The 114,656-nt window shown below is 71.1% G+C and carries 103 protein-coding genes, 1 tRNA gene and 1 pseudogene (1 of these 105 running past the window's edge); 52 read left to right on the top strand and 53 right to left on the bottom strand.

Features of this window, described 5'->3' with window-relative positions:
* Together BMZ82_RS21650 and BMZ82_RS21645 are read right to left on the bottom strand one after the other, a co-directional pair.
* Positions 1–1,087, bottom strand: the beginning of a protein-coding gene (locus tag BMZ82_RS21650; protein WP_093778225.1) for an ABC transporter permease. 1,442 nt of this gene lie to the left of the window's left edge; the window shows 1,087 of its 2,529 coding nt (coding positions 1–1,087); the start codon lies at positions 1,085–1,087; its stop codon lies beyond the left edge, outside the window.
* 43 nt (positions 1,088–1,130) lie between these two features.
* Positions 1,131–1,955 carry an ABC transporter ATP-binding protein gene (locus BMZ82_RS21645; RefSeq protein ID WP_093778223.1) on the bottom strand — a complete coding sequence of 275 codons (825 nt, stop codon included), beginning with the start codon at positions 1,953–1,955 and terminating at the stop codon, positions 1,131–1,133.
* 470 nt (positions 1,956–2,425) lie between these two features.
* Here BMZ82_RS21645 and BMZ82_RS21635 point away from each other — a divergent pair.
* The 3 genes from BMZ82_RS21635 to BMZ82_RS21625 all read left to right on the top strand — a co-directional run bounded on the left by BMZ82_RS21635 (position 2,426) and on the right by BMZ82_RS21625 (position 5,009).
* Positions 2,426–2,508 (top strand) — tRNA-Leu (locus BMZ82_RS21635).
* Positions 2,509–2,713: 205 nt separating this feature from the next.
* The gene (locus BMZ82_RS21630) at positions 2,714–3,889 is read left to right on the top strand and encodes a 4-hydroxybenzoate 3-monooxygenase (protein ID WP_093778219.1); all 1,176 of its coding nucleotides are present in this window, start codon (positions 2,714–2,716) and stop codon (positions 3,887–3,889) included.
* A gap of 226 nt (positions 3,890–4,115) precedes the next feature.
* Positions 4,116–5,009: a Bax inhibitor-1/YccA family protein gene (locus tag BMZ82_RS21625; RefSeq protein WP_093778217.1), complete on the top strand. Its 894-nt coding sequence runs from the start codon at positions 4,116–4,118 to the stop codon at positions 5,007–5,009.
* A 96-nt stretch (positions 5,010–5,105) separates the two neighbouring features.
* Here BMZ82_RS21625 and BMZ82_RS21620 read toward each other — a convergent pair whose 3' ends face one another.
* On the bottom strand, positions 5,106–5,333 hold the full coding sequence (locus BMZ82_RS21620; protein WP_020128488.1) for a DUF4287 domain-containing protein: 228 nt from the start codon (positions 5,331–5,333) through the stop codon (positions 5,106–5,108).
* 104 nt (positions 5,334–5,437) lie between these two features.
* Here BMZ82_RS21620 and BMZ82_RS21615 point away from each other — a divergent pair, with 104 nt between their 5' ends.
* Positions 5,438–5,749: a hypothetical protein gene (locus BMZ82_RS21615; RefSeq protein ID WP_177244593.1), complete on the top strand. Its 312-nt coding sequence runs from the start codon at positions 5,438–5,440 to the stop codon at positions 5,747–5,749.
* Positions 5,750–5,806: 57 nt separating this feature from the next.
* Here the strand turns inward: BMZ82_RS21615 and BMZ82_RS21610 are convergent, their stop codons facing one another.
* The 3 genes from BMZ82_RS21610 to BMZ82_RS21600 form a co-directional block, all read right to left on the bottom strand.
* Positions 5,807–6,598, bottom strand: a complete 792-nt coding sequence (locus BMZ82_RS21610; protein ID WP_093778215.1) for a hypothetical protein — start codon at positions 6,596–6,598, stop codon at positions 5,807–5,809.
* A gap of 313 nt (positions 6,599–6,911) precedes the next feature.
* Positions 6,912–8,132: an acetyl-CoA C-acetyltransferase gene (locus tag BMZ82_RS21605; protein WP_093778213.1), complete on the bottom strand. Its 1,221-nt coding sequence runs from the start codon at positions 8,130–8,132 to the stop codon at positions 6,912–6,914.
* A gap of 285 nt (positions 8,133–8,417) precedes the next feature.
* Positions 8,418–9,440: an SGNH/GDSL hydrolase family protein gene (locus tag BMZ82_RS21600; protein ID WP_093778211.1), complete on the bottom strand. Its 1,023-nt coding sequence runs from the start codon at positions 9,438–9,440 to the stop codon at positions 8,418–8,420.
* Positions 9,441–9,607: 167 nt separating this feature from the next.
* Between BMZ82_RS21600 and BMZ82_RS21595 the strand changes: the two genes are divergently transcribed.
* Positions 9,608–10,996 (top strand): cystathionine beta-synthase, encoded by a 1,389-nt coding sequence (locus BMZ82_RS21595; protein ID WP_093778209.1) that lies wholly within the window; start codon positions 9,608–9,610, stop codon positions 10,994–10,996.
* Between the two features lie 403 nt (positions 10,997–11,399).
* Entirely contained in the window at positions 11,400–11,828 is a 429-nt protein-coding gene (locus BMZ82_RS21590) for a DUF6924 domain-containing protein (RefSeq protein ID WP_093778207.1), read from the top strand.
* Here the strand turns inward: BMZ82_RS21590 and BMZ82_RS21585 are convergent.
* Entirely contained in the window at positions 11,790–12,638 is an 849-nt protein-coding gene (locus BMZ82_RS21585; protein WP_093778205.1) for a helix-turn-helix transcriptional regulator, read from the bottom strand. The genes BMZ82_RS21590 and BMZ82_RS21585 overlap by 39 nt on opposite strands.
* Before the next feature lie 150 nt (positions 12,639–12,788).
* Between BMZ82_RS21585 and BMZ82_RS21580 the strand changes: the two genes are divergently transcribed.
* Positions 12,789–13,583: an SDR family oxidoreductase gene (locus BMZ82_RS21580; protein ID WP_093778203.1), complete on the top strand. Its 795-nt coding sequence runs from the start codon at positions 12,789–12,791 to the stop codon at positions 13,581–13,583.
* A 44-nt stretch (positions 13,584–13,627) separates the two neighbouring features.
* Here BMZ82_RS21580 and BMZ82_RS21575 read toward each other — a convergent pair whose 3' ends face one another.
* From BMZ82_RS21575 to BMZ82_RS21540, 8 genes are all read right to left on the bottom strand, one after another.
* The gene (locus BMZ82_RS21575) at positions 13,628–14,803 is read right to left on the bottom strand and encodes a hypothetical protein (protein ID WP_143098887.1); all 1,176 of its coding nucleotides are present in this window, start codon (positions 14,801–14,803) and stop codon (positions 13,628–13,630) included.
* A 53-nt stretch (positions 14,804–14,856) separates the two neighbouring features.
* Positions 14,857–16,071 (bottom strand): class I SAM-dependent methyltransferase, encoded by a 1,215-nt coding sequence (locus tag BMZ82_RS21570; RefSeq protein WP_177244592.1) that lies wholly within the window; start codon positions 16,069–16,071, stop codon positions 14,857–14,859.
* On the bottom strand, positions 16,068–16,889 hold the full coding sequence (locus tag BMZ82_RS21565; protein WP_177244591.1) for a class I SAM-dependent methyltransferase: 822 nt from the start codon (positions 16,887–16,889) through the stop codon (positions 16,068–16,070). Before BMZ82_RS21565 ends, BMZ82_RS21570 begins: the two co-directional genes overlap by 4 nt.
* On the bottom strand, positions 16,886–17,971 hold the full coding sequence (locus BMZ82_RS21560; protein WP_177244590.1) for an acyl-CoA dehydrogenase family protein: 1,086 nt from the start codon (positions 17,969–17,971) through the stop codon (positions 16,886–16,888). The genes BMZ82_RS21565 and BMZ82_RS21560 overlap by 4 nt, the downstream gene beginning before the upstream one ends.
* Positions 17,971–18,774, bottom strand: a complete 804-nt coding sequence (locus BMZ82_RS21555; RefSeq protein WP_093778195.1) for an aspartate/glutamate racemase family protein — start codon at positions 18,772–18,774, stop codon at positions 17,971–17,973. The genes BMZ82_RS21560 and BMZ82_RS21555 overlap by 1 nt, the downstream gene beginning before the upstream one ends.
* The gene (locus tag BMZ82_RS21550; protein WP_143098885.1) at positions 18,771–19,655 is read right to left on the bottom strand and encodes a phytanoyl-CoA dioxygenase family protein; all 885 of its coding nucleotides are present in this window, start codon (positions 19,653–19,655) and stop codon (positions 18,771–18,773) included. Before BMZ82_RS21550 ends, BMZ82_RS21555 begins: the two co-directional genes overlap by 4 nt.
* A 60-nt stretch (positions 19,656–19,715) precedes the next feature.
* On the bottom strand, positions 19,716–21,272 hold the full coding sequence (locus tag BMZ82_RS21545; RefSeq protein WP_093778191.1) for a class I adenylate-forming enzyme family protein: 1,557 nt from the start codon (positions 21,270–21,272) through the stop codon (positions 19,716–19,718).
* A 288-nt stretch (positions 21,273–21,560) separates the two neighbouring features.
* On the bottom strand, positions 21,561–21,797 hold the full coding sequence (locus BMZ82_RS21540) for a hypothetical protein (protein WP_093778189.1): 237 nt from the start codon (positions 21,795–21,797) through the stop codon (positions 21,561–21,563).
* 134 nt (positions 21,798–21,931) lie between these two features.
* On the opposite strand from BMZ82_RS21540, the gene BMZ82_RS21535 reads away from it, so the two are divergent.
* Positions 21,932–22,573: a lysozyme family protein gene (locus BMZ82_RS21535; protein WP_093778187.1), complete on the top strand. Its 642-nt coding sequence runs from the start codon at positions 21,932–21,934 to the stop codon at positions 22,571–22,573.
* A 226-nt stretch (positions 22,574–22,799) separates the two neighbouring features.
* Here the strand turns inward: BMZ82_RS21535 and BMZ82_RS21530 are convergent, their stop codons facing one another.
* The 6 genes from BMZ82_RS21530 to BMZ82_RS21505 all read right to left on the bottom strand — a co-directional run bounded on the left by BMZ82_RS21530 (position 22,800) and on the right by BMZ82_RS21505 (position 30,590).
* Entirely contained in the window at positions 22,800–24,824 is a 2,025-nt protein-coding gene (locus BMZ82_RS21530) for a P-loop NTPase family protein (RefSeq protein ID WP_256252034.1), read from the bottom strand.
* A 433-nt stretch (positions 24,825–25,257) separates the two neighbouring features.
* Positions 25,258–26,745, bottom strand: a complete 1,488-nt coding sequence (locus BMZ82_RS21525; protein ID WP_093778185.1) for an SCO6880 family protein — start codon at positions 26,743–26,745, stop codon at positions 25,258–25,260.
* A gap of 456 nt (positions 26,746–27,201) precedes the next feature.
* Positions 27,202–28,329, bottom strand: coding sequence for a hypothetical protein (locus BMZ82_RS21520; RefSeq protein WP_093778183.1), 1,128 nt, complete (start codon positions 28,327–28,329; stop codon positions 27,202–27,204).
* The gene (locus BMZ82_RS40795) at positions 28,329–29,102 is read right to left on the bottom strand and encodes a DUF8175 domain-containg protein (RefSeq protein ID WP_093778181.1); all 774 of its coding nucleotides are present in this window, start codon (positions 29,100–29,102) and stop codon (positions 28,329–28,331) included. The genes BMZ82_RS21520 and BMZ82_RS40795 overlap by 1 nt, the downstream gene beginning before the upstream one ends.
* A gap of 20 nt (positions 29,103–29,122) precedes the next feature.
* Positions 29,123–29,398 carry a hypothetical protein gene (locus tag BMZ82_RS21510; protein WP_093778179.1) on the bottom strand — a complete coding sequence of 92 codons (276 nt, stop codon included), beginning with the start codon at positions 29,396–29,398 and terminating at the stop codon, positions 29,123–29,125.
* 508 nt (positions 29,399–29,906) lie between these two features.
* Positions 29,907–30,590: a response regulator transcription factor gene (locus tag BMZ82_RS21505; protein ID WP_093778177.1), complete on the bottom strand. Its 684-nt coding sequence runs from the start codon at positions 30,588–30,590 to the stop codon at positions 29,907–29,909.
* A gap of 358 nt (positions 30,591–30,948) precedes the next feature.
* Between BMZ82_RS21505 and BMZ82_RS21500 the strand changes: the two genes are divergently transcribed.
* The 7 genes from BMZ82_RS21500 (at position 30,949) to BMZ82_RS21455 (ending at position 39,665) form a co-directional block, all read left to right on the top strand.
* Positions 30,949–32,652: an amino acid--tRNA ligase-related protein gene (locus BMZ82_RS21500; RefSeq protein WP_093778175.1), complete on the top strand. Its 1,704-nt coding sequence runs from the start codon at positions 30,949–30,951 to the stop codon at positions 32,650–32,652.
* Positions 32,653–32,997: 345 nt separating this feature from the next.
* On the top strand, positions 32,998–34,029 hold the full coding sequence (locus BMZ82_RS21490; protein ID WP_093778171.1) for a sugar phosphate isomerase/epimerase family protein: 1,032 nt from the start codon (positions 32,998–33,000) through the stop codon (positions 34,027–34,029).
* Entirely contained in the window at positions 34,016–35,443 is a 1,428-nt protein-coding gene (locus BMZ82_RS21485; protein ID WP_093778169.1) for a pentapeptide repeat-containing protein, read from the top strand. The genes BMZ82_RS21490 and BMZ82_RS21485 overlap by 14 nt, the downstream gene beginning before the upstream one ends.
* The gene (locus BMZ82_RS21480) at positions 35,440–36,198 is read left to right on the top strand and encodes a PIG-L deacetylase family protein (RefSeq protein WP_177244588.1); all 759 of its coding nucleotides are present in this window, start codon (positions 35,440–35,442) and stop codon (positions 36,196–36,198) included. Before BMZ82_RS21485 ends, BMZ82_RS21480 begins: the two co-directional genes overlap by 4 nt.
* A gap of 44 nt (positions 36,199–36,242) precedes the next feature.
* Positions 36,243–37,613: a UDP binding domain-containing protein gene (locus BMZ82_RS40785; RefSeq protein WP_177244587.1), complete on the top strand. Its 1,371-nt coding sequence runs from the start codon at positions 36,243–36,245 to the stop codon at positions 37,611–37,613.
* Positions 37,610–38,797, top strand: coding sequence for a pyridoxal phosphate-dependent aminotransferase (locus BMZ82_RS21460; protein WP_256252032.1), 1,188 nt, complete (start codon positions 37,610–37,612; stop codon positions 38,795–38,797). Before BMZ82_RS40785 ends, BMZ82_RS21460 begins: the two co-directional genes overlap by 4 nt.
* A 118-nt stretch (positions 38,798–38,915) precedes the next feature.
* Positions 38,916–39,665, top strand: a complete 750-nt coding sequence (locus tag BMZ82_RS21455; protein WP_093778165.1) for a YggS family pyridoxal phosphate-dependent enzyme — start codon at positions 38,916–38,918, stop codon at positions 39,663–39,665.
* Positions 39,666–39,966: 301 nt separating this feature from the next.
* Here BMZ82_RS21455 and BMZ82_RS21450 read toward each other — a convergent pair whose 3' ends face one another.
* The 5 genes from BMZ82_RS21450 to BMZ82_RS21430 all read right to left on the bottom strand — a co-directional run bounded on the left by BMZ82_RS21450 (position 39,967) and on the right by BMZ82_RS21430 (position 44,510).
* Complete coding sequence (locus BMZ82_RS21450) at positions 39,967–40,635, bottom strand: LuxR C-terminal-related transcriptional regulator (RefSeq protein WP_177244586.1); 669 nt, start codon at positions 40,633–40,635, stop codon at positions 39,967–39,969.
* 553 nt (positions 40,636–41,188) lie between these two features.
* The gene (locus tag BMZ82_RS21445; RefSeq protein ID WP_093778161.1) at positions 41,189–42,130 is read right to left on the bottom strand and encodes an ABC transporter substrate-binding protein; all 942 of its coding nucleotides are present in this window, start codon (positions 42,128–42,130) and stop codon (positions 41,189–41,191) included.
* Positions 42,131–42,142: 12 nt separating this feature from the next.
* Positions 42,143–42,814 (bottom strand): ABC transporter permease, encoded by a 672-nt coding sequence (locus BMZ82_RS21440; RefSeq protein ID WP_093778159.1) that lies wholly within the window; start codon positions 42,812–42,814, stop codon positions 42,143–42,145.
* Positions 42,814–43,455, bottom strand: coding sequence for an ABC transporter permease (locus BMZ82_RS21435; RefSeq protein WP_093778157.1), 642 nt, complete (start codon positions 43,453–43,455; stop codon positions 42,814–42,816). The genes BMZ82_RS21440 and BMZ82_RS21435 overlap by 1 nt, the downstream gene beginning before the upstream one ends.
* The gene (locus BMZ82_RS21430) at positions 43,452–44,510 is read right to left on the bottom strand and encodes an ABC transporter ATP-binding protein (RefSeq protein ID WP_093778155.1); all 1,059 of its coding nucleotides are present in this window, start codon (positions 44,508–44,510) and stop codon (positions 43,452–43,454) included. The genes BMZ82_RS21435 and BMZ82_RS21430 overlap by 4 nt, the downstream gene beginning before the upstream one ends.
* Positions 44,511–44,652: 142 nt before the next feature.
* Here BMZ82_RS21430 and BMZ82_RS21425 point away from each other — a divergent pair, with 142 nt between their 5' ends.
* The 3 genes from BMZ82_RS21425 to BMZ82_RS21415 all read left to right on the top strand — a co-directional run bounded on the left by BMZ82_RS21425 (position 44,653) and on the right by BMZ82_RS21415 (position 47,798).
* Complete coding sequence (locus BMZ82_RS21425; protein ID WP_093778153.1) at positions 44,653–46,161, top strand: aromatic amino acid ammonia-lyase; 1,509 nt, start codon at positions 44,653–44,655, stop codon at positions 46,159–46,161.
* Entirely contained in the window at positions 46,158–47,099 is a 942-nt protein-coding gene (locus BMZ82_RS21420) for a MurR/RpiR family transcriptional regulator (RefSeq protein WP_371271273.1), read from the top strand. Before BMZ82_RS21425 ends, BMZ82_RS21420 begins: the two co-directional genes overlap by 4 nt.
* Positions 47,100–47,213: 114 nt before the next feature.
* On the top strand, positions 47,214–47,798 hold the full coding sequence (locus BMZ82_RS21415; RefSeq protein ID WP_093778151.1) for a hypothetical protein: 585 nt from the start codon (positions 47,214–47,216) through the stop codon (positions 47,796–47,798).
* A 24-nt stretch (positions 47,799–47,822) separates the two neighbouring features.
* Here BMZ82_RS21415 and BMZ82_RS21410 read toward each other — a convergent pair whose 3' ends face one another.
* From BMZ82_RS21410 to BMZ82_RS21395, 4 genes are read right to left on the bottom strand one after another with little or no spacing between them, the layout of a single operon-like run.
* On the bottom strand, positions 47,823–48,197 hold the full coding sequence (locus tag BMZ82_RS21410; protein WP_093778149.1) for a roadblock/LC7 domain-containing protein: 375 nt from the start codon (positions 48,195–48,197) through the stop codon (positions 47,823–47,825).
* Positions 48,198–48,218: 21 nt separating this feature from the next.
* Positions 48,219–48,743 (bottom strand): roadblock/LC7 domain-containing protein, encoded by a 525-nt coding sequence (locus tag BMZ82_RS21405; protein WP_093778147.1) that lies wholly within the window; start codon positions 48,741–48,743, stop codon positions 48,219–48,221.
* 34 nt (positions 48,744–48,777) lie between these two features.
* Positions 48,778–49,851: a hypothetical protein gene (locus BMZ82_RS21400; protein WP_093778145.1), complete on the bottom strand. Its 1,074-nt coding sequence runs from the start codon at positions 49,849–49,851 to the stop codon at positions 48,778–48,780.
* Entirely contained in the window at positions 49,848–50,327 is a 480-nt protein-coding gene (locus BMZ82_RS21395) for a hypothetical protein (protein ID WP_093778143.1), read from the bottom strand. The genes BMZ82_RS21400 and BMZ82_RS21395 overlap by 4 nt, the downstream gene beginning before the upstream one ends.
* Positions 50,328–50,735: 408 nt before the next feature.
* Here BMZ82_RS21395 and hutU point away from each other — a divergent pair, with 408 nt between their 5' ends.
* The 4 genes from hutU to hutI all read left to right on the top strand — a co-directional run bounded on the left by hutU (position 50,736) and on the right by hutI (position 56,381).
* A complete protein-coding gene (gene hutU, locus BMZ82_RS21390; protein ID WP_093778141.1) occupies positions 50,736–52,400 on the top strand; it encodes a urocanate hydratase in 1,665 nt (554 codons plus the stop codon).
* A 176-nt stretch (positions 52,401–52,576) separates the two neighbouring features.
* A complete protein-coding gene (locus tag BMZ82_RS21385; RefSeq protein ID WP_093778282.1) occupies positions 52,577–53,800 on the top strand; it encodes an allantoate amidohydrolase in 1,224 nt (407 codons plus the stop codon).
* Entirely contained in the window at positions 53,797–55,146 is a 1,350-nt protein-coding gene (locus BMZ82_RS21380; protein WP_093778139.1) for a formimidoylglutamate deiminase, read from the top strand. The genes BMZ82_RS21385 and BMZ82_RS21380 overlap by 4 nt, the downstream gene beginning before the upstream one ends.
* 35 nt (positions 55,147–55,181) lie before the next feature.
* Positions 55,182–56,381 (top strand): imidazolonepropionase, encoded by a 1,200-nt coding sequence (gene hutI / locus BMZ82_RS21375; protein ID WP_093778137.1) that lies wholly within the window; start codon positions 55,182–55,184, stop codon positions 56,379–56,381.
* On the opposite strand, the gene BMZ82_RS21370 is transcribed toward hutI, so the two are convergent.
* Together BMZ82_RS21370 and BMZ82_RS21365 are read right to left on the bottom strand one after the other, a co-directional pair.
* The gene (locus BMZ82_RS21370; protein ID WP_093778135.1) at positions 56,321–57,349 is read right to left on the bottom strand and encodes a DMT family transporter; all 1,029 of its coding nucleotides are present in this window, start codon (positions 57,347–57,349) and stop codon (positions 56,321–56,323) included. The two genes, hutI and BMZ82_RS21370, sit on opposite strands and share 61 nt — an antisense overlap.
* A gap of 65 nt (positions 57,350–57,414) precedes the next feature.
* The gene (locus tag BMZ82_RS21365) at positions 57,415–58,326 is read right to left on the bottom strand and encodes an RNA polymerase sigma factor SigF (protein WP_093778133.1); all 912 of its coding nucleotides are present in this window, start codon (positions 58,324–58,326) and stop codon (positions 57,415–57,417) included.
* Positions 58,327–58,596: 270 nt separating this feature from the next.
* Between BMZ82_RS21365 and BMZ82_RS21360 the strand changes: the two genes are divergently transcribed.
* The 6 genes from BMZ82_RS21360 to BMZ82_RS21335 all read left to right on the top strand — a co-directional run bounded on the left by BMZ82_RS21360 (position 58,597) and on the right by BMZ82_RS21335 (position 64,029).
* Positions 58,597–58,971: an STAS domain-containing protein gene (locus tag BMZ82_RS21360; RefSeq protein ID WP_093778131.1), complete on the top strand. Its 375-nt coding sequence runs from the start codon at positions 58,597–58,599 to the stop codon at positions 58,969–58,971.
* A gap of 228 nt (positions 58,972–59,199) precedes the next feature.
* Positions 59,200–59,751 (top strand): ATP-binding protein, encoded by a 552-nt coding sequence (locus BMZ82_RS21355; RefSeq protein WP_093778129.1) that lies wholly within the window; start codon positions 59,200–59,202, stop codon positions 59,749–59,751.
* Between the two features lie 378 nt (positions 59,752–60,129).
* A complete protein-coding gene (locus BMZ82_RS21350) occupies positions 60,130–60,804 on the top strand; it encodes an LPXTG cell wall anchor domain-containing protein (protein ID WP_093778127.1) in 675 nt (224 codons plus the stop codon).
* A 32-nt stretch (positions 60,805–60,836) separates the two neighbouring features.
* On the top strand, positions 60,837–61,628 hold the full coding sequence (locus BMZ82_RS21345) for a COG1470 family protein (RefSeq protein ID WP_093778125.1): 792 nt from the start codon (positions 60,837–60,839) through the stop codon (positions 61,626–61,628).
* A complete protein-coding gene (locus tag BMZ82_RS21340) occupies positions 61,625–62,653 on the top strand; it encodes a hypothetical protein (protein ID WP_093778123.1) in 1,029 nt (342 codons plus the stop codon). The genes BMZ82_RS21345 and BMZ82_RS21340 overlap by 4 nt, the downstream gene beginning before the upstream one ends.
* Positions 62,654–62,769: 116 nt before the next feature.
* Positions 62,770–64,029 (top strand): hypothetical protein, encoded by a 1,260-nt coding sequence (locus tag BMZ82_RS21335; protein WP_093778280.1) that lies wholly within the window; start codon positions 62,770–62,772, stop codon positions 64,027–64,029.
* 105 nt (positions 64,030–64,134) lie between these two features.
* Here BMZ82_RS21335 and BMZ82_RS21330 read toward each other — a convergent pair whose 3' ends face one another.
* The gene (locus tag BMZ82_RS21330) at positions 64,135–65,673 is read right to left on the bottom strand and encodes a peptide MFS transporter (protein WP_093778121.1); all 1,539 of its coding nucleotides are present in this window, start codon (positions 65,671–65,673) and stop codon (positions 64,135–64,137) included.
* Between the two features lie 410 nt (positions 65,674–66,083).
* Here BMZ82_RS21330 and BMZ82_RS21325 point away from each other — a divergent pair, with 410 nt between their 5' ends.
* On the top strand, positions 66,084–66,761 hold the full coding sequence (locus BMZ82_RS21325) for a response regulator transcription factor (RefSeq protein WP_093778119.1): 678 nt from the start codon (positions 66,084–66,086) through the stop codon (positions 66,759–66,761).
* 144 nt (positions 66,762–66,905) lie between these two features.
* Complete coding sequence (locus BMZ82_RS21320; RefSeq protein WP_093778117.1) at positions 66,906–68,180, top strand: ATP-binding protein; 1,275 nt, start codon at positions 66,906–66,908, stop codon at positions 68,178–68,180.
* Between the two features lie 163 nt (positions 68,181–68,343).
* Here the strand turns inward: BMZ82_RS21320 and BMZ82_RS21315 are convergent, their stop codons facing one another.
* Entirely contained in the window at positions 68,344–68,868 is a 525-nt protein-coding gene (locus BMZ82_RS21315; RefSeq protein WP_093778115.1) for a GtrA family protein, read from the bottom strand.
* 198 nt (positions 68,869–69,066) lie between these two features.
* Between BMZ82_RS21315 and BMZ82_RS21310 the strand changes: the two genes are divergently transcribed.
* The 4 genes from BMZ82_RS21310 to BMZ82_RS21295 all read left to right on the top strand — a co-directional run bounded on the left by BMZ82_RS21310 (position 69,067) and on the right by BMZ82_RS21295 (position 73,159).
* Positions 69,067–70,206, top strand: coding sequence for a 5-(carboxyamino)imidazole ribonucleotide synthase (locus BMZ82_RS21310; protein ID WP_093778278.1), 1,140 nt, complete (start codon positions 69,067–69,069; stop codon positions 70,204–70,206).
* Entirely contained in the window at positions 70,203–70,745 is a 543-nt protein-coding gene (gene purE, locus BMZ82_RS21305) for a 5-(carboxyamino)imidazole ribonucleotide mutase (protein ID WP_093778113.1), read from the top strand. The genes BMZ82_RS21310 and purE overlap by 4 nt, the downstream gene beginning before the upstream one ends.
* Before the next feature lie 16 nt (positions 70,746–70,761).
* Complete coding sequence (locus BMZ82_RS21300) at positions 70,762–71,949, top strand: dipeptidase (RefSeq protein WP_093778276.1); 1,188 nt, start codon at positions 70,762–70,764, stop codon at positions 71,947–71,949.
* Positions 71,950–72,034: 85 nt separating this feature from the next.
* Positions 72,035–73,159 carry a dipeptidase gene (locus tag BMZ82_RS21295; protein WP_093778111.1) on the top strand — a complete coding sequence of 375 codons (1,125 nt, stop codon included), beginning with the start codon at positions 72,035–72,037 and terminating at the stop codon, positions 73,157–73,159.
* A gap of 13 nt (positions 73,160–73,172) precedes the next feature.
* On the opposite strand, the gene BMZ82_RS21290 is transcribed toward BMZ82_RS21295, so the two are convergent.
* Positions 73,173–73,577 (bottom strand): VOC family protein, encoded by a 405-nt coding sequence (locus tag BMZ82_RS21290; RefSeq protein ID WP_093778109.1) that lies wholly within the window; start codon positions 73,575–73,577, stop codon positions 73,173–73,175.
* Between the two features lie 207 nt (positions 73,578–73,784).
* Complete coding sequence (locus tag BMZ82_RS21285; RefSeq protein WP_093778107.1) at positions 73,785–75,128, bottom strand: UDP-glucose dehydrogenase family protein; 1,344 nt, start codon at positions 75,126–75,128, stop codon at positions 73,785–73,787.
* 240 nt (positions 75,129–75,368) lie between these two features.
* Between BMZ82_RS21285 and BMZ82_RS21280 the strand changes: the two genes are divergently transcribed.
* The 3 genes from BMZ82_RS21280 to BMZ82_RS21270 all read left to right on the top strand — a co-directional run bounded on the left by BMZ82_RS21280 (position 75,369) and on the right by BMZ82_RS21270 (position 78,225).
* Complete coding sequence (locus BMZ82_RS21280; RefSeq protein ID WP_093778105.1) at positions 75,369–76,526, top strand: acyl-CoA dehydrogenase; 1,158 nt, start codon at positions 75,369–75,371, stop codon at positions 76,524–76,526.
* Positions 76,527–77,155: 629 nt separating this feature from the next.
* Positions 77,156–78,016, top strand: a complete 861-nt coding sequence (locus BMZ82_RS21275) for a helix-turn-helix domain-containing protein (RefSeq protein ID WP_093778104.1) — start codon at positions 77,156–77,158, stop codon at positions 78,014–78,016.
* 2 nt (positions 78,017–78,018) lie between these two features.
* Positions 78,019–78,225 (top strand): DUF397 domain-containing protein, encoded by a 207-nt coding sequence (locus BMZ82_RS21270; protein WP_093778274.1) that lies wholly within the window; start codon positions 78,019–78,021, stop codon positions 78,223–78,225.
* Here BMZ82_RS21270 and BMZ82_RS21265 read toward each other — a convergent pair.
* From BMZ82_RS21265 to BMZ82_RS21235, 6 genes are all read right to left on the bottom strand, one after another.
* Positions 78,218–78,679, bottom strand: a complete 462-nt coding sequence (locus tag BMZ82_RS21265; RefSeq protein WP_093778103.1) for a hypothetical protein — start codon at positions 78,677–78,679, stop codon at positions 78,218–78,220. The two genes, BMZ82_RS21270 and BMZ82_RS21265, sit on opposite strands and share 8 nt — an antisense overlap.
* Before the next feature lie 96 nt (positions 78,680–78,775).
* Positions 78,776–79,000 carry a DUF397 domain-containing protein gene (locus BMZ82_RS21260; protein ID WP_093778101.1) on the bottom strand — a complete coding sequence of 75 codons (225 nt, stop codon included), beginning with the start codon at positions 78,998–79,000 and terminating at the stop codon, positions 78,776–78,778.
* 486 nt (positions 79,001–79,486) lie between these two features.
* Positions 79,487–80,317: a helix-turn-helix domain-containing protein gene (locus BMZ82_RS21250; RefSeq protein WP_093778270.1), complete on the bottom strand. Its 831-nt coding sequence runs from the start codon at positions 80,315–80,317 to the stop codon at positions 79,487–79,489.
* Positions 80,314–80,844, bottom strand: coding sequence for a DUF6879 family protein (locus BMZ82_RS21245; RefSeq protein ID WP_093778097.1), 531 nt, complete (start codon positions 80,842–80,844; stop codon positions 80,314–80,316). The genes BMZ82_RS21250 and BMZ82_RS21245 overlap by 4 nt, the downstream gene beginning before the upstream one ends.
* The gene (locus tag BMZ82_RS21240; RefSeq protein WP_093778272.1) at positions 80,828–81,019 is read right to left on the bottom strand and encodes a hypothetical protein; all 192 of its coding nucleotides are present in this window, start codon (positions 81,017–81,019) and stop codon (positions 80,828–80,830) included. The genes BMZ82_RS21245 and BMZ82_RS21240 overlap by 17 nt, the downstream gene beginning before the upstream one ends.
* Before the next feature lie 131 nt (positions 81,020–81,150).
* A complete protein-coding gene (locus BMZ82_RS21235) occupies positions 81,151–81,711 on the bottom strand; it encodes an acyl-CoA thioesterase (protein WP_093778095.1) in 561 nt (186 codons plus the stop codon).
* 120 nt (positions 81,712–81,831) lie between these two features.
* On the opposite strand from BMZ82_RS21235, the gene BMZ82_RS21230 reads away from it, so the two are divergent.
* A complete protein-coding gene (locus tag BMZ82_RS21230; RefSeq protein WP_093778093.1) occupies positions 81,832–83,130 on the top strand; it encodes an LCP family protein in 1,299 nt (432 codons plus the stop codon).
* 77 nt (positions 83,131–83,207) lie between these two features.
* Here BMZ82_RS21230 and BMZ82_RS21225 read toward each other — a convergent pair whose 3' ends face one another.
* Both BMZ82_RS21225 and BMZ82_RS21220 read right to left on the bottom strand, forming a co-directional pair.
* Positions 83,208–83,570 carry a four-helix bundle copper-binding protein gene (locus BMZ82_RS21225; protein ID WP_093778091.1) on the bottom strand — a complete coding sequence of 121 codons (363 nt, stop codon included), beginning with the start codon at positions 83,568–83,570 and terminating at the stop codon, positions 83,208–83,210.
* Between the two features lie 182 nt (positions 83,571–83,752).
* Complete coding sequence (locus BMZ82_RS21220; RefSeq protein WP_093778089.1) at positions 83,753–85,249, bottom strand: LCP family protein; 1,497 nt, start codon at positions 85,247–85,249, stop codon at positions 83,753–83,755.
* 132 nt (positions 85,250–85,381) lie between these two features.
* Here BMZ82_RS21220 and BMZ82_RS21215 point away from each other — a divergent pair, with 132 nt between their 5' ends.
* The gene (locus BMZ82_RS21215; protein WP_093778087.1) at positions 85,382–86,428 is read left to right on the top strand and encodes a glycosyltransferase family 2 protein; all 1,047 of its coding nucleotides are present in this window, start codon (positions 85,382–85,384) and stop codon (positions 86,426–86,428) included.
* A gap of 45 nt (positions 86,429–86,473) precedes the next feature.
* On the opposite strand, the gene BMZ82_RS21210 is transcribed toward BMZ82_RS21215, so the two are convergent.
* The 4 genes from BMZ82_RS21210 to BMZ82_RS21195 all read right to left on the bottom strand — a co-directional run bounded on the left by BMZ82_RS21210 (position 86,474) and on the right by BMZ82_RS21195 (position 92,639).
* Entirely contained in the window at positions 86,474–88,219 is a 1,746-nt protein-coding gene (locus BMZ82_RS21210) for an LCP family protein (RefSeq protein ID WP_256252031.1), read from the bottom strand.
* Positions 88,220–88,309: 90 nt separating this feature from the next.
* A complete protein-coding gene (locus BMZ82_RS21205; protein ID WP_093778085.1) occupies positions 88,310–90,118 on the bottom strand; it encodes an LCP family protein in 1,809 nt (602 codons plus the stop codon).
* Positions 90,119–90,361: 243 nt separating this feature from the next.
* Positions 90,362–91,528 (bottom strand): LCP family protein, encoded by a 1,167-nt coding sequence (locus tag BMZ82_RS21200; RefSeq protein WP_093778083.1) that lies wholly within the window; start codon positions 91,526–91,528, stop codon positions 90,362–90,364.
* Positions 91,529–91,880: 352 nt separating this feature from the next.
* The gene (locus tag BMZ82_RS21195; RefSeq protein WP_093778081.1) at positions 91,881–92,639 is read right to left on the bottom strand and encodes a TIGR03089 family protein; all 759 of its coding nucleotides are present in this window, start codon (positions 92,637–92,639) and stop codon (positions 91,881–91,883) included.
* A 149-nt stretch (positions 92,640–92,788) separates the two neighbouring features.
* On the opposite strand from BMZ82_RS21195, the gene BMZ82_RS21190 reads away from it, so the two are divergent.
* Together BMZ82_RS21190 and BMZ82_RS21185 are read left to right on the top strand one after the other, a co-directional pair.
* Complete coding sequence (locus BMZ82_RS21190) at positions 92,789–94,321, top strand: N-acetylmuramoyl-L-alanine amidase (protein WP_093778079.1); 1,533 nt, start codon at positions 92,789–92,791, stop codon at positions 94,319–94,321.
* A gap of 186 nt (positions 94,322–94,507) precedes the next feature.
* Positions 94,508–95,590 carry a mannose-1-phosphate guanylyltransferase gene (locus BMZ82_RS21185; RefSeq protein ID WP_093778077.1) on the top strand — a complete coding sequence of 361 codons (1,083 nt, stop codon included), beginning with the start codon at positions 94,508–94,510 and terminating at the stop codon, positions 95,588–95,590.
* 216 nt (positions 95,591–95,806) lie between these two features.
* Here BMZ82_RS21185 and BMZ82_RS21180 read toward each other — a convergent pair whose 3' ends face one another.
* The 4 genes from BMZ82_RS21180 to BMZ82_RS21165 form a co-directional block, all read right to left on the bottom strand.
* Entirely contained in the window at positions 95,807–96,820 is a 1,014-nt protein-coding gene (locus BMZ82_RS21180) for a DNA-3-methyladenine glycosylase family protein (RefSeq protein ID WP_093778075.1), read from the bottom strand.
* Positions 96,821–97,015: 195 nt separating this feature from the next.
* Positions 97,016–98,335, bottom strand: a complete 1,320-nt coding sequence (locus BMZ82_RS21175; RefSeq protein WP_093778266.1) for a coenzyme F420-0:L-glutamate ligase — start codon at positions 98,333–98,335, stop codon at positions 97,016–97,018.
* A gap of 68 nt (positions 98,336–98,403) precedes the next feature.
* A complete protein-coding gene (cofD, locus tag BMZ82_RS21170; protein ID WP_093778073.1) occupies positions 98,404–99,363 on the bottom strand; it encodes a 2-phospho-L-lactate transferase in 960 nt (319 codons plus the stop codon).
* 147 nt (positions 99,364–99,510) lie between these two features.
* The gene (locus BMZ82_RS21165; RefSeq protein ID WP_256252030.1) at positions 99,511–100,074 is read right to left on the bottom strand and encodes a cysteine dioxygenase; all 564 of its coding nucleotides are present in this window, start codon (positions 100,072–100,074) and stop codon (positions 99,511–99,513) included.
* 753 nt (positions 100,075–100,827) lie between these two features.
* On the opposite strand from BMZ82_RS21165, the gene BMZ82_RS21155 reads away from it, so the two are divergent.
* From BMZ82_RS21155 to BMZ82_RS21145, 3 genes are all read left to right on the top strand, one after another.
* Complete coding sequence (locus tag BMZ82_RS21155) at positions 100,828–101,097, top strand: WhiB family transcriptional regulator (protein ID WP_069768511.1); 270 nt, start codon at positions 100,828–100,830, stop codon at positions 101,095–101,097.
* A 264-nt stretch (positions 101,098–101,361) separates the two neighbouring features.
* Complete coding sequence (locus BMZ82_RS21150) at positions 101,362–105,054, top strand: glycosyltransferase family 2 protein (RefSeq protein ID WP_093778069.1); 3,693 nt, start codon at positions 101,362–101,364, stop codon at positions 105,052–105,054.
* Positions 105,051–106,577 carry a DUF5719 family protein gene (locus tag BMZ82_RS21145; RefSeq protein WP_093778067.1) on the top strand — a complete coding sequence of 509 codons (1,527 nt, stop codon included), beginning with the start codon at positions 105,051–105,053 and terminating at the stop codon, positions 106,575–106,577. Before BMZ82_RS21150 ends, BMZ82_RS21145 begins: the two co-directional genes overlap by 4 nt.
* Before the next feature lie 103 nt (positions 106,578–106,680).
* Here the strand turns inward: BMZ82_RS21145 and BMZ82_RS21140 are convergent, their stop codons facing one another.
* Positions 106,681–107,061, bottom strand: a complete 381-nt coding sequence (locus BMZ82_RS21140) for a metallopeptidase family protein (protein WP_093778065.1) — start codon at positions 107,059–107,061, stop codon at positions 106,681–106,683.
* Positions 107,062–107,391: 330 nt separating this feature from the next.
* Here BMZ82_RS21140 and BMZ82_RS21135 point away from each other — a divergent pair, with 330 nt between their 5' ends.
* From BMZ82_RS21135 to BMZ82_RS21100, 8 genes and pseudogenes are all read left to right on the top strand, one after another.
* Entirely contained in the window at positions 107,392–107,814 is a 423-nt protein-coding gene (locus BMZ82_RS21135; RefSeq protein ID WP_093778063.1) for a DUF3499 domain-containing protein, read from the top strand.
* A 159-nt stretch (positions 107,815–107,973) separates the two neighbouring features.
* Positions 107,974–108,399: pseudogene (locus BMZ82_RS21130) on the top strand (L-lactate permease); the annotation flags it as partial.
* A gap of 218 nt (positions 108,400–108,617) precedes the next feature.
* Positions 108,618–110,024: a phosphomannomutase/phosphoglucomutase gene (locus tag BMZ82_RS21125; protein WP_093778061.1), complete on the top strand. Its 1,407-nt coding sequence runs from the start codon at positions 108,618–108,620 to the stop codon at positions 110,022–110,024.
* 128 nt (positions 110,025–110,152) lie between these two features.
* On the top strand, positions 110,153–110,323 hold the full coding sequence (locus BMZ82_RS21120; RefSeq protein WP_093778059.1) for a Trm112 family protein: 171 nt from the start codon (positions 110,153–110,155) through the stop codon (positions 110,321–110,323).
* Between the two features lie 171 nt (positions 110,324–110,494).
* Entirely contained in the window at positions 110,495–111,628 is a 1,134-nt protein-coding gene (locus BMZ82_RS21115; RefSeq protein WP_093778057.1) for an SIS domain-containing protein, read from the top strand.
* 131 nt (positions 111,629–111,759) lie between these two features.
* Positions 111,760–112,911, top strand: a complete 1,152-nt coding sequence (gene manA / locus BMZ82_RS21110) for a mannose-6-phosphate isomerase, class I (RefSeq protein ID WP_093778055.1) — start codon at positions 111,760–111,762, stop codon at positions 112,909–112,911.
* A gap of 125 nt (positions 112,912–113,036) precedes the next feature.
* Positions 113,037–114,017, top strand: a complete 981-nt coding sequence (locus tag BMZ82_RS21105) for a cation diffusion facilitator family transporter (protein ID WP_093778053.1) — start codon at positions 113,037–113,039, stop codon at positions 114,015–114,017.
* A gap of 263 nt (positions 114,018–114,280) precedes the next feature.
* A partial coding sequence (locus tag BMZ82_RS21100; RefSeq protein ID WP_143098883.1) for an adenosylhomocysteinase occupies positions 114,281–114,656 on the top strand: 376 nt, incomplete at its 3' end.

Genomic DNA, 114,656 nt, shown 5'->3' with positions numbered 1-114,656 from the left:
CCGTGCCGGGCGAGACGACGAGCGGCCCGTCGGGGACGGTCGCCCCGAGCGTCCCGAGCAGCGAGCGCAGCCCGGCCCCGATGCCGATGCCGGCGGCCAGACCGGTCACGCCGGCGACCGTGCCGACGACGAACGCCTCGAGCAGCACCGACCGCGTGACCTGTCGACGGGACGCGCCGACGGCCCGCAGCAGCGCGAGTTCCTTGGTGCGCTGGGCGACCAGCATGGTGAAGGTGTTGGCGATGATGAAGGTGCCGACGAACAGCGCGATACCGGCGAAGACCAGCAGCGCCTGCTTCATCCCGCTCATCGACGCGGCGATCGTCTCGGCCTGGTCGTCGGCGAGTCGCTTGCCGGTGACGGTCTCGACCTGGCCCTTCGGCAGGGCGGCGTCCAGTGCGGACTTCAGCGCGCCCTGCGAGGTTCCGGCCGCCGCCCGCACGTCGATCTCGTCGTAGCTGCCGGTCTTGCCGAACAGGTGCTGGGCGGTCGCCGTGTCGAACAGGGCGAGGCTGCCGCCGGCGGCGACGTTGCCGTCGGCGGTGGTGAAGATCCCGGTGATCCTCGGGGTGAGGACGGGGCCGTCGACGGATATCCGTACGGTGTCGCCGACCTCGTATCCGGCCCGCTCGGCGGTCTTCGAGTCGATGACGACCTCGCCCGCGCCGCTCGGCGCGCGCCCCTCGGCCAGCGGGTACCGGGCGTCCTTGACGCCCCAGTAGTTGCCGCCCTGCGACTGGAAGCCGCCGCCGACGAGCTTGCCGTCCTTGTCGGCGATGGCGGTGAAGCCGCTGACGACGCCGACGGCGGACGCCGCGCCCGGGACCTTCGCGCTGCGCTCCAGCAGCGCCTGGGTCAGCTCGGGCGTCTTGACGATCCGGTCCCCGAGGTCCTCGGGGACCTTGGCGGTGACGGCGACGTCGACCTGGTCGAAGCCCTTCGCGGAGCTCTTCTGAAGGGCGTCGGAGATGGTGTTGGTGAAGACCAGGGTCCCCGACACGAAGGCCACGCCGAGCATCACGGCGAGCACGGTCATCAGGAGCCGGGCCTTGTGCGCGAGCACGTTGCGCAAGGCGGTACGGAACATTCTCTTGTCTCAGTTCTGTAGGTCCTGTTGCTCCTGCGGGGGATCAGCTCGTGCGGCCCTTGGCGTCGAACTCGGGGGTCTGGGGCCGCGCGGCGGAGCCGCTGGTGTCACCGCCCCCAGGAAGGCGCCGCATCCGGTCGAGGACCGACTCCGCCGTCGGCCCGTAGACCTCGTCGACGATGCGTCCGTCCGCGAGGAAGACCACCCGGTCCGCGTACGCAGCCGCCACCGGGTCGTGGGTCACCATCACCACCGTCTGCCCCAACTCCCGTACGGAGTTGCGCAGGAAGCCCAGCACCTCTGCGCCGGAGCGCGAGTCGAGGTTTCCGGTCGGCTCGTCGCCGAAGATGATGTCCGGCCGGGAGGCCAGGGCGCGGGCGACGGCGACGCGCTGCTGCTGACCGCCGGAGAGCTGCGAGGGACGGTGCCCGAGCCGGTCGGCGAGCCCCACCATCCGGATGACCTTCTCCAGCCACTCCTTGTCCGGCTTACGGCCCGCGATGTCCATCGGGAGCGTGATGTTCTCGATCGCCGTCAGCGTCGGCAGCAGGTTGAACGCCTGGAAGATGAACCCGATCTTGTCCCGGCGGAGCTTCGTGAGCTGCTTGTCCTTGAGCGAGCCCAGCTCGGTGTCGCCGATGCGCACGGAGCCGGACGAGAAGGTGTCGAGGCCGGCCACGCAGTGCATCAGCGTGGACTTGCCGGAGCCGGAGGGCCCCATGATCGCGGTGAACTCGGCCTGCCGGAAGTCGACCGAGACCCGGTCCAGGGCGACCACCTGGGTCTCGCCCTGCCCGTAGATCTTCGACAGCTCCGTGGCACGTGCGGCCGCTGCGGTGGTGCGCTCGGCGAGAGGGCTGGTGGTCACGGAAGGGGACTCCTGTCGGGACGACGGCAAGACGCGGACGGTAAGGCTGGTACGGCCGGGACGGCTGGAAGGGCTGGGACGGGTGTCCTGGGGCCATGAACCATCGTCCCGGCCGCCGGGCGTCGTGTAGTCAGCCGCTGTTCCGGTTCCGAGGGCAGCCTCGAGTCGGAGCACGGGCCGCCGTGTCATACCTGGGGATGACTCACACCCCCTACACGCCCTTGGAGCCGTCCCGCCGCTGGACGTTCGTCAAGAACCGGTGGAGCGCCCTCGTTCGGACGGTGAAATTCCGTCATTCTGCGTACGCAAGCGGTTGCCGCGCGCCAGGCTATTGGCAAGTGCGGATGGCCTGTTCCGGGTGCTGATGCTCCCTCAGGTGTCAATAAAATAAGACAACATCGGTCCACCGCACCGCTGTTCGAGGGATGCCTCCCGATAGGCTCGGAACCTCGATGCGGAGCCCATGGCCTGCCCGGATGGTGGAATGCAGACACGGCGAGCTTAAACCTCGCTGCCCCTTGCGGGCGTACCGGTTCAAGTCCGGTTCCGGGCACTTCCGCGTCAGTTTTGATCGCTTCTGATCGGTACTGACGAGTCTTGAGATGTCCGTCGCGCCCATCATGTCCGCCGCGCCCGGCCGAACCGTTGACACCCGAAGAACAGGGGCGCAGACTCGCGTCGGAAGGTAGTGAAGAAAACTTCACTGGGCGAACAAGCCTCCCTCCATCCGATCTGTGAACCCCGAAGGGAAACGACCGATGCGTACGACCGTCGGCATCGTCGGTGCCGGGCCTGCCGGACTGCTTCTTGCCCGTCTGTTGCACAACGCCGGGGTCGACTCCGTCGTGTTGGAGAGTCGGGACCGGGCCTATGTCGAGCAGCGGCAGCGGGCCGGGATTCTGGAGCAGGGCACGGTGGACGTGCTGCGTGCGGCCGGGGTCGGGGAGCGGATGGACCGGGAGGGGCTGCGGCACGACGGGATCGAGCTGCGGTTCGAGAAGAAGCGGCACCGGGTCGACTTTCCCGGGCTTGCCGGTGGGCGGGCCGTGATGGTCTATGCGCAGACCGAGGTGTGCAAGGACCTGATCGCCCGTCAGCTCGCGGACGGCGGCCCGCTGTTGTTCGAGGCGGAGGCGCTGGCCGTGGAGGGGGTGGACGGCGACAGTCCGCGCGTGCGGTTCCGGCATGAGGGGCGCGAGGACGTTCTGGAGTGCGAGTACGTCGTCGGGTGCGACGGGTTCTGGGGGGTGTCGCGGCAGGCGATCCCGGCCGAGTTGGTCCGCGTCTTCGAGCGGACGTACCCCTTCGGCTGGCTCGGTGTCCTCGCCGATGTGCCGCCCTCCCACGACGAGCTGGTCTACGCCCGCCACGACCGCGGCTTCGCCCTGCTGTCCATGCGCTCGCCGGCCGTCTCCCGCCTCTACCTCCAGGTGCCCGCGGGGACCGACGCCGAGAGCTGGGGCGACGAGGCGATCTGGGACGAGCTGGAGCGCCGCTTCGAGACCGACGACGACTGGAAGCTGGAGCGCGGGCCGATCACCCAGAAGTCGGTCACCCCGATGCGTTCCTACGTCCACGAGCCGATGCGGCACGGCCGGCTCTTCCTCGCCGGGGACGCCGCCCACATCGTGCCGCCGACCGGCGCGAAGGGGCTGAACCTCGCCGTCGGGGACGTCGTCACCTTCGCGCGGGCGCTCACCCACCAGAAGGAGACGGGGTCGTCCGAGCTGCTCGACGCCTACTCCGCGACCTGTCTGCGGCGCGTGTGGCAGGCCGAGCGGTTCTCGTACGACATGACGACCCTGCTGCACCCCGACCCCGACGCCACGCCCTTCGAGGACCGTCTCCAGCTCGCCCGGCTGGAGCGGATCGCCTCCTCCCGCGCCGCCGAGACCGATCTCGCCGAGGGGTACACCGGGTTTCCGTTCGGGTGATCGAACGGTCGGTGAGCGAACCGTCCGCCTCGTCCGGTCTCCGGCCGGTTCCGGCCTCGTACCGGGTTGGTCATGATTGGAAACCTCCTGTACCGGGAATCGCTACGCCGCGTAGCGTGTTGGCCAGCAGCATGAGGGAAAGATCCTCCCCAGGCACTAGGGTCAATCCTTTGCTTACCTATTACCCTTGAGCCAAGGCCGCGCAGTGTGGCCATGGAGGAGTGCAATGAGGAGCAGAAACCCGGTCTTCTCGCGACGGGGGTTCAGCCGCGACAACGGCTACGCGGGCTTCAACGCCGCGCCGCAGGCCGGGGGCCCCGCAGTCGGCACGCAGCCGGGCAACCCCTACGCCCAGCAGGCCGGCAACCCGTACGCGCAGAACCCCTACGCCCAGCAGGACCTGCAGTACGGCGCCCCGCCGCAGGCCCCGGCCACCACCGGCCGGATGACCATGGACGACGTCGTCGCGCGCACCGCGACCACGCTCGGCACCGTGGTCGTCACCGCGGTGCTGGCCTGGCTGCTGCTGCCCGTCGACGAGGCGAACCTCGGCAAGTCGTACGGCATCGCCATCGTCGCCGGTCTGGTCGCGATGGTGCTGGCCTTCGCCCAGTCGTTCAAGCGTCGCCCGGCCCCCGCGCTGATCCTGTCGTACGCCGCCTTCGAGGGCGTGTTCCTCGGCGTGATCTCGTCCGCGGTGTCCACGTACATCGCGGACGGCGTGGTCGCCCAGGCCGTGATGGGCACGATGGCGGTCTTCGCCGGTGTGCTCGTCGCGTACAAGGCGGGCTGGATCCGCGTCAACCGCCGCTTCTACGGCTTCGTGATGGCCGCCGCGCTCGGCTTCGTCCTGCTGATGGTCGTGAACCTGCTGTTCACGGTCTTCGGCGGCGGTGACGGCCTCGGCTTCCGCAGCGGCCCGCTCGGCGTCGTGTTCGGCGTCATCGGCATCCTGCTCGGCGCCTGCTTCCTCGCCCTGGACTTCAAGCAGGTCGAGGACGGCGTCGCGTACGGCGCGCCGCGCGAGGAGGCCTGGCTCGCCGCCTTCGGTCTCACGATGACGCTGGTCTGGATCTACATGGAGTTCCTGCGACTCCTCTCGATCCTCAACAGCGACTGATCGACCCGCACAGCGACCGACGCCGGCCGGTCTCGCGCCGGACGTGCACGGAAGGGCCCCGGGATCACATCCCGGGGCCCTTCGCCGTGTGGCGCGCTAGAGGAGTTTGCGCGCGGCCCTCCTCAGGTCGTACTCATGGATGATCGCCTTGGCGTGGCCGTACGCGAGGTTGTGCTCGGCGCGCAGCCAGCTCACCTTCTCCTCGAAGCGGAGAGCGGGGCCCTCGTCGACGGTGCGCAGCCAGTCGGCGACCTCACGACCGGTGCAGTGGGGGATGCGGGCCAGTATGTTGCGGTGGGTCTCCTCGGAGAGGACATGGGACATCGGCGCCTCCGGTGGCAAAGGGGATGTAAGCCGGTCCTTCAGGTCACCGTGCCTGAGTGTTCGCCTGTTGGCAACAGTCCCGGTCCGGCGCGTAGTCTCGCGGCGTGGTGGATACGACGTCTCTGACCCGTGCGGTGGATCACTTCGCCGATCGTCTGCGTGCCGCTCCGCAGAGCCGGCTCCAGCGGGGCGCCGCCGCGGAAGCGCTGGCGCTGGCCAGGCAGTTGGTCCGGTGGGCGCAGGCGATCGAGGAGCCCGGGGCCGAGCCCAGGGAGATGCCCGACGCCGGGATGTTCGCCGCCGCCGACCAAATCACCGTCGCCGTGCACGACTTGGCCCTCGTCCTCACGGACGAGGGCCAGGTGGCGGAAGCGGTGGAGCTGGTGGTCCAGGCGCAGAAGCGGGCGGCGGTCTGAGCCTCGGGGCGGGGCTCGGGGTGGTGCGTCTCGGGGTGCGTCTCGGGCGGGTGGGCCTCAGAGGCTTGCTATGACCCTGTCCGCCAGGATGTAGACGTTCTCCGGGCCGCACTGGAACGTCAGGGTGTACGCGCCCGAGATGCCCGAGCCGCCCAGCAGGAACGGGGTTTCGCCGGCCGTGAGGGCCGTCGCGAGGCGTTCCGCGGTCTCGCGGTGGCCCGGGGTCATGCACAGGGTGGTGCCGTCGGCGAAGACGTAGACGTCGAGGGTGCCGAGCGGGCCCGGGCGGACGTCGGTCAGCTCGATGCGGGACTCGGCCAGCTCCTCGAGGGTGGCGACCGTGCGTTCGTGGTCGTTGACCATCGGTGACTGTACGGGTACGAAGTCCGGGTGGGACGGGTGGCGGCGGCGGGCCGCGGCCAGTTCGGCGGAGTCGCCGGCGAACTCGGCGTCGTCCGTGGTCGGCTCGGTCACCGACTCCAGGGGCTCCAGGCCCACGAAGTCCGCCTGACGGGGCAGGAACAGCTCGCTGTCCGGCAGACCCAGCAGGGAGGGCGCGTCAGAGGCGTCACGGGCCTCCTGGGCGGCCCAGAACGCGCGCGCCTCGGCCAGCTCCCGCTCCCGCTCCTCGGCGAGCGCCTCGGCCACCGCGGCGCGTATCTCAGCCGCGTCGGCGGTCGTGCGCGCCGCCGGCACCAGGCCGCGCAGTTGCGAGGCGTGGTTCTCGGCGAGCTGGGTGTGCAGGGCGGCGACCTGCCGGCGCAACTGAAAGAGGGTGCGCAGGACGGCGACGCCCACGGCGCCGGTGGCGGCCGTGGTGACCAACAAGGCGATCGGCATGGCGCTCACTGACGTACTCCCGGTTCAAAGTCGACCCCCGACTTCCTACATCAGCTTGAAGGGTGGACTATCCACCTGTCAGTGCGTAACGTCACGAAACGGACAGGACTTTGGGCCTGTGGCGGCTGGTGAAACGCGCTGAGCTGCGTAAATCCCTCCCGGAGGGAGATAGGTCACATCCTGGGGGAGATTGGATCACAGAACGGCCCGGAGTCCAGGTGCTTTCCGGACTCCGGGCCGTTCGCTCACGGCGGGTGCCCCGACGGTCACCCAGAGGTCTGCCGAAGGGGCTTCGCGTGGCCTCGCGTGGCCTCGCGGAGGGTCAGCTCAGGCGCTCGACGACCATGGCCATGCCCTGGCCGCCGCCGACGCACATCGTCTCCAGGCCGAACTGCTTGTCGTGGAACTGGAGGGAATTGACGAGCGTGCCGGTGATGCGGGCGCCCGTCATGCCGAAGGGGTGGCCGACGGCGATGGCGCCGCCGTTGACGTTCAGCTTCTCCAGCGGGATGTTCAGGTCGCGGTAGGAGGGGATCACCTGCGCGGCGAACGCCTCGTTGATCTCCACCAGGTCGATGTCGTCGATGGTGAGGCCGGCGCGGCGCAGCGCCTGGTTGGTCGCGTCGACCGGGCCGAGGCCCATGATCTCGGGGGACAGGCCCGAGACGCCGGTGGACACGATGCGGGCGAGCGAAGTGAGGCCGAGCTCGCGGGCCTTGGTGTCGCTCATGATGACGACCGCGGCCGCGCCGTCGTTCAGCGGGCAGCAGTTGCCGGCGGTGACGAGCCCGTCCGGGCGGAAGACCGGCTTCAGGCCCTGGACGCCCTCCAGGGTGACGCCGGCGCGCGGGCCGTCGTCCTTGCTGACGACCGTGCCGTCGGGGAGCGTCACCGGGGTGATCTCGCGCTCCCAGAAGCCGTTCTTGATGGCTTCCTCGGCGAGGTTCTGGGAACGGACGCCGAACTCGTCCATGTCCTGGCGGGTGACGCCCTTGATGCGGGCGAGGTTCTCGGCGGTCTGGCCCATCGAGATGTACGGGTCGGGGATCAGGCCGTCCTCGCGCGGGTCGTGCCAGCTCGCGCCCTCCGACGCGGCCACGGCGGCGGTACGGGCCTCCGCGTCGGCGAAGAGGGGGTTGTGGGTGCCGGGGATCTCGTCCGAACTGCCCTTGGCGTACCGGGAGACCATCTCGACGCCCGCCGAGATGAAGACGTCGCCCTCGCCCGCCTTGATGGCGTGCAGCGCCATGCGGCTGGTCTGGAGCGACGAGGAGCAGTAGCGGGTGACCGTGCAGCCGGGCAGGTGGTCCATGCCCATCTGTACGGCGACGATCCGGCCCAGGTTGTAGCCCTGCTCGCCGCCGGGGAGGCCGCAGCCGAGCATCAGGTCGTCGATGTCCCTCGGGTCCAGCTCGGGGATCTTCGCCAGGGCTGCCTGGATGATCGTGGCGGTGAGGTCGTCCGGGCGCAGGTCCTTCAGGGAGCCCTTGACGGCGCGGCCGATCGGGGAGCGGGCGGTCGAGACGATCACGGCTTCGGGCATCACGGCTCCAGTGGCGGGATGGGGGTTCTTACGGGCACGGCTGCTTCGGAAGTTACCCGTACGTATGGTCTGGGTCACGGGGGTGGGGGTGTGACCCTTGCCGCAGTTTTCTAAGCGCTTGCTTGGGCCTCCGGCGGTGGGGCCGGAAACGGGCGGGTGGGACAGCGCGCCGATCCTGGGGGCTCTGCCCCCAGACCCCCGTATCGGCCCTGAAGGGGCCTCGTCCTCAAACTCCCCCAGAGGGGGGACCCCCAACGGGCTGAATTGCCGGGCCTCTCGTCCTTCTCAGACGCCCGATGGGCTGATTGCCTCCGGTACGTGGCGTCGGCGCCTGCGCTTCAGCAGGGCCCAGGGGCCCCGGGGGCCCGTCGGCATCGCCGCTGTTACCTCTGTGCCGGGTTCCGAGGCTGCTTCTGCTGCTGCTCGGGCCACTGGGAGGAAGCCTTCGTGGCGGGTGACGTCGGGGCGTTCCTCTTCGGCCGGCCAGAGGCCCAGGGCGGCGCAGACGGTGGGGAGGACGGCCATCGCGGCTGTCGCGTAACCCTCGGCGGAGGGGTGGTAGTGGTCGGGGCCGAACATCGCGCGGGGGTTCGCCTCGAACTCGGGGCCCAGCAGGTCGCCGAGGGACACCGTGCGGCCGCCCTGTTCGACCGTGCCGATCGTCTGGGCCGCCGCCAGTTGGCGTGACGCCCGCCGGGCCAGCCACCGCAGCGGCTGCTGGACCGGCTCGATCGTGCCCAGGTCGGGGCAGGTGCCGACGACGACCTCCGCGCCGGCCGTGCGCAGCCGCCGTACCGCCGAGGACAGGTGGCGGACCGCGCGGGTGGCCGGCATGCGGTGGGTCACGTCGTTCGCGCCGATCATGATCACGCAGATGTCGGGCACCCGGTCGACGCCCCCGACGACCAGCGCGACCTGCCGGTCGAGGTCGTCGGACTGGGCGCCGGGCTGCGCCACGTTGCGCAGTTGCACGGGGCGTTCCGCGACCGCCGCGAGGCCGGAGGCCAGCAAGGCGCCCGGGGTCTGCCCGGAGCGCTGCACGCCCTGGCCGGCCGCAGTGGAGTCGCCCAGCATCGCCAGGTGCAGGGGTTCCCGGCCGGGGCCGGGGGCGTCGTAGGCGAGGCCGTAGCGGCCGTCCGCCTGCGGGACGTGCGGATGCGCCCCGTTGTTGACCTGGCGGCGCGCCAGATGCACCTCCGCCACCACCAGCCCGACCGCCGCCGCCCCGGCCAGCCCGATGCCGCCGCCGCCATAGGCCGCGCCGGCCGCGATGCGCCGGGCCACTCTCGCCCTCGACATGCTCGTCATGCCTCGACGCCACCTCCCTCGTGCCCTCGTCGCCCTCGTGTCCGTACACCCACTCCTTGCCCCGTACGGACCGTCGTCCAATCTCCACCAGGAGTGAACCTCACGACCGACCCGTAGGCTGGTTCGACCACTACGACCACTGTTTTTGAAAGCAACCGGAGACAACGGTGCAATTCCACGACTCGATGATCAGCCTCGTCGGCAACACCCCGCTGCTGAGGCTCAACAGCGTGACCGAGGGCATCCAGGCGACCGTCCTGGCAAAGGTCGAGTACTTCAACCCGGGCGGCTCCGTGAAGGACCGCATCGCGCTGCGCATGATCGAGGCGGCCGAGGAGAGCGGGGCGCTCAAGCCGGGCGGCACGATCGTCGAGCCGACCAGCGGGAACACCGGCGTCGGGCTGGCCATCGTGGCGCAGCAGAAGGGGTACAAGTGCATCTTCGTGTGCCCCGACAAGGTGTCCACCGACAAGATCAACGTGCTGCGGGCGTACGGCGCTGAGGTCGTCGTCTGCCCGACCGCCGTGGACCCCGAGCACCCGGACTCGTACTACAACGTCTCCGACCGGCTGGTGCGTGAGACGCCGGGCGCGTGGAAGCCCGACCAGTACTCCAACCCGCACAACCCGCTCTCCCACTACCACTCCACCGGCCCCGAGCTGTGGGAGCAGACCGAGGGGAAGATCACCCACTTCGTGGCGGGCGTCGGCACCGGCGGCACGATCTCCGGCACCGGGCGCTATCTGAAGGACGCCAGCGAGGGCCGGGTGCAGGTCGTGGGCGCCGACCCCGAGGGGTCCGTGTACTCGGGCGGGTCCGGGCGGCCTTACCTCGTCGAGGGCGTCGGTGAGGACTTCTGGCCGACCGCCTACGACCGTACGGTCGCGGACGAGATCGTCGCCGTGTCCGACAAGGACTCCTTCCAGATGACGCGGCGGCTCGCCAAGGAGGAGGGGCTGCTCGTCGGCGGCTCGTGCGGCATGGCCGTCGTGGCGGCGCTGCGGGTCGCGGAGCGGCTCGGCCCGGACGACGTGGTGGTCGTCCTGCTGCCCGACAGCGGGCGCGGGTACCTGAGCAAGATCTTCAACGACGAGTGGATGGCGGACTACGGCTTCCTGGAGGACGAGGGGCCCAGCGCCCGCGTCGCCGACGTCCTCAAGGACAAGGTGCACGGCGCGATCCCGTCCCTCGTGCACATGCACCCGGACGAGACCGTCGGCGAGGCCATCGAGGTGCTGCGCGAGTACGGCGTCTCGCAGATGCCGATCGTGAAGCCGGGCGCGGGTCACCCCGACGTGATGGCGGCGGAGGTCGTCGGCTCGGTCGTCGAACGCGAGCTGCTCGACGCGCTGTTCAACCAGCGCGCCGCCCTCTCCGACCCCCTGGAGAAGCACATGTCCGCGCCGCTGCCGCAGGTCGGCTCCGGTGAGCCGGTCGGCGACCTGATGTCGGTGCTCGGCACCGCCGACGCGGCGATCGTCCTCGTCGAGGGCAAGCCCACCGGCGTCGTCAGCCGCCAGGACCTGCTGGCGTTCCTGGCCAAGGGCGGGAAGTAACTTCCGGCGGTCGAGGGCCGTAACCCCGGGGAAACCTGCGGTGAACGGCCCGTCCGGGCGGTGAAATTCCGTTTGCCCACCGAAGTGGTGGACTTCGTGGAAGTGGTACGAGCACGTCACGTGCGCGCAGCACACGCTTAACACGCGTCCGGCATATTTGTGGATGTCGGCAGGGCGGGAGCGGCTCCCCGCCCCACCGACACCCAAACGGCGTCACGGACCTCCGGAGCGGCTCCCGGACCTCCACCGACGCCATGGACGCGCAAGCCCGGCCTGACCCGGCACGCGTCCCACGCGGGGACCGCCGTCGTCCCGCCCCCCGGTAACGGGGGTGCGGCGGTCCCCGCGCAAAATCTTTCTCCCGGCGCCGGGCGCCGCTCTCGCGGATGAGAAGATCCGCCGCATGCCGCTGCCTCGGCCCGACGATCTGACCTCCCTCGTCCTGCGCGTCGACTTCGACGACGACACCGCCTGGCATGCCCTGCGCACCGCGCTCGACGCGCTCGATGGCGGCCCCCACGCCACCTGGGTCAGCGATCCCCGCTATGAGGGGGTGGGCATCCCGGAGCTGATGCGCGAGGACAACGCGGCCGACGAGCACGAACAGCTCACCCACCTGTTCCTCGCCGACGCCCACGCGATGGCGGGCGCGGAGCACTCGCTGCTGGCCCTCGACCTCTACGACGAGCCGGGCCGCACCTTCCGGGTGCCGGCCCGCTGGTTCGCGGAGATCTCCGCCGACCTGTCCATCGCCAACCTGGACTTCGAGGACTACGCCGACAGCGCCGATGCCTCAGGCGTGTTCCGTGGGTTCGGGGACGGTTGCGGGTGACGTCCAACTGGCCAGCAGGGCCAGGCGTTCCGCTGTCTCCGAACCCGGTTGCGGGGTGTAGACGAGGAGGGTCAGGGGAGTGTTCGACTGGATGGTCAGGGTTTCGTAGGGGAACGTCAGCAGGCCTGCCACCGGGTGGTTGATGCGTTTCGTGCCGTACGTGCACTCGCGGACCGGGTGGTCCGCCCACAGGCGGCGGAAGTGGTCGCTCTTCAGGGCGAGTTCGCCCACCAGCGAGGTCAGGGCGCGGTCGCTCTGGTGGTGGCCCGCCATCATGCGCAGGTGCGCGACGCACTGGACGGCCACCGCCGGCCAGTCCGGGTAGAGGTCGCGGGCGGCGGGGTCGAGGAAGATGTGCCGCGGGATGCTGCGGGCGTCCGCCGGCATGCTGCCGTAGGCGAAGACCGCGTCGGCCGCCGCGTTCCACGCCAGGACGTCCATCCGGGCGTCCAGGACGAACGCCGGGGCGCGCTCCATGCTGTCGAGCAGCACCTGCACGCCCGGGCGTACGCGGGGCGCGGCGGAGCGCGCGGACGGCTTGCGGGGGCGGGCGACGGCGTGCAGGTAGGCGTGTTCCGTCTCGTCCAGCCGCAGGACGCGCGCTACGGCGTCCAGGACCGTGTCGCTCACACTCGGGCCCCTGCCCTGTTCCAGCCGGATGTAGTAGTCGACGCTCACACCGGCGAGCTGCGCCACCTCCTCGCGCCGCAGCCCCGGGACGCGCCGCCGCCCGTACGACGGCAGCCCGACCTCCTCGGGTCGGATGCGGGCACGGCGCGAGCGCAGGAAGTCTCCGAGATCCCCGTCCATGCAACCGATCGTAGGGGAGCGCGGCGCTCGCAACCTGGTACTGGCAGACCCAGGAAAAGCGCATCCCTGGGTAGCGGGGGCGAGCGCGGTGAGAGTGGTGCGGGTCACCGGCCGGGGAGCCGCCCCGGCGCACACCTTCAGGAGTGGTCCATGCCGCAGAATCAGCACGAGAGCCAGTACGGGAACCAGTACGCGAGCCTTGGCGGGCGGACCGCCGTCGTCACCGGGGCCGCCAGTGGGATCGGGGAGGCCGCGGCCGTGCTGCTCGCCGCCTCGGGGGCCCGGGTCGCGCTGCTGGCCCGGCGCGAGGACCGGCTGGAGGCGGTCGCCGAGAAGATCCGCGCCGACGGCGGCGAGGCCCTCGTGGTCGTCGCCGACGTGACCGACGGCGCGTCCGTGGACGCGGCGGCCGACCGGATCCACGCCGCCTACGGCCGCGTCGACCTCGTCGTCAACAACGCGGGCGTGATGCTCGCGAACGCCGTCGACGACGGCCGGATCGACGAGTGGCAGCAGATGATCGACACCAATGTCACCGGAGCGCTGCGGGTGATCCGCGCCTTCACCGCCGACCTGGTGGCCGCCGCCGCCGAGGGGCGCGCCGCCGATTTGGTCGACGTCTCGTCCATCGCCGCGCACCTCACGTTCCCGCACTTCGCCGTGTACAGCGCGACCAAGGCGGCCGTCACCCACCTCTCCACGTCCCTGCGCACCGAGTTCGGGCCCCGCGACGTCCGGGTCACCAACATCGAGCCCGGGCTGACGAGGACCGAGCTGGCGATGTACCTCGACAACGCCGAGGTGACCGGGCAACTGGACGGCCTGTTCGCCGAGTTCGGCGGGCTGTCCGCGGCCGAGATCGCCGACGTCGTCGCCTACGTCACCAGCCGGCCCCGGCATGTCAACCTGCGGCAGATCATGGTGCTGCCGACCCGGCAGGCGTGACGCCGAGGCCTCTCACCGGGTCCTTTCACCTGGTCCTATCCGGGTCAGTTCTGTGGGGCGGCCACCCGTGAGAGGCGGTTGAAGGGCTCCGGCTCGATGGAGGTGAACGTGTGCGTGTCGCCGCAGGGCATGGCGTGGCGGCGCAGTTCGTTGCGGAGATCCTCCGACAGCCTGGTCCGTGGTCCGCCCATGCCGCCGTTGTGCACGTCGAAGTAACTGACGTCCAAGTAGCCGGCGTCCACGCGCTGTTGTGTGAAGCCGTCCGGCAGTCCGTCCACGAAGATCAGGGCATGGCGCGAGGTGCCGCTCAGGGGAGGCACGGGCTGGTCCCGGCTCTGGACGGTGACGCTGAGCTGTTCCGGCGACGCGGTGTCCGACTGGTTCAGCCGCGCGGTCCAGACGCCGTCCGAGCTGCGGTGGGAGACGTGATGCCCCTTCCACCGGAGCTCTTCGGCCCACCGGTCCACCACCGCGGTCACGGCCTTCACCGCCTCGTCCGACGCGAGCCGCTGCGCGGTGATGGTCTTCTTCACCTTCGCCGGAACACCCGCGGCCATCACGTTCTCCGGCAGCGAGCGGGCGACGACCGCGCCGGCGGCGACCATCGTGTTCTGCCCCACCGAAACCCCGGGCAGCAGCGTGATCTGGAAGCCGAGCCACACGTTGTCCTCGACGGTCACGGGCGCGTAAGCGGTCTCGAAGCCGTCGAGCGGGCCATGACCGAAGTGATAGCCATGCGTCCAGACGGAGAGATAGGAACCGGTTCCGACGTTGTTCCCGATGGTGATCGGAAGGTTGGCGTTCAGAATCGAGTGCTGCCCGATGGTGACTCGGGAACCGATGGAGACATGGGCGGTGGACGTCATGGTGCCGCCGTACCCGACCACCGCGCCGTCACCGAAGTACAGGAGATTGCCCGCCGTGAACGACCGGCAGGTGATCCGTACGCCTTGGGCCATCCTGGCCGCGGCCCCGACCGAGAATTCCTCGGCCACGAGTACGCGGACACCGTGATCGAACTCGCTCCGGGGGCCGATCCGGATGTGGGACGCCCGCACATCGCAGCCCGCCCCGATGACTGTTCCCCCCGCGATCTCGATCCGGTCGCCGACGAGCACGGTTCCCGGCCCGATGACCACGTCTTCCGCCAGCGTCAGTTCCGCACAGTGGATTCGGACGCTGGGGTCGACTCCCGGCAGGTCCAACGGCCAATTTCTCACGCGGTGCCTCCTGGTATTTCGGCGTTATGCCGTGGTGTCGTCGATTTCGTGTCTCAGTACCAGTCGCCCGGCGGGCGGACCAGGACACCCATGGCCAGACGCTTTCGCAGTTCATCGCTGTTCGCCGTGCCACTGCGAGCCCGGGAGATCTCCCCATCGCTCGGAGAACGAAGATTCTCCAGATAGGGGAAGGGGCGGACGTATTCACTGACGAACTTCTCCGACGGCCAGGCCGGGGGATCGGTGCCGAGCAGCGGATTCGCCATCATCTCACCGAGTCGGGAAAGGGAAGAAGTCGAGTCCGAATTCGGGTCCGGGGTCGGGACCGGGAGGATTCCGATCGGTTCCGCCGGGATTTCACCTGTGACGAAGGCGAAAGCCGCCGGGGGATTTTCCGGTGTGGTCTTGAGCGGTCGAGGTGGTCGTTGTTCCAGCCATGCATAGGTCATCTCGGCGTCGTCGTAGACAGCGCTCGGCTTGAGCAGGTTTTTGTACGCGTCGAGAGTGAGGGGGTTTCCGGCGGAGAAATTCTCGGCTTCCGCGTTGTGCAGATGGCCGATGAGAAGTCGGCCCGACGACGCGACCCGGCGCATTTCCGCGATCGCACCCGGGAGGTCGGACAGGTAATGCAGGCAGTCGTGTCCCAGTACCGCGTCCACCGATCCGGTGGTCAGCGGGAACGGTCCGTTCGCGTCGAAGCACACCGAGGTGCGTCCGGGGCGCAGATAGCGCTGCGACAGCCACAGGTGGGAGAAGACCACGTCGGAGCCGATGGAGTCGCCGCCGCCCATCTGCTCCCAGTGGGCGGTCAGATGCGCCAGACCCGCGCCGATCTCCAGCACACGCTGGTGCCGCGGGATCTGCCAGTGCAGCAGGGAGAGCCCGCTGAGATACGTCGGAATGATCCATCGGTGCTCGAAATACCACCCCAGTCCGCCGTACCCCAGCAGCTCGATGGCCTGGTGGAAGGAGGGCTTGGAACGCCAAAGTTCTTGTACATCGCGCGGGTCGGGTTCGGGTATGTCCGTGTTTCGGCGGTCGCACAGCAGCAGCGTCAGCGCCTGTTCACGGCGGTCTCGCAGGATGAGTGACACGACCTCCTCGACGAGAGCCTCCCGGCCCAGGCGGAGGTAATAGCAGCCGTCGAAATAGGGCCACAGCCGCTCACCGTCGGAGAGTAGATTGTCCCCCGACGGGCGCAGGATTTCACCGTTGGCAGGGCTGATCAGGTTGTACGGCTCGACCGTGGATTTCTTGGCGGTATTCACAGGTGAATCTCCAGGCAGGCCATGTGGTAGGTGAGCCCGGAGGCGTTGCCCAGTCGTTGTCCGTCGGACGTCGGCACGACTCTGCTGGACAGACCGTCGGCCGGGTCTCCGGCGGGATATCCCAGGTCGGCCACGGGTAGATAGTGACAGGCCCAGGATCGGGCCCTTCCCTTCAGGAAGGAGTCATAGGTCTGCTGGGAGATCACATTCCAGCCCGGCAGCCATTCCCCGTCCCCGTTCCCATTCACATTCCCGTTTCCGTCCTCCTGCGCATAGCGCAGTCGGCAGATCAGGTCGACCGGTGACGGGTTGAGGGGGCCGTAGAGGACCGCCGTGCCTCCCGGCGCGAGCAGTCCCAGCAGGTTGGGCAGCCATACGTCCAACGTGTCGAAATGGCTGGGGATCGTCAAAGCCGTCACGACGTCGAACCGCTCCGACGGGAGGGAGCTCGGTGCGCAGATGTCGGCGACGGAGAAATGCGCCCCGGGGACGGCGGCCGAAGCCGCGTCGACGAGTTCGGGCAGTACGTCGATCCCGCTGACGTCCCATCGGGGCTGCTGTTCGAGGACATGGCGGACGAACGCGCCGTTGGCGCAGCCCACGTCCAGCAGCCGCAGCTTCTCGTCGAAGCGCCGGTGACCGGCGGCGAGTCGCAGGACCGGATCGAAGTACGGCCGGTGGGTGGTGCGCGGGTCGCGTTCGAGGTAGCGGAGGTCGATCGACCGGGCTCCCTCGGCGGGACGCCAGGTGCTCTGCCAGACGTGGGGGCGGTCGGACGCCGTACCCGGCACGTCGGTTGTGCTGTCCGGGATTGTCACAGGACGCCGCCTTGTCCGGTCAGGGCCTCGCCGAGTGCCGCGGCACGCCGGGGGCCGACGTTGGCGTGGGAGCTGGCCGCGAGAACGTCCCGCAGTCGGCGTTGGATGGGGACGGAAGTGAAGTTGGCGCGGGAGCCCGACAGGCCGAACAGGCCTTGCGTCACGGATGCCGCCGTCTGGCAGATGGTCCGGGCGAGGCCCGAGATCCCGGTTTCGGTCCAGTCGCCCGCGGCTGTCTCGTCCCACACCTGGGCGCTCGCACGGTCGAGCGCGGCTTCGGCCATCATCAACCGCCCGGAGAGTTCTCCGAGTTCGACCCTGCGGTGGTCCGGCGGGGAACTCCGCAGGATCTCGCTCACGTCCCGCAGGGCGCCGCGGGCCATGCCGGCGCACACGGCGGCCATGTGGAGGGCGAACGTCATCCGGTGCGGGAGCAGGTCGTGGCGGGTCAGCACCGCGGCGTCGTCGTAGGCGTCGAGCGGGTACAGGTGCTCCCGCCGCACGCTGACATCGTCCACGACCCCGGAGTGACTGCCGGTCGCGGCCAGCCCCATGACCTGCCAGGTACGTTCGATCCTGACGGCGTCGGCCGGCAGGACGACGCCCACGGTCCGCCGCGTCGCCTCGTCCTCGCAGTGGACCAGGACCCACTGGGCGTGGCACACCCCGCTGAGGTAGTCCCACCGGCCGCTGACCCGCAGCACGCCGTCCCGTTCGCTCAGGGTGCCCTTGCCGGCCGAGGTCGCGGCGATGAAGGGCACGTCGGGACCGCTGAGGATCCGGGTACGCGCCGCCGAACTCAGCCGGGGGAGGACGAGGTTGCCCTGCGACCAGACCATGACCAGCCAGGCGGTGGAGCCGCTGAGCTCGGCGACGGATCTCAGCGTGCGGGTGAAGTCGGGCAGGGACGCGTCGGCCCCTCCGTATGTCGTGCTCATGACACGACGGGTGAGGCCGCTTCGGCGAAGCGCGGTGACGAGTTCGGCGGGCAGTTCGTCCCCGTCGCTGTCCGCGTGCGCGCGGATCCCGGAGCGCAGCGCGGCCGGCAGGCCCGCCCTCTCGTGATCGGTCTCCATGGTCATCAACACCGGTTCCTCCGTTCCTGGATCTCCTCGCTCGCCTGGATCTCCTGGATCTCCTGGTTTCGGGGCAGGGCGGCGTCGGCGATCGCGTCGATGTGGGACACGGTGGTGTCCAGCCATGGCACGGACGTCGCCTCGACACCGTCGACACCGGCAGCACCGTCGACGCCGCCGATGAGAAGGTTCAGCTCGGTGCACGCGAGGATCACCGCCTCGGCTCCGCGCTCCACCGCGCTCGCTCCGATCTCCCGTAGCCGTAGGGCCGAATCGGGCCGGACGTGTCCGAGGCAGAGTTCCGAGTAGATGATGCGGTCCAGATCGCGCTGCGCCTGCTCGCCCAGGTCGACCACCCCGATACCCGCCCCGGCGAACGCGTCCGCGAAGGCGGGCATGGCGGCGGTGGTGCTCGTGCCCAGCAGGGCGACCTGGGCGCATCCGGCGACGGCGTCGACGGTCGCGTCGATCAGGCTGACGAGGGGAAGCGACGAGTACCGCGCCACCTCGTCCGCCACGGCGTGCATCGTGTTGCACGCGATGGCCAGGAAATCGGCGCCGGCCGCCTCCAGCGCGGCGGCAGCCTCGCCGACCAGGCGGGCCGCTTCCTGCCAGTCGCCGCTGAGCTGGGCCTGCTCCACGAAGTGGTAGTCGGCGGACCACACGATGAGGTGGGCGGAGTGGGATCCGCCCAGTCGCGCGGCCATCCTGCGATTGACCTCGCGGTAGTACGTGATCGTCGAGGGCCAGCTCATCCCGCCGATGAGCCCGACCTTGCGGGTCCGGAGTTGCCCTGGGGAGCGGGTCATCCTTGAGCGGGCCCGTCCATCTCGGTGCGGCGCTGGGCGACCAGCGCCGGCAGGTGATCCTGGTTGTCGAGGATCTGCTGGAGGTGCACCATCCGCTCGGCGTTCGCCGTGGCGAGCATGGCGTCGCCGTAGTAGTTGTCGTTCCAGAAGCGCGCCATGGCGCCGACGTGGTCCCGCAGGGCCGGCAGCAGCTCCTGCGGACAGCGCTCGGTGAAGTTCATGACGAACAGCCGCCTGCCTTCGCCGCCTCCGAACGAGCCGTGCTTGATGCCGTGCGTGAAGACGACCACGTCACCGGGCCGGCTGGGAATCGAGATCGCGGGAAGGTCGGACTGCCCGACTCCCCAGGTCTCCACCGAGGAACTGATGTTGCTGCTGAGCAGCTTGGAATAGCTGTCGTCGAACCGGTGGCTGCCCGGAAACACGCGAAGGCACCCCGAGTCGGCGTCGACGGGGTCGAGGTAGAACGCGACCTTCAGTGCCGAAAGACCCCCGGAGAAGGGGTTCGAGTGGTACGCCGTGTCGCCGGTGTACAGGTTTCCGTCCGACGAGCAGTAGTTGAAGTCGGAGCCCAGCAACTGGCTGGGGATCGTGTTGATGCGCGGGTCGTCGAGGAGCGCGCTCAGGTATGCGTCACGGTCGACGAACGGCACCAGGCAAGCCCGCTCTCCCGGCGTCCGCTGACGGCCCGAATTCTCCCAGACGGATTCGAATGCGGCGGTGATCCGATCGATCTCATCCGCCATCAGACCCGGTAGGTGCAGGAATCCGAAGGTCTCGAAGAATTCGACCTGGGTGGCGTCCAAAGTCATGGCTGTGCCTCTGCCTTCAAGGGGAATATGAGCTGGAAGAGAATGTGAGCTGGCGTTCCAGGATTTCACGGGTTACTTGTGTGCCGGTGGAAATGGGTATGGGTGTGGGCATGGACAAGCGCAGCGCCGTCAGGCGCCGGCCGCCTCCGTCGCGAATGCCGCGGCGGCCCTCCGATCGGCCTTTCCCGTCTCGCCCAGGGGAATCCGGTCCACCAGGTGGAATGCGTCGGGAATCTTTCCCGGCTCCAGATGTTTTCTGCCCCACTGGCGCAATTCTTCGGTGTCGAGAGCGGAGCCCGGCTGTGCGATAAGGAGGTGAATCGTTTCTCCGAGGACTTCGTCCGGCACGCCGACAGCCAGACAGTCGGTCCACGCCATGTTGCCGGCGTAAGCGGACTCGATTTCGAGGGGCGAGACCTTGACGGCTCCTCGGGAGATCATGGTTTTGGCGCGCCCCATGAGTTCCACCCGGCCGTCGGGCCGGATCCGGCCGATGTCTCCCGTGCGGAACCAGCCGTCCGGGGCGGCGCGGTGGGTCTCCTCGGCGGCGTCGACATAGCCGGACATGAGGAACGGCGTGCTGATCTGGATCTCCCCGGTTTCACCGGGCGGCGCGTCGATCCGGCAGACGACACCGGGACTGGGCGTGCCGATCGTGCCGGCGCCGTCCTGGTAGTCCTCCGGGCGCAGGATCAGATCGGAGGTCGAGGTCTCGCTGAGCCCGTAGACGTCCGTGATCAGCGAGCCGGGGTAGTGGTGCTGGACCTTCCGTCCCAGTCCCGCCGAGAGCGGCTCGCCCCCGGCGATCCACAGCTTCGGTCCCACGCCGGCTCGTCCGGTCGGCCAGGAAGCGGGCTCGGTGGTGGGCTCGGTGGCGGGGTCGGTGGCGGGGTCGGATTCCTGGAACCGGGACAGCATGCGGAGCATGGTGGGGACGACCGCGACCCGGTCGACATCCCCTTGGGCCAGCCGCTCGTGCAGCCGCCGGGGGCTGAACGCCGGCATCAGCTCGACCACGCCCCCCGTCAGGAGGGTCAGCAGCGCCGTCCACTGGCCGAAGGTGAAGTTCAACTGGAGTACGTGCAGCGCCCGCTGGCCCGAAGCGAAACGCAGTACCGACTGAATGGCCATGAGTTTGTTCGCGAACGCCGCGTGAGACAGCTCGATGGCCTTGGGCTCGCCTGTCGAGCCGGACGAGAAGGCCACCAGAGCCGTGTCCCGCCGGACGGACACCGGCAGGTCGTCATCGGCGAGTTCGACGGCGTGGATCCCGGTGGACAGGAACTTCGTACGTATCGCGTGGTGTTCCGCCCAGTCCGAGGGGAGTTCCCCCTCGCAGGACACGGCCAGCCGGGCTCCCGAACGGCGCAGCACGCGCTGGACGGCTGTCGGCGGTAATGCGGCGTTGAGCGGGACGACCGCACCCCCGGCGAGCCAGATGCCTAATTGTGCGGCGATGTCGCCGAGCCGGTTGGCGACGATCAATGCGACAGCCGTACCCGGCCCGATCCCCGTTTCTCGCAGCCTCGAAGCGATTTCCTGGGAATCCGAAAGGAGCTGACCGAATGAAATCTCCGAGTCGCCACCGATGACGGCCGTCGATTCCCCGAATCGACGACACGCGGCAACGAGCAGGGAATCCGTACGAGCCTTGTCTTCGAATTCCCACGCATTACCTGAGATCAAGACAGCGACCTCCTTCGATGGAACGGATCAACGCATGCTTGCACGGACGATCTTGCCCGTCAATCCTACTTAGGGATAGGCCCCGCACCATGAATGCACCGGAATCTAAAGATTCCTTAAGGTTTTTTGGCCGGGCTTAAGGAGTGGTGGTCCATGATGTGCGGCAGACTCCCTGCTCTGCGGGGCCGACAAACCGCCCCACAGCGAACCGCAGGGCCTCGGAAGAGAGGTAGACGTGTTCGCGTTCTCGCCCTCCTTCGCTCCCCGGGATCCCGTTGGCCGTCGCCTTCACAGGACGAACGCCACCAGCGGACCCGCCGTCACCGCGAGCGAGCAGGCCACCATCACCATCAGGAAGCTCTCCATGAAGTCCCCCACGGACTGGCCGGACCTGACGGAGAGCGCCATCGACGCGCCCAGCCAGAGCAGGCCCCCGACGCCTGCAGCCGTCACCAGCCAGGAGAGCAGCGCCAGTACGTCGTCGAGCGGGGCGGTCACCGTCGGGTCGATGGCCAGGGGATTCATGAGGGCTGGTCCTTTCGTGGCTTCGGCCGCCGTGGCCGAAGGCATGGCTGTCACCGAGTGGGACAGGGCTGTGGATGTGGCGGTGGCCCTGGGCGCGGTGGACGCGCGTCGGGTGCGCACCGGGGGAGGTCGTCGTGGCCGGTGATCTGCGCAAGCTCGCCCTGTGGTCGGCGGGCGGGGCGCTGGCGCTGTGTCTGCTTCCCCTGGTCATGATGGTGGGCGTGTCCGGCTCGAAGCTGAATGACGGGGACGATCAGCGGCAGCAGGCGTTCGACACCTCCAAGGTCCCTCCCGCGTATGTGAAATGGGTGATCCGCGCCGGTTCCGTCTGCGATGTCGTGCTGCCGTCCGTCGTCGCCGCGCAGCTCGACACCGAGACCGGGTGGTCGGCGGGTTCGGCGGGTTCGGTGAGTTCGGCGGAGCCCGTACCGGACGCCTCCCCGACGGAGTCCCGGGCGCTCGTCGGACTGACACCGGCGGACTTCGCGGAATGGGCGTCCGACGATGACGGCAACGGCCGTATCAGCCCACTCGATCCGGGGGACGCCGTCATGGCGCTCGGCCGCTTCGACTGTGCCCTCGCCGACGGAGTCGAGCGGCTCAAGGAGAAGCAGTCAGCTGAAGGCGACTTGCTCGAACTGACCCTGGCGGCCTATCACTCCGGGCTCGACGCCGTGCAGCGGCAGCGGGGGATGCCGGCGGGCGACGGGGCACGGGAGTACGTCAGCGGCGTACAGAAGCTGATCCCCCGGTACCAGACCGGGTCCGGTAGCTGAGCGCTGTCGAGGAGCGGGGCCGTACGTCGTCCGAGGACGACGTACGGCCCCGCCTTCGGCCGGCCCACGGCCTCACCGCCGGCTTCCCGGAGACGGTCCGGTTCCGGTGTCATCCGGACGGGACCGTCTCTCCGTCGGCGAGGCCGCGACGCAGACGCCGTCGAGTTGCCCGCCCGGACGCGGCCGCGCCCGGGCGGGCGTACTCAGCGGGTCGGCGAGCCGGCTGTCATGGGGTGCCCCAGGCACGGTGGCCGTCGTGCGACACCGGCTCCGGCCGTGCCCGCCCCGGTTGCGGCCGGCGGGGTCCGATCCGTCCCAGTACGGCGGTGGCGTCGCTCTGCGGCTCCTGGTACGGGGTCGGGGCGAGGGTAGGAGTCGGGGTCGGGGGGTGAGGTCGGGCGGCCTGCGGCGACCATTGCGCCTGGGCCGCCGCCTCCGCCAGCCAGTCGATCTGCGGTGCCCAGGCCGGCTCGGCCAGGGGCAGCACCGACTGACGCGGCTGGGCGTGCTGGGCGTGCTGGACGGGTGCCGGGCGCTGACCGCGCGGGGCCGTGCGGACCTCCGGCAGGTACAGCTTCATGGTCATCTCCGGGGGCAGCGGCGGCGGCGCGGTGAACGTACGCGCCTCCTGCGACCAGCGGGAACTGGTGTCGTGCAGGGCCAGCTCCTGCTGGGTCGCCGCGAGCCGGAAGGGAACGCCGGGGCGGCCACCGACCTTGATCAGGAACTTGCCCCGGCCGGGGGCGCCGCCCGGGTCGGCGGCCCTGTTCCAGCCCTCTGGGGACGACCAGGACGAGACGAGGTCGATCTCGGCCCGCGAGAAGTGGACGATCCTGCTGAGATCCTCCAGTTCGCGTTCCGGCAGCCCCGCGCACACCACCATGCCCGCGCGTTCCGCCAGACCGTCGGCCTTGGCCCGGTCCGCGCCGGAGTCGAGGGCCGCCGCGTCCTTCAGCGTGTGCGTGATCATCACGCTGCCGACGCCCATGGTCCGGTTGAGCCGGGTCAGCGCGTCGATCCGGTTCACGATGCCGGACGCCGCCCGCAGCGGGCGCCACAGCTCGTCGAGCACGGTGAGGTACCACCGCTGGGGCGCGAGCCCGGCGTCCGCGAGCGCGCCCGCCGCCGCCACCGCGCCGAGCCCGTCGGACCACGAGGCGAGCATCGCGGCCGCCGTCAACTGGGTGTCGGCTTCACCGATACGGGAGATGTCCATGCACACGGCGGGCGCGTCGAGGTCCATCCGCGTGGTGCTCTCGCCGGCGAAGCAACTGCCCAGCGCGCCGCTGAGCACGCCGATGAGCGAGCGCAGCAGCGGGTCCACCGCCTCCTGGTAGCGGGTCGCCTGCCCCCGGTCCAGGGCGACCGACCTGAGCCGGGGCGGCCCCTCGTCGAGCAGGCGCACCAGGTCCGGCAGGGTCGGGGGCCTGCCCGGGGGATGCCGTTCCGTCAGCAGGTTCAGGCAGACGGAGAGGATGGCCTGTTCGTGGTCGTCGACCTGACCGGAGCGGACGACCGAGATCAGCGCCGTCAGCGTGTTGAGGACGCGGCCGTGCGCCTCGGCCGCGAGCGCCTCGCCCGCCCGGCCGCCGATGCGGTGGGCGGTCTTGCCCATGGCGCCCGGATCGAGGATGTTGATGCCCCCGACCCCGCGGCCGATCTTGATGACCTGGCCGCCCAGGGCCCGTACGGTCTGCGCGTAGTCCGGCTTGAGGTCGCCGAGGACCATGGGGACGACACCCGTCGCGGCCAGGCCGATCAGCATGCGGTTGACCAGGGTGGACTTGCCGAGTCCGGGCATGCCGAGCATGAACATCGACGGGTTGGAGAGATAGTTTGCCCGGGCGAACCATGAGATGGGGTCGCCGCACACCATCGTTCCGGTGCGCAGATGCGGGCCCAGGGGGACGCCGGTGGTCGGCGCGGTGGCCGAAGCGGCGAACGGCCACAGGCCGCAGGCCTGCACGGTGGTGGCCCGCCACAGGGACGGGGGGTCCGCGTGGCCGACCCGGCCGCCGGCGGGGCCGGTCCAGCCCCGGGTGGTGAGCCGCTCGGCGGTGGCGTGCGCGACGGGGCCGTCGGCGCTGTAGGGCACCCGCTTGTGGCGGCTGGTCGAGGGCTTCTGCGCGAGGGTGGTGTCCCCGGCCGACTTCTCCTTCTTCCGCCGCCGCCCCCTCGGCTGCGGTAATGAGGACGGGTCCTGGTCCGGCTCGGGCGCCTGTAGGTCGGGGGTGAACCGATGTTTGCTCATGGGGTGCTCCCTAGGGTTGTCCGCCGGCCCGGCGGGGCCGGCGGTGGCTGCTGCGGTCGCCTTTTCGGCCGTGGCTCCGAGAGGCGACCGTCCGGCGCTTCGAGGCACCCTGCCCGCCGCTTCGGGATACGCGCTGCGCTCCGCGCGGATCGGGAGGACGACGTCAGGAGGTCAGGAGGTCAGGACGTCAGGCCGTCAGACCGGCCTCGGACTCATGGCACGTCCTGGGAGCCGATGAGGGGGGTGGGTCGGGGTGCGTGCGGCAAGAGGCCGCCGCTGAGCCGCGGTCGTCGACGGGACGAGGACCGCACCGGGCCTACCGCCTCGAGAGAGGAGACTCCGAGGCTCCCTCCGGGAGGGAACGGGTCGCGCCATGAGGTGGTACGCGCCGCCGTGTCGGGTGTCTCATTCGCAGCCGTGAATGTGCGGGGGCTCACAGCGCCTCCCTGATCTGCTGGGGCATGAGGGTAAGTTCCCAGGGCAGCAGGCCGACCGGGAGGGTGCAGGTGAAGGCCGCCGCCTGGGTGCGGCGGGCCGGCCGCAACTGGATGCGGGCGGCGGCCTGTTGCTCGTCGATCAGGGATTCGGCGCGGTTCAGTTGCAGCTCCGTGTCGACCGTGACGGAGACCATGATCGAGAACTCGACGAGCCCGGCCCCCGACGCCTCTTCCTGCGCGGTCTGTTCGGCGGCCGCGAGTTCGGCCTGGGCCCGGGCGTTCGTCTGCTTCTTGCCGTTGGAGGAAGCCCTGAACAGCGCTGCCCGCCGGTCGGCCTCGACCAGCCGGGCGGCGGTGGCCTGCGGCAGCGGCCGGTAGAAGAGGGCGATCCGCTTGCGGCGGATGTCCTGGGTGGGCAGGAGCAGTTCCCGCAGCACGGACGAGTAGACCGCGCCCCGGGGCGCGAGTGAGAGCAGCCAGCTTCGGGAGTACGACGCGTCGTGCTCGTAGTGGTCCGGTGTCTCCAGCGTGACGGCCGGTCCGGCGTCGCTCCATTCGAGGCCCGTGTCACCGCCGTCCTCGTGGGCGGCGGCGATCCTGGAGGCGACGGTCGGATCGAACGCCGCACGGACGCTCTCGGAGATGCCGACCGCCGAGAGGGGGCGCACCGCGGTGGTTCCGGCCCCGACCAGGCCGGCCGCCAGACTCGGGATACGGTCGGCCAGTTGCTCGGCGACGGCTGCGGGCCGCTGGCCGGCTCGGGGCGGTTGATACGTCAGGGTGACGTACACCTTGGTCTCCGACGCGGTCACCGGGTTGGTGTTGACCACTTCCTCCAGCACCGCGCGGGACAGCGGCGGCGCTTCGTCGACGATCCGCGGCAGCACCTCAGCGGCGAGCCGGACGCCGCTGTCGGGGGCGGTCTCCACGACGACGGCCGCGCCGCGCAGGCCGGGTTCCTGGGAGAGTCGCGCCAGCCAGCCGCCCCAGGCGCCGACCCAGCGGTCGACCTGGCTGGAGTCGACCAGGGAGATGCCCTCGGCCTCACACGCCAGGACCAGGGTGTAGAGGTTGCGGCCCCGGTGGTGGAGTACGCCGACGCGGCGGCCGGACGGGTCCCGGGTCTCCAGCATGGCCACCTTGGCCAGCAGCCCGGGCGGGGCGAAGCGGCCGCCCGGACGCTGCGAGAGCGGGCCGGAGACATAGACGTGGGAGCCCTTGGACTTGCGCAGGGACCACCCCACGCGCACTCCCAGCGCGCTGAAGACGTTACGGCCGTCGGCGGTGCGCAGGGCGAAGGCCGCGACCAGGAAGGCGACCAGGACGAAGACGACGATGGCGGCCTTGAGGGAGACCAGCGAGACGAACAGGGACAGGATGATTCCGCCGAGCATCACGACGGTTCCGATCAGCCCCAACGGGCCGAGACCCGCCGGACGGGGACGCCGCCAGTTTCCGTAGGTACGTGGCGCTGAATCGGGCATTGACCAACTCCTTGTGCTGGCTCGTCCTGGTCGGTCCGGCCAGGGGGGCATGCGGTTCGGCGGGGGGGTGCGGACCGTCGGCAGGGGGGCGGGGTGGGGGGTGAATTCGGGGTGGGGCGGCGGGGGTTGGGGGAAGCAATCCCGTGTGGGAGCCGTGCGGGGCGGGCGCGCGGTTCTTGGCGCGTGGCGCGGTTCGTCCCGCCGGTTCGTCCGGGCGGTGGCGCGGTTCGTCGTGTCGGTCTGTTCGGGCGTCGGGCCCCGGGGCGTGGTGGCGGGTGAACACGGGGTGGAGCAGCGGGGGTTGTGGGGGGTGGTCCCGTGTGGGAGTCGTCCGGTGTGGTGGCGCGGTTCTTGGCGCGTGGCGCGGTTCGTCGTGTCGGTCTGTCCGGGCGTCGGGCCCCGGGGCGTGGTGGTTTGTTCGCGCCGGGGCCGTGGTCGCGGGTCGTCGAGCGGCGGCTACCCCTGGTCGTCCACTGAGTGGACTACCTGGGTGGCAAAGTCCGCGGCGATTCTTCCGGCGGTGCCCATGGCCTGGGCCGCGGCCGGGTTGCCCGCCGGGGGGCTGGCCGCCGGGGGGCTGGCCGCCGGGGCCGGGTCGTCGGGTGGGGCCTCGCTGCCGCTCGGGCCCTTCGCCGACACGCTTCCCTCCGACGCCGCCGACGGAGCCGAGGGTGCGGGGGCGGCGCCGGTCGCCATGGCCTTCATGCCCTGTTTCCCGAGATCGGTCAGGTCGGAGGCCGCGCCGAGAACCATGCCGCCGCCGGACGCGCTGCCGAGTGCCGCGGTGGCCGGGACCACGAGCTGCAGCAGCGCCGGCAGCGCGAACACGGCGAGGACCAGCATGCCGAGGCCCGCGATGTTGGCGTCCAGCCCGGCACTGTCCCGGGTCATGGCGGTGGCGGAGTAGATGACCAGGGCGGCGGCGGGTTTGTAGAGCAGCCAGGCGATCAGCCAGCCGAGGTGTTTGCGCCACCAGTTCTCGCCCCAGCCGGTCATCGACGCGCTCGCCGCCAGGGGCAGGGTGCCCAGCAGCAGGATCAGCACACCGATGCGTACGTACATCAGGACGATCTGCACGATGGCCGCGAGCATGACGACGAGTCCGAGGACCAGGATCAGGCCCGGCACCCGCAGGGTGACGACTCCGAGGATCGTCGAGGCTCTGTCGCCCAGCTCCGATCTCTCGTAGATGTACGACGCGAAGTTGTCGGAGGCGGTGGCCAGCCGCTGGAAGATCCAGGTCCCGGCCGTGGAGATCAGCAGCACCCGCATCATGCCGCGGATCACCGGGCGCAGGGGTTCGCCTCTGCGGTCCATGGCCATCTTGAACGCCGCGACCAGCAGCGAGGCCACCGCGATGTAGGCGACCAGCCACTCCGTCTCGGCGTTGATGTCGTCGATCGCGCCGCTGCTCCCGGCCGCCGACCCCACGCGCAGCCAGACGCCGTTGAGGGACTTCAGCACCTCGGCGGTGGCGTTGCCGATGGCCTCCGCGAAGATCTGGACGGCGGTCGAGACGACGGCCTTGGCCGGGACCTCGACGGCGCACTTGAGCGGATTGGTGATGCACTTCAGAAAGCTCATCAATCCTCCCAGACGACGAAGCCGGTGGTACCGCTCACGGCGACGAAGGCCGAGGTGAGGGCACCGTCGGACTGCGGGGCGAGTTTCCAGTCGCCGCTCTGCCAGGAGACCGCGACGGAGGTGGCGACATAGGCTCCGTCGGGGCGGCGCACGAGCAGTTGCACCGTGGCACGGTCGGCGGTGTAGTCGAGGACGTTGAATCCGTCGTACGTGCCGAGCTCGCCGGGGGACGCGCCGGCCTCGGCGTCCGACACGGTCGCGCGGGCGGCGATGAACTCGCGCTGTCCCGAGCCGGGGACGAGTTGGGTGCGGGCCACCTCGCGCCAGCGCGGGCCGCTCATCTGACTCGGGATGACATGGGCGGCCAGTACCGCGCCGGTGGGGGTGTGGCCGAAGCAGGACCAGCCGTCGTCCGTACGACGCAGGGGGCCGCTCGTCGAGGAGGTCGGCAGGAACGCGCCGCCCACGTCCTCCCAGGCGAGGTCGGCCGGAACGGCCGCCGGTTCCTCGCCGCTCTGCTGCCGGGGGCAGTCGCCGTCCTCGCCGTTCTCGGCGGCGTTGTCACCCGCGCCCGAGGCGGAAGCACTGCGGGTGGGGGCCGCGTCCGCGGCGGTTTCGCCGCCGGTGTCGGGGTCGCCGGGGCTGCTGATCATGTTGATGACCGCCGTGAAGCAGATCAGCAGCAGGAATCCGGCGGCGATGATCCAGCTCCGTTGCCGCCAGAACGGCTTCCGCCACTCCTCACCGCTCTGCGGCTGGTGTCGCGCTTTCATGTGGGGGCTCCTGGTCGCGCTCAGAGGACGAAGTTGACCAGGGGGCCGGCGGTGCTCAGGAGGACGCAGCCGACCAGCACCGTGAGCATCGAGCCGATGTGGTCCTCCGCGTCGCCCTTCTGCAGCGAACCGGCCATCTTGATGGCGACGGTGACGATGCCCAGGACGGCGGCGGCCGTTCCCAGCCAGGCCAGCAGGCCGAGCACGGTGTCGGTCTTGGCGATGATCTCGCTGGGGGCGTCGGGCTGCGGGTTGGGGACATCCGCGGCGAGGAAGCTGGAGAGGAGTAAGTACATGATCGTTTTCGTTCCTTCCGGTTCACCTGAACAGTGCGCGGGCAGGCAGGGGGGGATGCGGTGCCTGCCTCACGGCCGGGGGCTACGGCGCGGTCCGCACGGGACAGGAGGGGTTGAAGCAGAGCAGAGGGGGGTAATGGGGCTTAGGGCGGGGGGAGTTGGCGGGGGCGCGGCGGCACCAGAACGCGTGGAGGGGGGCTTCGGTCTGACGGCTCCGTCGAGGCGGGGTGGGCAAGTCGCCCCCCCGCGGCGGGCACCGGCCTCATGTCGGGCCGGTCGGGGCCGGTGGGGTGATCGGTCGGCCGTGGCGTGATCGGGTGGCCGGTGGTGGCGTCAGCGGTCGGGCGGTGGTGGGGGGGTATCGGTCGGGCGGTGGTTTGGGGAGGTTCGCCGCCGTACGGGGTCCCGACGCTCGAAGTGGGGCGACGCCGGGGGAGGGGGTGGGGGGAGTGGGAGGGCGAGGGGGGAAGGCTTTTGCGCCGTGCGGGATTTGGGCGGCGGGGGCCGGTCACCGGGCGACGGGCACCAGGCGGTATCCTGAGCCGCGGACCGTTTCGATGGAGGACACCCCGAAGGGGGCGTCGATCTTGCGGCGCAGCATGCTGATGTACACCTCGACGACGGCCGGGTTGACCTCGCAGGCCATGTCCCACACCTCGTCGAGGATGGCCGCCTTCGAGACGACCTGCCCAGAATGCTGGGCCAGTTGGGAGAGTACGGCGAACTCACGCCGGGTCAGCGCGATGTTCCGCCGCCCCCGCCCGCAGCGGTGGCGCGCCAGGTCCAGCCACAGGTCGCCGATCCGCAACGTCGGGTGGCCGGACCGGCGGCTGCGCCGGGTCAGGGCACGCAGCCGGGCGAGCAGCACCTCGTGGGAGTACGGCTTGCGGAGGTAGTCGTCGGCGCCCGAGTCGAGGGCTGCCACCTCGTCATCCACGCCGCCTTTCTCCGTCATCACGAGAATCGGCACGTCCGCACGGCTTCTTCTCAGTTCGACACATACCCGGTGGCGATTAGAGCCGGGCTCCGGGACGCCCATCAGAACAGCCCTATAGGAATGACGGCCGACAAGCCGCATAGCGGTGATCCCGTCTCCTACGAGATCCACCGTGTAGTCCGCCGCTTCAAGTCCTCTACGGAGCTCTACACCCGCACATAGATCTGCCTCCAGCACCAAAATATCGGCTTCCATGTCCAGTCAGCATGCCACAGCTTCGAGTTCTAAACCTGAGAACTCTGAATTCCCCTGGACGCTCGTCAGGGAAGGTCGGGTGGCCTGCGAGGCCGCTGGTGGTCGCCGCCTTCTTGGGTAAAAAGGGATTATTTTCGCCCTCCGATCTGTCTCGCGACGGAGTCCCACTCCTACCCGAGACTGATTCTGCTAGCGCGCAAATGAGAACCAGGCTTAGGGTGCTGCTGTTTCCGCTGGTTATGAGCGTGCGTCCCTTTTTCAATGCGCCTCGACCAGGTCGGGACTTACCTCTTTCACGCCTTGTGCAGAGCAGGAGAGCTCGGATTTACCCTGATTACCTGAGAGTAAAGGCAACGCAATGCGACAGAATCTCAGGCATCCGGCCCTGTCGGCAGAACGGCTCGCCACCCGTCGGCGGCTGATCGCCCAGGGAAAGGATCCCTATCCGCCGGCGGTTCGGCCGACCCACACCCTCGGGCAGTTGCACCACCTGTATCGAAGACTTCCCGCGGACACCGCGACCGGTGAATTCGCCGTTCTGGTCGGGAGGGTCATGGCCCACCGTGCCCACGGGGGCATGGGGTTCGCCGATCTGGTGGACGCCGGCGCCGGCATCCAGCTCATCCTGACCGACGACGCCTCGCAGGCCCCCCGCCTCTACGCGGGGTGGCAGGCCGATGTCGATCTGGGGGACCAGGTCAGCGTCACCGGCGAGATCGTCACCAGTCGCACGGGTGCCCTGTCCGTCCGGGTCACCGGTTGGGAACTCGCGGCCAAGGCCCTTCGCCCGCCGCCCGGAACGGCACGGCCGAGGCGCGACTCCACGTGGGCCTCAGGGGCGGGCCGGCGGGATCAACTCCCGCCCGCTCAGCGGATGATGCTCGACCGTCAGGAGATGACGCGCGCCAAGGGCCGTGCGGCGGTGCTGCGGGCGGTGCGCGGCGTGCTGGACTCGGCCGCCTACCTGGAGGCGGACACCCCGTTACTGCACGCCCTGCCCGGAGGCACCGCCCGCCCCTTCCGTACCTGGATGAACGCCTGGCAGGTTCCGCTCTACCTGCGGGGCACCACCGAGCTGTATCTGAAACGGCTGATCGTCGGCGGTGCCGAGCGGGTCTTCGAACTCGGCAGACTCTTCCGGAACGAAGGCACGGGGGCCATGCACCACCCCGAGTTCACCGTCTGCGAGGGCTACGCCGCCTACACCGGCTATCGCGACAGCGCCGATACGGTGGAACGGCTCGTGCGCGCCGCCGCGGCGGCCCTTCACGAGACGGAGGGCGCGACCGGCATCACGTCGGCCATCCTGCACGGCAGTGCCGCCTGGCCGGACCGCTCGACCTCCGCCGCAGCCCACGGCGACACCGGAAACCCCGCCGACCCCGACGGCGGCCCGGGCGGCCCCAACAACCCCCACAACCCCCACAGCACCGGCGGCACCATCCCGCCCGCCCCGTTCGCCCGTATCGACCTGCACCAACTCCTCTCCGAGTACCTCAAGGAACCCGTCACCTCGGCCACCTCCAGGGAAACGTTTCTGCGGCACGCCCGCCGGCACGGCCTCGACGCCCCGGACGACGCCACCGCCCCGGCCCTCGCCCTGCTGCTCTTCCGTAAGGTCGTACGGCCCACGCTGACCGAGCCCACCTTCGTGTTCGACTTCCCCTCGGACGCCGCCCGGTTCGCCCGCCCCCGTGCCGGTCACCCCACGCTGGTCGAGGCGTGGAGCCTGATCCTGGCCGGAACCGACATCGGACAGGGCTGCACGGAACTCACCGATCCCGTCGAACAGCGCCGCCGGCTCACCGAGCAGCAGAGCGAACCGGGGCTGGAACACCTGACGCTGGACGAGGACTTCCTCGCCACCCTGGAGTACGGGCTGCCCCCGCTCGGCGGCTTCTCCCTCGGCGTCGACCGGTTGATCGGCGCCCTCCGCGACGACGGCCGCCGCTTCAGCGACCACCTGTGCCTCCCGCTCGAACGCGCCGTCACTGGCGAGCGGATCGGCAGCGACGCACCGCCGGCCGACGGGCTGAGCCGCGAACCGGCCGTTCAGGAGTGAGCTGACGATGAACACCTTCAACCGCAGACCGCCTCACGCGCCCCGCGACGCAACAGCCCCGGCGGCCCAAGCACGACCACTGCCACACCAGCCCTCCACAACAGCCCGCCCGGCGCGGGACGGTCTCCCCGGCCTTCCTGGCGGGACCGGGTTCCCTGGTGGGACCGGGTTCCCTGGTGGGACTGGCCTCCGCGGCCGTACTGGCCTCCGCGGCCGTACTGGCCTCCGCGGCCGTACGGGCCTCCGCGGCCGTACCGGCCTCCCCGGCCGTACCGGCCTCCCCGGCCGTACCGCCCGTACGGCCACGGCAAACCCAGTCGGCCCCCGACAGCGGACGTCCACGCGATGACCGTAAAGCCGACCCCCTCGGGGGCCCCCACACCCGAGCCCCCCGCCCCCGGGTCACCCGCACCCAAGCCGCCACCCGCCCCCGAGCCACCCGCGTTCGCGTCATCCGGCGTCGGCCCCGGCCCCCGTCCCGCCCTAGGGGTGTCCACCAGCGTGCTGCATGACCGGCGGGCGTTGCATGCGCTGTTGCCGTATGAGCCTGATGTCGTCGAGTTTTATAACTATCCCGGTGCCATGGTGCCCGAGCTGGCGCGGTTCTGTGGGCGGCATGGGATACGGCCGGCGTTGCACACGCCTGTGCCGTACGACCTGGACGAGCCGTTGCGGCGGTTCGCGCCTACCGGGCCCGATCCGGTGGAGGCGGCGCTCGCGTTGCGGCTGGCGCGGCAGACCATTCGGCTCGCCGCCGATCTGGACGCGGTCCATGTCGTTGTCCACTTTCCCAGTCCCTACCCCCCTTACCCGAGCGAGGGTTTCGCGGAGCGCTGCGCCGAGTTTCTGCGGGCGCTCGACGAGACCGCCCGCTCGCACCGGGTGTCCGTGCTGGTGGAGAACCTGACGGGGCATCCGCTGCTGCACACGCCCGAGCAGTACGCGCGCGTGCTGGACGGCACGGAGCTGGGCCTGTGCCTGGATCTGGGACACGCGCACCTGCTCGGGGAACGCGGCACCCCCCTGCGCTTCGGACAGCTCCTCGGTCCCCGTGTACGCAGCATGCACGTCTACAACACGACCCCCGACCGCTATCCCCACCACGGGCACGAGGCGGCCGCCCCCGGCCAGTCGAGCCGGGACGGCTATCTGGACCTCGGCGTCCTGCTGCCGCGCCTGCTGGCGCTGACCCGCCCGCAGGTCGTGGTCATGGAGCACAACCCCTGGCCCAAAGGGCCGCAGGACCGGCACGGGCCGCGGCAGACCGCGGCCTGGCTGCGCCGGCTGATCGACCAGGCGCCGGGCCCGGACCCGGACCCGGTGTCCCCCACGAAATCCGTTCCCCCACACCGAAAGAGACACGATGACTCAGCTTGACACCGTCGAACTGCTCCGATGTATTTCCGCGGCGGGCGGCAAGGAGCGCACCGAACTGCTCAAGCAGCTCTCCGAGCTGACCCAGCGGCAGATCGACAGGACCGGCCGGGGCCTGAACCTCGTCGAGGCGGACCTGTCCAACCTCCGGCTCGACGAGGTGGACCTGCGCCGGGCCACGCTCAGCCGGGCCGTGCTGCACGGCACTCAGCTCCAGCGGGCGAACCTCGACCAGATCACCATGGTCTGTCCGGGCATGGAGCGCACCAACCTCTCCGAGGCCACCCTGCGCTCGGCCTACGTCCACGCGCTGGCCGCCCAGACCTGCAACTTCGACGGCGCCGACCTCAGCGACCTGCGGGACGCGACCGGCACCCTCTTCCACGGGTGCAGCATGCGCGGCGTCCACCTGGACGGCGGGCATCTGGCGGGCAGTTCCTTCTACCAGTGCGACCTGTCCGACTCCTCGATCCGGCACGCCAACCTCCAGGGTTCGCTGATCAACGAGTGCCTCCTCGACGACGCCGAATTCCAGGGCGCGTGTGTGGACCAGCTCACGGTGACCAAGACCAGCCTGCGCGGCACCTCCTTCGAACGCGCCGCCGGGCGCGGCCTGGTCCTCCAGCGGCTGACCGCCTCCGACAACCTGGTCCTCGCCGACGCGGACCTGCCCGAACTGCGGCTGTCCGACCTCAGCGGCCAGGGCTGGAAGGCGTCCGGGCTGAAGGCGGCCAACGCGGACCTCGTCGACGTCGTGGCCCCGGCGGCCGACCTGCGCGGCGCGGAGCTGAGCGGGGCCCGGCTGCTGCGCTGCTCGCTGCCCGGGGCGGCGCTGGCCGGCGCGTTGCTGAACAACGGCAAGATCTCCGGCGGCAGTCTGCGCGGCGCGGACCTGCGGGGCGCGCACGGCGAGAACCTGCACATCGTGGAGGCCGACCTCACGGACGCCGACCTCACCTCCTTCACCGGCCGCTGCCTGACCGTCCGGGACGGCAACCTCGCCCGGGTGAACCTCCGGTTCGCGAACCTCTACCGGGCGATGATCACCGGTGACCCGCCTCGCGGCATGAGCCTGCGCGGTGCCGTCCTGGAGGGGGCGACGCTGGTGCAGGCCTATATCGCGGCCGACCTGCGGGAGGCCGACCTCAACGGCGCCAACTGCGCCTACAGCCGGTTCAGCCAGTCCGACCTGTCGGGCGCGCGGCTCGACGGCACCAACATGTACCAGTCGACCTGGGTCAAGGTCACCCTGCACGGAGCGAGCGTCAAGGACGTCCGCGCTCCGATCTTCGCCGACCGCTGCCCCGGGCTGCGCACCTCCCTCGACAAGGCCGGCGGGGCGGCGGCCGACGAGTTCCGCACCTTCCTCGACACGTTCGACGCCGCTCTCGCCGCCGGCCGCAAGGGCTCGACGTGACCTTGCTGGGCGACCGGCTGCTGGTGATCGCCGCCCACCCGGACGACGCGGAACTCGCCGTGGGCGGCACGATCGCCGCCCTCACCGGCCGGGGGGCGAAGGTCACGGTCGCCGTGCTCACGGTCTCGGAGACGCCGTCCGACGGCGACCGGGACCGGCGCGTCCGCCGGGTGGCCGCGGCCGAGGCCGCCGCCGCCGTACTCGGCCACGAGCTCGTCTGGGTCGCCGACGGACGCTACGACCAGGTGGAGGACATCCCCGCGTACCGGATCGTGGCCCTCCTGGACGAACTGCTGGACCGGGTCCGCCCGGACACCGTGATCAGCCACTGGGACGGCGACTCCCACACCGACCACGTACGGGTGGCGCAGGCGGTGGTCGCCGCCTCCCGGCGCCACCCCGAGGTCACGTTCCTGCAGTTCGGACCGAACGAACACCGGACCGTCCGGCACGCCCAGTTCGCCCCCACGGTGTATGTGCCGATGGGCGAACACGGTGCCGCGAAGGCGCGGGCCCTCGCCTGCTACAGCTACGCCGGCCAGGGCTTCCGCGCCCTGGACCTGGAGACCGTAGAAGCCTTCGACCGGGCGCGCGGCGCGGCGGTCGGCACCCGGGCGGCCGAGGGACTCGTCCTGCTCCGCCACCGCCCGGACCCGGACCGTCCCGCGCAACGCCCCGCCGACCCCCCACCACCGCACCTGGCTGCGGAGCGGGCCCCCCGCCCGCACGCACACGAGAGCGAGCCCCTGTCTTGAGCGATGTCACCGAAGAAGAACTCCGAGACGAGCGAGGGAGCCACGTGACCACCGAGGAGAAACAGACGTCCCTTCCCCTTCCCGACGCCCTCGCCACCCACCGTGCCGAACTGATCGGCTGGCGGAAGACGGCCTGTGTCTGGGGCCTCGGCTACATCGGCTGGTCCACGGTCGAGGCGCTGCGGGCCGAGAAGATCCGGGTGCTGGGCTACGACGTCAGCGCCGCCCGCGTGGCCGCGCTGCGGGAACACGACGATCCGGGTCTGCTCCAGTTGACCGACGAGCGGGAACCGGCGCTCGCCGACGACATAGCCGTCCACTTCGTCTGCGTCCCCACCGAACGGCAGGCCGAGCCGTACTCCGAGGCGCTCCTGGACGTCTTCGCGTCCATCGTCCGGGCGACCGCGGCACGCCCCCGGACCGGCACCCCGCCGCTGGTGATCGTCGAGTCGACGCTCACCCCGGGCACCGTGGAACAACTGCTGCTGCCGCTGGCCCGCGAAGCCGGGCTGGTCCCCGGCCGGGACCTGCTGCTGGCGCTCGCGCCGCGCCGCGACTGGTTCCTCGCGGAGGGCTACGGACTGCGCGACCTGGACCGGGTCTACGGCGGGGTCGACGAGACGTCGGCCATCGCCGCGCACGAGGTGCTGTCGCTGATGTGCGACACCCTGCACCGGGCCCCGGGGCATCTGGAGGCCGAGCTGGTCAAGTGCGTGGAGAACTCCTACCGGCATCTGGAGATCACGCTCGCCAACCAGCTCACCCTGGGCTACCCGCACATCGACATGGTGGAGGTGCTGCGGCTCTCCGGCACCAAGTGGAACATCGGCACCTACCACCCGAGTTTCGGCACCGGCGGCTACTGCATCCCGCTGTCCAGCCGCTATCTGCTGCGCGGGGCCGCCCGCCCCGAGGAGCTGTCGCTGCTCAGCCAGGCCGTCGAGACCGACATGCGGATGCGCTCGCTGGTCGCCGAGTCGGTGGGCGACGGCCCGGTGCTGATCCTCGGCCTCGCCTACAAGGGCGGCATCAAGGTCGCCACCCTCAGTCCCACGATCCGCATCGCCGAGGAACTCAACCGGCTGGGTGTGCCGTTTCGCGCGCACGACCCGCTGTACACGGGCGAGGAGATCGAGGCGCTCCTCGGCGCCGGCACCGTGGTCGAGGACCTGGCCGAGGCCGTACGCGCCGCCGCCACCGTCCTCATCGTCCCCGACCACCTCGAGTTCCGCGGCGAGCCGTACCTCGGACTGCTCACCGAGGAGCGGGAGTCGCCGCTGCTGATCCTGGACAACCACGGGGTGCTGGCGGACCATCCGGCGTGGCCCGCAGGGGTGACGTACCGCCGGGCGGGCAACCCTCAGTGGCTCGACACGGCGGCGGCGGACCCGGCGGTCGCGAAGGACCTCGTGTGACCGACGTCGAGCAGAGGCCGGCTCCGCCCGGCCGCCGGGTGCGGCTCGCCGGGGTCGGCAGCAACATCTTCACCGAGATGTCCGCGCTCGCCGCCCGGCACCGTGCCGTCAACCTCGCGCAGGGCTTCCCCGACACCCCCGGGCCCAGCTCCGTCACCGAGGCCGCCGTCACCGCGCTCCGCGCCGGGCATCACCAGTACCCGCCCGTCCCCGGCCTGCCCGCGCTGCGGGCCGCCATCGCCGATCACCAGCGTGACCGGTACGGCATCATGCTCGACCCGGACACCGACGTCGTGGTCACCACCGGTGCCTCCGAGGCGATCGCGGCCGCGCTGCTCGCGTTCGCCGGGCCGGGCGACGAGGTCGTCGTGCTGGAGCCGTACTACGACTCCTACGCGGCCGGCGTGGAACTGGCCGGGGCCAGGCTGGTCCCGGTCCCGCTGACCGGCCCGGACTTCCGGCTCGACCCGGCCGCGCTGCGCGCCGCGGTCACCGACCGGACCCGGGTGCTGCTCCTCAACAACCCCCACAACCCCACCGGCACCGTACTGAACGAACAGGAGCTGGCCGAACTCGCCCGCGTCGCCGCCGCGCACGACCTGGTGGTGATCTCCGACGAGGTCTACGAGCATCTCGTGTACGAGGGCCGGCACCGCCCGATCGCCGCGCTGCCCGGGATGTTCGAACGGACCGTCACCATCGGCTCGGCGGGCAAGTCGTTCTCGTTCACCGGCTGGAAGGTCGGCTGGGCCACCGGCCCCGCCGAGCTGGTGGCCGGAGTCCTCGCGGTCAAGCAGTACCTGTCGTTCGCCTCCGGCACCCCGTTCCAGCATGCGGTCGCCGAGGCGTTGCGGCTGCCGGAGAGCCACTACACCGAGCTGCGCGACTCCCTCCGGGCCCGGCGGGATCTGCTGGTCGAGGGGCTCGGCGCGCTCGGCCTGCGGCCCCGTACGCCGGAGGGGACGTACTTCGTCCTCGCCGACGTACGTCCCCTCGGCGCGGCGGACGGGCTGGAGTTCTGCCGGCGACTGCCGCCCCGGTACGGGGTCGCCGCGATACCCGCGCAGGTGTTCTACTCCGCTCCGGAGGCGGGCCGCCATCTGGTGCGGTTCGTCTTCTGCAAGGAGGAGGAGGTACTGCGGGACGCGCTGCGCCGGCTCGCCCCGCTGCGAACGGCGCGCTGACCGCCGTCGCCCACCGGTTCCCACCGTGGCGCCACGGATACCGGGCCGAGCGCCGCCCCGCGCTCGGCCCGGCCACTTCTCCTCCCCCCATCAACGACCGTCTGTGGAGTGCTCTTCCGTGACCGAAGCTGTTACCGCCCCCGCCGTTCCCACCCCCACGGTTTCGCCCGCCCGCGCCGACGAGCTGGAGCGGAACCTCACCGCCGTCCGGGCCCGCGTCGCCGCCGCCTGCCGGGCCGTGCGCCGGGATCCCTCGGACGTCACGCTGGTCGTGGTGACCAAGACCTGGCCCGCCGAGGACGTACGGACCCTGGCCGCGCTCGGCGTCACCGACACCGGCGAGAACCAGGACCAGCAGGCCGCCGCGAAGGCCGCGGCGACCGCGGATCTGCCGCTGCGCTGGCACTTCATCGGCCAGTTGCAGCGCAACAAGGCCGCGTCGGTGGCCCGGTACGCGGATCTGGTCCACTCCGTGGACCGGCTGTCCCTGGTCGACGCGCTGGTCCGCGGCGCCGAGCGGGCCGAGCGGCGGCTGCGCTGCCTGGCGCAGGTCAGCCTGGACAGCGACACCGGCCGCGGCGGTGTCGTCCCCTCCGAACTGGAGCGACTGGCCGACGCCATCGCCTCCCACGACCACCTGGAACTGGCCGGCGTCATGATGGTGGCCCCACTGCACCTGGAGCCCGCCACCGCGTTCGAGTGCCTGTCCGTACTGCACGAGCGCCTACGGGACACCCACCCCGGCGCGGTGATCCGCTCCGCAGGAATGAGCGGCGACCTGGAAGCAGCAATCGCAACGGGCGCCACACACGTCCGCGTCGGCTCGGCCATCCTGGGCACCCGCGCACCCCGCGTCCCGACCGCGTAGGAGGGGGACACCGCCCCCCTGGGTCACACGACCGGTGCCACGCACGTCCGCGTGGGCTCGGCCGTCCTGGGTACCCGTGTGCCCCGTGTCCCGGCCGGGCAGTTCGGGACATCGCCCCCCTGGGGCACACGACCGGCGATCCCGGCGGTGCTCGTGGAGCTCGCCGGGATCGCCGGTCGGACGGGACGGCATCGTCGCCTTCGGTTCGCTTGTTCGGCGCGCTCCGGGCGGCCCGGGGGTCTGGGATCCTCCGGGGCGGCTGAAGCGGGCCGGCTCAGGCGGTCGTTCTGCGGCTTGAGGGTCAGTCCTCGCCCTGGAACAGGCTGTGCGGGAGGGCGATGAGGGCCGCTTGCAGGCGGTCCCGGGCGCCCAGTTTGGTGAGGATGCTGGAGACGTGGCATTTGACCGTTGCCACCGTCAGCGAGAACTCCTGGGCGATCTCCTGGTTGGACATGCCTTTCACGACGCCGGCCAGTACGTCCCGTTCGCGGGGGCTGAGGGCGGCCAGCACTCGTCGTAGATCGCCGCGAATTTCGCGCGGGAACGGGCCCAGGCTTCGTACGCCCGCGAAGAGCCGGCTCGTCAGCAGCGGCTGGAGGACGCTGTGGCCGCGTGACACCTGCCGTACCGCGTACACCAGTTCGTCCTGGGTGACGCCGCGCAACAGGATTCCGCTGACGCCCAGTTTGATGGCGCGGAGCAGGATTCGGTCGATGACCTGTTGATTGGCGAGAATGAGAATGCGCGGCCGGATGCGGGGCGAGGCGGCGGACAATTGGCCGACCAGCCTCAGCGCGTCGCCCTCGTCGCGGTCGTCGACGTCGAGTACCACGACTTTCGGGGCCTTCCTGGCCACCGATGCGATCACGCTCTGGTCTGTCTTCGACTCCGCGACGACCTCGAATTCGGAGTCCCGCAGAAGCGACTGTTTGAGACCGCTGCGCAGCAGGTTGTCGTCACCGACGAGCATGACGGAGGTGCATTGCTGCCTGAGATCCTGCTTCGGTAACCGACCATCTAACGAAATCATTATGCCCGATCCCTTCCTCACACTGGCGCAGACGAGAGAATCTCTCGGGGTGGGGCGGGGCTTTCTGCCCAATCCGGCCGAACGATAAACAGCTCGACGTGTCATGGAAAGGCGCGCTCTCGGGAAGTCCCACCAAAGAACACTGTGCACCAGACCCGTCGACGGTGAGCTCCGGCGAGAATGCCGGAAACACCAGCGGAACTGTTATAAGTTTCAATGAGTTGATCACGCTCGTCAAGGTCATGATCTTGAGGGAAGTGCGGACGGTCACGGAGGGTGGCATTCGGTCGCCGTCCCCGCTTGCGACCTGCGATTTTACCGATCCGGCGGAGGGTGATCTCACTCTCCGGGGTTGAAGTGTGACTCAGCACACTCCGCGAGTGACAGTGGTCTATACCAATTGTCGCCTTGAATGCGCCCGGACGCGAAGCGCCCCGCCCGCGCCGCGAGGCGTGGACGGGGCGGGTGGGGCAGGTGGGGCGGACGGGCGGCGTTACTTCGCCAGTCCGTGCTGCTTCGCGTAGGCGTTGGCCACGTCCTGCGGGTCCTTCTTGTCCTTGTCCACCAGGCGGTTGAGCTCGGTGAGCTGCTCGGTGGTGAGGATGTTGCCGAGCCTCGCGAGAGCCTTGCGGACGGTGGAGTCGGCCCGGCGGTCGGCGATGAGCGGCACGATGTGCTGGCCCGGGATGAGGTTCTTCGGGTCGGCGAGGACCACCCAGCCGTTGTCCAGGATGTCGGTGTCGGTGGTGAAGAGGTTCGCCACGTCCACGTCGCCCGTCTTCAACGCGGCCTTGACCAGCGGGCCGGAGGAGTCGAGGGACTTGAACTCCTTGAACTCGACGCCGTACACGTCCTTGAGGCCGACCACGCCGACCCGGCGCGTCTTGACCTCGGGCGCGGCGCCGATGACCAGCTTGCCGTTGAGCTTCGCGAGGTCGGCGAGGGAGGTCAGGCCGTACTTCTTCGCCGTCTCCTTGGTGACCGCGAACGCGTCCGCGTCCGCGTCCTCGGCCATGCCGTACGGCAGGACCTGGAGGCCGGTGGGCAGGGCGATGGTGAGGTCGTTCTGCGTCTCGCCCTCCTCCGTCGCCGCCGCCTTGGGGTCGAGGTAGGTGAGCAGCGCGCCCTGGTACTCGGGCAGCAGGTCGATGTCGCCGCTCTTGAGGGCGGGGAAGATGATCTCGCGGGTGCCGAGGTTGGGGCGGACCTTCACCTTCACGCCGGCCGCTTCGAGGGCGGCGGCGTAGAGGTAGCCCAGCACCTGGTTCTCGGTGAAGTTGGCGGTGCCGATGATGACTCCGTCCTTGCTGGAGCCACCACCGCCGCCGGAGGTGGCGCCCTCGTTGTCGAGGGAGGTGATGCCGCTCGCGCAGGCGGTCAGGGCGGGGACGGTCGCGGCCGCGAACAGGCCGCCGAGGATCGTGCGTCGGTTCATTTCGCTGGTTCCCTAGGCGGTCTGTGCGGGGCGGTGGCGGAAGAGGAGGCGCTGGAGTCCGGAGAGCGTCAGGTCCAGGGCGATGGCGACGACGGCGACCAGGACCGCGCCGCCGAGCACCTGGACGAGGTCGCGCTGCGCGAGGCCGTCGAAGACGTAGCGGCCGAGGCCGCCGAAGGAGACGTACGCGGCGATCGTGGCCGTCGCGACGACCTGGATCAGCGCGAGCCGCAGGCCCGTCATGATCAGGGGCAGCGCGAGCGGCAGCTCGACCTGGAACAGGACCTGCCGGCCGCGCATGCCCTGGCCGCGCGCCGCGTCCTTCACGTCCGGGTCGACGGCCGTCATGCCCGCGTAGGTGTTGGTGACGATCGACGGCACCGCGAGGGCGACGAGCGCGACGTACACCGGCAGCATGGACAGGCCGCCGGCCAGGAAGACCAGGACCACCAGGCCGACGGTGGGCAGCGCGCGGCCGAAGGAGGCCAGGTTGATCGCGATGAACGCGCCCTTGCCGGTGTGGCCGATCAGCAGCCCGAGCGGGAGGCCGATCGCGGCCGCGATGAGCGTCGCCAGCAGCGAGTACTGGAGGTGCTCGGCGAGGCGGTGGGCGATGCCGTCCGAGCCGGCCCACTGGGTGCCGCTGGTCAGCCAGCCGCCGAGGTTCTTGAACAGTTCGAACATCAGGCTCGCCGCCTCTTCCACGGGGTCAGGACGTACTGGACGCCGACCAGGGCCGCGTCCGCGACGACCGCGAGGAGGATCGTGAGGACCACGCCCGCGATCACCGGGGTCGGGAAGTTGCGCTGGAAGCCGTCGGTGAAGAGCTGGCCGAGGCCGCCGTCGCCGATGTAGGTGGCGACGGAGACCAGGGAGATCGACATGACCGTCGCGATCCGCACGCCCGCCATGATGACCGGGAGCGCGAGGGGGAGTTCGACGGTGAGGAGCGTGCGCAGCGGGCGCGTGCCCATCGCCTTGGCCGCCTCCTTGGTCTTCGCGGGCACCGAGTCGAGGCCCTCGACCGTGTTCCGCAACAGCACGACCAGGGTGTAGACGGTCAGGCCGATGACGGTCGTGGTGCGGGTCAGACCGCTGATCGGCAGCAGCAGGACGAAGATCGCGATCGACGGGATCGTGAACAGCACGTTCGACAGGCCGAGCAGGAAGCCGCGCAGCGGGCGGACCCGGTGGGCGATCACCGCGAGCGGGAGGCTGATCAGCAGCCCGAGGAAGACGGCGGTCAGCGCGGCCTGGAGGTGCGAGATCGTGAGGGTCGTCAGATCGTCGGTGTGGCCCGATATCCAGGACCAGTCGATGGTCATGCGGCCACCCCGGCGTCCGTGTCCCGCGCCTCGGTGTGCGCCTGGCCGGCGTGCGTGTGGATGTCGTCGCGCGAGGTGACGCCGGTGAGGACGCCGTCGGCGTCGACACGGGCCACCAGCCCGGTGGGGGAGGCCACCGACTCGTCGAGCGCCGCGAGGAGCGAGTCGCCGTCCTTCAGCGGGCGGACGGGGACGTCCGCGCCGCCCTGGGACGCGGACGTCCAGTGCAGCGGCTTGCGGGCCGCGTCGAGGACGAGGGTCCAGGCGCCGCCCTCGGGGGCCGGGCCCTGCGGGACGGCCGCGAGGGTCTTCAGCGAGAGCAGCTTCAGACCGCGCTCCGCGCCGAGGAAGTCGGCCACGAAGTCGTCGGCGGGGCGCGCCAGCAGCTCGGCCGGGGCCGCGCACTGGACCAGGTGGCCGCCGGTGCGGAACACCGCGATCTGGTCGCCCAGCCGGACGGCCTCGTCGATGTCGTGCGTGACGAAGACGATCGTCTTGTTCAGCTCCTTCTGGAGTCTGAGCAGCTCGTCCTGGAGCTGGGTGCGCACCACCGGGTCGACCGCGCCGAACGGCTCGTCCATGAGGAGCACCGGCGGGTCGGCGGCGAGCGCGCGGGCGACGCCGACGCGCTGCTGCTGGCCGCCGGAGAGCTGGTGCGGGTAGCGCTTGCCGGAGTCGGCGGACAGGCCGACGGTCTCCAGCAGCTCGGCGGCGCGGGCCCGCGCCTTGCGGCGGCCGTGGCCCAGCAGCAGCGGCACGGTGGCGATGTTGTCGAGCACCGTGCGGTGCGGGAAGAGGCCCGACTGCTGGATGACGTACCCGATGGAGCGGCGCAGTTCGGCCGCGTCCTGGCGGGTGACGTCCTTGCCGCCGACCTGGATGGTGCCGGAGGTCGGGTCGACCATCCGGTTGATCATGCGAAGTGTGGTCGTCTTGCCGCAACCGGAGGAACCGACCAGCACGGTCACGCCGCCCTCCGGCATCTGGAGGGAGAGATCGTGCACTGCCGTCGTGCCGTTGGGGAAGCGCTTGTGGACCGCGTCGAACTGGATCATGAGTTGTCCCTTGCCCGACTGTATAACGTCATGCAGAGTTCTCTGTAGATGAATAACTTGTCAACGGTTCGGTGTTAATCCGACGTAACGGATGACCGGTAGGCAAGATCAGGTGTCCGGATTGAGGGGAGTTTGTCGCCTTATGTCATCTCGGATCGTGGACGCCTTGTCTGGGGGCGGTCCCGGTCTCGTCGTCCTCGACGGGATCGCCCTCGGAGTCGCGGACGTCGCGCACCTCGCCGACGGGACCGCCCGCCCGGTCCCCGGCACCGACGCGACCAAGCGGATGACCGAGACCTGGGACGCCGCCCGCCAGATCGCCGCCACCGGCCGCGTCTACGGCCGCTCCACCGGCGTCGGCGCCAACCGGAACGAGGACGTGCCCACCGACGCCGCCGCCGAGCACGGACTGCGCCTGCTGCGCAGCCACGCCGGCGCGATCGGTGAGGAACTGCCCGCTCGCCAGGTCCGCGCGATGCTCGCGGTCCGCGCCAACCAGTTGCTCGCCGGCGGCGCGGGGCTGCGGCCCAGCGTCGTCACGGCGCTGTGCGAGGCGCTGGAGAGCGGCGCGCATCCGGTCGTCAACGAGTTCGGCTCGGTGGGGACGGGCGATCTGGCGGCGCTCGCGCAGGTCGGGCTCGCGCTGGTCGGGGAACACCCCTGGCGCGGCACGGGCGCGCCCGAGCCGCAGCAGCTCGACAACAACGACGCTCTCGCGCTCATCAGCAGCAACGCCCTCACCCTCGGGCAGGCCGCCCTCGCCCTGCACGAACTGCGCGGACTGCTGGAGGCCACCCAGGTCGTCGGCGCGCTCTCGCTGCTCGCCGTCGACGGCTCGCACGAGGCGTACGCCGCCCCCGTGCACGCCGCCCGCCCGCACCGCGGCTCCGCCGAAGTCGCCCGCCGCATGCGGGAGCTGATCGGCGCCGAGGACCGGCCGACGCCGCCGCTGGGCCGGATCCAGGACCCGTACGGGTTCCGCTGCCTGCCCCAGATCCACGGCCCGGCGCACGACGCCGCCGACGCGCTGGAGGAGGTGATCGCCATCGAGATCAACGCCGCCGCCGAGAACCCGCTGATCTGCCCCGAGGACATGGCGGCCTACCACCACGGCGGCTTCTACCAGGCCCAACTCGCCCTCGCCCTGGACCACTTCAGGCTGGCCGTGACCCAGGTGGCCCGCCTGTCCACGTCCCGCCTGTCGACCATGAACGAGCCCGCCTACACCCGGCTGCGGCCCTTTCTCGCCGACCCCGAGCCCGCCTCGTCCGGCGTGATGATCCTCGAGTACGCCGCCGCTGCCGCCCTCGGTGACCTGCGGGCCTTCTCCGCGCCCGCCTCGCTGGGCCACGCTGTACTCTCCCGGGGCGTCGAGGAACAGGCCAGTTTCGCTTCCCTCGCCGCCCGGCAGACACTGCGCGCCTGCGCCGCGTACCGTCTCGTCGTCGGCTGCGAACTCGTCGCCGCCGTACGGGCGCTGCGCCAGCGCGAGCTGCGGCCCGAGCCGGGACTGCCGGCCTGGGAGGCGCTGGAACTGGCCGAGGCACAGCTCGACCCGGAACAGGCCGACCGCCCGCTCACCGCGGACGTGAACGCGGCGGCCGCGCTGCTGGACCGGTTCACGGACATCTGGAGGGGAAACGGGGCATGAGCACGGACACAGGCACGGACACAGGCACGGACACGGGGATCGGTGGGGGCGTGCAGGGGGCGGACGGGTCCGGTGCAGGGGTGGTCGTGACGGGGGCGGGTCCGGGGGACAGTCCCTCTGCTCGGTTGCAGGCGTTGTTCGAGGGGCATCGGCTGACGCCGACTCAGCGGCGTATCGCGCACAGCATGGTGCGCCGCGCCGCCGACGTGCCGTTCCTCTCCAGCGTGGAGCTGGCCGAACTCGCCGGGGTCAGCCAGCCGTCCGTGACCCGCTTCGCGGTCGCCCTCGGCTTCGACGGCTACCCCGCCCTGCGCAAGCACCTGCGCGAGGTCGCGCCCGCCGAACAGCCGGCCGGCGGGGCCGCGCACAACGAGTACCAGCAGGCCGTCGAGGCCGAGATCGAGAACCTCAGGCACCTCGCCGAGCTGCTCGCCGACCCCCGGCCCGTGCAGCGGGCGGGCCGGCTGCTGGCGGCCTCGCGGCCGCTCCCGGTGTTCGGCCTGCGCGCCGCCGCCTCCCAGGCGTACGGCTTCGCCTACTTCGCCGCCAAGGTCCACCCCGACGTACGGCTGCTGAACGAGGGCGGCACGATGGTCCACGACCGGATCGACGCCGCCGTACGGGCGGGCGCCTCGGCGCTGCTGTGCTTCGCGCTGCCCCGGTATCCGCGCGAGGTCGTCGACACCCTCGCCTACGCCAAGGAGGCCGGGCTGAGCGTGGTGACGGTCGCCGACTCCGTGTTCGCGCCGGTCGCCAAGGTCTCCGACCTGCTGCTGCCGGCCGCCGTCGGCACCGGGCTCGCCTTCGACACGGCGTGCGCGCCGATGCTGCTCGGGCGGGTGCTGCTGGAGGCGATGTGCGACGACCTGCCCGACGCGCAGGCCCGCCTGGAGGAGTTCGACACGCGGGCGGCGGCCCGGGGGCTGTTCGTGGAATAGGCCCCGCTCATGGAGCCATGAAGCCATTGAGCAGGCGCGCTCTCATGTTCGTCTCACGTTCGCTCACTACTCTGGACGGCCACGAGATGGTGCCGGAGTGACCAGGAGGCGGACGTGGCACGCGGAGGACAGGGGCTGGCGCGGGTGGCCGTCGTCGTACGGGCCGGGGCCGCGCCGTTGTGGTGGTGCGGGGTGTTCGCGGCGGGGGTCGGGGCGCTGGTGCCCGGACTCACGGGGCGGCGGATCGGGGTGCTGGCCGGGGCCGCGCTGTTCGTCGTGGCCGTCGCCGCGGTGGCGTGGCGCGGCCGACGGCGCTACACGGACCTCGGGCGCGGCGCGGTGCGGGCCGGCAAGCACGACGTGCTCCAGGACCGGGCGGTGACCGTCCGCACCTGGCGGCGCGGCCACCGCTGGTGGCTGCTGCTCGCCTTCCTCGCCGCGCTGGGCAGCTCCTTCGCGGTGCCCGCGGCCGGCGGTCTGCTGCTCGCCGGCTACGGGACCGGGCTGCGGCTGAAGGCCGCCTGGCTCGGGCGGCGCGAGCGGGACGAGGACGCGCTGCTGTGGGTGCGCGTCGACTGGCTGGACCGGCGCGGCGGACGCCCGTCGGGCAAGGCCGTCAAGGCGTACCGCAGCACGGGCATCGCGGCGGGCGACGCGGCCCCGGGCGGAGCGCGCCGCCACACCGCCGCACTGGTCTAACCGGTCGCGCGGGGCTGGACCTCGCTAGACCTCCAGGTCCTCCTCGATCCGCTTCAACTGGTGGCGGGCCATCGCCAGGTTGGCCCGCTTGGCGTCCAGGACGAGGTAGAGGAAGAGCCCGTTGCCGCCGCGGCCGCTGATCAGCCGCAGCAGGTGGTACTGGTCGGACAGGGTGATCAGGATGTCCTCGATCTGGGCCTTCAGCCCGAGGTGCTCCATGGTGCGCATCTTGGCGCGCACCACGTCGGTGTTGCCGGCGGCGGCGACGTTCAGGTCGAAGGTCTTGCTGCCGCCCATCGTGCCCAGCGCCATGCCGCTGGTGTAGTCGACGAGCGCGACGCCGGTCGCGCCCTCGATGGAGGCGAGCGCCTCTTTCAGGCAGGTTTCGGTGTTGGCCATGACTGTGCTCCTCGGTTCCTGTCAGCTTTCCGTGGTGGTGCGCGCGTTGGTGGTGGCCGGGCCGCGCGCCGATCTGGTCCGTACGGGGTTGGTCTTGCCGGGCGTCCGCACGGGTGGCTTCGCGTTCGCGGGTGACCTGGTGGGCGGTGTGGCGGGGGCGGCCCGCGCCTTCGCCTCCAGCGCGTCGACCAGTTCCCCGAGCCGCGCGCCGGCCCGGCGGCCCTCCAGGTGGAGCCGGCCGACGTTGACGCGGTCCTGCGCGAGCAGGGTCAGTACGGCGCTCTCGCCGGCCGCGTACGTCGCGACGTAGCCGTACCGGCCGCGGACCAGCAGCTCGCGGAAGTCGCCCTGGCCGGTGGTGTCCGCCATCCGCACCGCGACGCCGAGGGCGGCGGCGGTCAGCGCGGCCACCACCTCCGGTTCCACGCCGGGTGTGTCGTGGGCGAGGACGAGACCGTCCACACCGGCCGCGAGCGCGCCGGTCAACTGCGGCACCCGGGCCCGCAGCCGCCGGAGTTCGTCGAGTATCTCGGGCTCGGACGCCATCAGCTCGCTCCTTTCGGCGCGCGGTCGCTGCCGTTCAAAGGGCCTCCAGCGCATCCCTGAGCCTCTTCAGCAGGGTGATGTCGGGGTCGTTGACGCGGGGCAGGGTGATGCCCGGCGGGGGGTCGGGGACAGAGAGAGGGTCGGGGACGGAAAGGGGGCCGGTGGGGAGTGCGGGATGGGGACGGGGGTGGGCAGCGGGGTCGGCATGGGGATGGGCATGGGGGTGGGCATGGGCGTGGGGATCAAAGGGGGACGGGGGACGGGCCTGGGCCTGGTCTTGGGCCTGGGGGTGGAGACGGGGTGCCGTCGGGTGAGGTGACTGAGGTGAGTGAGGTGAGTGCGGCGGGTGAGGTGGACGGGGTGGTCGGGGTGGCGGGAAGAGGGCGGTGAGCAGGCCCGCCGCCGCCAGGCGTCGGACGTCCACCAGGGTGTGGAAGGCCTGCCGCCCCAGCTCGCGCGCGATGTCCGTCGCCGTGCGCACGCCGTCCACCAGGGCCAGTACGGCGCTCTGCCGGGCGGTCGGCGCAGGCCCGGCGACGGTCTCGGCCCGCCGCAACGGCGCTCCGTCGGTGAGCGGGTCCGGCCACAGCCGGTGCAGCAGCGCCCGGCGGCGCAGCGTCTCGCGTTCGACCGCGTCGACCGGCACCGGTCTGAGTGTGCCGAGCCAGTGCCCGGCGCCGTACCGGAAGTGGCCCGGGGTGCTGCTGGGGGTGAGCGCGAAGTACGCCGCGTCGAACACCGCCTCCAGGTGGCACAGTTCCAGCGCCCCGCGCGGCACGCGGCCCGCGTCGAGCAGCAGCCGGGCCGCGCCGTGCTCCTCGTCGGCCCGGTCCACGGCGTCCTGCCAGACGGCCGGGGCGAGCGTGCCGTGGGCCAGGAGCAGTACGTCGAGACCGGGGGCGAGGGGGCTCTCGGCGTGCACCACGCGGCCCTCGGCGAGGTAGAGCGAGCCGCGTTCGCGCTCCAGGACGCCGGTCGCCCGCTCGGCCGCCAGCCGGGTCAGCATCGGCGAGAGTCCGCCGCCGCGCTCGCGGGCCGCCGACTTCTCCCGGACCGGCAGCCGGGGCGGCGGGGTGGTGCCGGGCGGGGTCGTGCGCACCACGGTCATCCCAGCACCAGCCGTTCGGCCATCTCACCGAGCCGGATCCGGGCCAGCGCGAGGTTGCCGTCCGGCCGGGCCAGCCACACGTGCAGGAACACGCTGCTGTCGAAGGACGTCGGCACGAAGCGCAGTACGTGGTAGCTGTCCCGGTTGCTGATGATCAGGTCTTCGAGGGGAGGATCGGCCAGACCGAGCCCCCCGGGATCGGGACCCGCCCCCTCGTGGCCTTCGGGGCCGGTATGGCCGTCGGGGTCGGCGTCAGGGCCGGCATCAGGGTCAGGGCCGGGGTCGGGTGTGAAGGACCGTTGCTCCGCCGTGAGGCGGGCGACCTCCGCGGCCTCGGCGGCGGCCGCCTCGGGGTCGCCGCCGGGGAACTCCCCGACCGAGCCCAGGGCCAGCCCGCTCGTCCAGTCGACCAGGGCCGCGCCCCGGGCACCGGGCAGCCGCATGGCCTCCAGTAGACACTCGTCGATTCCGGGCACCGTTGGCTCCCCTCCTGCCTGAGGTTCGGCTGAGTGATGAAGAAGCTACGCAACGTATGCGCGAGGGGTGAGTCTTCCGGCATTTTCCAGCGGAACATGCGGCCGGGTCACTAACGTGGGTCGGCTGACCCCGTCCCCGTCGACTCCCGTCGACCCGGCTCCCATCAACCCCTTGCGCACCAGCACGCGTCAACGGCGCGCGCGTCCGCCCGGGGTGGTGAGTGAAGCGGCGCGCGCCCTCCGCTGCCGATGGTGCGCCCCTCCCCTCACCTGTCGTGTCGCCCCCTTCTCCTGCCGTGTCGCCCGCATACGGCCGCCCACCCTATTGACTAGTTCTATTCAGCGGACCAGGATGTGAATAACAAAAGCAACACCCGCCGGGATCACCCATCCGCAAGGAGGCAGACCATGTCAGGACCCCGCCCCGTACGAGCGTCGCGCGGTACGGAACTGAGCGCCCTGGGATGGCAGCAGGAAGCCGCCCTGCGGATGCTGCAGAACAACCTGGACCCCGAGGTCGCCGAACACCCCGACAAGCTCGTCGTCTACGGCGGCACGGGCAAGGCGGCCCGCGACTGGCGCTCGTACGACGCCATGGTGCGCACGCTGCAGACCCTGAAGCAGGACGAGACGATGCTCGTCCAGTCCGGTCGGCCGGTCGGCGTCATGCAGACCCACGAGTGGGCCCCGCGTGTCCTCATCGCCAACTCCAACCTCGTCGGCGACTGGGCCAACTGGGAGGAGTTCCGCCGCCTGGAGCAGCTCGGCCTGACGATGTACGGCCAGATGACCGCCGGTTCCTGGATCTACATCGGCACCCAGGGCATCCTCCAGGGCACCTACGAGACCTTCGCCGCCGTCGCCGCGAAGAAGTTCAACGGCACCCTGGCCGGGACGATCACCCTGACCGCCGGTCTCGGCGGCATGGGCGGCGCGCAGCCCCTCGCGGTGACGATGAACGACGGCGTCGCGATCTGCATCGACGTCGACCCGCGCGCCATCGAGCGCCGCATCGAGCACCGCTACCTCGACGTGAAGGCCGACTCCCTGGAGCACGCCCTCCAGCTCGCCGTCGAGGCCCGCGACGCCCGCCGCCCGCTCTCCATCGGCCTGCTGGGCAACGCCGCCGAACTGCTCCCGCGGATGCTCGCCGAGAGCGCCCCCATCGACATCGTGACCGACCAGACCTCGGCCCACGACCCGCTGTCCTACCTCCCCGTCGGCGTCGACTTCGACGACATGGCCGACGCCGCCGCCAAGGACCCGGCGGGCTTCACCACCCGCGCCCGTGAGTCCATGGCCCGCCACGTCGAGGCCATGGTCGGCTTCATGGACGCCGGCGCGGAGGTCTTCGACTACGGCAACTCCATCCGCGGCGAGGCCCAACTCGCCGGGTACGACCGGGCGTTCGCCTTCCCCGGCTTTGTGCCGGCCTACATCCGCCCGCTGTTCTGCGAGGGCAAGGGCCCCTTCCGCTGGGCCGCCCTGTCCGGCGAGGCCTCCGACATCGCCAAGACCGACAAGGCGATCCTCGACCTCTTCCCGGAGAACGAGTCCCTGCACCGCTGGATGAAGATGGCCGGCGAGCGCGTCCACTTCCAGGGCCTGCCCGCCCGCATCTGCTGGCTCGGCTACGGCGAGCGCGACAAGGCCGGCGAGCGCTTCAACGACATGGTGGCGAGCGGTGAGCTGGCCGCGCCGCTGGCCATCGGCCGCGACCACCTCGACTGCGGTTCCGTCGCCTCCCCGTACCGCGAGACCGAGGCCATGCTCGACGGCTCCGACGCGATCGCCGACTGGCCGCTGCTGAACGCCATGGTCAACGTGGCGTCGGGTGCCTCCTGGGTGTCGATCCACCACGGCGGCGGCGTCGGCATGGGCCGCTCCATCCACGCCGGCCAGGTGTCGGTGGCGGACGGCACGAAGCTCGCCGGCGAGAAGATCCGCCGCGTCCTGACCAACGACCCCGGCATGGGCGTCATCCGGCACGTGGACGCGGGCTACGACATCGCCGAGTCGGTCGCCGACGAGCGCGGCGTCCGCGTCCCCATGCGGGAGGGTGACGACGCGTGACCCTTCCGGGAGACCAACGGCACGGCGACTCCTCGGCGGGGGCGGACCTCTCGTCCCCGCCCGCGGAGCCGGCCGTACCCACCGCCCGCACCGCACCCACCGCCGCTGCCGCCTCGCGGAACGGCCACCCGCAGCCCGGCGCGAGCGCGCCAGCCGGCGGTGCCTCCTTCCTCGAGATGTGGCGCGACCTGCTGCCCATCGGCCGCCACCCGGACTCCCACGGCTACCGGCGGTACGCCTGGACGGCCGCCGACACCGACTGCCGGGCCTGGTTCCGGGCGCAGGCCGAGGCGCGCGGGCTCGCCTACGAGCTGGACGGCAACGGCAACCAGTGGGCGTGGCTGGGGGATCCGGCCGCCGGGGACGCCGTCGTCACCGGGTCGCATCTCGACTCGGTGCCGGACGGCGGCGCCTTCGACGGGCCGCTCGGCGTCGTGTCGTCCTTCGCCGCGCTCGACGAACTCCGCGCGCGGGGCGTCACGTTCACCAGGCCCCTCGCCCTCGTCAACTTCGGTGACGAGGAGGGCGCCCGCTTCGGGCTCGCCTGCGTCGGCTCCCGGCTCACCGCCGGACAGCTCACCGTCGAGCAGGCCCACCGGCTCACCGACGGCGACGGCATCACCCTCCCGAGGGCCATGGAGGCCGCCGGGTACGACCCCGACGCCATCGGCCCCGACCCCGAGCGGCTCGCCCGCATCGGCGCGTTCGTCGAACTCCACGTGGAGCAGGGCCGCGCCCTCGACCTGAGCGGCGACCGGGTGGGCATCGCCAGTGCCATCTGGCCGCACGGGCGCTGGCGGTTCGACTTCCGGGGCGAGGCCAACCACGCCGGCACCACCCGCCTCGTGGACCGCCGCGACCCGATGCTGTCGTACGCCGAGACGGTCCTCGCCGCCCGCCGCGAGGCGCGACTCGCGGGCGCCGTCGCCACCTTCGGCAAGATCTCCGTCGAGCCGAACGGCGTCAACGCCATCCCCTCCCTGGTGCGCGGCTGGCTCGACTCCCGCGCCGCCGACCAGGACACCCTGGACACGGTGGTCACGGGCATCGAGCAGGCCGCCCGCGAGTACGCCGCCGCCCACGGCATCGACCTCGCCGTCGTCCGTGAGTCGTTCACGCCCGTCGTCGAGTTCGACCACGCCCTGCGCGACGAACTCGCCCGCATCCTCGGCCAGGACCAGGACAAGCAGGGCCGGGGCACGGATCTGACGGTCCCCGTCCTCGGCACCGGCGCCGGACACGACGCCGGGATCCTGTCCGGGACCATCCCGACCGCCATGCTGTTCGTGCGCAACCCCACGGGCGTCTCGCACTCCCCGGCCGAGTTCGCCGCCGAGGACGACTGTGTGGCCGGGGTGCACGCCCTCGCCGACGTACTGGAAGGACTGGCCTGCCGGTGACCCCCACGCAGCGGACACGGACGTACTGGCTGGAACACGCCTGGCTCGACACGAACGTCGAGCCGGGCGTCGCCCTGGAGGTGGCCGACGGCCGCATCACCGCCGTCCGCACGGGCGTCGACGCCCCGCCGCCCGGCGCCGAGATCCTGCGCGGACTGACCCTCCCGGGCCTGGCGAACGCCCACAGCCACGCCTTCCACCGCGCCCTGCGCGGCACCGTCCAGGTGGGCTCCGGCACCTTCTGGACCTGGCGCGAGGTCATGTACTCGGTCGCCGACCGGCTGACCCCGGAGTCGTACCACGAGCTGGCCCGCGCCGTGTACGCCGAGATGGCGCTGGCCGGCATCACGGCCGTCGGCGAGTTCCACTATCTGCACCACGCCCCCGGCGGCACCCCCTACGCCGACCCCAACGCCATGGGCGAGGCGCTGATCGAGGCCGCCGCCGACGCCGGCATCCGCATCACCCTCCTCGACACCGCCTACCTCTCGGCCGGCTTCGGCCAGGCCCCCAACGCCCACCAGCTCCGCTTCTCCGACGGTGACGCGGACGCCTGGGCCGCACGCTGTTCACTTCTCAAGGAACGGGATCACGCGAGGATCGGGGCGGCCGTCCACTCCGTACGGGCCGTGCCCGCCGACCAGTTGGCCACCGTGGCAAGCTGGGCGCAGGAGCGCCGGGCGCCGCTGCACGTGCACCTGTCCGAGCAGACCGCCGAGAACGACGCCTGCCGCGAGGCCCACGGCCGCACGCCGACGCAGCTCCTCGCCGACCACGGCGTCCTCGGCCCGCGCACCACCGGCGTCCACAACACGCACCTCACGGACCAGGACATCGCCCTCCTCGGCGGCTCCGGCACCGGCACCTGCATGTGTCCGACGACCGAACGCGACCTCGCCGACGGCATCGGCCCGGCCGTCGCCCTCCAGGCCGCGGGCTCGCCGCTCTCCCTGGGCTCCGACAGCCACGCCGTCATCGACCTGCTCGAAGAGGCCCGCGCGATGGAGCTCAACGAGCGGCTGCGCACCCGCACCCGGGGTCACTGGACGGCGGCGGCCCTGCTGCGCGCCGCCTCCGCCGACGGCCACGCCGCCCTCGGCAACCCGGACGCGGGCACCCTGGCGACCGGCGCGCCCGCCGACTTCACGACGATCGCCCTCGACTCGGTCAGAACGGCGGGACCGGTGCCGCGCCTCGGCGCCGAGACGGCCGTATTCGCGGCGACCGCGGCGGACGTACGGCATACGGTCGTCGCCGGACGTCATGTCGTACGCGACGGGGCGCACACGCTCGTACCCGACGTGCCCCAGGCCCTCGCCCGGGCCATCGACGCCCTGCGCGCCTAGCCACCCCAGGACCCCGCTCCCACGAGGACACGACGATGAGCAGCAGCACGAGCACCAGCACCGGCACGACCACCGTCATCACCGACATCGCCACGCTGGTCACCAACGATCCCTCCCTCGGTGACGGATCTCCGCTCGGTCTGGTCCGGGACGCGGCAGTCGTCATCGACGGCGACCGCATCGTGTGGACCGGTGAATCAAGCAAAGCACCCGCCACTGACAACCGGGTCGACGCGGGCGGCCGGGCGGTCCTCCCGGGCTTCGTCGACTCCCACTCCCACCTGGTCTTCGCGGGCGACCGCACGGAGGAGTTCAACGCCCGGATGTCGGGCCGCGGCTACACGGCGGGCGGCATCCGCACGACGGTCGCCGCGACCCGCGCCGCGAGCGACGGGGAACTCGAACGGAACCTCACCCGTTACCTCGCCGAGGCGCTCCGCCAGGGCACCACCACCTTCGAGACGAAGTCGGGCTACGGCCTGACGGTCGCCGACGAGGCCCGCGCCCTGCGCATCGCCGCCCGGCACACCGACGAGGTCACCTACCTCGGCGCGCACATCGTCTCCCCCGACCACGCCGACGACCCGGCCGCCTACGTGGCCCTGGTCACCGGCGAGATGCTCGACGCCTGCGCCCCGCACGCCCGCTGGATCGACGTGTTCTGCGAGAAGGGCGCGTTCGACGGCGACCAGGCCCGCGCCATCCTCACCGCCGGCAAGGCGAAGGGCCTGCACCCCCGCATCCACGCCAACCAGCTCACCTACGGCCCCGGCGTGCAGCTCGCGGTCGAGCTGGACGCGGCCAGCGCCGACCACTGCACCCACCTCACGGACGCCGACGTGGACGCGCTGGCGAGCGGCGACACGGTCGCCACGCTGCTGCCGGGCGCCGAGTTCTCCACGCGCGCCGAGTGGCCGGACGCCCGCCGGCTGCTGGACGCGGGCGTCACCGTCGCCCTCTCCACGGACTGCAACCCGGGGTCGTCCTTCACGTCGTCCGTGCCGTTCTGCATCGCGCTCGCCGTCCGGGACATGGGCATGACGCCCGACGAGGCGGTGTGGTCGGCGACGGCGGGCGGCGCGGCGGCCCTGCGCCGCACGGACGTGGGCCGCCTGACCCCGGGCGCGTACGCCGACCTGACCCTGCTGGACGCCCCGAGCCACGTCCACCTGGCCTACAGGCCGGGCGTACCGCTCGTCTCCGGCGTCTGGCGGCGCGGCGCACAGGTGCTCTGACCAGCAACGTCAGGCGGGGACGCAGGCAGGGGCGCGGGCAGGGGCGCGGGTACGGGCGGACGCTTGCGGTCCGCGACCGCCCGCCCCCACCCGGTGCCGACGAGCACGAGCACCGCGCCCGCCAGGCCGAGCCAGCCAGGCCGGTCCCCGGCGAGCGCGATGCCCACGGCCGCCGCCCACACCGGCTCGGTGCCCAGCAGCAGACTGACCCGGGACGGCGACGTACGGCGCACCGCCCACATCTGCACGAAGAACGCGAACAGCGTGCAGAACGCGGAGAGATAGAGCAGGCCGAGCCAGTCCCCGCCGTCGAACCCGGCGGCGGTCGACCACACCGACGCGCCCGTCCCCGGCACCGCCGCCAGCACCGCGAACACGGCGACCGCACTGCCCAGTTGGACGGTCGTCAGCGACAACGCGTCGGCCCCGCGCACCGACTCCATCCGGGCCATGGCCAGCACGTGCACGGTACGGGCGACGGCCGCCCCCAGCATCAGCAGGTCGCCGCCGGACGGGGCGGTGAACCCGGCGCCCTGCGTCAGCAGCGCCACGCCGAGCACCGACAGGCCCGCCGCCGCCATGAACGCCCCCGGCAGCCGCGTCCCGCGCACCCGGCTCTCCGCGAGCGGCGTGAACACCATGGTCAGGCTGATGATCAGCCCGGCGTTGGTCGCCGAGGTGTGCACGACGCCGTAGGTCTCCAGCAGGAAGATCCCGGCGAGGACCAGCCCCAGCAGCCCGGCTCCGCGCCACTGCGGCCCGCTCAGCGCCCGCAGCCGCCGCCACCCCGCGACCACCAGCACCGGCAACACCACGGCGAACCGCAGCACCAGCACCGCCACCACGGTCTGCGCCGTCGTGACGCCCTTGGCGGCGAGATAACTGGAGCCCCAGACAGCGGCGACCAACAGCACGGGAAGATCGGCGAGCCGACCGGGACGGACGGTACCGGCGGGGGAGTCGGACACGGCGCTCCTCGAGAACAGACGCAGATGCAGAATGCATATGCGGCCATACGGTACGGCGGCGCAGGTCACTCCTCCAGTGTCAGACCCTTCCGCAGTCGGTCCAGGGTGCGGGACAGCAGGCGGGACACGTGCATCTGGGAGATGCCGAGCTCCTCGCCGATCTCCGACTGGGTCAGGCCGACGACGAAGCGCAGGGAGAGGATCTGCCGGTCGCGGGGCGGGAGTTCGGCGATCAGGGGCTTCAGCGACTCGACGTACTCGATGCCCTCGAGTCCGTGGTCCTCGTAGCCGATGCGGTCGGCGAGGGCGCCTTCCGTGTCGTCGTCCTCCGGCTGCGCGTCGAGCGAGGAGGCGGTGTACGCGTTCGACGCCGCCATGCCCTCGACGACCTCGTCGTCGGAGAGGCCGAGCCGCTCGGCCAACTCCCCGACGGTGGGCGCCCGGTCGAGCTTCTGGGCCAGTTCGTCGCCCGCCTTGGCCAGGTCGAGCCGCAGTTCCTGGAGCCGGCGCGGGACGCGCACCGACCACGAGGTGTCACGGAAGAAGCGCTTGATCTCGCCGATGACGGTGGGCATCGCGAAGGTCGGGAACTCGACGCCCCGCGAGAGCTCGAAGCGGTCGATCGCCTTGATCAGGCCGATGGTGCCGACCTGGATGATGTCCTCCATCGGCTCGCTGCGCGAGCGGAACCGGGAGGCGGCGAACTTGACCAGCGCGAGGTTCAGTTCGACGAGCGTGTTGCGGACGTACGCGTAGTCGTGCGTGCCCTCTTCGAGGGCCTCCAGCCGCGCGAACAGCGTCTTGGACAGGGCCCGTGCGTCGACGGCCCCCACCTCGTCGTACGGGGGGATCTCCGGAAGACCGGCGAGGGCGTCGCTGACGTCGGTTGCCGCTGCCGCGTCCTGTTCCGGAGGGGGTGTCGACGTCGCTCCGCGGGTGGACGGTGCGTCGAGCCGGGGTGACATGATGTCCTCCATCGTTCTCGGCGTATGGCTGCCGAAGCCAGTGAGCGCACTACGGTGTGCGGCGCCTCCAAAGCCGGCCGTGGTCGGTTGCGTGTCGCGTGTTCCTACCTAGCCCTACCCGCTTTACTCGACCGATCGCAAGTGGCATTTGTTGGATTATGTCCGTTTGAGTGTGATTGTTCGGGTGTTGGGGCGCGGGTCCAGGGCGTAGGGTTTCGAGGGCGTCAGCGGCGTCAGCGAGAGCGTCGGCAAGCAGTTCACGACCCCAGGAGAAGAGACGGCATGGACCGCGGGACGGTCGGCAGCGCACAGTCTGGCCGGCTTCTGGTCGAGGTGCGGGAAGAGGGCTCCAGCGCCGTCGTGACCCCGGCGGGTGAGTTGGATCACCACACCGCCGATCTGTTGCGTGAGCCGCTCGACGACTGCCTCGCCCGGGGCCGCAGCCGCCTGGTGGTGGACTGCACCCGGCTGGAGTTCTGCGACTCCACCGGGCTGAACGTGCTGCTCGGAGCGCGTCTGAAGGCGGAGGCGGCCGGTGGCGGGGTCCATCTGGCGGGCATGCTGCCCGTGGTGGCGCGGGTCTTCGAGATCACCGGCGCGGACGCGGTGTTCACCGTGCACGCCACGGTCGCGGCGGCGCTGGCCGACGACGGCTGACTTTCGCCGTCCGCCGGGTAGCGGGTGCGAACGGGTGCGAACGAGGGGTGTTCCGCCGGTCGGCCCGGGCAGGAGACATCCTGTACCCGAACATGTCGGCGGCAAGGGCGACGGGACCGCCGTCGGGTCACGTAAATGCCCACGTAACCACCCGCGTACAGACTTTGTAGAGATCCGACTCTTGAATTGTGAACCGGTGAATCGGGGAATCGGTGAGGTGAAGCGCTGATGAGCACCACCCGGCCATACTCGCCGGGCGACCGCGACCCGGAGCCCAGTGGCGCTTCCGGGTCGCCCCAGGGGGGATCCCCGGGGGAGCCCCCAGAGAGAGCGGCGGCCGAGACATCCGGTTCGTCCGAGGCGTCGGGCGGCGGTCAGGTACGCCGACTGAGCTTCGAGGGCGCCAGCGGGGTCGTGCCGCTCGCCCGCGACTTCGCCCGGCAGGCGCTGTACGCGTGGGGCTGGCTGCCGGCCGCCACCGCCGACCGGCGGGCCGCCGCGGAGGACGTGCTGCTGGTCGTCTCCGAACTGGTCACCAACGCGTGCCTGCACGCCGAGGGACCGGACCGGATGGTCATCGGCTGCGACAACAAGGTGATCCGCGTCGAGGTCTCCGACCGCGGCACCGGCCAGCCGGCCCCCCGCACCCCCCACCGCGCGGGCCGCCCCGGCGGCCACGGCATGTTCATCGTCCAACGCCTCTGCCTGGACTGGGGCGTCATCCGAACCCCAGGCCTCACAGGCAAAACAGTCTGGGCGGAACTGGGCGCCCCCGCGTGATCCGGGCACCTGGCCGGACCGCAATTCGCCCCGGCCAGGCCGCGGTTCGGGTGCCCGGACGGCAACCCGGCTGCCCGTACGGGTAATCCGGGCCGGCCGACGGTACCCGGGCCGCCCCGGCCGCCGGCCGACTGCTCCCGGCCATCCTGGAACAGCGCCAGCGCCAGCGCCAGCGCCCCGAGGGGACGGTCGTCGCCCCCGAGGTGTTGCGGTGCCCGCGAGCCTCGGACGTCCTCCGAACCCCCCGAAACCGTGCGCCGGATCCCCACAACTCCGGGCCGTGCCTTCTCTTCCCTCCTTATCGTGCCGGGCGTACCTTGACGGCTCGATCTGATGCCTCGTCAGTAAGTGCGGGGCGGTGGGAGTGAGGGGACGGACGTGTCGAAGCGGAGGCGAAGCGCCGTGCTCGCGGCTGCCGTGGCCCTGGCCGGCTCGGCGGTGTGGATGGCCGCCCCGGTGGCCGTGGCCGAGGTCGTGAACGTCAACTACACCTGCAAGACGCCCATCGGCGTCAAGAGCGCCGTCTCGCCCATCGACATCACCGGCGTCAGGAGCGGCAGCGGCTACAAGATCACCATGTCCTGGCAGAAAGGCGTCTCCTCCAGCCCCGTGGAACTCGGCGCGGGCTCCATGAAGCCGAGCGCCACGATCACGCTGGGCGGCGTCGACAGCGGCACCCTCAAGGTCACCGGCCCCGCCAACGCCGCCGCGATCCCCGAGAACACCCCCATCAAGATCAGCGACCTGACCGGCACGTACACCCCGAAGGCGACCGGCAAGGTCACCTTCACGGCCGCCGTGCTCACCATCGAAGCGCTCGGTACGACCACCACGTGCACGCCCGCCAACAGCCCCGGCCCGTCCCTCACCCTCGACGTGACGGCGTCGGGCGGCGGCGTGAGCGACGACGGCTCCGCCGGTCAGCTCCCGCAGACCGGCCCCGAGGACTCCGCGATCGCACTCGGCACCCTCGGCGCCACGGTGCTGCTCGCGGGCGCCGCCGGCGCCCTCTGGCTGACCCGGCGAGGCCGGACGGCCCCCGCCCGCCGCTGACCGCGCCCCTCGTACGAGTGCTGGAGCCGCCGATGCCGTACGCCCCCGCCCGAGCCCTGCTGCTGACCCTGCCGCTACTGCTCGCTGCCACGCCCGGCAGTTGGTCGGTCGCGCCCTCCGGCGACGGGCGGCCCTCCTTCTACGCGGAGGGGGCGCCCGGGACGGTCCTCCAGGACACGGTCGCCGTCACCAACCGGGGCACGCGGCCGCTCACCGTACGGCTGCACGCCACCGGCGACGGTCTGCGCGTCGTCTTCGCCGACGCGAACCCCGCCGTCCCCGCCCGCACCCGCGCCGAGGTGCCCTTCACGGTGACCGTCCCGGCGGACGCGCAGCCCGGCGACCGGGCCGCCGAGATCGTCGTACGGGACTCCGCCGGCCGGGCGGCGGCCGTCCGGCTGCTGATCCGGGTCGGCGGACCCGCGCTCGCCGCGCTGACCGTCGAGCGGGTGGCCGTACGCGGCCACCGCATCACGTACGAGCTGGTCAACCGGGGTACGACGGCCCTCGTCCCGCGGCTCGCCGTGCACGCGGACGGCGTCCTGGGCGCCGTCCTGGACCGCCCCGCGCGCACCCTGCCCGTCCGCCTGCCCCCGGGCCGCCGCCTCGCCCTCGACGAACCGTGGCCCGACCGCCCGGCCCTGGACGCCGTCACCGTCCGCCTCACGGTCACCGCGCCCGGCGCGGCGCGGGCCACCGGGCGGGCGTCGGCACGGTTCGTGCCGTGGGGCCCGGCGGCGGGCGCGGTGGCCGTCGCGACCGTCCTGGCCGCCGTCCTCGTACGGCGGCGGAGAGCCCGTCTTCCGGAGGGAGTGCCGACGTGAGAGGCAAGCCGGCGTGGAGCCTGGCGCTGGTGCTGACCCTGCTGGTGCTGCCCCTGGCCGGGGTGGCGGCGGCCGACGGGCCGACCGTCACGCTGTCCAAGTCCCAGGCGGGGACCGGCGGTTCGATCACCGTCGGCGGCAGCGGCTGGGGTGCGCGGACGCTGCTGATGCTGCTGGTCTGCGGGCAGGCGACACCGGCCCGGGGTGTGGTCGGCGGCACCAACTCCTGTGCCAACGCCGACGGCCGCGCCGTCACCACCGGCCCAGACGGCCGCTTCAGCCGGACCCTGCCGGTGGCCGAGCCGCCGGTGCCCTGCCCCTGCGTGGTGCACGTGGCCACCGCGACCGGCGCGAAGGCGCAGGCCGACGCGGTGTTCCAGGTGGCCGGACACCCGGTGCTGCCGCTGCCCGCCGCGACCGCCGGCGGACGCCTCTCCGTGCTCACCGACACCCGACTCGACGGCTCCGGCGGCCTGTTGACGTGGTTCGGAGCGCCCCCCGCCCGCACGCTGGTGTTCACCGTCGGCAACGTCGGCACCGGACCCGTCGAGAACCCCGTCTTCCAAGTCGGCACCGCCCACGGGGTGTTCGCCCCGCAGTGGGACGAGCAGGAGTGGCGCGGCACGATCGACCCCGGCGGCAAGGCCCGCGTCGAACTCCCCGTCGAACTCGCCGCCGGCGCCCACGGGGACTACACCGTCTCCCTGAAGTACGGCGGGAAGATCCTCGCCGAGCAGCCGTGGGGCGTGGGCCGCCCCTGGGGCGTGACCCTGTTCTGGATCCTGCTCTGCCTGGTGGTACCGGCGGCGGTGTTCCGCATCGGCATGGCGGTGGTGGACCGGGTCCGCCCACGGCCCACGGCCCGCCGCCCGTCGCACAGCCGCCGTGCCAAGGGCGCGCCGCCCCCGGAGCCGGCCCCGCCCCCCTCGACAGCGACCCTCCCGTGGTTCACCCCGGACACGACCCCCACGACTCCCACGACTCCCATGACGCGCATGACTCCCGGAGGGAACGGAACGACGTGAGCGAGAGAGCCGTACCACCACCACACCGCGCGCCCGCGGACCGCGCGCCCGCGGACCGCGCGCCCGCGGACCGCGCGCCCGTGCGGAAGCGGGCGGCGGCGGCCGGTGTCGCCGTCCTGCTCACCGGGGCGGCCGTCCTGCTGGGCGTGACCGCCGGGCCGGCGCAGGCCGCCGAGGTGTCGTACGCCACCAAGTGCGTGCCGCCGTCGGGCATCGGACTGCCCGACGTCCTCGGCACCACCAAGGTCGACATCACCGCGCCGGCCACGGCGAAGGTGGGCGACACCGTGGACGTCGTCTGGAAGTTCACCCAGGCCGCGTCGAAGAACCCCGACATCATCGACCTGCCCGCGAACTCGGTCCAGCCGTCCGGCACCCTCAAGGCGGCCGGCGCGCAGACCGCGGACGTCGCGATGACCGGCCCCCGCGAGAACCCGGCGATCCCCAAGGGCGGCGCGATGACGCTGTCCGACATGAAGGGCACGCTGAAACTGACGACGCCGGGCCAGGTGACGCTGACACCGGACGCGTACGTCGTCAACGCGCTGTCGACGGACACCAGGTGCGCGCCGACGGAGACCGTCCAGCCGGCGGCGACCATCACGGTGACGGCGGGGGAGGGGAGTTCGAGCACGTCCCCCGAGCCCTCACAGAGCGAGAGCCAGTCACCGTCGTCCAGCACCTCCCCGACGGCGTCGGCGTCGGCGTCGGTGTCGCCGTCGGCGTCCGGGACCGGCGACGCCAGTGGCCAGACCGACTTCACCGGCAAGGTCGTCGACATCCCCTACACCTGCGCCTCGCCCATCGGCGAGAAGAAGGCGACCTCGCCGATCCAGGTCAACGCCAGTAAAAGCGGCGGGAGTTACGCCCTCACCGTGCAGTTCAAGAAGTCGGTGATGGACAGCCCGATCGACATTCCGGCGAACAAGGTGAAGCCGACCATGCAGGTCGTGCTCGGCGGCTCGGACGAGGGCACGGTGAAGGTGGAGGGCCCGACCAACCCCGCGGCGATCAAGCAGGGCGCGCCGATCGAGATCCCGGACCTGACCGGCACCTACAAGCCCGGCGCGACCGGCGAGTCCACTCTCTCCCCGGGCGTCCTCACGATCGAGGCCCTCGGCACGACCACCACCTGCACCCCGGACAGCACGGCCGTCTCCCTCACCCTCACCACGGAGGAACAGACGAGCGGCGCGTCCGGCGGCACCGGCTCCTCCTCGACCTCGGGCGGCGCCACGACGACCAGCGGCGGCCTGGCCGAAACCGGCTCCGGCGACCACGCCACCCTCAAGGCCCTGGGCCTGGTCGCGGGCACGGCGATCCTGCTGGGCGGGGCGGTGTTCACGTTCATGCCGGGCCGGCGGCGGCTGCGCTGAGATGCGCACACGCAGCGCATGTATAGAGGAAGGAAGGAACGACGAAGGGCCGCCGCACCGTGCAGAGGTGCGGCGGCCCGTCAGCCGTATGCGGGGTGGGGGAGCTCAGTTGACGTCGCCCATCAGGGACTTCACCTTGCGGCGGTACATCCAGACCGCGACGCCGGCGAGCGCGGCGAGCACCGCTTCGGCGAGGACCGCGGGGGTGCCGCCGAGGTCGACGCCCGCGATGGCCGGGTTGGACAGCAGGCTCGTGATGGAGTCGCCCGCGGTGACCGCGAGGAACCACACGCCCATCATCTGGCTGGCGTACTTGGCCGGGGCCATCTTCGTGGTCACCGACAGTCCGACCGGCGACAGGCACAGCTCGCCGACGGTCTGGATGAAGTAGATGCCCACCAGCCACATCGGGCTGACCGCCGTCCCGCCCGACGCCATGCCCAGCGGGATCAGGAAGAAGAAGAACGAGACGCCGATCAGGACCAGCGCCATCGCGAACTTCACGATGGTGCTCGGCTCCCGGCCGCCCCGGTTCAGCCACAGCCAGACCCAGGCGAAGACCGGGGCCAGCGCCATGATGAACAGCGGGTTCAGCGACTGGTACCAGGAGGACGGGAAGTCGAAGCCGAGCAGCGAGCTCGCTGCCTTGCCCTCACCGAACGCCTGGACCGTCGACGCGCCCTGGTCGTAGATCATCCAGAACACGGCGGCGGCGACGAAGAACCAGATGTAGCCGGTCATCCGGGACTGCTCGGCGACCGAGAGGTCCTTGTCCCGCTTGATGCGCACCAGCACGCCCGCCGGGACGATCAGACCGATGACGGTGAGCGGGATCATCGCCCAGTTCAGCGTGAAGTGACCGGTGAAGCCGACGACGCCGTAGAAGACGGACGCGGCGATCAGCCAGAGCAGGCCCTTGCGCAGCCAGGCCGTACGCTCCTCGGCCGCCAGCGGCTTGGGGACCAGGCTGCTCTGCGGGCTCAGGTTGCGGGTGCCGAGCAGGAACGCGGCGAGGCCGATCGCCATGCCGACCGCGGCCATGCCGAAGCCGAGGTGCCAGCTCACCTTCTGGCCGACGGTGCCGATGGCCAGCGGGGCGAAGAAGGCGCCCGCGTTGATGCCCATGTAGAAGATCGTGAAGCCGCCGTCGCGGCGCGGGTCCTCAGGGCCGTCGTACAGGTGGCCCACCATCGTGGAGATGTTGGCCTTGAGCAGCCCGGAACCGGCCGCGACCAGCGCCAGACCCGCGAAGAACGGCGCCTGACCGCCGGGCAGCGCCAGCACGAGGTGGCCGGACATGATCGTCACGGCCGCGATGGTCACCGTCTTGCGGGGGCCCCAGACGCGGTCGCCGAGCCAGCCGCCCGGCATCGCGAGCAGGTACACCATCGCCGAGTAGACGGACACGATCACCGTGGTCGTGGCCACGTCCATCGCGAGGCCGCCGCCCATGCTGCTCTTGCCGGCGTCGGGGCCGCCGGACAGCAGGTAGACGGTGAGCAGGGCTTTCATGCCGTAGTAGGAGAAGCGCTCCCACATCTCGGTCATGAAGAGGGTGGCCAGTCCGCGGGGGTGGCCGAAGAAGGTCTTCCCGGAGCCGGGGGTGCCCGGGCGGACCGAGTCCTTCGTCAGGCTGGACGCCATGGTCGTCGTTCCTTGCCAGGTCGTTGCTTTCCGGGCCGGCGGTGGCCGGCCCGCACATGAAAAGGACCCTCAGCGAGGAGCCGACCGCCGAAGGTCCGTGGGTAGGTCCGTGTGCAGATCCGTGTACAGATCCGTGTGTACTACAGGCGTTCTCTCACCATACGGCAGGACAATATCGGATATGGAAGGACTTGAGGCACATATCACAGGTGATCAAGAAACCGTGAACGTGATTCGAAGGTCCGTACCAGGTTTCCGTATCAGGATGCCATTACTCGGCAGTAGGTCCGTACCAAGATCACGGTCGGCGGGACGGCCGTCCGCGGCCGAGTGTCCGTCATGTCCCTGTGTAAGAAACAGCATGGGTGATCACATGTCGACGGCCGCCCCGCGCGGACTACCATCAGCTCATGACCCGTGTACTGCTCGCCGAGGACGACGCGTCCATCTCGGAACCCCTGGCCCGCGCACTGCGCCGGGAGGGGTACGAGGTCGAGGTGCGTGAGGACGGCCCCACCGCGCTGGACGCCGGAATGCAGGGCGGCGTCGACCTGGTCGTACTGGACCTCGGTCTGCCCGGCATGGACGGCCTGGAAGTGGCCCGCCGACTGCGTTCCGAAGGCCACGCGATCCCGATCCTCATCCTGACCGCGCGCGCCGACGAGGTGGACACCGTCGTCGGTCTCGACGCGGGCGCCGACGACTACGTCACCAAGCCCTTCCGGCTCGCCGAGCTGCTCGCCCGCGTCCGGGCCCTGCTGCGGCGCGGGGCCTCCGAGCCCGCGCAGCCGCCGGCCACCCACGGCGTGCGGATCGACGTCGAGTCGCACCGCGCGTGGATGGGCGACGAGGAACTCCAGCTCACCGCCAAGGAGTTCGACCTGCTGCGGGTCCTGGTGCGCGACGCGGGGCGGGTCGTCACCCGCGACCAGTTGATGCGCGAGGTCTGGGACACGACGTGGTGGTCGTCGACCAAGACGCTCGACATGCACATCTCCTGGCTGCGCAAGAAACTCGGCGACGACGCGGCGAACCCCCGCTACATCGCCACCGTGCGGGGCGTCGGCTTCCGCTTCGAAAAGAGCTAGTCAGCGCTGCTGCTGGGCCTGGCCGGTGATGCGCGCTGCGTCGTGTTGCCGGCTGCGGGCCGGTGGGGGCTGGTCGCGCAGTTCCCCGCGCCCCTGGGTTGGCTGCCCTGGCCTGTCCTAGAGTGTCACCGTTGCGGAGGGTCTGTGCGTCGCCGTCTCATCCAGTCCACCCTTGCCGTCGTGCTCGTCGTCATCGCGGTGTTCGGGGTCTCCCTCGTCATCGTCGAGACGCGCACGATCAGCAACAGCGCCCAGGAGCGGGTGGACTCCGAGGCGCTGCGGCTGGCCAGCATCGTGGACAGCCGGCTGGTGGGCTCGGAGCACGTCACCGCCGAGATACTGCGCGACCAGGTCACGCAGGACCGTTACGCCGAGATCCGGATCCCCGGCCGACCGGTCATCGCGGTCGGCACCAAGCCCGTGGGCGACGTCATCAGGTCGACGGCCAAGGGCGAGGAGGGCGAGAGCGTCGTCGTCCAGGAGCCGCGCTCCACGGTCACCCGGGAGGTCGGCCGCACCCTGCTGATCATCGCCCTGGTGGCGCTGCTCGCGGTGATCGCGGCGGTGCTGCTGGCCATCCGCCAGGCCAACCGCCTCGCCTCCCCGCTGACCGACCTCGCCGAGACGGCGGAACGCCTCGGCTCGGGCGACCCGCGCCCCCGCCACAAGCGGTACGGCGTCCCCGAGCTGGACCGGGTCGCCGACGTCCTCGACTCCTCCGCCGAGCGCATCGCCCGCATGCTCACCGCCGAACGCCGGCTGGCGGCCGACGCCTCCCACCAACTGCGCACCCCCCTCACCGCCCTGTCCATGCGCCTGGAGGAGATCACCCTCACCGACGACCCGGACACCGTGAAGGAGGAGGCGACGATCGCGTTGACGCAGGTGGAGCGCCTGACGGACGTGGTGGAACGGCTCCTGACCAACGCCCGGGACCCGCGCACCGGCTCGGCGGTCACCTTCGACCTCGACGAGGTCATCCAGCAGCAGCTCGCCGAGTGGCGTCCCGCCTACCGGGGCGACGGCCGGGCGATCGTCAGCTCCGGCAAGCGCCATCTGCGGGCGGTGGGCACGCCCGGCGCGGTCGCCCAGGTGCTGGCCGCGCTGATCGAGAACTCCCTCATGCACGGCGGCGGCACGGTCGCCCTGCGCACCCGCGTCACCGGCAACCAGTCCGTCGTCGAGGTGACGGACGAGGGCCCCGGCGTCCCCGCCGACCTCGGCGCCCGCATCTTCGAGCGCGCCATCAGCGGCCGCAACTCGACAGGCATCGGCCTGGCAGTGGCCCGAGACCTGGCAGAAGCCGACGGCGGCCGCCTGGAGATGCTCCAGGCCCAACCCCCGGTCTTCGCCCTCTTCCTCTCCCGCACGGCCCCACAGAAGCGCATGCAGGAGGCCGAGGAGCCGACGGTGCGGTGATGGTTGCTTCGCGGGTGCCCGTCTCATCGCCGGGTGTCTGCATTTCAGCCTGTCTGGGGGTACCCCCTCTGGGGGAGTTTGAGGGCGAGGCCCTTAAGGGCCGAAGCGGGGGCTTGGGGGCGGCAGCCCCCAACGGCGGCGCGGCAGACAAAATCCGAGCCGCTCAACCAACCCGCTGCGTAGCCTGCCGCTCCGGTTCCCTGGACGGCCCCGCCACGGCGACAGACCGCTCCGCCGCCTGCAAAGGCACCGCCCGGAACACCCACGACCGGTAGGACCAGAACCGGAACAACGTGGCGATCCCGATCCCCACGAACTTCGCCACGTTGCTCTGCAACGGACTGTCCCACCCGAACCCGTACGTCGCGGCGAACAGCAACCCGTTCTCGATCACCAGCCCCACCGCGCTGAACAGCATGAACAGCGACAGTTCCTTCGTCCGCCCGCCCTTGTCGCGGTCACGGTAGGTGAAGTAGCGGAACCCGATGTAGTTGAAGACGATCGACACGACGGTGGCTATGACGCTCGCCCGCACCACCTGGAGGTCGGTGAGATGCCGGACGAGGTTGAACACACCGAGGTTGACCAGCAGCCCCGCCCCGCCCACGGCGCCGAACTTGGCGAGCTCGCGGACCAGCCCCTTCAGCCCCGAGGAGAGCCCCGAGGAACCAGCGGAACCATGCGCCATGGTCGTACAGGCCCCCGTTCGGGTTCGGTTTCGTCAACCAAGCCATGCTAACCACCACTCTTGTCGGTTTCCTGTGGTCCGCCTCACGAGCCGGTGACCAGCGGGGAAGAGGCAGGGAAACAGCAGGTGTGAGGCCGGAAAGGTACGGGTAAGGGGCGCGGGATCCGGCCACACCGGCCTGGCCGATATCCTGGGGTGGTGACGTTTCCGGTAGTCGGCATGGTCGGCGGGGGTCAGCTCGCTCGTATGACACACGAGGCGGGCATCCCGCTCGGCATCAGGTTCAAGCTCCTCGGTGACACCCCGCAGGAATCCGCGGCGCAGGTCGTGAGCGACGTCGTCATCGGCGACTACCGCGATCTCGACACGCTGCGCGAGTTCGCGCGCGGGTGCGATGTGATCACTTTCGATCACGAACATGTACCCACCGAGCACCTCAGGGCGCTGGAGGCGGACGGCATCCCCGTCCGCCCGGGCCCCGACGCGCTCGTGCACGCCCAGGACAAGGGGGTGATGCGCGCGAAGCTCGACGCGATCGGCGTCCCGTGCCCCAGGCACCGGATCGTGACCGACCCGGCGGACATCGCCGCGTTCGCCGCCGAGGGCGACGGCTTCCCGGTGGTCCTCAAGACCGTCCGGGGCGGCTACGACGGCAAGGGTGTGTGGGTCGTCGACGGCGAGGCGGAGGCCGCGGAGCCCTTCCGCGCCGGCGTGCCGGTCCTGGCGGAGGAGAAGGTCGACTACGTCCGCGAGCTCGCCGCCAACGTCGTACGCTCCCCGCACGGCCAGGCGGTCGCGTACCCGGTGGTCGAGTCCCGGCAGGTGAACGGCGTCTGCGACACCGTCATAGCCCCGGCCCCCGGCCTGGACGAGACGCTCGCCCTCAAGGCCGAGGAGCTGGCGCTGCGCATCGCCAAGGAGCTGGGCGTGGTCGGCCACCTCGCGGTCGAGCTCTTCGAGACCCGCGACGGCCGCATCCTCGTCAACGAACTCGCGATGCGCCCGCACAACTCGGGCCACTGGACGCAGGACGGCGCGATCACGTCCCAGTTCGCCAACCACGTCCGCGCGGTCCTGGACCTCCCGCTGGGCGATCCGCGCAGCCGCGACACCTGGACCGTCATGTGCAACGTGCTCGGCGGCGACTACCCGGACATGTACGCGGCGTACCTGCACTGCATGGCCCGCGACCCCCGGCTGAAGATCCACATGTACGGCAAGGACGTGAAGCCCGGCCGCAAGGTCGGCCACGTCAACACCTACGGCGACGACCTGGACGACGTCCTCGAGCGCGCACGTCACGCAGCCGGTTACCTGAGAGGCACGATCACCGAATGAGCCCCACCAGCCCCGCGGGCCCCGTCGTCGGCATCGTCATGGGGTCGGACTCCGACTGGCCCGTCATGGAGGCCGCAGCCCAGGCCCTCGACGAGTTCGAGATCGCGTACGAGGTCGACGTCGTCTCCGCGCACCGCATGCCGCGCGAGATGGTCGCCTACGGCGAGCAGGCGGACGGTCGCGGGCTCAAGGTGATCATCGCGGGCGCGGGCGGCGCGGCCCACCTGCCCGGCATGCTCGCCTCGGTCACCCCGCTGCCCGTCATCGGCGTGCCCGTGCCCCTGAAGTACCTGGACGGCATGGACAGCCTGCTGTCGATCGTGCAGATGCCGGCCGGCGTCCCGGTCGCCACCGTCTCCGTCGCCGGCGCGCGCAACGCGGGCCTGCTCGCCGCCCGCATCCTCGCCACCCACGACGAGGAACTGCTCGGCCGGATGCGGGAGTTCCAGCAGGAGCTGAACGACCAGGCCACCGAGAAGGGCAAGCGGCTGCGCGCCAAGGTCGAGGGGGCCGGCGGCGGTTTCGGCTTCGGGAAGTGACGGCCAGGTGACGGACGTGACACGCTCGGCCTCCCTGGACGCGGCCCGGGAACTCCTGCGCGAGTTCCCGGTCGTCGACGGCCACAACGACCTGCCCTGGGCGCTGCGCGAACAGGTCCGCTACGACCTCGACGCCCGCGACCTCGCCACCCCGCAGAACGCCCACCTGCACACGGACCTCCCGCGGCTGCGTGAGGGCGGGGTCGGCGCGCAGTACTGGTCGGTGTACGTGCGCTCCGACCTGCCGGACGCGGTGACGGCGACGCTCGAACAGATCGACTGCGTACGGCAGTTGATCGCCCGTCACCCGGCGGACCTGAGGGCCGCGCTGACGGCCGCCGACATGGCGGCGGCGCGCGCGGAGGGCCGTATCGCCTCCCTCATGGGCGCCGAGGGCGGCCACTCGATCGACAACTCCCTGGCCACCCTGCGCGCCCTGTACGCGCTCGGCGTCCGCTACCTGACCCTCACCCACAACGACAACACCGCGTGGGCGGACTCCGCGACCGACGAGCCCGGGGTCGGCGGCCTGTCCGCGTTCGGCCGCGCGGTCGTGCGCGAGATGAACCGCGAGGGCATGCTCGTCGACCTCTCGCACGTCGCGGCCACGACGATGCGCGACGCGCTCGACACGACCGTCGCGCCGGTGATCTTCTCCCACTCCTCGGCCCGCGCCGTCTGCGACCACCCCCGCAACATCCCGGACGACGTCCTGGAGCGGCTGCCCGCCAACGGCGGCATGGCGATGGTGACGTTCGTGCCCAAGTTCGTCCTCCAGGCGGCGGTCGACTGGACGGCCGAGGCCGACGACAACATGCGCGCCCACGGCTTCCACCACCTGGCCACCACCCCCGAGGCGATGCAGGTCCACCGCGCCTTCGAGGCACGCCGCCCCCGCCCGGTCGCCACCGTCGCCACGGTCGCCGACCACCTCGACCACATGCGCGAGGTCGCCGGCGTCGACCACCTCGGCATCGGCGGCGACTACGACGGCACGGCCTTCACCCCCGACGGCCTGGCCGACGTCTCCGGCTACCCCAACCTGATCGCGGAACTCCTCGACCGCGGCTGGTCCACCACCGACCTGGCCAAACTGACCTGGCAGAACGCGCTACGCGTCCTGGGCGCGGCGGAAGACGTGTCCCGCGACCTCCGAGCGACCCGCCCCCCGTCCAACGCGACACTCGAGTCACTGGACGGCTGACTACCCCGAACGCCCCGCCCACCAGGAAGAACACCCCCGGCCGTGGGACGGTGACCGTACTGCTGCTCGACGTACGGAGACCGTCATGGCCGACCTCCAGGACGAACTGCACACCCTCCCCGAGGCCGGCGAACGCGACAAGGAGCTCGACGAGGTCCAGGCCGAACCCGTCGCCGGCCCGGTCGCTGCCACGGTCGCTGTGGACGACGACCTGGACCGGGCCCGTGCCCTCCTCGTCGCGCACCCCGTCGCCGACGGCTACAGCGGGCTGCCCTGGGCGCTGCGCCACCTGCCCTGGTACGACCTCCAGCTCGGCGAGAGCGCCGTCGACACGGACGTGCCCCGGCTGCGCGAGGGGCACGTCGGCGCGCTGCTGTGGTCGCTGCACCTGCCCGAGGGCCTGGCCGCCGACCGCGCCGTCGGCGCGACCCTGGAGCAACTGGACCTCGTCCGGTCGGTGATCGCCGCGCACCCCGAGGGGCTGCGGCTCGCGCGCAGCGCCGGGCAGGTCATCGACGCCCGCAACTGCGGCCGCGTCGCCGTCGTCCTCGGCCCGGCCACCGCCGCCGCGCTCGACGACTCCCTCGGCATCCTGCGCGTCCTGCACTCCCTCGGCCTGCGCGTCCTCACCCTCGCCGGCACCTCCTGGGCGAGCGAGGCGGGGCTGACCCGGTTCGGCGAGGAGGTCGTACGGGAGATGAACCGGCTCGGGGTGCTCGCCGACCTCTCCGGCGCCTCCGACACCACGGTCGGCCGCGCCCTCGCGCTCTCCAAGACCCCGGTCCTGTGCACCCGCTCCGCCGCCCGCGAACTGCGCCCCCACCCCGACAACCTGCCCGACGAACTGCTCGCCGAGCTGGGCGCGGCGGGCGGCCTGTGCCTGGTGCCGCTGACCGCCGAGCAGACCGGGCCGACCGTCCGGGACGTCGCCGACCACCTCGACCACGTCCGCGCGGTCGCAGGCCCGGACAGCGTCGGCCTGTCCGGTACGTACGACTCCGGCGCCGCCCACCCGCAGGGTCTCGCCGACGCCTCCGGCTACCCGCACCTGATCGCCGAACTCCTCCGCCGAGGCTGGCCCGACACCGACATCGCCCTGCTGACCTGGGTAAACATGCAGCGCGTCCTGCGCAGCGCCGACTTCACGGCCCGCGCCGCACAGGAACGCCGGGAGCCGTCGACGGCCCAGATCGCCCACCTGGACGGCTGAACCGGCTCACCTCTCAGGACTGGTCGTCGCGGCACAGGCAGAACGGGTGCCCGGCCGGGTCGGCGTACACCCGCCAGGAGCGCGAGCGGTCCGCCGTGTCCAGCGGCTTCGCGCCGAGCGCGAGGACGCCCTTCTCGGCGGCGTCCAGATCGGCGACGTTCAGGTCCAGATGGAACTGCTGCGAGCGGTCGGGCGCGGGCCACGAGGGCGGTACGAACCCGGGCGCGGCCTGAAACGCCAGCGACGGCCCACCGGGCACCTTCAAGTCCACCCAGTCCCCTTCCCCTTCCCCTTCCCCTTCCCCGTCCTCCGCCACGTCCACTTCCACGGTGCCGCCCAGCACCTCGGCGTAGAACCCGGCCAGCGCACGCGGGTCGGGACAGTCCAGGACGACGACACCCAGCTTGGCGAGAGCCATGACCTTCTCCTCGAAGTCACCTGCACGGACAGCACGGGACGCTACCCACATCGGCGAGTAACCGCTGACGGTCACCGCATGCTCCCCGGTACCGCATGCTCCCCGGACACTCCCCGGCCACGGCGCACCTCGGTGGTGCAGAATGCAACAAGACGCCGGTTCGGCCGACTGAGCCTCGGCCGAACCGGCGTCACCGTCATGTCCGGGTCAGGCGGTGGGACGCCCCATCGCCCGGTACGTCCACCCCGCCTTGCGCCACAGCACCGGGTCGAGGGCGTTGCGCCCGTCGAGGATCAGCCGGGTCGTCGCGACCTCGCCCAGCGCCGCCGGGTCCAGCTCGCGGAACTCCCGCCACTCGGTGAGGTGCAGGACGACGTCGGCGCCCCGTACCGCGTCGAGCGCCGTGTCGGCGTACCCGAGGGTCGGGAAGACCCGGCGGGCGTTCTCCATGCCCTTCGGGTCGTACACCGTGACCTGCCCGCCCTGGAGATGGATCTGACCTGCGACGTTGAGCGCGGGGGAGTCCCGGACGTCGTCCGAGTCGGGCTTGAAGGTGGCGCCGAGCACGGCGACCCGCTGGCCCAGGAAGGACCCGCCGCCCAGCGCCTGCCGGGTCAGGTCGACCATCTGCCCGCGCTGGCGCATGTTGATGGAGTCGATCTCGCGGAGGAAGGTGAGCGCCTGGTCGGCCCCCAGCTCACCGGCGCGCGCCATGAACGCCCGGATGTCCTTGGGCAGACACCCGCCGCCGAAACCGATCCCGGCCCGCAGGAACTTCTTGCCGATCCGGTCGTCGTGCCCGATGGCCTCGGCCAGCTTCGCGACGTCGCCCCCGGCGGCCTCGCACACCTCCGCCATCGCGTTGATGAAGGAGATCTTGGTGGCCAGGAAGGAGTTCGCCGCGGTCTTCACCAGCTCGGCGGTGGGGAAGTCGGTGACCACGAACGGCGACCCTTCCCCGAGCGGCGTCTCGTACACCTGCCGCAGCAGCGCCTCGGCCCGCTCGCTGCGCACCCCGACCACGATCCGGTCCGGGTGCAGCGTGTCGTCGACGGCGAAGCCCTCCCGCAGGAACTCCGGGTTCCAGGCCAGCTCGGCGTCCTCGCCGGCGGGCGCGAGCTCGACGATCGTCCGGGCGAGCCGGTCCGCGGAGCCGACCGGCACGGTCGACTTGCCGACGACGAGCGCGGGACGCGTCAGATGCGGCGCGAGCGACGCGATCGCGGACTCGACGTACGACATGTCGCACGCGTACTCGCCGCGCTTCTGCGGCGTGTTCACGCATACGAAGTGGACGTCGCCGAAGGCCCCCACCTCGGCCCAGTCCATCGTGAACCGCAGCCGCCCGCTGGAGCCCTCGAACCCGGCGACGTGCTTGCGCAGCAGCTCCTCGAGCCCGGGCTCGTACATCGGGGTCTCGCCCCGCTCGAGCATCGCGATCTTCTCCGGCACGACGTCGAGAGCGAGCACCTCGAAACCCAGCTCGGCCATGGCCGCGGCGTGCGTGGCGCCGAGATAGCCGGTGCCGATCACGGTGATCTTGAGGGCCATGGATGCTCCAGTCGGGGGATGCCGTCACTGCGGGCCCGAGCATAGTCGGGGCGTGCCGACGCCCCTCACCGGGCAGATGTCGGATGGATGCCGACGAGATGCCCGCTGTCGCCAAACTCACGTATCAGGCGGTCGGGCGGACCTTTAATATTTGAGTTACTTAACGGTAGTTAGCGTCAGTGGCTGCGACTGCGGCCGCGACTGTGACCGTGGACGTAGCGTTTTGGAGCGTGAGACACCGTGGCCGGATCGGCTGACTTCGACCTGTACCGCCCGTCCGAGGAGCACGACATGCTCCGCGACGCCATCCGCGCGCTGGCCGAGGCGAAGATCGCGCCGTACGCCGCCGCGGTGGACGAGGAGGCCCGCTTCCCGCAGGAGGCGCTGGACGCGCTGGTGGCGAGCGACCTGCACGCGGTGCACGTCCCCGAGTCGTACGGCGGCGCCGGCGCGGACGCGCTGGCGACGGTGATCGTGATCGAGGAGGTGGCGCGCGCCTGCGTCTCGTCCTCCCTCATCCCCGCGGTGAACAAGCTGGGCTCCCTGCCGGTGATCCTCTCCGGCTCGGAGGACCTGAAGAAGAAGTACCTGACCCCGCTGGCCAAGGGCGACGCGATGTTCTCGTACGCCCTCTCCGAGCCGGAGGCGGGCTCGGACGCGGCGGGCATGCGGACCAAGGCGGTCCGCGACGGCGACGACTGGATCCTGAACGGCGTGAAGCGCTGGATCACCAACGCGGGCGTCTCCGAGTACTACACGGTGCTGGCCGTGACGGACCCCACGAAGCGCAGCAAGGGCATCTCGGCCTTCGTCGTCGAGAAGTCCGACCCGGGCGTCTCCTTCGGCGCCCCGGAGAAGAAGCTCGGCATCAAGGGCTCCCCGACCCGCGAGATCTACTTCGACAACGTCCGCATCCCCGCCGACCGCATGATCGGCGACGAGGGCACGGGCTTCGCGACGGCGATGAAGACCCTGGACCACACCCGCATCACCATCGCCGCGCAGGCCCTCGGCGTGGCGCAGGGCGCTTTCGACTACGCCAAGAACTACGTGCAGGAGCGCAAGCAGTTCGGCAAGCCGATCGCCGACTTCCAGGGCATCCAGTTCATGCTGGCCGACATGGCCATGAAGATCGAGGCCGCCCGCCAGCTCACGTACGCGGCAGCCGCCAAGTCCGAACGCCTGGACCCCGACCTCACCTTCCAGGGCGCGGCGGCCAAGTGCTTCGCCTCCGACGTCGCGATGGAGGTCACCACGGACGCCGTCCAACTCCTCGGCGGCTACGGCTACACACGCGACTACCCGGTGGAACGGATGATGCGCGACGCCAAGATCACCCAGATCTACGAGGGCACCAACCAGATCCAGCGCATCGTGATGGCCCGCAACCTGCCGTAACCCCCCCGCGGAGCCCTTTGACACCACGTTCGCCCCCGCCCGCATTCCTGCCGGGCGGGGGCGAGGTGCGTCGGTCACGGCCGCAGCTCGAACCAGGTGACTTTCCCGTCCCCGTCCGCCCGGCTACCCCAGGCCCGCGTACACCGACTGACGAGCAACAGCCCCCGCCCGCCGTCCAGTTCGACGCCTCCACCACTCGGACGATCGGAGCGGGCAGCACGCCACTCCCGTCCCGCACGCTGACGTGAAGGGAGCCGTCCGCCCACCGCATGAGTGGCGCGTGAGGATCGACCGCACGGTGCTGCGGGCGACGCCGGTGCCGAGGGCGTGGTGGGGGGAGGGCGAGGCGGTACTCCCAGGACTCGTCGGGGTGTGGGGACGGCAGGCGGCTGTTCACGGTTGAACTCCCTGTCTGAATAGGGCAGTTGCTCCGCACCCTTCACACGGTGGCCTCGCCGCCGCCCGCATGGGGTGCGGTGGCGGTGCTCTTCCGGGAGGGGGAGCGCTCTGTCTCCGACGGTAGTGGCGGGAAGCCAGAAAGGTGCAGCGTTCCTCCTTGGAATGACTCCTTCTGGTGAAGTGGCCCGTTTCGACCTCGGAGTGCGTCGCGCGCTGCTAGGACATTCGGTATGCCGCCGCGCAAGAACCCGACCATCCGTCAGAAACGCCTCGGTGCCGAGCTGCGCAGACTGCGCGAGGGCGCGGGCCTGTCGATCGACGCGGCCGCCCAGGTTCTGGAGTGCGGCAAAGCGAAGATCAGCCGCATCGAGACGGGACTGAACGGGATCCGCGCCGCCGAACTCAAGGCACTCCTGCATGCCTACGACGTGGAGGACGACGCCCTTGCCCAGGCGCTGGCCGACATGGCGCGCGAGGGCCGACGGCGCAACTGGTGGAACCGCTACGGCGATGTGCTCAGCGGCGGATTCGCCGATCTGGTAGAGCTGGAGTCAAAAGCGCTGAGCCTGCACTCTTGGGAGACGATCCTCGTCCCCGGCCTGCTCCAGACGCCCGATTACATGAGGGTCCTCTTTCGGCGAGGCCGCCTGGAGACGTCCGAGCGCGAACTGGAGGAGCACGTACGAGGCCGGATGCACCGCCAGCAGATCCTGGGCCACCACACCCGGCAGCCGCCGGAGCTGTGGGTCGTTCTCTACGAGGCCGTGCTGCACGCCAAGTTCGGGGGCGCGGAGGTCATGCGGGACCAACTCGCCCACCTCGCGCACATGGCACAGCAAGACCATGTGGCGGTCCAGGTGCTGCCCTACACCGCCGAATCCCACCGAGGTGTGAACGGCCCCTTCGGGATCGTCGGACTACCGGATCCGGAGACGGACGTAGTGCGAACGGAGACCGCTGTGTCCACCCTCTACGTGGAGGATGACGCTCAAGTCGCGGCATATAAGCTGATGTTCGACCAACTGAGGGCTGTAGCCCTCAGCCCGGGGCCGTCGCTGAACCTCATCCGGAGTCTGGCTCAGCGGCTGTGAACGTGAGCGAGGTGCCCGTGCGGGAAGTCCAGTGGCAGAAATCCAGTTTCTCCGGCGACGACGCAAACCGCGACTGCGTGGAGATCGCGGCAGCGTCCGTCGGTAAGGCACTGCTGCTACGGGAGTCCGACGAGCCGGGAGCCGTACTCCACGCCACGCCCGCCTCCCTGCACGCCCTGCTGGACACCTGCAAAGCGTCGACTACCTGAGCGGACAGGCCGGTTCGGCCCGTTCGTACGAGCAGGTCACGACGGCGAGGGACACATACGAAGGATGCTCCAGATAGAAGCCGAGTGACACATCCCCACCCCACGCCAGACGCTCCACCGCGGACTCGACGAGCCGCGCCAGACGGCTGACGTCGCGCTCCGCCTCGACGGTGAACCGGGGCGCGTACTCGCGCAGCCGCTCCCCGAGCCAGGCCGCTGCCTCCTCCGGATCGTCCCAGGTCCCCCGCACGAGCGTGCGCGGCTTGAGCAACCAGTTGGCCGTCTCGATCGGCGGCAGATCCACGACCCTGAACTCCGCGACGACCTCCCGATACCGCTGGATCAACTCGGGCCTGCTGCCGACCGAAGGCGGCTCGGGATGGGGCGGACGCCGCAAGGCCTCCTCGTCGAAACGCCGCTTCGGGCCGGTCCAGAGATAGCCGTGGTGGTGCAAGGCGCGTCCCGTTCGCATCAGAAGGTGAACCGAGAACGAAGCCGGCCCCGACCCGACGGTGACGTAGGGCCGAGACCGGCGTAGTCGTGCCGCGAGTCAGCCGGACAGCCCGAACCGCGCAGGGTCGATCCCGGCGGCCACCAACTCCGCCGACGTGAACCGCAACGGCTCCAGATCCGGCCGCTTGCTGTCACCCAACGCCCAGACCCCGTCCGCGATCCGCGCCAGCACCACACACCCTTCGCTACACGGCCCACCACAGGCCTGAACGAAGTCGATGGAGTCGAGGCCGAGGGCGTACAGGTCGGTTCCGTTCTGCATCGATATGCCTCCTGCTTCTTGCTCGAATTCCCGGCCACGGACAGGCCGGCTGCCACCCTGGAACGGGCGGAAGTGGGTGGGGGCGGGGGTGACGGGTCGTGCAATGGCTGCGGCTACGACCCGGATTCCTGAGACACGACCGTCGAATTGAGTAGCGCATTCGCCATGCGCTCGACGTCCGCCAATGCCTCGCGAAGCCCGTTCGTGGCGTCCTCCGCCCGAGTACGGCTGTCACGCCACGTCTGCATTTCCGTCAGTGGGTCTTCGCCCGGTGCCGGCGCATCCTCACGTTGGCATCGGACACGGCGCTGTAGTCCCTCGTGGAGCGGGCGTTCTCCCGGGCCACCGACAGGGACAGACAGTCCGAGCAGCCAGGCTCAGGCGATGGTTCGGTGAGCGGTTCGGACAGGGAAGTCGCCGCTTCGGGACCGGAAGTTCTCTCTCGGCTTTCCATAGAGCCATCTTCGGCGGTCCAAGGTCGTGGCTCTAGCCTGTTTCCTGTTGCCGCAAGAACTCGTCGCGGATCTCTGTGATCAGGGATCGCATCGCATTCCCGGAGAGGGCGACCTGCTCGAATCCCTCGAATTTCCGGACGTACAGAGCGACATCCCGTGGATCGGTTACGGCCAGCTCGGCATGGATGGGTTCGACGGTCACGAGACGGTCGTCCTTGACCGAGAAGGAGTGGCTCGGAAAGTCCGTCTGCCGTACCGAAAGCGGTACCACTCGGAGGTCGACACTCGGCAGTCGGGAGACGGAGATGAGTTTGTCGAGCTGTCCGGCCATCACCAGTGGCGGCACGATTCTCCAGCGGAGTACGGACTCCGTGACAATGAACCGAAGCTGTCGCCCAGGCTCGTACAGAATGTGCTGCCTTGCCAGCCTCGCCCCAACGGCGCGTGACATTTGATCCTCGCCAAGTTGCTTTCGACCGAGGACCGCCTGAACGTATTCAGGAGTCTGCAAGAGGCCGGGAACCAGGGAAGGCTGGAAGAGGCGCAACAGAGTGGTCCGGGCCTCGATCGCCTGAATCTGCTGCTGTTTCCGGTGATAGCCGAGACGCCGGTAAAGTCGCCACGCTGTCGTCTCGGTTGCCGCTGCCCGGGCGACCGACATGTACACGGCCTTCACGTCCTCGGACACGCCTATGGCGGTGAGGATCTGCTCCACGTCGACGGCGCTCGGTAGGACGCCGCCGTTCTCGATCTTGGACAGCTTGGAGCCGGACATGGCTGCGCCACGGGCGACGGCCTTGGCCTCCTTACCGGATGCCTGCCGTAGCGCCCGCAGTGCGGCACCAAGCTCAGCTCTGTTCACTCCCCGTGCCGCGCCCACCATTCCGAGAACGGCTCGGCGTGCGCGAGTGCCGTATCCCGGTAAGCCCGGAACTCGGCTGACCGGTCTTCTCCGAGAAGTTCACCCCCGAGATACTTTCCGGTGTCGTCGTATGCCATCACACTTGTGACCCGGTCGTCGAACAGCCAGAAGTCGGGGGCATCCGGAATCGGGTTCTCACGTTCGGTGACGTCGAGGATGAAGAATTCCTCCCCGGCGGTCATGTTCCGGCGATATCCCCAGGACAGTTCGAAGCGGAGGTAGTCGGTCAGCGGGCGGGACAGGATGTGTACCCGGTAGAAACGCTTGCCGACCTCGGTGGCGCTCCTCACGGTCGTCAGCCAGGTCGCCGCCTTGTACGACTCCGGCTGTTCTTCGCCCGCCAGGAAAGCCCGATACGCGTCCACTCCTCCTGACTGACTGTAGTCATCCAGGGTTTCCAACCGGAACGCCTCCTGCTCGAAGGCGCTGAACCAGTCCGCCAGAGAGCGGTCAGACGAGGTTGTCACGGACAGCCTTTCGGATCAGGTCCACGGGGATTTCGACGAGAGCTTCGTGGGCGGGGATCTCTCTGCCGTGCCCGGTCAGTAGTTCGCCTTGCACGACGAGCGTTCCGCGGTCCGTGGCGTACAGCGTCGGACACTCGCCCTCGTCGCAGTCACCCACAAGTCGCGTCAGCTTCACCACTGAACACTCCCTTTATCCGTTTGGCCGGCCCGGAACGGTCACCATCGGCTCCGCGACTCATCGTTCCGGTCCTCTCGGACGCCCGGCAAGGGCCTACGGTTTCCGCTTCTGGAAATCCCTCAGCGCTCTCAGTCCCCCAACCCCTCCGCCACCCGCCGCTCCCGCAGCTCCCTGATCGCTCGCCTTCGGGCCAGGCGGTGGGTGCGGCGGATCTGGGCCTCCTGGTAGCGGCGTTCGTCGCGTTCGGTTTCCGGGAGGACCGGGGGGACCAGGCGGGGGGTGCCGTCGGCGTCGACGGCGGCGAAGACCAGGTAGGCCGAGCCGACCTGGGCGGCCGGGTTCGACTCGTTCCAGCGTTCGGCGAGGACTCGGACGCCGACCTCCATCGACGTCCGGCCGGTCCAGTTGACCTGGGCCTTCACATGGACGAGGTCACCGACGCGGACCGGCTCCAGGAACGCCATCTCGTCCATGGACGCGGTCACGGCGGGCCCGCCGGAGTGCCGGCCGGCCACCGCGCCCGCCGCGTCGTCGACGAGCTTCATGATCACGCCGCCGTGCACCGTGCCCAGCAGGTTGGTGTCGGCGTGGGTCATGATGTGGCTGAGGGTGGTGCGGGACGCGGACGTGGGCTTGCCCGGGATGTCCGTGCTGCTGCCCGAGTCCGCCGCGGTGGCCTGGCCTGTCATGTCCTCTACCTTATGCCGAGGGGGACAAGCCGGGACTTTGTGTCAGCTTGGCAACGGCGGGGCCCTGATTTTCCGACAGCCCTTGTACGGCACACAGCACTGCCCTGCACACTGGTCGGCATGAACGATTGGCCCGAGGGATGGTCCGGCGGCGACCGCGGCAACCGGTACGGAAACGGCGGCGCGGGCGCGCAGCCCGAGAGCGCGCGCGTCATGCGGCAGGTCCGTCGCGGCCCGGCCGCCCCGCCGCAGGGCGCCGGCGTCCCGCCGCAGCCGTCGTACGTCAACGGTCAGGGATACGGCGACTACACCGACGCCCGCGGGTCCGGCTACGACAGCGGCTACAACACGGGCCAGGTCTACGGCGGCGGCGACCCCGGCGGACCGGGCGGTGGACCGGGTGGGCCCGGCTCCGCCGTCACCCGCGGCCCGCGGCCCGCGCCGAACTGGCGCCGGCGCATCAAGTGGACGGCGATCACCGTCGCGACCGTGCTGGTCGTGACGTCGGTGAGCACCTACTTCTGGGCCGACTCCAAGCTGCGCCGCGAGGTCGACCTGTCCAAGGTCATCGACCGGCCCGAGGCGGGCGACGGCACGAACTACCTGATCGTCGGCTCCGACAGCCGTGAGGGCATGTCCGCGGCGGAGAAGAAGGAGCTGCACACCGGCTCCGCCGAGGGCAAGCGCACCGACTCGATGATGATCCTGCACGTCGGGTCCAACGGCGACACCCTGGTCTCGCTGCCCCGCGACTCGGACGTGGAGATCCCGTCGTTCGTCGGATCCGAGTCCGGCAAGATCTACAAGGGCACCGGCCGGCACGTGAAGCTGAACGCCGCCTACGCCGAGGACGGCCCCGAACTCCTCGTCCGCACCGTCGAGTTCAACACCAACCTCCGCATCGACCACTACGTCGAGATCGGCTTCGCCGGCTTCGCGAAGATCGTGGACGCGGTCGGCGGCGTCGAGATCACCATCGACAAGGCCTTCAAGGACAAGTACTCGGGCGCCGACTTCCAGGCCGGCAAGCAGAAGCTGAACGGCGAGGAGGCCCTCGCCTTCGTCCGTACCCGGCACGCGTTCGCCGCGTCCGACCTGGAGCGTACGAAGAACCAGCAGAAGTTCCTCGCGGCGCTGGCCCACGAGGTGGCGACGCCGACGACGGTCCTGAACCCCTTCAAGCTGTACCCGACGCTGGGCGCGGGCCTGGACTCCCTGATCGTCGACAAGGACATGGGGCTGTACGACCTGGGGTCGATGTTCTTCGCGATGAAGGGCGTCAACGGCGGCGACGGCACCTCCATGAACATGCCGATCTCGGGCTCCACCGGCGGCAACCTCGTCTGGGACAAGGCGAAGGTCAAGCAGCTCGTGAGCGAGCTGAACAACGACGAGAAGGTCACCGTCTCGGGCAACTGACCCGCGGAGCGGATGCCGGATCAGGGGCGCCCCCTACAGGGCGCCCCTGATCCCGTTCAGACACGTTCAGACAGCGGTCACATCCGGGCGCCCGCCATCGCGCGGCACATGTCGGCGCAGCGCCGACAGGACTCGGCGCAGCGCATCATCTGCGGATCGTCCGGCATGGACATACACGCCTCCGCGCACATCTCGCACGCCTTGGCGCACAGGGCGCACATCTCGGCCGACATGGGCGAGCGCCGCATCATCATGTCGGCGCACATGCGGGTCATCTCGGAGCAGTCCATGAGCGCGCGCATGATCTGCATCTGGGCCTGGCCGCCCATCTGCATGCAGGAGCTCATGGTCTCCTCGCACACGCTGTGGCAGGACATGCACGCCTCGACGCAGTCCTGCATCTGCTGGCTCATGGCGGTCATGGTTCCGGGCTGGGTCATGGCTCCTCCTGGGGGGTGAGCGGGACGCCCGAAGCGGGCCCCCGCGTGCCCTTCCGTCCTACGCCCTCCGGGGTCCCCACGCCATCGGGCGCAGGCCCATCGGGCGGACCCCCATCAGGGGTACGGCCCAGGAGTACGGCCCAGGAGTACAGCCCAGGGGGTCGCCCCTTACGTGGCACCCCTCAGGAGCACCCCACCTCGTCCCCCCGGACCACCCCGAACGCCCCCTGCCCGGCACCCGCCTCCGTACCCGTGTCCGCCGCCGCCCGCACCTTCCGTACCTGCCGGAAGTCGGCTCCCGCGATGACCTTGAGCGTCGGGCCGAGTCCCTTCACGGGGCGCAGTTCGCTGCCGGGGAGGGCCGTCGCGAGGGACTTCGCGGAGCGGTCCCAGCGGGGGTCGTAGGCGACGACCGTGCGCGCGAGCGCGGGGCCGGCGGCGGTGGCCGGGCGGCGGGTCGTGTCGAAGCCCGTCGCCGCCAGCGCGGTGTCCACCCGCCTGCCCAGACCCGTCGTACGCGTGCCGTTCTCGACCTGGACCCGGATCCGCTGCGGGGCCACGTCCACGAGCGTGCCCCGGCCGGCGGCCGGCCGGGCGTGGGCGGCGGCGAGGGGCTCGTCGTCGCGCAGGGCCGCGAAGAGGCGCTGCGACTTCACCGGGTCCCACTTCAGCGTCGAGCCGATGCCCTTCACCAGGTATCCCATCCGCCCGATGGGGACGGTCGTGAACTCGGAGGAGGCGGGGGAGAAGGACCGCATCGCCCGGCCCAGGTCGAGCAGTTCGTCGGTGCCGAAGCCGCGGTCGGCGCGCACCGAGCCGAGCACCGCCCGGGTCACGTCCCGGAACTTCAGCGGGTTCAGCAGGATCCCGGAGGACGTCGCCCGGTCCACCAGCGCCGCCAGGAAACGCTGCTGACGCTGCATCCGGCCCAGGTCGGAGGTGGCGTCCGTGTGCCGGGAGCGGACGTACTGAAGAGCCTCGCCGCCCAGCAGCGTGTGCGTGCCCGCCGCGAGGTCCAGGCCGGTGTACGAGTCCTTGAGGGGCTTGGCCGTGCAGATCTTGACGCCGCCCAGCACGTCCACCGTCTTCATGAAGCTGACGAAGTCGACCTCCAGGTAGTGGTCGATCTTCACGTGGGTCATCTTCTCGACCGTGCGCACGGTGAGCTGCGGGCCGCCCTCCGCGTACGCCGCGTTGAGCTTGATCGGGTGGCCGTGGTGCGCCTTGCCGGTGACCTGGTCGGTGTGCGGGGGCGTCTCGGCGTAGGAGTCGCGCGGGAGGCTGACGACGCTGGCCCGCTCCCGGTCCTCCGAGATGTGCACGATCATGATCGTGTCGGTGCAGTGGCACGGGGCTCCGCCCAGCCGGTAGCGGCTGCGCTCGGCCTTCGTGATGCGGTCCCGGCCGTCGGTGCCGACCAGCAGGACGTTCATGCCGTGCCCGGCCCGCGGCCGGTTCTTCATGTCCTTGAAGGGGTCGACGCGGGCGATGTCCGCGTCGAGGCTGCTGATCACCGAGTGGCCGATCCCGGCGGCGGCGAGCAGCACCACCGAGAGCGTCGTCGCCGCCCGCATGGCCCAGCGCGGCCGGCGCGTGCGCCGAAGGGGCCGGACGGGCGGACGCGGTGCGTGGCGCTGCGGGTGCGGGGGGCGCGGGGACCGGGGCGGAGTGGTGGGCATACGGGGCACCTCCGGGCGGCGGCCGTGGGCGGGGGGAGCCGTTGGAACGGTAGGCCCATACGATCTGCCGACCGGCGCAGCGCACCCGGCGGGGCGGGCCGTGTCCCCCGTTCGCGGTAACGTGAACCCCCTATGAACGCCAAGCCCGACGTGCAGCTCCCCGCCGTGTCCGTCATCATGCCCGTCCTCGACGAGGAGCGGCATCTGCGCGGAGCCGTCCAAGCGATCCTCGCGCAGGAGTACGCCGGCGAGATGGAGGTCGTGATCGCCCTCGGTCCGTCCACGGACCGTACGGACGAGATCGCGGCCCAGCTCGTGGCGGAGACCGCGGCCTCCGCGAACAAGCGCGTGCACACCGTGCCCAACCCGACCGGCCGCACCCCGGCCGCCCTCAACGCCGCGATCAAGGCCTCCCGGCATCCGATCGTCGTCCGCGTCGACGGGCACGGCATGCTCTCGCCGAACTACATCACCACCGCCGTGCGGCTCCTGGCGGAGACCGGCGCGCAGAACGTCGGCGGCATCATGCACGCCGAGGGCGAGAACGACTGGGAGCACGCGGTCGCCGCCGCCATGACCTCGAAGATCGGCGTCGGCAACGCCGCCTTCCACACCGGCGGCCAGGCCGGCCCGGCCGAGACCGTGTACCTCGGGGTCTTCCGGCGCGAGGCGCTGGAGCAACAGGGCGGCTACAACGAGGAGTTCATCCGCGCCCAGGACTGGGAGCTGAACTTCCGCATCCGCGAGGCGGGCGGCCTGATCTGGTTCTCGCCGGAGCTGAAGGTGTCGTACCGGCCCCGGCCCAGCGTGCGGGCGCTCGCCAAGCAGTACAAGGACTACGGCCGTTGGCGGCACGTCGTGGCCCGCTACCACGAGGGTTCCATCAACCTGCGCTACCTCGCCCCGCCGACCGCCGTGTGCGCGATCGCGGCCGGGATCGTGGTCGGCGCGGTGCTCACCCCGCTGGGCTTCCTGATCCCCGGCGGCTACCTCGCGGCGATCGTCGCCGGGTCGCTGCCGGCCGGCAAGGGCCTGCCGGCGAAGGCCCGGCTGCGGATCCCCGTGGCCCTCGCCACCATGCACATGTCGTGGGGCCTCGGCTTCCTGACCAGCCCGAAGGCGCTGGCCAGGAAGGTCATCGCGTCCCGCCGCCCGGCCGTCCTCAGCGACGCGCACTGAGCGCCGAAAGCGCCGAAAAGCACCCCGGGACCCGAACTGCCCTGACTACCAGATGTAGTTCGGGTCCACGTGCATGCACTGGGTGGTGTCGGACGCGTTGATCGCCCCGGCCGACACGGGCGTCGTGTCGTCCTTCGCCGCGACCTTGAACGTCGTACCCGACCGCCAGTCCGCGCCCACGATCAGCGTGACCCCGGAGACCTCGGTGGACTTCTTCACCTGGCTCGCCGGGATGCCGAGGGCCTTCGCGACGGCCAGGGCGTCGCCCTGGAGGTCGGCGCTCGGGTAGCGGACGACGGTCTGCGCGACGGCCGTGGCCGCCGAGCCGTCCGCGACGGCCTGGGCGAAGCCCTTGCCCGTCAGCACCTCCGTCACGTCCCGCGCGCGCCCGCGGGCCGCGCCCAGCTCGTCCGTGTACGTGCCGTTGTGGACCTGCACCGCGATCTCGTCGTTCGCGGCGGCCGGGTCGGTGGCCGCCGTCGCCGTCGGGGACGGGCTCGCGACGACCTTCTTGGCGTCCTTGCCGTCGAGGGCGATGTCGTCGCGCACCAGCCGGAACAACTGCGTGGCGTCCTCCGTGGGCACCACCCGCTCGCCCTGGTAGCGGTTGGGCATCGTCGTCATCGTGATGCGGTCGGTGGGCACCTTCTGCAGCTCGCCCGCCAGGTCGTACATCTTCGTGATGGTGTCCAGGCCGTCGTCGACGGTGATCGCCTTGGTGGCCGCCTCGGCGAGCTTGCGCAGCTTGTTGGGGTTGGTCAGCTTGGCGTTGGCGCGCAGCTCGCGGACCATCGAGTTCATGTACATGTGCTGCGCCTTGGCGCGGGCCAGGTCGGTGTCGTCCTCGAAGCCGTAGCGGGTGCGCAGCCACTGGAGGGCCTGCTCGCCCTTGACGGCGTGGGTGCCCGCCGCCAGCTTCAGGCCGGAGCCCTTGCCGCTGCTGGTGTGCGAGTAGACGTTGGCGTCGACGCAGACCGGGACGCCGCCTATCGCATCCGCCATGGACACGACACCCGAAAAGTCGATCATCATGAAGTGGTCGATGTGGATGTCGGTGAGCTTCTCCCACGTGGCCACCGTGCAGCCGGGGCCGCCACGGCCGAGCGACACGTTCGCCATCGTGTCGGTCAGCGCCGGGTAGGTGGTCTTGTCGTCGGGGTCCGTGCACTTGGGAATGTCGAGCAGGGTGTCGCGCGGCATGCTCACCACCGACATGTTGCTGCGGTCCGCCGATATGTGCAGCAGCATCTGGACGTCCGCGAGCGGCGGACCGTCGAAGGTGTCCCTGGCCCCGCCCAGCTTCTGGTTCTCCGGGCTGTCCCGGGCGTCCGAACCGATCAGCAGGATGTTCAGCGCCGTCTGCCCGGCCGCGTTGGCCTCCGTGTCGGCCGCCCGGTCCTTGGCGTCGCCGATGTTCAGGTCGTCGCTCTTGATGTTCGCGTTGAGATGCTCGTAGTAGAGGTATCCGGCCCCCGCGCCGCCGAGTATCACCACCGCGAGCACGGTCGCCGACCAGCGCAACGCGCGTCGACGCCGCCGTGTACGACCGGGCCCACGCCCGCCGCCACCACCGGCTCCGCCTTTGCCTACGCCCTTGGCCCCGCCACCGTGTCTGGCGCCCTCGCCGCCCGCGTCCTGGCCCCGCGTGCCGTCCTGCTTGCCGTCTTCCCGGCCTTGCCGATCCTGCTGGTCCTGCTGGTCCTTCTGCCGATCCTGCTGGTCCCGGTCGGCCGCGGACTTCGTGCCCTCGACCGCGGGAACCTCCCCCTGCACCCCACTGCTCCTCGCCATTCCCCTGCCCCTCCCCGCCGTGCGCCTGACACGGGCCCGCCCCGCGTCCAGTCAGACGCACGACGGGCCCGAAGGGTTACCTGCCCGGACCTACTTGGCGCACTGAACCTTGTCCGCCGTGGACTTCTGGACCGTGTCCGGCACGGTGGTCGGAGCCGTGAGCGAGACGCCCGCGCCCTTGAAGTCCTTGCCCAGCGTCAGCGTCATCGTCGGCAGACCCTGGGAGTTCTCGACGCTCTTGCCCGGCTTCAGGGCGCTTCCGGGCAGCCCCATGACGGCGGCGAGCTTGCGTGCCTGGTCGGCCTGGTCGGGCGCGTACTCGAGCGTCGTCTTCGCGAGTTCGGCGGGCGCGTTGCCCGCGTTCTCGGACTTCGTGATGCCTTCCTGGATCTGCAGCCAGTTGAGCGTCTCCTGCGCGCTGCCGGAGACCGCGCCGCCGTTCATGATCTGCACGCGCACCGCGGAGGCGGCGGACTGGGTGCCCTTCAGACGCGCCGCGGCGGCAGCGGCGGCCGCGTCCTTCGAAGCCGCCGCCTGCTCCTTCACCTTCGTGAAGGAGACGTCGTCCTTGATCATCTGGAAGACGGTGGGCGCCGTCGAGTTGTTCAGGACGACCGTGGCCTTGACCTTCTCGGCCGGGTTGTCGACGACCGGCACGGTGGTGAAGGTCAGGTTCTTGACGTCGAGCTTGCCCAGCTCCAGACCCAGATCCTTCAGCTTGTCGATGCTGTCGAGCTGGGAGTCGACGGTGAGCGCCTTGGTGCCCGCCTCCGCCAGCTTGATCATCTTGGTGGGGCTGGTGAGCGTGTCGTTCGACTTCAGCTTGCGCATCAGCGCGCTGAGGAACTGCTGCTGGATCTGGATCCGGCTCAGGTCGCCGCCGAAGCCCACCGAGTGCCGGGTGCGCACGAAGGCCAGCGCCTGCTCGCCCTGGACCGTGTGCGTGCCCTTGGACAGCTTCAGATGCGAGTCCGGGTCGTCGATGTCCTTGCCGAGGCACACCTCGACGCCGCCGACCGCCGTGGTCAGCGTCTTCACCGCGTTGAAGTCGGCGACCATGAAGTTGTCCGGGGTGATCCCGGTCAGCTCCGTCACCGTGCGCATGGTGCAGCTCGGCGTACGGTCGTCCTGCCCGAGGCTGGTGTTGAACCGGACGCCTTCCGTGCCCGGGATGACCTTGCTGGTGCCGTCCGCCTGCGCGGTCTGGCAGTCCGGGACGTCCACGATCAGGTCGCGCGGGATGCTCAGCGCGGTCGCGTTCGTCCGGTCCTTGGAGACGTGCAGCAGGATCGTGGTGTCCGCGTGACCCACGCTGCCGGAGTCGCCGTACCCGCCGTTGCCCGAGCCGGTGCGCTTGTCGGTGCCGATGACCAGCAGGTTGATCGCCTTGTCCTTGCTGAAGCCACCGGTGCTCGCGCCGTCGTCGGAGACGGACGTGATGTTGTCGTTGAGATGCTCGAGATAGAGGTAGGCCGCGCCGGCCGTCCCCACCAGGACGAAGGCCATGATCCCGCCGGTCCACAGCAGGATCTTCTTGGCCTTCGACTTCTTCTTCACCGGCCGACGCCCGCGCCGGTTGGCCGCCGGTTCCTCGGTGACCGCACCGCGGCGACGCCGCGGCCCCGGCACCTCGGAGCCGGTCAGCACCCCGGACGAGGCCGGCGACGAGGACGGCGGCGACGACGACGCGTCACGCCCCGCCCCACCACCACTGCTGCCTCTGCCACGACCCCCGCCACCGCTGGCGGATCGGCCGGAGCCGGATCTACGCGGCCCGGGCACCGCCGACTGCGGTCCGGAAGGACTCAGTCGCAGTTCGTATTCGCCGGTGTTCGGATTGAGCACCCACTGGTCTGCGGGATCGATGTTCTCCGCCCGCCCACGGCCTTGCGCGTCCACGGTTCTCAGAATCCTCCGTCGGGGCCACGCGGCGCCTTTCCCCCCTCAAAGGCGCTCGGGTCTCGGTCACCGATGCACGACCCGGGGAATGACCTCGCGGCCGGGTGCACCGGATCGCTCACACTATCCGCCCGGTTCGGCGTCGAGCGACGCCCGTGACACATTCCACGCCCCTACAAGCGGGCAATCCGCCCTATTTCTTTGAACTCCAGTTCCCCGGAAGGTCTGGGTTTGGCAAGCGTTTTACCCGCAGCCGTCCTCGGCGGCGGTGTTCCCGGGGAAGGTCGGAGCGGGCGGAGCGGGCGAAACCGCACCGTAAGCCGCAGGGGTCCCGCCCGGCGGTCGATACGGCCCGTGGTCACCCGACTTCGGAGAGCCCGAAGAGTCGGATTTCGTGGGAAGTTCCTGAGAAACCGCGACCGGCATGTCCGTCCGCAGCCGTTCGAAGAGTTTTTCCGCCTCGGGCTCCACCAGTTGGTCGCGATTGGCGTTGTAGACGTACGACTCCCGTGGAACGGTCAGGAATTGCACATGTTCGGTGGGAATGTCTCGCAGACCGCGCACGAGTTCGTAGAGTCCGCGCAGACTCGCCAGATCCGGGTCGGTGGTGAGTGAGGACGTGGCCGCGTCCAGCACCGGATACAGCTTCACCGGGTTCAGCAGGACGTCATTGCTCTGCACCTTGTTGACGAGCGCCCCCAGGAACCGCTGCTGCCGTTCCATCCGGTCGGTGTCACTCCCGTCCCCGAGTGACTTACGGGCCCGCACGTACCCGAGTGCCTGCTCCCCGTCGAGCGTGACCTTCCCGGCCGGCAGCCGCAGCTTGGCCGCCTTGTCGTCGATGGGCTCGCGCAGACAGACCTCGACCCCGTCCACGGCGTCGACGACATCCTTGAACCCGCTGAAGTCGACGACGACGTGATGATCGATCCGCACCCCGGTCAGCTTCTCCACGGTCCGGATCGTGCAGGCCGAACCCCCGGTCTGGAAGGCGTAGTTGAACATCGCGAACATCGGCCCGGCCCGCTTCCCGTCGCCCCGCAGACAAGCCGGCACCTGCACCATCAAGTCGCGAGGCAGCGAAACGGCGGTGGCACTCCCTCTCCCGGCCGCCAGATGCAACAGGATCGCCGTGTCCGACCGCTCGGTCCCGGAGTCCCGCCCGTACTCCGCGTTCCCGTCCCCGGCCCGCGAGTCCGACCCGATGAGCAGGATGTTCTGCGCGTCCTTCACCAACGAGGTCGGCCGCTCCTTCGCATACCGCGCCAACTCCGCGGCGGCGGCGTCATCCCGAGTGATGTTCCCATCGAGCTTCACGTAGACGACCCACCCGGCAACCCCGACCCCCAGCACAGCGACGGCAACACCCCCGACCCCGTACCGCACCCACCGCCGCCGCCCCCGAACCATCGGCCGCCCCCGAACCCGTCGAGGCGGCCCCGGCTCCCGAGGCCACCGCCGCCCGGACCACCTCACGAACCGCCTCACGTCCATCCCACCCCCTCCCACGTCGCCGCACGGCATACAGAGCTGCTCTTACGACGATGGCGCGAAGTGGGGGGTGTAGGGGGGTGGGGGTGGGCTGAATGGGTGAGGGGGAGCGTGAGGGGGTGAGGTGGGACCGCCGGTCGCGAGGGTGCCTGCTCTCAGCCCGTCCGGCGTTTGAGGACGAGGCCCCTTAAGGGCCGAAGCGGGGGCCTGGGGGCGGCAGCCCCCAGCAAGGCCGGCATCAACACCGGGCGCCTGACCAGCGAAGGGCACCTCAAAGAACGGTCACAGAAACCCGCTCACTCTCGATCCGCTTCGCCAACGCCTCCTCACCCACCCCCGCCAGATTCCGACACAACACCACAGACCCCCCACTGGCCAACGGCGCGTACAACCCGGCACTCAACCCCTCCCACGTGTCGTACCCCACCCCCGACAACAACCGAGCCCCAGGCCCCGTCAACCCCAGCCCAGACGCCTCCGCCCGCGCCCGAGCGACCACCTCGGCCCCGCTGTACTCACCCCCGGCCACGATCAACGCAGCCGCCTCGGGATCGACAGGCACGTACGGCACGAACCGGTCCCCGAAACTCGGCACGTTCACGGCATAGTCGTCGTACCCCTCCGGAGGACCCGGCACGAACCGCCGCCCGAGCGGCGCCAACGACAGCGCGTACCGCTCCCCCCGACACGCCAGCCCCGCCTCGAACGAACCCGGCCCGGCGACGACGAAATCGGCCCGCGCCGGATCCCCGGCCACGTCCGCGACGACCCCGACCGACGAACACGCCAGCAGCCACACCGCCGTCTGCCAGTGCGCGGGCAGCAGCAGTGCGACCCGGTCGCCGGGTTCGGCGGACAGCCCGTCCTGGAGGAGGTTCGCGGTCTTGGCCACCCAGTTGGCGAAGGTGGCCACGGACAATTCGACCCGCTCGCCCGTGGCGTCGTCGTAGAAGGTCACCAGGGGCCGCGCGGGGTCCGCGGCCAGCGCGGAACGCAGCAGGTCGGCAGGGGTGCGATCGGTGGCAGTCACCCGCGCAAGCGTACGCGCCGCCCCACCGCCGCACGCGTCGCCGGACCCTCCGGGAGCCGTCTTGGGGCCACCGGTTCGGCGGAACGCGCCCGACGCCCCGTCAATTCCCCGATGGACAGAAATGTATGACTATGTCCAGGATCGGTGGCATGCGTGGATTGCTTGCTTCCTCGATCGGTGTCACCTGCGTGGCGGCTCTCGCCCTCCCGCTGACCCCCTCCGCCACCGCGGCGACGGTGCGACCGGCGCCGGCCGCGGAGGCGGCGCTCGCCGGGACGGCCAGGGCCACAAGCCCAGACACCCCACCGACAAGATCCCTCCCCGACCTCCCCGACCTCCCGGGCAGCACCCAGTCGCTGCCCCTGACCCCCCTCACCGGCGACCGTGCCATCGGCGGCACCGGAGGCACCGGTTCCGACCGGGGCCTGCCCCGCCGGGACGTACGCCACTTCTCGCTCCTCGGCGTCGTCTGGGACGACCCGGGCACCGAACTCCACGGCCGAGTCCAGGTCCGCACCCGCGCGGCCGGCACCGGCGGCTGGTCCGACTGGCAGGACGTCGAGACCCACAACGCGGACCACGGCGCCGACCCCGGCACCCCCGAGAGCGTCTCGGGACGGGTCCACGGGGCCACGGCCCCGCTCTGGGTCGGCGACTCCGACGGCGTGGAGGTCCGAGTCCACCCGGACACGGAACGCCGTACGGAGGAGACGAGCCGGGGCACCCGCACCCTCTCGACGGCCGCCCCCCTCCCGTCAGGCCTGCGCCTGGACCTGGTAGACCCAGGAGAAGCCACCCCCGAACACGCCCCCGCCGGCGCACAGCGCAGCGGCCCCCAACCCCCGACCACGGAAACGGCCGCGAAGGCCGACCCACCCCCCACAACACCCGGCGCCCCCACCACGACAGTTGACGCCGTACCGATGACCCCCGAGACGACGGAGGCCTCGGCAGCGAACACCCCCCTCGCCCCCCTGGGCGCCACGGAGATCCCCGCCCTGGACCGCGCGGGCACCGAACGCGAGCTCTTCGCCCTGCGCGCGGCCGAGTTGACCCCCGCCCAGCGGGCGAAGCCGTACATCGGCCCGCGCCCGAGCATCGTCACGCGGCGCGGCTGGGGCGCGGACGAGAGCGTGCGGGAGAGCGGCTTCCGCTACACGACGACGGTCAAGGCGGCGTTCGTGCACCACACGGCGACGGGCAACAGCTACAAGTGCTCCGAGGCCCCGTCCGTCATCCGCGGTATCTACCGCTACCACGTCAAGAGCATGGGCTGGCGCGACATCGGCTACAACTTCCTCGTCGACAAGTGCGGCACCATCTACGAGGGCCGCGCCGGGGGAGTGGCGAAGCCGGTCCTGGGCGCTCACACCCTCGGTTTCAACACCAACAGCATGGGCATCGCCGTCCTCGGCACGTTCACCAGCGCCAAGCCGACCGCCGCGACGGTCACGGCCATCGCACGGCTGACGGCGTGGAAGCTGGGTGTCTTCGGCGCGAATCCGAACGCCAAGACATACCTGAAGTCCGGGGGTGGCAATCTCTACGCAAAGGGAAAGAACGTACGGCTCGACGTGATCTCAGGTCACCGGGACGGCTTCGCCACCGAATGCCCGGGAAAGCAGCTCTACGGCAAGCTCGGCTCGGCCCGCACGACCGCGGCGCGCTACCAGGGCCGCTGAGGCAAGCGAACGACCGAAGCACACCGGGAACCGGAACCGAGACCGTAACCGGAACCGGGACCGGCACGAACCACCAACGACCTGGAAGCCACCGCACAGCGGTCTGCACACAGTCTGCAAACGGTCTGCATACACTGGCCGGTCGAAAGACAGTTCGGCCGGTCCCGGCAGGAAGCAGAGACGAAGGTGACAGAAGCGATCCTCCTGGTCGGCGGCAAGGGCACCCGGTTGCGCCCCCTCACGGTGCACACGCCCAAACCCATGGTCAGGGCGGCGGGGGTGCCGTTCCTCACGCACCAACTGGCGCGGGCGAGAGCGGCGGGCGTGGACCACATCGTCCTGGCGACGAGCTATCTGGCGGAGGTCTTCGAACCGTACTTCGGCGACGGCGCGGCCCTGGGCCTGCACATCGAGTACGTGACGGAGGACGAACCCCTCGGCACCGGCGGGGCGATCCGCAACGTGGCGTCCCGCCTTACCTCGTCCCCGGACGACCCGGTCCTGGTCTTCAACGGCGACATCCTCACCGGCCTGGACATCAGACGACTGGTCGCCACGCACGAGACGACGGGCGCGGACGTCTCCCTGCACCTCACCAAGGTGACGGACCCGAGGGCGTACGGCCTGGTCCCCACGGACGAGACCGGCAGAGTCCTCGCCTTCCTCGAAAAACCCCAGACCCCCGAGGAGATCGTCACCGACCAGATCAACGCGGGGGCGTACGTCTTCCGCCGCTCGGTCATCGACACGATCCCGCTCGGCCGCCCGGTGTCGGTGGAACGCGAGACGTTCCCCGACCTCCTCGCCGCCGGAGCCCACCTCCAGGGCATGGTCGACTCGACGTACTGGCTGGACCTGGGCACCCCGGCGGCCTTCGTCCGAGGCTCGGCGGACCTCGTACTCGGCCGAGCCCCGTCCCCGGCGGTCCCCGGCCGCTGCGGCGACCGCCTGGTCCTCCCGACGGCCAGGGTCGCCCCCGACGCCAAACTGACCGGCGGCACGGTGGTCGGCGAGGGCGCGTACGTGGCGGAGGGCACGCGGGTCTTCGGCTCTACGATCCTCCCGGGCGCCGTCATCGAACCCGGCGCCGTCATCACGGACTCCCTCATAGGCACCCGAGCCCGAGTAGGCGAACGCTCCGTCCTCACCGGCACGGTCATCGGCGACGACGCCATCATCGGCCCCGACAACGAACTCCGCGAGGGCGCCAGAATCTGGTGCAACGCAAAAATCCCAGCAGGCGCAGTCCGCTTCTCGTCGGACCAGTAGCCGGGGTTGCCGTTCAGCCCGTTGGGTGGGGGTGCGTTTGAGGACGAGGGCCGGACACTCCAGCCCGTCCGGCGATTGAGGACGAGGCCCCTTCAGCGCCGACGGGGGTCCAGGGGGCAGAGCCCCCTGGCGAGGCCGAAGGGGCAGCGCCCCTGGGGATGGGACGGGTAGGGGCGGCGGGGGCGAACTCCCCTCCCCCCGCCGTCGCAGACCGCCTCACAACCCCCCGATATCCCCGCGCCGCATCCGCGGCCCCCGCCGCCCCGGCACCCTCCCACTCAACAAGATCAACCGAGCCGCCCGATGCCGCTGCCCTGCATACGGCTCCAACAACTCCAACATCACCGCATCATCAGCCCCCCGATCCCCCGCCAACGCCCACCCCACGATCCCCGGCAGATGCAGATCCCCCACCGTCACCGCATCCGCCGCCCCATGACTGCGCTGCACGGTCTCCGCCGACGTCCACGGCCCGACCCCCGGCACCACCTCCAACCGAGCCCGCGCATCCTCCGCAGTCATCCCCACCGCCTCCTCCATCCGCCCCGCCACCCGCACGGCCCGCAGAATCGTCGCCGCCCGCTTGTCGTCGACACCCGCCCGATGCCACTCCCACGACGGAATCAACGCCCACGCCCGAGGCGCCGGCATCACCCACAGCCGCCCACCCGCCGCAGGCCCCGGCGCCGGCTCCCCGAACTTCCGCACCAGCAACCGCCACGCCCGATACGCCTCGTCGGTCGTGACCTTCTGCTCCAGCACGGACGGGATCAACGACTCCAGCACCAGCCCGGTCCGCGTCAGCCTGAGCCCCGGCCGCCGATGCCGGGCCACCGCGACCACCCGATGCCGAGGCACGAACGCCTCCGGCGCGTCAGCGGCCCCGAGCAACTCCGGCAACCGCTCCAGCAACCACTTGGCCCCCGGCCCCCAGGCCTCCCCCCGCACCACACCACCACCGTCCACCGCGGCGACCCGCAACGTCCCCGGCCCGGCAGGCGTGAGACTGGCCCGCCACACGGACCCGTCCGGCATCACCCGGAACGTGGGATCACCGGGCCCCCGCCGAAGCGGCCCCAGCACCAGCCCAAGATCAAGCGCCCCGTCCGGTACGTACTCCCGCACCAGCCCAGCCTCATCAGCCCCCGCCCCGGAACCCTGCCGAGGCACCCCGACATACCCACCGCGCACGGTCGTACGCGTGGGCCGGGGAGAGAACCGTCCTGCCACGATGAAGTCCCGGGATCGACGAAGAGGCTGCTAAGAGAGTAGGCACACGTTCCTCACCGCACGAGGCCCGTAACCGCACGAGGCCGTCACCGAACCACGCACCTCACCGAACCACGCACCGCACCACGCACCTCACCGAACCACCCACGTCACCCCCCGTTCCCCCCACCGCACCGCACCGCACCTCACCGCACCTCACCGCACCACAACAAACCCCTCCACCCCCCGCTCCCCCCGAGCCGGAGGCTCCACCGCCGGGTGCCCGACCGCCACCGCCCCCATCGGATCCCACCCCTCCGGCAGCTCCAGCACCTTCCGCACCACGTCCCGGCAGAACATGGTCGACGACACCCACGCCGACCCCAGCCGCTCCCCGGCCAGCGCGACCAGGAAGTTCTGCACGCCGGCCCCGGCCGCGACCACGAACATCTCCCGCTCGGCCGCGTCCCGCCGCTCGTCCCCGTAGGTGTGCGCCCCGTCCATCGCCAGGCACGGCACCACCAGATACGGCGCGGTACGCAGGACGTCCCCCCGCCGCACCCGCTTGGCGATGGACTCCGCGGACTTCCCGTCCCGCCGCAGATCCGCGATCCACGCGTCCCGCATGGCGTCCAGCAGCCGGACCCTCGCCTCCGCCGACTCCAGCAGCACGAACCGCCACGGCGTCGTGTGATGCGGCGCCGGCGCGGTGACGGCCGCCGCCACAGCCCGCCGCACCGCCCCGGGATCGACCGGCTCGTCGGTGAAGGACCGCACGGTCCGCCGCTGCGTGACGGCCAGCCGCACCGCCTCGGACGTCCCGAGCCGGAACATGTCGTCGCGCGCCCCCCGCACCATGGCCCGCGCGCCCTCCGCGGTCTCCTCCCCGTCGGCCACCACATGCGCCAGCCCGCGCACCACGGCCACGGGCAGCCCGGCGGCCTTCCCCTTCACGAGATCACCGGCGGCGGCCAGCTCGTCCGCCGTGGCGACGACCGTCGCGCTCAGCGGATTGCCGTACGCGTCCGTGCCCCCGCGCAGGTCGTCCAGCACCCGCACCCCGGCGGCGCCGATCGCCACGTCGGTGAGCCCCGCGCGCCAGGGCCGCCCGAAGGTGTCGGTGACGACGACCCCGACGTCGACCCCGAGCGTGTCCCGCAGCCCGTCCCGGATCGCCCGCGCCGACGCGTCCGGGTCCTCGGGCAGCAACAGCACCGTCCCCGAAGGGGTGTTGGAGGCGTCGACGCCCGCCGCCGCCATCACCAGGCCCTGCCGGTTCTCGACGATCCGCAGCGTCCCGCGCCGGGCCACGACCCGTATGGTCTCGGCGTCGATGGCGGCCTCCCGGTCCGCCGCCCGGACGACCCGCCCCTCCGCCTTGGAGACGATCTTCGAGGTGACGAGCAGCACGTCCCCGTCGACGAGCCCCGGCTCGGCGGCGGCGATCAGCTTGGCAAGATCGTCCCCGCCCCGCACCTCGGGCAGCCCCCCCACGGCCCAGACCCGGTAACCCGCCTCGACGAAACCGCTCTCCACACACCCCTCCTCGACGGAACCGCTCGCCACCGGACCCTTTCCGGCGTAACCGTCCTCGACGGAACCGCTCACGCCCCCCGCACCTCCTCCGCCAGCTTCAACGCCTCCCGGGCCATCCGCGCGGTCGCGTCGAGGTCGCTCATCATCAGCGGTACGGCCCGGCAGCGGATCCCCGCCGCCTCGACCCGCTCCACCGTGCCCGCGTCCACGGTGTCGACGAGCCAGCCGTCGAGCAGCCCCGGACCGTAGTGCTCGGCCACCGCCGCGGCCGTCGACTCCACACCGACCGCCGCGAGCACCTTGTCGGCCATGCCGCGCACCGGAGCGTCTCCGACGATGGGGGACAGGCCCACCACCGGCACCCCGGCCTCGGCGATCGCCTCCCGGATGCCGGGCACGGCGAGGATCGTGCCGACGGAGACGATCGGATTCGACGGCGGGAAGAGGACCACGTCCGCCCCCGCGATCGCCTCCAGCACCCCGGGCGCCGGCTTCGCCTGCTCGGCGCCCACGGGCACGACCGCCGCCGCCGGCACCGCCGCCCGCAGCCGCACCCAGTACTCCTGGAAGTGGACGGCCTTGTGCTCGCCGTCGACCTCGACGGCCACATGCGTCTCGACCCGGTCGTCCGTCATGGGGATCAGCCGCACCCCCGGCTTCCACCGGTCGCACAGCGCCTCGGTCACCGCGCTCAGCGGATAGCCGGCGCCGATCATCTGCGTCCGCACGATGTGCGTGGCGAAGTCCCGGTCGCCCAGCCCGAACCACCCGGGCCCGGCACCGTACGCCGCGAGCTCCTCCTTGAGGTGGAAGGTCTCCTCGGCCCGACCCCAGCCCTGTTCCTCGTTGATGCCGCCGCCGAGCGTGTACATCACCGTGTCGAGGTCGGGGCAGACCTTCAGCCCGAAGAGATGGATGTCGTCGCCGGTGTTGCCGATGACCGTGATGTCCGCGTCCGGCACGGCCTGCTTCAGACCGCGCAGGAAACGGGCACCGCCGATGCCGCCTGCCAGAACCACAATGCGCATGAGACCAAGTCTTGCAGGCGCCTACGACAACGCGACGGCCGGTTGTGGACAACCGCCCGCATGTGGATAACCCGCTCACCCGTACGAGCCGACCCCGTCCACCCACCCGCCGACGAAGCCCGTCACCGCCCCGCCGACGAAGCCCGTCTACGCGCTGACGGCGTCCACTTGCCCATGAGACCCATGAGACCCATGAGACCCATGAGACCCATGAGACCCATGAGATCCGTGAGACCCGGCGGCCGCGCACGCGGTGTGCATCGGCATCTCCGTGAGCCCCGGGAAGTACACGTGCAGGCTCACGGCGGCCTCCAACGCGTCGTTGACGACCTCGTGCACGTACCCCGGCGCGAACACCCGCTGCGCGCCCGCCCCCAGCGCACGCTTGCCGCGCTCGGTGCGCTCGGTCAGCTCGCCGTCCAGGACGGTGAGCACACCGGAGGAGGGGCCGTGGTCGTGCAGCCCGCTGCCCTGGCCGGGCACCCAGGACAGCAGCCACACCTCGTAGCCGGGGCCGGTGCGCAGCCGGTGGTACCAGCGGGCCGTGGCGTCGTACCGGACCAGGTGTTCCCACTGGGCACGGTCGGCGGCGATGGAGCGGGCCAGGCCGACGAACTCGGCGACGGTGGCCGGGTGCTCGCGCGGTGCCTGGAGGAGGTGCGGGACTTCGAGGATGTCGCCGGCGATCTGGAGGTCGCTGTCGCTGTTCATAGGGTGCGGGGTTCCTCGGCGGAAGAGGCGGAAGAGTGGGGGGGGCTTGCCGGGTGTCGCGTACCGTCCGCCCGGATCACGGGCGGAACAGGGGCGCCCTGGTGTGGGCCGTGGGGAAAGACGGCCGAGTCGCGGTGGACTCGGGAGGATCAGCCGGAGCGCGTTGGGCTCAACGGTGGGAACAGCGACAACAGCTACAGCGAGCGCGGGCAGCACCGTGGGATCCGGCGGAGCCGGTCGAGGTGAGTGCCAAGTTCGCGAGCATGCCCACAAGGACAGCGGTTCACACCCGCACTGTCAACTCGACGCCCGGTATGTGGGACATGCTTCACCTCATCCGGTTCATCTCCGAGGTGAAAGGTTTGTGTGTGCGTCGGCCGGGACACATGGGGCACAAGCCGGGCGCGCACGCCTTGTGGCGATCCTGTGAATCCGACGGTGATCCGGTTCGCTTCGCGCGCGTGCCGCAACGAGATCGATCCTCCGGGCGTCCTTCCTTGTGCGAGCACCGTGCGGGGCCGGTGGTCCGCCAGGCTTCTCCGGGCTCCTCCGGGCTTCATCTGCTTGTCAAGGTTTAGGCCGATTTGAACACTTACCGCTCGGCCTTGGTTCCGCAGAGTGAATAAGGGGCCCAATAGCAGATCTCGGCTTGACTCGCCCGGAGCAGCACACTTGTAATTTCACTCGTGTCGTTCAGCCGATATCGGTAACGGCCACGTCACGGGGACGCGAAAGACAGAGCGAGGGGCGCACATGACCGAGCTGGTGCAGCAACTGCTGGTCGACGTCGACGACGCGGACGAGGAACTCGGCTGGCAGGAGCGCGCACTGTGCGCCCAGACCGATCCCGAGTCCTTCTTCCCCGAGAAGGGCGGCTCCACCCGCGAGGCCAAGAAGGTCTGCCTCGCCTGCGAGGTCCGCTCCGAATGCCTCGAGTACGCACTCTCCAACGACGAGAGATTCGGCATCTGGGGCGGCCTGTCCGAACGGGAGCGCCGCCGGCTGAAGAAGGCGGCGGTCTGAGAACCGTCCGCCCCACACAGGTGCCCCGCCCCACACAGGTGCTTCGCCGCACACAGGTGCCCCGCTCCACACCGGCACCACGGCGGCACGGCATCGCGATATCGAGGAACCAGGGTCCGAACGGCCCGTCGCAGGTGGGTTGTCCACAGGCGGCGGGCCGTCGCCTTGCCCAGCCGATAGTGTGGGCGCTCGTCCGAGACACCCCGCCGCCCCCGGGCGACGCAGGCGTCCACCGCAGTCCACCGAACCGGGGCCCGTACCTCGATGTCCGTGCACAGCCACACGGCAGCCCGTCAAGACAGCGCTGCCACACCTGAGTTCCCGCGTCATGTCGTGACCGCGGTGATCGTCTCCCACGACGGTGCCCGCTGGCTGCCCGACGCGCTCGCCGGGCTGCTCGGCCAGGAGCGCCCCGTCCAGTCCGTCATGGCCGCCGACACCGGCAGCTCGGACGACTCCGCGCGCCTGGTCGCCGAAGCCCTCGGCGACGACCGCGTCCTGCACCTCGCCCGCCGCACCGGCTTCGGCCAGGCCATCGAGGAGGCCAACCGCACGGCCCCGGTCCTCACCCCCGAGGAACTGCCGTACCTCAAGCGCCCCAGCGGCTGGGACCCCGTCACGCGCGCGTGGCGCGACGACGCCTACGACCTGCCGGAGCTCCCGCACGGAGAGCCCGTCCAGTGGCTGTGGCTGCTGCACGACGACTGCGCCCCCGAACCCGGCGCACTGGCCGAACTGCTGCGCGTCGTGGAGAACGAACTCGAACTCGGCCGTGACGACGTGGCGGTCGTCGGCCCCAAGCTCCGCGGCTGGTACGACCGCCGCCAGCTCCTCGAGGTCGGCGTCACCATCGCCCACTCCGGCCGCCGCTGGACCGGCCTGGACCGCCGCGAACAGGACCAGGGCCAGCACGACCACGTCCGGTCCGTGCTGTCCGTGTCCACCGCCGGCATGCTGATCCGCCGCGACGTCTTCGACCAGCTCGGCGGCTTCGACCGCCGCCTGCCCCTGATGCGCGACGACGTCGACCTGTGCTGGCGCGCACAGGCCGCCGGCCACCGCGTCCTCATCGCCCCCGAGGCCGTCGTACGGCACGCCGAGGCCGCCTCCCGCGAGCGCCGCGCCGTCGACTGCGCGGGCCGCACCAGCGCCTCCCCGCACAAGGTCGACAAGGCCGGCGCCGTCTACACCCTCCTCGTCAACAGCCGCACCGCCCTGCTGCCCTGGATCCTGGTGCGCCTGCTCCTCGGCACCATGCTGCGCACGGTCGCCTACCTCGTCGGCAAGGTCCCCGGACAGGCCGTCGACGAGATCCGCGGCCTGCTGGGCACCCTGGTGCGCCCCGAGCGGATCATCGCCGGGCGGCGCAGCCGCGGGAAGCCGACGGTCGACAAGGACGAACTGCGCGCCCTGTTCCCGCCCCCCGGCGCGACCGTGCGGGCCACCGTCGAACAGGTCGCCGGCGACTTCTTCGGCTCCGACGAACCCGAGGCCGCCGCCGGCGCGGGCCGGCACGGCGGAGCCGTCGAGTCCGGACCCGGCGGCGACGACGCCGACTTCCTGGAGATCGAGCAGTTCGCCCGCCTCAAGCGCATCGCCCGCAAACCCGGCCCGGTGCTCTTCCTGATCCTCCTGCTCGTCTCCCTGGTCGCCTGCCGCAACCTCCTCGGCGGCGGAGCCCTCGCGGGCGGCGCCCTGCTGCCCGCCCCGGCCGACGCCTCCGAGCTGTGGTCGCGCTACGTCGACGCCTGGCATCCGGTCGGCGTCGGCGGCACCCCAGCCGCCCCGCCCTACCTCGCGATCATCGCGACGCTGGCCACCCTGCTGCTCGGCTCGACCGGCCTCGCCCTCACCGTGCTGCTCGTCTGCTCGGTGCCGCTGGCCGGCTTCACCGCCTACTTCGCGTCCCGGCCGTTGGTCGAATCGCGCCTCCTGCGCGCGTGGGCGGCCGTCGGCTACGCCTTCCTGCCGGCCGCCACCGGCGCCCTCGCGGGCGGCCGCGTCGGCACCGCCGTCCTGGCCGTCCTGCTGCCGCTCATCGCCCGCGCGGGCGTCGCCGCGAGCGGCCTGACGCACACCTCCGGCGCCCGCGGCAGTTGGCGCGCCACCTGGGCGTACGCGCTGCTGCTGGCGATCACCACCGCGTTCACGCCGATCGTCTGGCCCATCGCCCTCGTCCTCGGCCTCGCCGTCCTGGCCGTGCGCCGCCGCGACATCACCGCCTACGGCCTGCGCTTCCTGGCCCAGCTCGGCACCCCCCTGCTGATCCTCGTGCCCTGGTCGCTGACCCTGCTGCCGTTCGGCTTCTTCACCCAGGCAGGCCTCGACTACGGCCCGTCCACCGCCACCGCGTTCGACCTGCTCGGCGCCAGCCCCGGCGGCCCCGGCACCGTCGACGGCCTGATGCTCATCGGCATCGTGCTGGCCGCGCTCGCCGCCCTGCTGCGCTCCGAGCGCCACTTCGGCGTCTGGGCGGCCTGGGCGGTCGCCCTGGTGGGCCTCGTCTTCGCGGTCCTGTCCAACGCCTCCACCTGGGCCGGCCCCGCCACCCTCGTCTACGGCATCGCCCTCCTCGCCGCCGCCGTCATCGGCGCCGACGGGGCACGCACGCGTGTCGCCGAGCAGAGCTTCGGCTGGCGTCAGCCCGTCGCCGTCCTCATCGCCTTCGCCTCGGCCGCCGGGCCGCTGCTCGTCGCCGCCGGCTGGATGATCGGCGGCGCCGACGGCCCCCTGGAGCGCCGCGACCCCGTCCAGGTGCCCGCGTTCGTCGCCGAGGAGGCCGGTGACCGCGACCAGGCCCGTACCCTCGTCCTCGACAGCGACTCCGCCGCCCATGTCGGCTACATGCTGGTCCGCGGCTCCGGCGCCCGCCTCGGCGACGCCGAACTCGCCGCCGCCGACGGCGAGAACAAGCAGCTCGACAAGGTCGTCGCCAACCTCGTCGCCGGCTCCGGCGCCGACCAGGCCGACCAGCTCGGCAAGTTCGCCGTGGGCTACGTCCTCGTCCACAAGGGCGCCCCCCGCCAGGTCACCCGCGTCCTGGACGCCACCCCCGGCCTGAAGCGGCTCAGCCAGCAGGACGGCAGCGCCCTGTGGCGGGTCGACCAGGAGGTCTCCCGCGCGGCGATCGTCGCCGCCGACGGCAAGGGCACGGCGACCCCGGTCGCCGCGGGCCCCGTCGACCTCCACACCACCGTCCCCGACGGCACCGGCAGCCGCGTCCTGCGCCTGGCCGACACCGCCGCCGACGGCTGGACGGCCACCCTCGACGGCAAGCCCCTCACTCGCACCACCGTCGACGGCTGGGCCCAGGGCTTCGAACTCCCCGCCACCGGCGGCAAACTGGACGTCACCTACGACGACCCGTTCACCCACACCGCCTGGCTGTGGGCGCAGGGCCTGCTCGCCCTCGTCCTGGTCGTCCTCGCCCTCCCCGGCCGCCGCCGCGACGTCGACGACGACCTCCCCGAGGAGGAGCCGATCCCCGCCCAGGCCACCGAGGGCGAGGGCCGCCGCGCTCGCCGCCTGCGCGCCCAGGCCGAGGCGGACACCGACCCCGACACCCAAGAGCCCCTCCAGGGCGAGGAGTTCCCCGCTCCTCCGAAGGAGGAGCAGACCCCGGCCGCCGTCCCGCAGCAGCAGCCCTACGGAGAGTGGGACCAGGCGGGCTACCAGGCGGCCGAGTACGGCGGCGGCTACCCGGCCGAGCAGTACCAGAACGCCCAGCAGTACCAGCAGGGCGGCTACGACCAGCAGTCCTACGACCCCTACCAGGCCGGCCAGTACGACCCGTACGCCTACGACGGCCAGACCCAGCAGCAGCCGTACGACCCGACCTACCAGCAGCAGGGCTACGACCCGTCGGCCTACGGCCAGGGCGGCTACGACCCCGCCTACGACCCGGCCCAGCACCCCCACGGCACCGGCAGTGAGCGCCCCGACGGGAGCCAGCAGTGAACCGCACCACCCTGTCCCTGATCGCCGGCACGGCCGCACTCGCCGCCGTCACCGGGTTCGCCACGCTCAACCAGCCGGACACCGCCGCCCCGGACACCACCAAGGCGGCGGCCGAACTGCCCGTCGAGCGCACCAGCCTGCTCTGCCCCGCGCCCAGCACCTCCGAACTCGCCGAGACGTCGTACACGTCCTTCACCCCGGTCACCCAGGGCACCGGCGCCGACGGCACGGCCGAACTCACGGCCGCCACCGAGGAGTCGGCGGACACGGCGGGCACCACGGAGAGCGACAAGGCGGACGGCAAGGCCGGCGCCAAGAAGAAGCCGGCCGCCAAGCCCGCCGTCACACCCAAGGCACCCGGCACCCCGGCCGTCGGCGACACCACCGGCGGCGCCGCGCCCGCGCTCCTGGGCACCGCCGAGGGCAAGTTCGCGCCCGGCTGGACCGTCCAGGAGACCACGGAGGTCGCCGCCGGCAGCGGCCGCGGCCTCCAGGGCGTCACCTGCACCGCGCCGGACACCGAGTTCTGGTTCCCGGGCGCCAGCACGCTCCCCGACCGCACGGACTACGTCCACCTCACCAACCCGGACGACTCCGCCGCCGTCGTCGACCTCGAACTCTTCGGCAAGACCGGCGCCCTCGCGAGCACGGTCGGGGAGGGCATCACGGTCCCGGCGCACTCCAGCGAGCCGATCCTGCTGTCCACGCTCACCACCGAGAAGCAGGAGGACCTCACCGTCCACGTCAACGTCCGCAGCGGCCGTCTGGGGGCCGCCGTACAGGCCCTGGACGAGAAGCTCGGCGGCGACTGGCTGGCGGCCGCCACCGAACCGGCGGCCAGTCAGGTCATCCCGGGCATCCCCAAGGACGCCACCGCCGTCCGCCTCGTCGCCTACGCGCCGGGCCAGGCCGACGCGGACCTCAAGGTGCAACTCGCCTCCCCCTCAGGTCTGATCACCCCCGCCGGCCACGAGACGCTCCATGTCAAGGCGGGCATGACGACCTCGGTCGACCTGGGCGACCTCACGCGCGGGGAAGCGGGCTCCCTGATCCTGACCCCGACGGACGCGTCGGTCCCCGTCGTCGCGGCCGTACGGGTCCTGCGCGGCAAGGGCGCGAACCAGGAGTCGGCGTTCATCCCCGCCACCGCCCCGGTCGGCACGCGCGCGTCCGTCGCCGACAACAGCGCCAAGGGCGTCACCCTCTCCCTGACGGCCCCCAAGGGCACCGCCAAGGTCAAGGTCACCGCGTCCGCGGGCAGCGGCGGCGGCACGGCCGTCTCCAGGACGTACACCGTCAAGGCCGGCACCACCCAGGACGTCGAACTCGTCGTCCCCACCGGCCTGAAGGGCACCTACGCGCTCACCGTGGAACCCCTCACCGACACCCCGGTCTACGCCTCCCGCACCCTCGCGGCCACCGAGGAGGGCGTCCCGGGCTTCACGATCCAGACCCTGCCGGACGACCGGGGCACGGTGGCCGTACCGGAGGCCGACGAGGACGTCGCGGTCCTGCAGAAGTAGGCAGAGGCAGGCAGAAGCAGGCACTGACCCGAACGGGCGGCAGAGGTACCCCGAAAGAGGGATGACCGAGCGGCAACAGAGGGAGCGCCGGGCCGGGCGGCGCTCAGTCCTCGCCGTAGCGCGGATCCACCGCCTCCGGCGTCTGCCCCAGCAGCTCCGCGACCTGCTCCACGACCACCTCGTGCACCAACGCGGCCCGTTCGTCGCGCCCCTTGGTGCGGATCTCCACCGGCCGCCGGTAGACCACGACCCGCGCCCGCCGCCCCTCACGCGCGGCCATCGTCCCGCCCAACGGGACGGCCTCGTCGTTCCACGGCTCCGGGGTCGCGTCCAGGCGCGGCACCTCCAGCACCACGAAGTCGATGTCGGCGAGCTGCGGCCACCGCCGCTCCAGCCGCTCCACGGAGTCCTGCACGAGATCCGCGAACACCTCCGCGCGGCTGGCGGCCAACGGCACCTGGGGCGGCGCGATCGGCCCCCGCATGCCCCGTCCGTGGCGATCGCGACGACGGGGGCCGGGGCCTGCGGCGGGGGGCGGTACGGGGCTGTCCATCACTACTGAAGCGTAGCCCCGCCCCGACCCGGTCCCCGGCCCGCGCCGCATGTCACAGGATGACCATTCCAGCCAAGGTTGGGCTCGAATCCGTATCTCTCCCAGACCGGCGAACTCGCGGCAATTGATGCTGTTTGTGCCACACGATGACCGCGGACCGACGTCTTCCTGCGCCGAATGACTGGTGTTCGCGCAGGTCAGCGGGGTATGACTGGAGTGGCGCGTGGGGCGTTTCGCAACCCGACACGGTGGAGTGACCTGGTGGAGAGTCGTCGCGGCCCGTTCAAGAGTGCGGTACCGTCCAACGTCGTGAGCCCTGTACGTCGCTGTTCGCGCACCGCCTGCGGCCGACCCGCCGTCGCGACGCTGACGTACGTCTACGCCGACTCGACCGCGGTCCTCGGCCCGCTCGCCACCTACGCCGAACCCCACTGCTACGACCTGTGCGCCGAGCACTCCGAGCGCCTCACCGCCCCGCGCGGCTGGGAGGTCGTCCGGCTCCTCGACAGCTCGGCCCCCGCGCGCCCCAGCGGCGACGACCTGGAAGCGCTTGCCAACGCCGTCCGCGAAGCGGCCCGCCCCCAGGACCGCACGGCCGGCCCCGGCGCAGGCCGACGCGCGGTAGACCCCATGGAGGTCGCCCGCCGCGGCCACCTCCGAGTCCTCCGCTCGCCGGACAACTGACCACTTCCCGCCCCACAGACTGACGCACGCCGATTGACGTGCCGTCGTCGCGGATACGACCATCCCGTCCAGCCGAAACCGAGAAACCGCTTTCCGCGCGACGGAACACCACCGGAAACGTGACCGGGGCCGGGACTGTGGTCGGGATCGGGTGCACCCGTGTACGTCCAGGAACTCGAACCCGCCGCCAGCTCGCTCGGCCTGTCCGCCCTCGTCGCGGCCCTGCCCCTCGTGATTGTCCTGGTCCTCCTCGGCGCCGTCCGCCTCGAAGCCCATCTGGCGGGCCTGACCGGCCTTCTGACGGCCGTTCTGGTCGCCCGCCTCGCCCCTTACCGCACGCCCATCGCCAGACGCTCTCCAGCGCCGCCCAGGGAGCGTCTTCGGCCTCTTCCCGATCCCGTGGATCGTCGTCAACGCCCTGCGGGTGTACCGGATGACCGTCCGCACCCGTCGCCTTCGGCGCGATGGGCGCCCCGGTCGTGCCCCTGGCCCAGGTCACCGGCCCTGCCGCTGGACACCGTGGCCTCTGCGGCGGGTCGCCAGACCCCGCTGCTCGCCCTCGTCGTACCGCTCGTCCTGCTCGCCGGGATCGTCATCGCGGCCGTACTGGGCGTCCACGCGCGCGTGGCGCTGAAGGAATGGGCCGCGACCGCCCACGAGCCGGGCCCGTCCCCGCAACTCCTGGCCCCCGCCCTCGACCGACGGAGACCTCACAGCCGACGCCGAAGCGGCCCGGGTAGTTTGTGGTGACCCATAGGACGTCAAGGGCCTCAGGGGCTTCAAGGACTTCAGGAAGGCTGGCCGTGGCTGCTGATCTGTCACAGATCGTGAAGGCGTACGACGTGCGCGGGGTGGTCCCCGACCAGTGGGACGAGTCCCTGGCCGAGCTCTTCGGGGCCGCCTTCGCCCAGGTGACCGGCGCCGAGGCGATCGTCGTCGGCCACGACATGCGCCCCTCCTCACCCGGCCTCACCGACGCCTTCGCGCGCGGAGCGGCGGCACGCGGCGTGCACGTCACACAGATCGGCCTGTGCTCCACGGACCAGCTCTACTACGCCTCGGGCGCGCTGAACCTGCCCGGCGCCATGTTCACGGCCTCGCACAACCCGGCCCGCTACAACGGCATCAAGCTGTGCCGCGCGGGCGCGGCCCCCGTAGGCCAGGACACCGGCCTGACGGAGATCCGCGAACTGGTGGAAGGCTGGATGGACAGGGACGCGGATACGGATACGGACACGGACGCCCGCGACGCCGATGCCGCGCCCAAGACGGCGGCGGAGCCGGGAACGATCTCCCGGACCGACACGTTGAAGGACTACGCGGCGCACCTCCGCGGACTTGTCGACCTGACCTCCATCCGCCCCCTGAAGGTCGTGGTCGACGCGGGCAACGGCATGGGCGGCCACACCGTCCCCACGGTCTTCGAGGGCCTGCCCCTGACCCTCGTGCCCCTGTACTTCGAGTTGGACGGCACCTTCCCCAACCACGAGGCCAACCCCCTGGACCCGGCCAACCTCGTGGACCTGCAAAGGCGCGTCCGCGAAGAGGAAGCCGACCTCGGCCTCGCCTTCGACGGCGACGCCGACCGCTGCTTCGTCGTCGACGAGCGGGGCGAGCCGGTCTCCCCGTCCGTGATCACGGCCCTGGTCGCCGCCCGCGAACTCGCCCGCAACGGCGGCAAGGGCACGATCATCCACAACCTGATCACCTCCCGGACCGTCCCGGAGGTGGTGCGCGAGAACGGCGGCACCCCCGTCCGCACCCGCGTGGGCCACTCCTTCATCAAGGCGGAGATGGCCCGCTCCGGCGCGATCTTCGGCGGCGAACACTCGGCCCACTACTACTTCAAGGACTTCTGGAACGCCGACACCGGCATGCTGGCCGCCCTCCACGTCCTCGCGGCCCTGGGCGGCCAGGACGCCCCCCTGTCCGCACTGGTCTCCGCCTACGACCGCTACACCGGCTCCGGCGAGATCAACTCCACGGTCGCCGACCAGGCCGACCGCATCGCCGCGATCAAGGCGGCCTACGGCAACCGCGCGGACGTCACCCTGGACGAACTCGACGGCCTCACCGTCTCCGCCACCGACTGGTGGTTCAACGTCCGCCCCTCCAACACGGAACCCCTCCTCCGCCTCAACGCGGAAGCCCGCGACGAACCGACGATGACCAAAATCCGCGACGAGGCCCTCGCCGTCATCCGAGCCTGAACCCCGTACCCGGAGCGGCCGGCAACCCCCGCACCCCACCCCCACCAGCGGTACCCTGACCAGGCACATCCGCGACCAGGCGCATCCGCGCACCGCACCACACACCCGCCACCCCGAAGGGAAACCCCATGCCGCTCGAAGCCGGCCTCCTGGAGATCCTCGCCTGCCCCGCCTGCCACGCCCCCCTCAAGGTGCAGGACACGGAGCTGATCTGCACGGGCCAGGACTGCGGTCTGGCGTACCCCGTCCGCGACGGCATCCCCGTCCTCCTCGTCGACGAGGCCCGCAACCCCGCGTAACAGCACACCGCGGGGAAGAAACCGGGGACTGGGACCTGGGACCGGAACCCGGAGGAACGGGCGAACGGGCGAACGGGCGAACGGGATACAGCTCGGCCCCCAACCCCCGCCGCCACACCCGCCCCGGGCCCCGCAACCCGACGACGCCCCAGGCGATCGGAGACTGCCGCCATGCTCGACGACTCGCTGCTCGACACGCCGGAGGCCCTCGCCGAGGCCGACCGCCGAGCCCTCCTGCGCGGCGCGGCCGAGGCCGGCGCCCGCGTCCGCACGGCCGCCCGGCACGCGGCCGAGGCCGGCGTCCACGCGCTCAAACCGGACGGCCGCCCGCGCGCGATCCTCATCGCGGGCCCCGGCGCCGCCGCCACCTGCGTCGCCGACCTCCTCGGCACCCTCGCCGGCGCCGCCTGCCCCGTCATCCGCCTGGCGCCCACCGGAGTCGCCCCCGCCGCAGGCGCCCTGCGCTGGGAACTCCCCGGCTGGGCAGGCTCCGTGGACCTGCTCCTCATCACCACCCCCGACGGCAGCGAACCCGGCCTCTCGCTCCTCGCCGAGCAGGCCTACCGGCGAGGCTGCACCGTCGTCGCCGTGGCCCCCGCCGCCACCCCCCTCGGCGAGGCGCTCACCGCCACGCACGGCCTCTTCGTCCCGCTGGCCACCGCCCCGTACGAACAGGACGAGCAGCCCCCCGTCGCCGCGTCCGCCCCCGGCGTCCTGTGGGCCCTCCTCACCCCCCTCCTCGCCCTCCTCGACCGCATCGCCCTGCTCTCCGCCCCGCCCGAGGAGATCGAGAAGGTCGCCGACCGGCTCGACCGGATCGCCGAACGCTGCGGCCCCGCCATCGCGACCTACAGCAACCCGGCGAAGACCCTGGCCGCCGAACTCGCCGACGCCCTCCCGGTGATCTGGACCGAAGGCACCTCGGCCGGCCCCGCGGGCCGCCGCTTCGCCGCCGCCCTCGCCGAACTCGCCGGCCGCCCCGCCCTCGTCGCCGAACTCCCCGAGGCGCTCGCCGAACACAACGCCCTCCTCGCCGGCCCCCTCGCCGCCAGCGCCGACCCGGACGACTTCTTCCGCGACCGCGTCGAAGAACCCCCCGCCCTGCACGCGCGCGTGGTGCTGCTGCGCGACCGCCCGATCGGCGGCCTCACCGCCGCCCCGGCCGCCCGCGAACTGGCCCTCGGCCACGACACACCGATCAGCGAACTCGAACCCGAGGCAGGCGACGAACTCGTCACCCTCGCCGAACTGATCGCCACCACCGACTTCGCCGCCGTCTACCTGGCCCTCGCCTCAGGAGCCTGACGCACCCCCGACAACCGACGACCGACAGCCCACCGTCGGCCGACGGCGGACGGCAACGGGCGACACACGACGGACGACATACGACAGCCGACCGAGAACGCGCAGGCAGAGAGAACGGCAGAAAGAACCGCATGGACCGCCTCGACAACACCATCCGCCCCTACGCCTGGGGTTCCCCCACCGCGATCCCGCACCTCCTCGGCACCACGCCGACCGGCGAACCGCAGGCCGAGATGTGGATGGGCGCCCACCCGGGCGCACCCTCGCGCACCGCCCAGGGCACCCTCGTAGAGGTCATCGAGGCCGACCCGCGACGCGAACTCGGCGAGCCGACCGTCAGCAAGTTCGGCCCCCGCCTCCCCTTCCTCCTCAAGATCCTCGCCGCCGGCGCCCCCCTCTCCCTCCAGGTCCACCCCGACCTGACACAGGCCAAGGAGGGATACGAGGACGAAGAGCGCCGCGGCATCCCCGTCGACGCCCCGCACCGCAACTACAAGGACGCCAACCACAAGCCCGAACTCATCTGCGCCCTCACCGAGTTCGACGGCCTCTGCGGCTTCCGCGCCCCGGCCCAAGCCGCCGACCTCCTCGACGGCCTCGGCGTCGACTCCCTCAAGCCGTACGTCGACCTCCTGCGCGCCCACCCCGAAGAGGCCGCCCTGCGCGAGGTCCTCACCGCGATCCTCACCGCCGACCGCGCGGAGACCGCCCACACCGTCACCGCCGCCGCGACCGCCTGCGACCGCCTCGGCGGCGACTACGCCCCCTACGCCGGCATCGCCCACCACTACCCCGGCGACCCCGGCGTCATCGCCGCCATGCTGCTGAACCACGTCCGACTCCAGCCCGGCGAGGCCCTGTTCCTCGGCGCCGGCATCCCGCACGCCTACCTCAGCGGCCTCGGCGTCGAGATCATGGCCAACTCCGACAACGTCCTGCGCTGCGGCCTCACCCCCAAGCACGTCGACGTCCCCGAACTCCTGCGCGTCGTCCGCTTCGAACCCGGCGACCCCGGCATCCTGCGCCCGGAGGCGTCCCCCGACGGCGAAGAGCTCTACGACACCCCGATCGACGAGTTCCGCCTCTCCCGGTACGTCCTCACCGAGGGCGGCGACGCCCACGACCTGACGCTCGCCACCCCGCAGATCCTGCTCTGCACGGCCGGCACGGTCCTGGCCGGAGAACACGATCTGACACCCGGCCAGTCCGTCTTCGTCCCGGCCGGCGAGCGGACCGAGGCCTCCGGCGCGGGAACCCTCTTCCGAGCCACTGTGATTGTCTGACCGGGCTTGTGGATACCTGACGCGGCGTCGCCCCGGAGGGCTGCAAGAATGACCCACCGGCAAAGCCCGGGCAAAGACCCGGCCGACGAACCGGACAGACGAAGGCGAAGGGACAACGCGAACACATGAGCGCGTCAGGCGGCACCAAAGCGATCGTGGCGGCACTCGGCGCCAACCTCGCGATCGCGGCATCGAAGTTCGTGGCGTTCGCCTTCAGCGGCTCGTCGTCGATGCTCGCCGAAGGCGTGCACTCGCTCGCCGACTCCGGCAACCAGGCCCTGCTCCTCATCGGCGGCAAGAAGGCCCAGCGCGAAGCCACCCCCCAACACCCCTTCGGCTACGGCCGCGAACGCTACATCTACGCCTTCCTCGTCTCCATCGTCCTCTTCTCCGTCGGCGGCATGTTCGCCGTCTACGAGGGCTACGAGAAGATCAAGCACCCGCACGAGATCGAGCACTGGTACTGGCCCATCGGCGTCCTCGTCTTCGCGATCATCGCCGAGGGCTTCTCCTTCCGCACCGCCATCCGGGAGTCCAACGAACTGCGCGGCTCGCTCTCCTGGTCCCAGTTCGTCCGCCGCGCCAAGGCCCCCGAGCTGCCCGTCGTCCTCCTCGAGGACTTCGGCGCGCTGATCGGTCTCGTCCTCGCCCTCGGCGGCGTCGGCCTCGCCCTCCTCACCGGCGACGGCATCTGGGACGGCATCGGCACCCTCTGCATCGGCATCCTCCTCATCCTCATCGCCCTCGTCCTGGCCGCCGAGACCAAGTCCCTGCTCCTCGGCGAGGCCGCCGGCCTGGAAGACGTCAAGAAGATCGAGGCCGCCATCGTCGACGGCGACACCGTCACCGGCCTCATCCACATGCGCACCCTCCACCTCGGCCCCGAAGAACTCCTGGTCGCCGCCAAGATCGCCGTCCAGCACGACGACACGGCCACCCAGGTCGCCACCGCCATCAACGCCGCCGAGACCCGCATCCGCACCGCCGTCCCCATCGCCCGCGTCATCTACCTCGAACCCGACATCTACAGCGAGACCGAGGCCGCCAAGGGCCCCGACCCCAAGGCCACCCCGGGCGGCCCCGCCCAACCCCCGGCCGAACACTGACCGGCGCGATCGACCGGAGGCGGACTGGGGCAGTCGGCGCCTCCGGTGTAGCTTGGAACGGAGCCAGACGTCGCTGCTGATGGCGGTCGGGCGGTCCCACTGCGGACCGACCGAGGGAGAGAGGGCCTCCGACGGACTGCGCTGCGCGTGACTACGGGCATGCCCGGGTCCCCTCAGGGAACCCTCCGGCACTCATGTGCCCACAGCCGCGCAGACCAGCCCTACCCACCCTCTCGAACCGAACCACCGAGGAGCAGCTCCCCATGACGACTGTCGACAACCGACAGGACTTCAAGGTCGCCGATCTTTCCCTGGCCGTTTTCGGCCGTAAGGAGATCACTCTCGCCGAGCATGAGATGCCGGGTCTGATGGCGATCCGCAAGGAGTACGCCGAGTCCCAGCCGCTGGCGGGCGCTCGTGTCACCGGCTCGCTGCACATGACGGTGCAGACCGCTGTCCTGATCGAGACCCTGGTGGCGCTGGGCGCGGAGGTGCGCTGGGCGTCCTGCAACATCTTCTCGACCCAGGACCACGCGGCCGCCGCGATCGCGGTCGGGCCGGACGGCACGCCCGACGACCCGCAGGGTGTTCCGGTCTTCGCCTGGAAGGGGGAGACGCTGGAGGAGTACTGGTGGTGCA

It is taken from the genome of Streptomyces sp. yr375, from assembly GCF_900110755.1.
Taxonomy (GTDB): domain Bacteria; phylum Actinomycetota; class Actinomycetes; order Streptomycetales; family Streptomycetaceae; genus Streptomyces.
This window is presented reverse-complemented; position numbering and strand designations above follow the sequence as displayed.

Excerpts from the sequence above, each read along its gene's own strand:
- BMZ82_RS21120 (WP_093778059.1), top strand. The coding sequence starts at position 110,153 with ATGCCGCTCGAAGCCGGCCTCCTGGAGATCCTCGCCTGCCCCGCCTGC.
- BMZ82_RS21450 (WP_177244586.1), bottom strand. The coding sequence starts at position 40,635 with ATGCTCGTCGGTGACGACAACCTGCTGCGCAGCGGTCTCAAACAGTCG.
- BMZ82_RS21605 (WP_093778213.1), bottom strand. The coding sequence starts at position 8,132 with ATGCCCGAAGCCGTGATCGTCTCGACCGCCCGCTCCCCGATCGGCCGC.
- BMZ82_RS21525 (WP_093778185.1), bottom strand. The coding sequence starts at position 26,745 with ATGCCCGATTCAGCGCCACGTACCTACGGAAACTGGCGGCGTCCCCGT.
- BMZ82_RS21530 (WP_256252034.1), bottom strand. The coding sequence starts at position 24,824 with ATGAGCAAACATCGGTTCACCCCCGACCTACAGGCGCCCGAGCCGGAC.
- BMZ82_RS21590 (WP_093778207.1), top strand. The coding sequence starts at position 11,400 with ATGCCGCTGCCTCGGCCCGACGATCTGACCTCCCTCGTCCTGCGCGTC.
- BMZ82_RS21165 (WP_256252030.1), bottom strand. The coding sequence starts at position 100,074 with ATGAACAGCGACAGCGACCTCCAGATCGCCGGCGACATCCTCGAAGTC.
- BMZ82_RS21225 (WP_093778091.1), bottom strand. The coding sequence starts at position 83,570 with ATGACCCAGCCCGGAACCATGACCGCCATGAGCCAGCAGATGCAGGAC.
- BMZ82_RS21440 (WP_093778159.1), bottom strand. The coding sequence starts at position 42,814 with ATGTTCGAACTGTTCAAGAACCTCGGCGGCTGGCTGACCAGCGGCACC.
- BMZ82_RS21485 (WP_093778169.1), top strand. The coding sequence starts at position 34,016 with ATGACTCAGCTTGACACCGTCGAACTGCTCCGATGTATTTCCGCGGCG.
- BMZ82_RS21400 (WP_093778145.1), bottom strand. The coding sequence starts at position 49,851 with ATGACCGTGGTGCGCACGACCCCGCCCGGCACCACCCCGCCGCCCCGG.
- BMZ82_RS21105 (WP_093778053.1), top strand. The coding sequence starts at position 113,037 with ATGAGCGCGTCAGGCGGCACCAAAGCGATCGTGGCGGCACTCGGCGCC.
- BMZ82_RS21490 (WP_093778171.1), top strand. The coding sequence starts at position 32,998 with ATGACCGTAAAGCCGACCCCCTCGGGGGCCCCCACACCCGAGCCCCCC.
- BMZ82_RS21315 (WP_093778115.1), bottom strand. The coding sequence starts at position 68,868 with ATGGCGCATGGTTCCGCTGGTTCCTCGGGGCTCTCCTCGGGGCTGAAG.
- BMZ82_RS21235 (WP_093778095.1), bottom strand. The coding sequence starts at position 81,711 with ATGACAGGCCAGGCCACCGCGGCGGACTCGGGCAGCAGCACGGACATC.
- purE (WP_093778113.1), top strand. The coding sequence starts at position 70,203 with ATGAGCCCCACCAGCCCCGCGGGCCCCGTCGTCGGCATCGTCATGGGG.
- BMZ82_RS21330 (WP_093778121.1), bottom strand. The coding sequence starts at position 65,673 with ATGGCGTCCAGCCTGACGAAGGACTCGGTCCGCCCGGGCACCCCCGGC.
- BMZ82_RS21150 (WP_093778069.1), top strand. The coding sequence starts at position 101,362 with ATGTCCGTGCACAGCCACACGGCAGCCCGTCAAGACAGCGCTGCCACA.
- BMZ82_RS21290 (WP_093778109.1), bottom strand. The coding sequence starts at position 73,577 with ATGGCTCTCGCCAAGCTGGGTGTCGTCGTCCTGGACTGTCCCGACCCG.
- hutI (WP_093778137.1), top strand. The coding sequence starts at position 55,182 with ATGAGCAGCAGCACGAGCACCAGCACCGGCACGACCACCGTCATCACC.
- BMZ82_RS21210 (WP_256252031.1), bottom strand. The coding sequence starts at position 88,219 with ATGGCGAGGAGCAGTGGGGTGCAGGGGGAGGTTCCCGCGGTCGAGGGC.
- BMZ82_RS21360 (WP_093778131.1), top strand. The coding sequence starts at position 58,597 with ATGGACCGCGGGACGGTCGGCAGCGCACAGTCTGGCCGGCTTCTGGTC.
- BMZ82_RS21600 (WP_093778211.1), bottom strand. The coding sequence starts at position 9,440 with ATGACGAGCATGTCGAGGGCGAGAGTGGCCCGGCGCATCGCGGCCGGC.
- BMZ82_RS21445 (WP_093778161.1), bottom strand. The coding sequence starts at position 42,130 with ATGAACCGACGCACGATCCTCGGCGGCCTGTTCGCGGCCGCGACCGTC.
- BMZ82_RS21200 (WP_093778083.1), bottom strand. The coding sequence starts at position 91,528 with ATGGTTCGGGGGCGGCGGCGGTGGGTGCGGTACGGGGTCGGGGGTGTT.
- BMZ82_RS21630 (WP_093778219.1), top strand. The coding sequence starts at position 2,714 with ATGCGTACGACCGTCGGCATCGTCGGTGCCGGGCCTGCCGGACTGCTT.
- BMZ82_RS21425 (WP_093778153.1), top strand. The coding sequence starts at position 44,653 with ATGTCATCTCGGATCGTGGACGCCTTGTCTGGGGGCGGTCCCGGTCTC.
- BMZ82_RS21620 (WP_020128488.1), bottom strand. The coding sequence starts at position 5,333 with ATGTCCCATGTCCTCTCCGAGGAGACCCACCGCAACATACTGGCCCGC.
- BMZ82_RS21325 (WP_093778119.1), top strand. The coding sequence starts at position 66,084 with ATGACCCGTGTACTGCTCGCCGAGGACGACGCGTCCATCTCGGAACCC.
- BMZ82_RS21215 (WP_093778087.1), top strand. The coding sequence starts at position 85,382 with ATGAACGCCAAGCCCGACGTGCAGCTCCCCGCCGTGTCCGTCATCATG.
- BMZ82_RS21190 (WP_093778079.1), top strand. The coding sequence starts at position 92,789 with ATGCGTGGATTGCTTGCTTCCTCGATCGGTGTCACCTGCGTGGCGGCT.
- BMZ82_RS21295 (WP_093778111.1), top strand. The coding sequence starts at position 72,035 with ATGGCCGACCTCCAGGACGAACTGCACACCCTCCCCGAGGCCGGCGAA.
- BMZ82_RS21420 (WP_371271273.1), top strand. The coding sequence starts at position 46,158 with ATGAGCACGGACACAGGCACGGACACAGGCACGGACACGGGGATCGGT.
- BMZ82_RS21220 (WP_093778089.1), bottom strand. The coding sequence starts at position 85,249 with ATGCCCACCACTCCGCCCCGGTCCCCGCGCCCCCCGCACCCGCAGCGC.
- BMZ82_RS21625 (WP_093778217.1), top strand. The coding sequence starts at position 4,116 with ATGAGGAGCAGAAACCCGGTCTTCTCGCGACGGGGGTTCAGCCGCGAC.
- BMZ82_RS21560 (WP_177244590.1), bottom strand. The coding sequence starts at position 17,971 with ATGACCATGGAGACCGATCACGAGAGGGCGGGCCTGCCGGCCGCGCTG.
- manA (WP_093778055.1), top strand. The coding sequence starts at position 111,760 with ATGGACCGCCTCGACAACACCATCCGCCCCTACGCCTGGGGTTCCCCC.
- BMZ82_RS21115 (WP_093778057.1), top strand. The coding sequence starts at position 110,495 with ATGCTCGACGACTCGCTGCTCGACACGCCGGAGGCCCTCGCCGAGGCC.
- BMZ82_RS21355 (WP_093778129.1), top strand. The coding sequence starts at position 59,200 with ATGAGCACCACCCGGCCATACTCGCCGGGCGACCGCGACCCGGAGCCC.
- BMZ82_RS21230 (WP_093778093.1), top strand. The coding sequence starts at position 81,832 with ATGAACGATTGGCCCGAGGGATGGTCCGGCGGCGACCGCGGCAACCGG.
- BMZ82_RS21585 (WP_093778205.1), bottom strand. The coding sequence starts at position 12,638 with ATGGACGGGGATCTCGGAGACTTCCTGCGCTCGCGCCGTGCCCGCATC.
- BMZ82_RS21260 (WP_093778101.1), bottom strand. The coding sequence starts at position 79,000 with ATGCAGAACGGAACCGACCTGTACGCCCTCGGCCTCGACTCCATCGAC.
- BMZ82_RS21555 (WP_093778195.1), bottom strand. The coding sequence starts at position 18,774 with ATGACCCGCTCCCCAGGGCAACTCCGGACCCGCAAGGTCGGGCTCATC.
- BMZ82_RS21505 (WP_093778177.1), bottom strand. The coding sequence starts at position 30,590 with ATGGAAGCCGATATTTTGGTGCTGGAGGCAGATCTATGTGCGGGTGTA.
- BMZ82_RS21345 (WP_093778125.1), top strand. The coding sequence starts at position 60,837 with ATGCCGTACGCCCCCGCCCGAGCCCTGCTGCTGACCCTGCCGCTACTG.
- BMZ82_RS21365 (WP_093778133.1), bottom strand. The coding sequence starts at position 58,326 with ATGGAGGACATCATGTCACCCCGGCTCGACGCACCGTCCACCCGCGGA.
- BMZ82_RS21140 (WP_093778065.1), bottom strand. The coding sequence starts at position 107,061 with ATGCGGGGGCCGATCGCGCCGCCCCAGGTGCCGTTGGCCGCCAGCCGC.
- BMZ82_RS21540 (WP_093778189.1), bottom strand. The coding sequence starts at position 21,797 with ATGAATCCCCTGGCCATCGACCCGACGGTGACCGCCCCGCTCGACGAC.
- BMZ82_RS21405 (WP_093778147.1), bottom strand. The coding sequence starts at position 48,743 with ATGGCGTCCGAGCCCGAGATACTCGACGAACTCCGGCGGCTGCGGGCC.
- BMZ82_RS40795 (WP_093778181.1), bottom strand. The coding sequence starts at position 29,102 with ATGAAAGCGCGACACCAGCCGCAGAGCGGTGAGGAGTGGCGGAAGCCG.
- BMZ82_RS21285 (WP_093778107.1), bottom strand. The coding sequence starts at position 75,128 with ATGGCCCTCAAGATCACCGTGATCGGCACCGGCTATCTCGGCGCCACG.
- BMZ82_RS21435 (WP_093778157.1), bottom strand. The coding sequence starts at position 43,455 with ATGACCATCGACTGGTCCTGGATATCGGGCCACACCGACGATCTGACG.
- BMZ82_RS21155 (WP_069768511.1), top strand. The coding sequence starts at position 100,828 with ATGACCGAGCTGGTGCAGCAACTGCTGGTCGACGTCGACGACGCGGAC.
- BMZ82_RS21385 (WP_093778282.1), top strand. The coding sequence starts at position 52,577 with ATGTGGCGCGACCTGCTGCCCATCGGCCGCCACCCGGACTCCCACGGC.
- BMZ82_RS21275 (WP_093778104.1), top strand. The coding sequence starts at position 77,156 with ATGCCGCCGCGCAAGAACCCGACCATCCGTCAGAAACGCCTCGGTGCC.
- hutU (WP_093778141.1), top strand. The coding sequence starts at position 50,736 with ATGTCAGGACCCCGCCCCGTACGAGCGTCGCGCGGTACGGAACTGAGC.
- BMZ82_RS21410 (WP_093778149.1), bottom strand. The coding sequence starts at position 48,197 with ATGGCCAACACCGAAACCTGCCTGAAAGAGGCGCTCGCCTCCATCGAG.
- BMZ82_RS21430 (WP_093778155.1), bottom strand. The coding sequence starts at position 44,510 with ATGATCCAGTTCGACGCGGTCCACAAGCGCTTCCCCAACGGCACGACG.
- BMZ82_RS21500 (WP_093778175.1), top strand. The coding sequence starts at position 30,949 with ATGCGACAGAATCTCAGGCATCCGGCCCTGTCGGCAGAACGGCTCGCC.
- BMZ82_RS21510 (WP_093778179.1), bottom strand. The coding sequence starts at position 29,398 with ATGTACTTACTCCTCTCCAGCTTCCTCGCCGCGGATGTCCCCAACCCG.
- BMZ82_RS21580 (WP_093778203.1), top strand. The coding sequence starts at position 12,789 with ATGCCGCAGAATCAGCACGAGAGCCAGTACGGGAACCAGTACGCGAGC.
- BMZ82_RS21520 (WP_093778183.1), bottom strand. The coding sequence starts at position 28,329 with ATGAGCTTTCTGAAGTGCATCACCAATCCGCTCAAGTGCGCCGTCGAG.
- cofD (WP_093778073.1), bottom strand. The coding sequence starts at position 99,363 with ATGCGCATTGTGGTTCTGGCAGGCGGCATCGGCGGTGCCCGTTTCCTG.